Consider the following 115,343-nt stretch of genomic DNA (forward strand, 5'->3'; position numbering starts at 1 on the left):
TTAAAAACTCTAAACCTAAACCTCTTCCCTCACTTGCACCATCAATAATTCCTGGAATATCAGCCATTACAAAAGAGTTATAATTTCCAACTTCTACAACACCTAATTTTGGTGTTAATGTAGTAAATTCATAATTTGCAATTTCTGGAGTTGCATTAGAAGTAACTGAAATTAAAGTTGATTTTCCAACATTAGGATAACCAACAAGTCCAACATCAGCAATAAGTTTTAATTCTAGTCTAATACTTCTTACTTGTCCTGGAAGACCTGGTTGGAAATAAGTTGGTCTTTGATTTCTTGAGTTTTTAAAGTGCGTATTACCTAATCCACCTTTTCCACCTTCAAGAAATAAAACTTTTTCTCCTAGTTCAATCAAGTCAAATATAACTTCATTTGTTTCATCATCAATAACTTGAGTGCCAGGAGGAACAACTAAAACAAGAGATTCTCCTGACTTTCCAGTCATTCTTCCACCTAAACCTTGTGCTCCATTATCTGCTTTAAAGTATTTTCTACCTTTGTAGTTTGATAATGTATCCGTATTGTTGTCAACTAAAAAGTAAACATCTCCACCTTTTCCACCATCACCACCATCTGGTCCACCTTTAACAACAAATTTTTCTCGTCTAAATGCTGCACATCCCTGTCCACCTTTTCCAGATGTAACTGAAAATCTAGCGCTATCTATAAACATATAACTTTCCTTTTAATAAATAATTAAAAACTAAAAGCAAAATTCTAACTTCTACTGTTAACTTTTAATTAGTTATGTTAATTTTTAAATAAAAAAAGGGTGTAGGCAAAAGCCATACACCCTTTAAAGAAACTACAATTGTCCAGAATTACGAAGCGTAAACTGAAACTTTTTTTCTTTTTTTGTCTTTAATCTCAAATTTAACAACACCGTCAATTAAAGAATAAATTGTATGATCTTTACCGATCCCAACATTTTGACCTAAATGTACTTTTGTACCTCTTTGTCTAATAATGATGTTTCCAGCTCTTACAACTTCACCACCAAATTTCTTAACACCAAGTCTTCTACCAGCTGAATCTCTATTATTCTGCGTACTTCCCTGACCTTTTTTGTGAGCCATTGTTTTTCTCCTTAACTTATATTATGCTATTTGCTTATGCAGCAATTTTAGTAATTCTAATTTTTGTGAAGCTTTTTCTGAAACCTCTTTTAAGTTTAGAATCTTTTCTTCTTCTTTTTTTGTAAATTATTACTTTTTTAGCTCTATTTACACCTGTACCATCTAATACTACAACAGCCTCAACTTTTGCGTTTGCAACAGCTTCACCAGTTTTTAATTCACCGTTGTTTACAGCTAAAACATCAGTAATTTCTAAAGTTTCTTTAGCAGCTTGACCAGTATAATCAACATCTAAGATATCACCCTCAGAAACTTTATACTGTTTTCCACCACACTTGATAATTGCGTACATCTTTCTTCCTCTAATTCAATTCTATGCTAAGTTCATATTTTGTCATACTAACTCTATTTTTCGAACCGGAATAGTATCTTATTTTAGTTTAAACTTTCTTTAAGCCAAAGACTTTTAATGATAATCATTTGCTAAAGCAATTGCATCAATCATAATCATTGAATTTTTTGGCAATGATTTAACACATATTGTACTACGAGCTGGCTTATGTTCACCAAAAGCTTCAGCAAAAAGTACATTAACAACACCAAAATCATCTATATTTTCCAAATATACAGATACTTTTACTACTTTATCCATTGCACTTTCAGCATCTTCTAAAAGTGTTCTTAAATTTGTAAGAACCTGTCTAGTTTGAACTTTTATATCTCTTTCTACCATTGTTCCATCTAATGTTATTGGAACTTGTGCTGATGTATATACCATTCCATGCACTTTTACAGCAGGAGAGTAAGAGCCTATTGCTAAAGGTAAATAATCACTTGCAATAAATTTCATCTATTATCCTTAGAGTTTTAGTAATTTTTATGAATTCTACAAAAAATAAACTGCTATTTAAATAAATTTTTTAAATTAGTTATAAATTATAACTAACAAGTTTTCCTAATTTTAATTGATATATATTATCTTTTATTTTTCTAATTAAATTTGCTTTTTGTTTAAAGTCTAAAGTTTTATCATATGAAATAGCTGTTAATTTATTTGTATAAAATTTATAAACTAAGGTTAATAATTCTTGATTTAATCTTTCATCATCGTAATTTTCAAGTTTTTCATTTAAAACTATTGAATTTAATGAAATATTCTCAATATCAGTTAATAATAATTCGAACTCATTTTTGTGAGCTTCAAACATAGATGAATCAACAATATCTAAAACAGAATCTAATCTTTTTGGTTTTTCTAAAATAGATTTTATTATACAAAGTTCTGCAATATCAATTTTTGTTAAATTTGGTTCAAAATTTCTTTGTTTATTGGAACTAATCTTAATTAAATTTTCTCTAATATTTAATTTCTGCGCTAAATATCTTTTGTACTCATCTTGATTAAGTAAACTTAATGATTTTAAATATTCATTAGCTTCAACTAAAGCTTTTTGTTTTTGAATTGGATCATTAATTTCATATTTTGAAACTATATAATCTATAGCATAAGGAATATAAGGAATCGGATTTGAAAAAATTTCATTCAATTCATTTATTCTTCCATCATTTACCATATCAGCTGGATCTAACCCACCTGCAAAAATAATAACTCCACCATCAAATTCACTTTGACTTAACATAACTGAAGCTTTAAAAGCAGCTGCAAGTCCAGCTTTATCTCCATCATAAGCTAATATAATTTTTGGTTCACCCCGTCGCAAGAGTGGTAAATGATCTTGAGTTAAGGCAGTTCCAAGTGTTGCCACAGCTGTATTAAATCCTGCTTGATGAAGCATTATTACATCTAAGTAACCCTCACAAACTATGATTTGATTTTTTTTATATATTTGCTCTTTTGCTAAATGGTAACCATATAAAAGTCTTGATTTATTAAATAGTTTTGTTTGGGGTGAATTTACATATTTTGCATTGTGTCCAGTTATGGTTCTACCACCAAAACCTACAAGTCTTCCTGTTATTGAATAAATGGGAAAGGTAATTCTTTCTATGAATCTTGAATATAATCCATTTGTTCCATTATCAATTACACCTAAATCAATAGCATCTGCTAAATTATAATGATTTGATTTTAGAAAATTTATTGTATCTATTGAAACTGGTGCATACCCTATTTCAAATTTTTCTATTGAGAATTCTGAAATCCCTCTTTTTGAAATATACTCTTTTACATTTTCATTATTTACAAAAAGTTTTTGATAATATTTATTAATTTCTTCTAAGATTTTTGTATCTTGTTTTTTTTCATCTGTATTTTCATAATCTAAATTAAAATTATACATTGAAGCTAATTTTTCAATTGTTTCTGGATATGATAGTTTTTCATACTCCATAACAAATTTTATAGAATCCCCACCTACTCCACAACCAAAACAATGATAAATTTGTTTTGCAGGACTTACAACAAATGAGGGAGTTGTTTCTCCATGAAATGGACAACAAGCTTTAAAATTTGCCCCAGTTTTTTTCAATTCTAAAAATTGAGAAATAACATCTACAACATCAAGATTGTTTTTAAGATTTTCAATTGATTCTTTTTTTATCATTTAAAGATTATACCCTTTTATTATTTTATTTGTACTTTTATGTTAATATGCACATCCAAGCATAGAAAATAATTAAGGTTTTATTTGGATAATATAATATTAGAATATCGAGACCCATTATTTGGAATAATATTCCTTGTAGCACTAATATTCATCATATCTTTTATAACTTACTCTTTTAGTATTTATAAAGAAAAAGTTGCCAGAGAAGATTATAGAAAACTATCTGTAAGATTTGAATTGGGGAAATTAAAAGAAGATGATTATGTTCATTTATACAAAACATACAATCTACCATTTGATTCAATACTACTTTTAGCTTCAACTTTTTTACATAAAGGTGATTATAACAAAGCTATTTCTGTGTATCTTACCCTACTTGAACATGTAAATGATCGGGTAAAAAAAGAAGAACTACTTGAACTTTTAGGAACTACTTATTTCAAAGGTGGTTTTTTACAAAGATCAAAAGAGATATTTTTAAGAATTCTAAAATTTTCTCCAAGAAATAGTAATGCTTTAACTTATCTTTTATTAGTTTATGAAAAATTAAAAGATTATAATAAAGCGAAAGAAATAACATTATGTTTAGAAGAACTAGACAAAGATGTAAATATTGATAAAGTTTATTTAGATTCATTAATTATTTTAAATGATTCAGTATTATCTTATGAAAGAAGAACTGAACTTTTATATGAAATTTTTAAAGATAATAAAATTATAGAAAGAATATTTGCTTCATTTTTAATCCAATTTAATAAAACATTTTTTTGGGAGCATATTAAAGAATTTGATTGTTCAAAATACTTAGATGTAATGTGGTATTTAAACTCAAATGATATAGATTTTGAGAAAGTTGTTCAAAATGAATTTTTAATTGAATTATATAATGCAAAGGGATATTTAAATACTTTAAAACATAGCAATGATTTTGATTTTGATATTTTGATACTATTAAATAAACATGAACATAAAATAAAAGCTTCATTAGATTTTGAATTTATATGTTCATCATGTAAACATTCTCATCCTATTTTTGATACTAGATGTCCACATTGTCATAATATTTTAACATTAAATGTGAAACATAGATTAACTAAATCTTTTTATACTAGCAATCAATCTTTACAATAACCCATACAACACTTTCATAATAAAAGATGTGATATACTTGCGAAACTTAAAAATAAAAAAGGAAATACATGAGTGATTATTCAAAATTAGAAAAGTGTTTGGATTATCAGTTTAAAAATAAAGACCTGATAATCGAAGCACTTACACATAAAAGTTACAAGAAACCTTATAACAATGAAAGATTAGAGTTTCTTGGAGATGCTGTTTTAAACTTAATAGTTGGAGAATATTTATATTTAAAATTCCCAAAATCAAATGAAGGTGAATTATCAAAAATAAGAGCATCTTTAGTAAATGAAACGGGATTTACAAGACTTGCAAATGAGATAAAACTTGGTGATTTTATTTACATTTCAACAGCAGAAGAGAGAAATAAAGGTAGAACAAAAGCTTCAATATTATCTGATGCTTTTGAAGCTATTATGGGAGCTGTTTATTTAGAATCTGGATTAGAAACTTTAAAACCAATCATTTTAGATTTATTAGAAAGATCTTATGACAAAATAAATCTTGATGTTTTATTTAGTGATTATAAAACTGCTTTACAAGAAATAACACAAGCAAAATTTGCTTCAATACCAGAATATAAAATCGAGGGTTCATATGGACCTGACCATAAAAAAGAGTTTGAAGTGTCAATTTGGATTGATGGAGTTAATTATGGTAGTGCAAATGGGAAAAGTAAAAAATTAGCACAACAAGCTGTAGCTAAAATAGCAATTAAGAAACTAAAAGAGGAAGAGAACTAAATGAATACTTTTGGACATAGGTTTAGATTCACAACCTTTGGAGAATCACATGGAAAAGCTCTTGGGTGTATAGTTGATGGGGTTCCAGCTGGAATAAAAATTGATGAAGAATTTATTCAAAATGAAATGAATAGAAGAAAACCTGGACAAAACAAATATGCAACTGCTAGAAAAGAAGGTGATGTTGTAGAGATTCTTTCAGGAGTTTTTGAGGGCTTTACAACTGGAACTTCAATTTCTATGATTATTTTTAATGAAAATCAAAAAAGCAGTGATTACTCAAATGTAAAAGATTTATTCCGTCCTGGTCATGCTGATTTTACTTATTTTAATAAATATGGGATTAGAGATTATAGAGGTGGAGGAAGAAGCAGTGCAAGAGAAACAGCAGCAAGAGTTGCAGCAGGAGCAATTGCAAAACTTATGTTAAATGAACTTGGAATAAAAGTGCAAAGTGGTATTTGTGAAATAAATGGAATAAATGCCAATAATTACGATTTTTCAAAAGTTAGTGAATCTGAAATTTTTGCCCTTGATTTTGAAGTTGAACAAGCACAAAAAGATGCTATATTAGAAGCAAAAAACTCTCATAATAGTGTTGGTGGAATTGCTTTAATAAATGTAAAAAATGTTCCTATTGGACTGGGTGAACCACTGTATTTTAAACTTGATTCACAAATTGCAAATGCAATGATGGGAATAAATGCTGTAAAAGCTGTAGAGATTGGTGATGGAATATTATCAGCAAAAGTAAAAGGTTATGATAATAATGACCAAATAAGGAAAGATGGATTTAAAACTAATCACAGTGGAGGAATTCTTGGTGGAATTTCAAATGGTGATGATATAAATGTAAAAGTTCATTTTAAAGCAACACCATCTATTTTTATACAACAAGAAACAGTTGATATTAACAATAATGAAGTTGATTGCCAATTAAAAGGAAGACATGATCCTTGTGTAGCAGTTCGGGGAAGTGTTGTTGCTGAATCTATGATGGCTTTAGTTCTTGCAGATATGGTTTTACTAAACATGTCATCTAAAATGGAAAATGTTAAGAAAGTTTACTCTAAATAAAGATTCATTTAAAGTTTTTTATATATACTTTCATCTTAAAAGCAACTCTTTGGTCAAGTGTTGCTTTTTTTATGTAAGCTGAATTAATTTATGATTGAATCTAATGCTCTTTTAGCATTTGGCCATCTGTTATGGGCATTTAACATAACCATTAAAATATCTTGTTTACCTTTTTTTGCTCTTGCTATCAAGCAAGCTCCCGCTTTGTTTGTATAACCTGTTTTAACACCAACAACATAAGGGTCATCTCTTAATAATTTATTACTTGAACTAACAAAATATCTTTTATTAGTATTAATTGCCGTGAAAGAGTATTTATCCATTTTTACAATAGAGTTAAATGTTGGATTTTTTATAGCATATTCAGTAAGTATCATTAAATCTTTTGCAGTTGTTTTGTGATTTCCAATATCAAAACCACAAGGATTAGTAAAGTTTGTATTTTTCATACCGAGTTTTTTTGCTTTTATATTCATCATATTTACAAATAACTCTTTATTCCCTTTGCCAAGATAAATAGCTATTGAATTTGCTGCATCGTTTGCAGATTTAATAAGTGCTGCATGAACTAAATCTTTTAAATAAAACTTTTCTCCAACTTGAAGATTTGCAATTGTTGGTTCAACTTTTTTCATCTCTGCTGTAATAGTAACTACACTATTCATTTTCCCACTCTCAATGGCAAGCATTGCTGTCATAATTTTTGTTAAACTTGCAGGTCTAAGCTTTAAATTTTCATCCTTGCTAAATATTAATTTCTTATTATTTAAATCTTTTATTATTATGGAATCCAAATCTTTTTCAATTTTGTGAAAAACATCTGAACTATTAGAGAATCCTAGAGTAGGAATAAACACAAAACATAAAAGAATAAAAAGAAATTTCATTGCACAACCTATTTTTAAAATACATTTTAATAAAAAATGTTTAATATGACGTAAAGTATAGAATTATACAATAGAAAAACTAATTTTAAATATAAATCTGTTTAATAAATCTCTTTTTTTAATTCTTCAAGTCTAGCTATTCTATCTTCGGTTGAAGGGTGTGTTCTGAACAATGTACCAAGTGTTGATTTTAACCCTGAAAATGGATTAATAATAAACATATGTGCTGTTTGTTCAGTTGCATTATGTACTTGGTGTCCACTTCTTGCATAGTTCTCTAATTTAAGTAATGCAGACTGTAAACCAGCTGGATTTCCTGTCATTCTAGCGGATCCTTCATCTGCCATGAATTCTCTGCTTCTACTGACTGTCATTTGAATAATTGAAGCAGCTAGAGGCAATAATATTGCCATTGCAATCATCATTATTGGATTTGTTCCTTGCCTATTATTATTTCCTCCAAACATAGCACCAAACTGCATCATATTTGCAATCATTGCAATTGCTCCTGCAAATACAGCAGCAATTGTTCCTATTAAAATATCATAATGTTTTATATGAGACAATTCATGTGCAATAACCCCTTCTAACTCTTTTTCGTTCAACATTTCATATAAACCCATTGTAACTGCAACGGCAGCGTGTTCATAGTTTCTTCCCGTTGCAAAGGCATTTGGAGTATGATCAGGGATCAAATAAACTTTTGGCATAGGAAGACCAGCTTTAAGTGTTAATTTCTGTGTAATTTTATATACGGGATGTTTTGAATCTTCAAGAAGTGTTGCATCATAATGTTTTAAAACTTGTTGGTCTGAATAATAATAAGCATAAAAGTTCATACCACCTGCAAGTAAAAATGCAATTAACATCCCATTTGTTCCACCAAATGAGTAACCTATAAATACAAATAAAACCGTAAGGAAAGTAAGTAAAAAAACTGTTTTAATTTGTTCCATTTTATTCTCCTAAATTTTTATTTATTCTAACAAATTTTGGTTAATACAAATTTAACTATTTATTAATGTTATTTAATTCAGAACCTTTTTTATAGGGAACTTTTGCACTTGGTGCTATCTTTGAAGTAGTTTCAAGATGTACATCTTGATCATCAAAAAATATATCGGCACCAAAAGCTTTTACAACTTCATATTTATCAACTCCACCTAGAAAAAATGCTTCGTCAAGTCTTACATTCCATTGGGATAATGTTCTTATTACCCTTTCGTGAGCTGGCGAATTTCTTGCTGTTATTAAAGCTGTTCTAATTGGTGTTTGTTCATGTGGATATTTTGCTTGAATATTTGAAATTAATTTTAATAATTGAGCGAATGGTCCACTTTGCATAGCATTTAGAGCATTTTGTTTTTCATACTCTAAAAAAGCTTCTAAACCATTTTTTTTATAGATAATTTCTGATTCTTCTGAAAATAGAACAGCATCACCATCAAAAGCAATTTTAACTTGATTCGAATTTTCATCTTCTATTTCATCATAGGGTAAAATCCTCGCAGCTGCAATTCCCTCATTTATCGCATTTTGAACATCTTGTTCATTTGCAGATAAAAACAGATCTACTTTAAAAGGTTTCAAATATTTTGAAATATCATTTCCTCCACTCCACGCGGAACGTTGAATATCCAGTTTGTATTTTTCAATTGATTTTGTAATTCTAAGACTAGTAGCAGAGTTATTTCTTGACATAATTATAACTTCAACTTGTTTGTCATCTGGAAAATCTTCATTTATTCTTAAAAGATTTCTTACAAGTCTAAAACCAGTACCTTTTTTTGGTAATAAGTCTTCATTTTCAATTTGATATTTATAATATTCATCAAGTCCTTTCTCTTCAAAGATTTTATTTTCATCTTCAAGATTAAATAAAGCCCTTGATGAAATAGCAATTACTAACTTTTTATTTAAATCATATCCCAAAATCAAACCTTTTATTTTTTAATTACTCTAATTTTATATAAAAAAAAGCAAATATAACTTAAAATGGAACATTATTTTTAATAAGAGAGAAAATGAAAAAACTTTACATTGTAAGACATGCACAAAAAGAAGAAGAACAATTAGGTCAAGATGATTATGATAGACAATTAAGTCCAAAAGGAATTGAAGATTCAAAAAATATGGCAAAATTTTTTGCCTCAAAAAATCCATTTATTGATTTAATCATATCAAGCCCAGCGAAAAGAACAAAAGAAACTGCTGAAATATTTGCAGAAGCTTTAGAATATAAAAAATCTATAATGCCAAATGATATTTTGTATAGAGCATTTGTTAATGAGTTAATTGAAACTATTAGTTATACATTTGATACTGTTAATTCTATGCTTTTAATTGGACATAATCCATCTTTAACAGCATTGGCAATCACTTTAGTAGAATTTAGGGAAGAATTTAAAATGGGTGCAATTATGGAAATAGATTTTGATTGTGATTCATGGATGGATATTTCAAAAGAAAATGCAAAACTAATCTCTTATGAAACACCGGATAAATAGTAAAATTTATAAAATTTTACTATTTATCCAAATTCCCATTTAAAAGAACTAAAGAAGCTAAATTTGTTAGCTCTTTGATATTCTCTTTAGTTATTTGAGGATTATCTCCAAGTATTGAAGAAAATATATCTGTAAAATTTTGTCTTGCCCAAGTTCTTAACTCTGGGGCAGTCATAAACTTATTTGTTGAAAGGACTTTCCCTTTTTTATTAGTAATGGTAACCTTTGCACTATCATTATTTTCAAAATTTCCCTTTATTCCATCATTATTTGAAATCTGATAGGTAACCGTTGCATCATATAATTTTCCTTTTACAAGAGAACCATTATCTACAACTTTTCTTGGAAAACCAGAAGTTTTGAAAAATCCATCCCATTGATCTGCTAATAAATTTGAAAAGCTAAAACTTATCATCAATGAAATCAAAATAAAATACTTTTTCATTCTTTTTCCTAATTAATCTTATTTACCTAAACAAAACTCACCAAACATTACATCTAACATTTGGTCATTTTCATAAGGTCTTGTAATTGATGAAATTTGTTCTAATGCATCTGCAATATAATGAGCAAAAAATTCCAACTCTCCACTTTCTAAAGGATTTTTTGATAAATTTATACTATAAAGTGTATTTTCGACAGAAATAATCTGTCTTTTTGAAATCAGTGTCATTTCATCACTATGAGTATTTGAATCTAAAATTAACTCTATCTTTTTAATTAATGGATTTATATCATCTTTTGTTGATAATTCAATAAAATTATCTATTTTTGTTTTATCAAATTTATTTTCTAAATCTGATTTATTTAAAACAGTTAAAATCTCTTTACTAGAATTCTCTTCTATTAACTCAATAATCTTTTTATCTTCATCATCACAAACTTTTCCATTATCAAATAAGGCAATAACAATATCTGCTTCATTTATAGCTTGAATAGATTTTTCAATTCCTATTTTCTCAATAACATCACTTGCATTTCTTATACCTGCTGTATCAACAATTTTTATAATATGTGTACCAATTTTTACTGATTCTTCTATTGTATCTCTTGTTGTTCCTGCAATATCAGAAATAATTGCTCTATCGTAATTTAAAAGTTTATTTAGAAGTGAAGATTTACCAACATTTGGTTTTCCAATGATTGCAACTTTAAAGCCATCAAGCATACCTTCTCTTCTTCTACTTGCTTCTAAAGTATTAGATAGTTTAACAAGAATTTTTTCCATCTTACTTTTGATTTGCACAAAAATATCATTTGGTAAATCATCTTCAGCATAATCTATAGAAACTTCAGTGTAAGCTAGCATAAAAAGTAAATCTTCTCTAATTTCATTTACAAAACTCGTTAATTCACCTTTTAATTGTCTTGCTAATAATTTTACAGCATCTTCACTTCTTGCTTCTATTATTTTTGAAATTGCTTCTGCTTTAGTTAAATCCATTTTATTATTAAAAAAAGCTCGTTTAGAAAACTCACCAGGATTTGCAATTCTAGCACCATGATTTATTGCTTCATTTATAAGCATATTTGCAATTGCAACTCCACCATGACATTGAAATTCAATAACATCTTCACCTGTAAATGAAAAAGGTGCTTTAAAATAAATAACTAAAGCTTCATCTATTACTTCATTATTTATATCATACAAAGAAGAAAGAGTTGCAAGTCTTGGTTGGAAAGCTATTTTTTTTGAAATTTTTGTAGCAATTTCAAGAGCATTAACTCCCGAAATTCTAACTATTGAAATAGAGCCAATTCCATTGGCTGTTGCAATTGCAACAATTGTAGCATCATCAAACAAGATTAAATTTCTCTTGCTCTATATTCATTAACAAGTACATATTTATCACCTCTAACATTTGTTTTAACTGCAACATATTTATCAGGGAACTCTTCTCTTAATTTTTTAAGTGCAATATGAACTAAAATACCATCTAAAGGTTTAGTTTTGAATGTACCTTTTTCTTTAATTATTTCTATTATTGGTTCAAGATATGCATAAATTGCTTCTTCTTGATTTTTCAAAAATTGTGCGACTTCAAGTCTTAACATTAAACCATATTTTTCATTTATCCAATTAAATAAAATATAAGATAAGGCTTTATATCTGTAACCCTCTTTTCCAATTAATAAAGCTGAATCTTCACCTAAAAATTCGATATATAAAGTCTCTTCATCATAAAATTCTACATTTATTTCATCAAGAGAATAACATGTAGTATCAAATAATAAATGAATTCCCTCTTTTACTTCTTCAATAATTTTTTCTTTATCTTTTTTGATAATTATTTTTGAAATTTCATTATCTAATGATTCTTCATGATAAAACTTATCAAAAATTCTATCTTTTGAATCAACTTTTGGAACAGATGAATTGATTTCTTCTTTTCTCTCTCTTGAAAAAGATTCTCTTTCATCTTTTTGATGTGAGTACTCAATTCGTTCTGAAACTTCTTGAATTTTCACATCTTTATTTTTAAATATTTTACTTTCTTGAGTATAAGTTTTACAATTATCTTTAAAACAAACTTCTATAATGGCACTTTTTTTTCCAAAACCAAGAAATCCTTTACTTGGTTGTTGGATAACTTCTATTTCTAACTCTGTAATAGAACAATTAAACTCCGCAGTGGCTAATTCATAGACCTTTTCTAAACAATTCGCTTCAAACTTTTTCATATTAGGTTCCTAATTTTTTTCAGCTCTTTTTCTTTCGAATACACTATTAATATAGTATTGTTGACCGATAGTAAATAAATTATTTATAAACCAGTACAATGTAAGTCCTGCTGGGAACCACAAGAAGAAGAATGTGAAAACGACTGGTAAAAATTGGAATATTTTCTTTTGCATTTCATCTTGCATTGTATTTGGTGTAATTTTTTGTTGTAAATACATTGTTGCACCCATTAAAACTGGCAATACAAAATATGGATCCATTTCAGCTAAGTCATGTACCCAGAACATCCAAGGTGCACCTTTTAATTCAATCGCATTCAATAAAACTCTATATATAGCAAAGAATACTGGAATTTGTAGAATTAATGGTAAACATCCACCCATTGGATTTGCACCATGTTTTTTATAAAGTTCCATCATATGCATAGATTGTTTTTGTTTATCATCTTTATATTTAGCTTGAATCTCTTTCATTTTAGGAGCTAAATCTTTTAACTTTTGCATTGATACCATTCCTTTGAATGATAAAGGGAAAAGTACTAATTTAATCAAAATTGTTAAAATAACAATTGTCCAACCCCAGTTTCCAACATAACCTTGTATAAATTGTAATAATAAGAACATAGGTTTTGCAATAAATGTAAACCAACCATAATCAATTACATCAATTAATTCTGGGTTTAGAGCTGCTAAATCTCTATGATTTTTGGGTCCAATAAATCCTGAAAAAGTTACATCACTTCCTCCATGAATAAATCCTTGAGGATTAGATTTTGTATCTGGCATTAAAGTTATGCTTAATGATTTTTCAAAATTATAAATAACAGTTGTATAGTATCTATCAAAACTTGATAAAAATTTTGCTCCAATAATATTTTCATTTTTATCTAATTTACCATCTTCAATTGTTTTTAAAGTGTTATCATTAAGTTTTGAAATAAATCCATGAACAGCATACATATCAGCTAAAACATTTGGTCTAAAACCATTTGTAATAAAAAATTGTTTTTCATTTGTAGTACTAACATTTAAATCATAATGTCCATCAGGATAAAAAGTTAATTTTTTTGTTAAAACAGTTCCATTTAGAGTCTGAGTTAATACAAGTTCTTGTGATGATGTTGTTGCATCAACATTTGCTAAACTTGCAACTACATTAACTTTAAAAGCATCTGCATTTATATTTGCATCTGCAAATCTAACTTCAAGTGGTCTTAATTGGTTTGATTCAAATAATTTAATCTGATTAGCATTTTCATCTTTATATTTCTCTTCAACTAAAGTAACTTGTGCTACTCTACCTAAAGTATCAATTTCTATTGTACTTTTAGCAGTTTTAATTGTAGAAACAATTTGTGAAGTTGCTATTGATTTAGATGATAAAGCATCAGTAGAATTTGACATATCAACTGGGTTACCATTAACATCAGTTGAAACCATTTTTGTATCAACTGAATTCACATCAGGTGCAACATTTTGTTTTTGTGTTTGTTCTTGTTTTGCAAGAGCTGCTTTTGCTTCTTGTTGTGGTTTTAAAACCAAAAACTCATAAGCTATAAAAAATACAAATACTATTAATGTCATAATTAACATTCGTTTTTGCATACCGTTATTTTGATTCATGTTGTTCATTCTTTTCTTTCCACTCCCGATTCTTTACTACTAAATACTTACCATTTTTCAATGGAATATACCAATATTTTATTTTGATTTTTTCAAAATTGATATTTTGATTTGCTTTTAACTTTATGATAGGATAGTCAAATCCACCTTCAAAAAGTTGATTACACTTTAATATTCGCGTTATTGTAAAATAAATCGCCTTAAAAAAAGTATTGTTGTCTAATTGCCACAATGCATATTGAGAACATGTTGGGTAATATCGACATGATCCAAAAGCTAAAATTGTTAAATATTTCTGATAAAATCGTATTAAATATTTAAAAATTGTTTTCATTTTAAGACTTCTAATCTTTTTAATGCGAAGTCAAAATCTTTTTTTAATTCTAAAAAAGTTTTATCATGTAAGGTTATTTTTGCAACAAATATATAATTACCAATTACTAATTGTTGTTCATAGGAAGCGAATAAAGCACGCATTCTTCTTCTTGCTTTATTTCTATTTACTGCATTTCCGACTTTTTTGGAAGTAACAAAAGCAGCTTTTAGTGTAGTGCTAGAACTAAAAAAAGCGACAAAGCTGGTAGTATGCCATCTTTTGCCGCTTTTATATAGTTTGTTAAAGTCTCTCGAACTATTAAGTCGATGTTCTTTATTTAAACAGCTAATTTATGTCTACCTTTAGCTCTTCTTGCGTTAATAACTCTTCTACCATTTTTAGTAGCCATTCTTACTCTGAACCCGTGAGTTCTTTTTCTTGGAGTATTGTGCGGTTGATACGTTCTTTTCATCTTAGATTTCCTCTATATTCACTAAATAAGTTGGGGATTATAGTTAAATTTTGCTTAAATATTCTTTAGTTAATCTTTACAACTACTTCATTATCTTGAACATCAAATTCAATAATACTTCCCTCACCTATTTTATCTTCTAAAATTAAATCAGCTAATTTATCTTCAACTATCTCATAAATGGCTCTTTTTAGAGGTCTTGCGCCATACACTGGATCAAATCCAATTTTTGCAATATACTCTTTTGCATTTGGCGTTAAAGAAATTTGTATATCTTTTTCTTCAACTTTTTTCTTAATATTATTAAATAAAATATCTACAATATTTGTAATTGCTTCTAGATTTAATTGTTCAAAAATAACAATATCATCTAATCTATTTAAAAATTCTGGTCTAAAATGATTTTTTAATTCATTTAAAACAGCTTTTCTTCTTTCATCTTTATCACTAATTTCAATAATTCTTGCACTTCCAATATTTGAAGTTAAAATTATAATTGTATTTTTAAAATCTACTGTTACACCTTTGTTATCAGTTAATCTTCCATCATCTAAAACTTGCAATAAAATATTAAATACATCTGGATGAGCTTTTTCAACTTCATCAAATAAGATTACACTATATGGTTTTCTTCTAACAGCTTCTGTTAATTGTCCACCTTCTTCATATCCCACATAACCTGGAGCTGCTCCAACTAGTCTTGAAACTGCGTGTTTTTCCATATATTCACTCATATCAAATCTAATAAGTGATTTTGGATCATCAAATAAGAATTTTGCTAAAGTTTTTGCACTTTCAGTTTTTCCAACTCCCGTTGGTCCTAAAAATAAGAATGATCCAATTGGTCTATTTGCTTCACTAAGTCCTGCTTTATTTCTTTTTATAGCTCTGCTAATTGCTTTTAGTGCTTCATCTTGGCCAATAACATCTTTTTTTAAAACTTCTTCTACCATTAAGATTTTTTGTTTTTCACTATCCATCATTTTATTAACTGGAATTCCAGTCCATCTTGAAACTATACTTGCAATTGCTTCTTCATCAACAGAATTTCGTAAAAGAGTTCCTTCTTTTTGCATTCTTTTCCATTTTTCTTCATTCTCTTTTATTTTTGCTTCTAAACTTGGAATTTCGCCGTATTCTATTTGAGCTGCTTTTTCAAAGTTTGATTCACGTTTTGCAATATTTGCTCTATTTTTTAGCTCATCAATTTTTACTTTTAATTCACTTGTAGTATTAAAAGTTGCTTTTTCATTTGCAAATCTAGCTTCTAAATTTTGTTTTTCTTCATTTTTATCTGCTAATTCTTTTTCTATTTGAACAATTCTTTCATCATTTTTTTTACCCTCTTCCATTTTAAGAGCTTCTTTTTCTACATTTAAAGTTTGAATCTCTCTTTTAATCGATGAAAGGGCATTTGGTTCTGATTCTATTTGCATTTTAAGTTCAGCTGCTGCTTCATCTATTAAATCAATTGCTTTATCTGGTAAAAATCTATCTGTAATATATCTATTTGATAGTTTTGCAGCTGCAACTAAAGCACTATCATTAATTGTTACATTATGATGAGTTTCAAGTTTTTCTTTTATACCTCTTAAAATTTGTAAAGCTTCATTTACTGTTGGTTCATCAACTTTTACAGGTTGAAATCTTCTTTGCATTGCTGCATCTTTTTCAAAATATTTTCTATACTCTTTTAGCGTAGTTGCACCAATAGTGTGAAGTTCACCCCTTGCAAGAGATGGTTTTAAAATATTTGCTGCATCCATAGAACCTTCACTAGCACCTGCACCTATGATTGTATGAATTTCATCGATAAATAAAATGATATTTCCAGCTTTTTTTACTTCATCAATTACTGATTTTAATCTATCTTCAAACTCACCTCTATATTTAGCCCCTGCAATTAATGCACTCATATCTAAAGTTACAACTCTTTTATTAAGTAGTGAAGTTGGAACTTCTTTATTTACTATTCTTTGAGCAAGACCCTCAGCAATAGCTGTTTTTCCAGTTCCTGGTTCTCCCAATAATATTGGGTTATTTTTTGTTTTTCTAATTAGAATTTGCATCATTCTATTAATTTGTTCATCTCTTCCAATAACTGGATCTAGTTCTCCATCAATAGCTTTTTTATTTAAATCTATTCCATATTTATTTAAAGCTTCTAAATTTTCATCACTACTTGAACTATCAATAGTTTTTCCAGCTCTCATAGCTTCAAGTTCTTTTTTTGCTTCTCTTAAATCTATGTATTTTCCTAATACATCTTTTATTATTTGTAAATCAAAATTTGAAATAAGCCAAGTATCAACAGCAATAAACTTATCTCCAAAACTTGTCATTAAACCTTCCGCATTTTGTAATGATGAAATAAGATTTCTTGATAGTTTTATACTCTCTTTAGTTACACTTGAAACACTTGAAAGTTTTTGTGCATGTGATTTTGCTTCAAGTTCAACTGCTGCTTTATTTACATTCATTTTATTTAATAATTGATTCAAAACAGAATTTGTATTTGTTAATAATGCCCAAATTAAGTGTACAACTTCAACCTCTTGGTTTTTGTTATGTAAAGCCAAAGCTACACCTGAGTCTATTGTTTCTGTCAATTGATTTGTTAGTTTTTCAAAAATTTTATCCATAATTAGCACTCCTTTGTTTTAACTGCTAAGAAATTATATCACTTGAGTCAATGTTTGTCAAGTCAATTCAACATAATAAATTTATAATAGATATTATATACTAAATTATTATAATATTAAAAGGACTTATTTTATATGTTATGTGGAATTGATGAAGCAGGAAGAGGGCCTTTAGCTGGTCCTTTAGTTGTAGCTGGAGTAGTTTTAAAAGAAGAAATTGTTGGATTAAATGACTCAAAAGTTTTAAGTGAAAAAAAAAGAGAAAACCTTTTTTCCAAAATAAAAGAAAAATCATATTATCATATTGTGTTCACTAGTGCTAAAAGTATCGATGAGTTAGGTCTTAGCGCATGTTTAAAAAATTCTATTATTGAAATAATGGATATTTTAAAAAATAATTGTGATGAGTTTTTAATGGATGGAAATACAACTTTTGCAATTGAAAATCTTAATTGTAAAATAAAAGCAGATGCAACTGTGCCACAAGTTAGTGCAGCCTCAATCCTTGCAAAAGTTTCAAGAGATAGATATATGTGTAATATTAGTGAAAAATATTCAAATTATAATTTTTCTAAACATAAAGGTTATGGAACAAAAGCGCATGTTGATGCAATCAAGAAGTTTGGAAGAAGTGATGAGCATAGATTTAGTTTCAAACTTAAAGCTTTGGATGAATGTAATGATAAGGATTCAACAAAGTCTTTATTTAAAGATTAACTCAAAAAATATTAAAATATATAAAAATAAATTTAGAGATTAATCTAAATTTATTTTGAAACTTCACCAATATATTTTTCAACAGATTCTATTTTAGTTTTTAATCTATTATCGTGCCCTACTCTAATATCAAATTTCAAAGTTGCATATACTCTATTACAACCTAATTCTTCTAATCTTAAATAACATTTTTCAGCTAAAGATAAAGCTTCTGACATAGTGTTTGTTTCAATAATAGTTGCCATTGATGTTAATTGATAATTTACTCCACTATCCCTTATAATTTTTATAACTTCAGCAACTTCTTTGCTTTTACTTTCACTTTTATCTGTTGGAAACATACTCATTTCCATTAAAATTGACATATTTAGCCTTTGTATTAATATTTTATATGAAAAGATTATAACATAGCTATTTTTGAAATTAATATTATTCTTAAATGAATATAATATATACAATTAGCTCTTAGGTAAATATCTATTTTTTATTTATTATTCAAACTAATTTTGATAACATATATAATAATTAATTAAAAGGATTAAAATGCAATTAAATGTATCTTCAGAAGTAATATTATCTCAATTAGGGTATTCAAAAAGTGAAGCTTCAATAAAACAAGCTGAAAAAATCATAGAATCAACAACAAATTTTGATAAATTTGCAAAACACATTTTTACGCTAAATGATCATCTTAAAAAAATGAATGCTTATGTTGGACTTTCAAATAAATCAAATCATTTTAAAATAAAATGTGATGAAAATGATTCTACAGAAATTTTAGAAGAGTTTCATCAAGAAGTTTCACATTGGGCAGAGAAGTACAATGTAAAACTTCAAAAATTAGATGATAGACATATCTATTATGTTTTAGGTGCTGTTTAAAATATCTTTTTATAACTATGACAATAAGGCATCTTTTGATGTCTTTCATAGTAATCTTGATGATACTCTTCTGCTTCATAAAATGGTACTAACTCATATAAAGAAGTAGCTACTTTAAAACCTTTACTTTCCAACTCTAATATCAATTTTTCACTTATAACTTTTTGTTCTTCATTTACATAAAATATTGCTGATAAATATTGACTTCCAATATCTGGACCTTGTCCATTTATTTGTGTAAAATCATGTATTTCAAAAAAAAGTTTAGCCAACTCTTCAAAACAAACAACACTTTCATCATAAGAAACTTCAACAACTTCTAAATGTCCTGTAGAGCCTGAACAAACCATATAATAATCGGGATTAACTATATGTCCCCCCATATAACCAGAAATCGCTGATTTTACACCATTTAGTTTTTCAAAATGATATTCAACTCCCCAAAAACAACCTGCTGCGAAATATGCTTTTTTAATGCCCATAAAACCGACCTTTCCATTGTGGATGAATGTTTTCCAAATTAAAATGAATATCCCAAAAAATGGAACTTTTTTTAATAAGTATCACAATTTTTTATCCATTGTTGATATATTTTAGTCGAATAATACTTATATATTTATTTATATTAGACAATACTTTTTAACCGTCTTTCTATTAAACTATAATCTTCCTATTTCCGAACAATTTATCTTTTTACCTTCATTTTAAAGCACTAAAACCATATCTTATTTTTCCATTTTACCAATATTTAAAAACAGATTTTAAAATCTGATGTAATTCACTATCTGGTAAATTTACTTCTGATTCATTAATATCTATTAAGAAGTTTAATATATGATTTTGATTCAATAGTTTTCGTCTTGATATTCATATATATTTGATAAAGTTTTTTATTAAAAGTTCTTTTAGCTCATCTTATATTGTTTTATATGGTTGTATTTTTGTCATTTATTGCTCCTATTTTTTTGGGAGCAACGATTGAAGAGACTGAATTAACGAGAGTGAAAAATTGGCGAGTATGTTTTTGATTTAAGTATTTATCAGTTTTTAGAGTATTTTTATACAATGTTTATCAAAAAATATAGATGCAAGTATATTTTTTCTGGAAAATGTTTTTAGATGAACATTACCAAAAAACTTTTAGTATTTGCAATTAGAGTAGAATTCGTAATCTTCTACTTGTTTTCTAAGATTTTCTAAATGTTCATTTATATTATCTTTTGTAACTAGCACACCAAAATCTTTTGGAACATCTATTGATTTATCATTGAAAATTTTAGCTGCAATTAATCTTCCAACATTTTCCCTATAATGACTTGGTTCATAATAATTAGTATTGTTTGTTGTTATAGAATTATATCCTGTAAAATCATAAAAATTAATAACACTTGAAATCTCTTTTAAGAACTCTAAATAATCATTTAAAATAAAATTATCCATCATATTCTTATTATAAGGAGTTGTAAAAACTATTAAATTTATATTATTCTTTTTAGATAAATTAACTATTTCACTTAATGCTTTTAAATTCTCTAATTTTGAACTATTTTTTATTAACCTAGTATTCTTAATATGAAAGCTTGGTTCTTCACTTATAAATTTCAATGGGTTCTCTTGTATCTCTTTTTCTTTTATTGGTTTACTCCAACTACCAGTTTCAAGAGAATATGTAGTTATATCATCTCTTTTAATATTTAATTCAATTTTTCCTCTTATATTAAATGGGAAAAATCCAGTTAGATAAGAAATATAATAACTATATAAAGATTGATTTAAAACATAAGGATGAAATTTTCTTAAATAATCACTTTCACTTCTTCCATAATTATTCATATTGTTAATATCTATTTCTAAATACAAATTTTTTAAGGGATATTCTTTTTTTATGAAATATTGTAAATGAAGTAAATAATCATATAAATTAGCACTTGCAATTGTAAAATTATAAAAATTAGCATCATTCATATACTGATTTAATACATCTGGTGGAGTAGTTCCAATACAAGACGAGCCAAACATATACGAATCAAATTTGTTATGATTCTTCTCTAGAAATTCAATTTTAACAAATCTTTCATTTATTTGAAATTGTTCTTTTAAAATTTTTGTATGAAAAACATCAAATGGGTCAACCAAATAATTAACTCCGCCAACAAATCCAACAACGAAAATGTAAAGTGTCAATAATATTTTAAATTCTTTCCCTTTTTCCATTGAGTTTTCGAAGAATAAAATTAAAATGAATCCAAAAATCAACCAAATAGGGGTAAAATTATTTCCTTGTATATTTTCTACCAATCCACCAAATCCAATATTATAATTGCTTAAAAATGAAAGTTTTGAGGCTAATACATTTGGCAATACAACATTATCTAAACTAAACATCGAACCTAAAACCTTAACTGCATCGTCCCACTCTTTTGCTCTAAAAAATACCCATGCAATATTCACAAAGTTAAAAGTAATTAACCATGCTAACCAAGTCCACATTTTAAATCCAAAACTTGACCAAAGTCTATGAATAATCAAAGCAATTCCATGAAGAAATCCCCAGAATAAAAATGTCCATCCAGCTCCATGCCAAAAACCACCTATTACAAAAGTTGCAAGAAGATTTGAGTATGTTCTAAAAGAAGACTTTTTATTTCCACCTAATGGAATATATACATATTCTTTTAAAAATCTTGAAAGTGTAATATGCCATCTTCTCCAAAAATCTTGTATATTAAGCGCTTTATAGGGACTATTAAAGTTAATAGGAAGTTTTATATTAAATAAAAGTGCAATTCCTATTGCCATATCTGTATAACCTGAAAAATCAAAGTATAGTTGAAATGTATAAGATAGTGATGTTGCCCAAGCTTCAAATAGATTTAATGTTGTTGCTGTATCAAATCCTGCATTTGCCCAAACTGCAAATGTATCTGCAATTACAACTTTTTTAAATAATCCAATTGAAAATATAAAAAGTCCTAAAGCTATATTTCTATAATTCTTTACCATATTTCTATTATTTGCAAATTGTGGCATCATCTCTTTATGATGAACAATTGGTCCTGCTATTAATTGAGGAAAGAAAGTAACAAATAGTGCATAGTTTAAAAAATCATACTCTTTTGTTTCTTGTCTATAACTATCAACTAAATATGCTATTTGTTGGAAAGTAAAGAAAGATATTGCTAAGGGCAAAAGTAGATGTAAAAGATTTACATTTGTACCTATTGCAAAATTAAAATTTTCTATAAAAAAATCTGCATATTTAAAGTATCCAAGTAATCCTATATTACAAACAATACCAAATATTAGAATTGATTTTTTTGAAAAAGATTTTTTATTCTCTTCTATTCCCTTATTTAAACTATTACCTATTACATAGTTAAAAAGTATACTTATTAAAATCAAAGGTAAATATGCTATATTCCACCAAGAGTAGAAAAATAGTGAACTAAACACTAAAAAACCTTTTGAGGCTACAATTAATCTTTTATGATTAAGATAAAAATATATAAAAAAGGTTATTGGTAGAAATGCGAAGATGAATTCGTAAGAATTGAAGAGCAAATATTTTTCCTTATGTTTAATTATGGAACACTCAATTAATATTTTCTTATTAAATTTCAAAATGAGTACATCATCGTTCTCTAAAAAAAGAATTTTATATTATGTTTTGAGCACTTACAGTTCTACTAATAAAACTGCAAGTGTAAAACAAACTTAAATTAAATATTTATTATTTTAGATTTTTCTCTAATTCGTAATCTTCTACTTGTTTTCTAAGATTTTCTAAATGTTCATTTATATTATCTTTTGTAACTAGCACACCAAAATCTTTTGGAACATCTATTGATTTATCATTGAAAATTTTAGCTGCAATTAATCTTCCAACATTTTCCCTATAATGACTTGGTTCATAATAATTAGTATTGTTTGTTGTTATAGAATTATATCCTGTAAAATCATAAAAATTAATAACACTTGAAATCTCTTTTAAGAACTCTAAATAATCATTTAAAATAAAATTATCCATCATATTCTTATTATAAGGAGTTGTAAAAACTATTAAATTTATATTATTCTTTTTAGATAAATTAACTATTTCACTTAATGCTTTTAAATTCTCTAATTTTGAACTATTTTTTATTAACCTAGTATTCTTAATATGAAAGCTTGGTTCTTCACTTATAAATTTCAATGGGTTCTCTTGTATCTCTTTTTCTTTTATTGGTTTACCCCAAATACCAGTTTCAAGAGAATATGTAGTTATATCATCTCTTTTAATATTTAATTCAATTTTTCCTCTTATATTAAATGGGAAAAATCCAGTTAGATAAGAAATATAATAACTATATAAAGATTGATTTAAAACATAAGGATGAAATTTTCTTAAATAATCACTTTCATTTCTTCCATAATTATCCATATTGTCAATATCTATTTCTAAATACAAATTTTTTAAGGGATATTCTTTTTTTATGAAATATTGTAAATGAAGTAAATAATCATATAAATTAGCACTTGAAATTGTAAAATTATAAAAATTAGCATCATTCATATACTGATTTAATACATCTGGTGGAGTAGTTCCAATACGACACGAACCAAACATATACGAATCAAATTTGTTATGATTCTTCTCTAGAAATTCAATTTTAATAAATCTTTCATTTATTTGAAATTGTTCTTTTAAAATTTTTGTATGAAAAACATCAAATGGGTCAACCAAATAATTAACTCCGCCAACAAATCCAACAGCTAAAGCACAAAGTGTCAATAATATTTTAATCCATTTTTTACTATTCACAAATTATCCTTAAAAATTAAAATATAAAAATTCTGATACTTTATTTAATGATAAAAGTCCAGCTGTTAAACAGATAAAAGTTAAGATTAATGTTTTATAATTTATTTTAAATTCTTTCCCTTTTTCCATTGAGTTTTCGAAGAATAAAATTAAAATGAATCCAAAAATCAACCAAATAGGGGTAAAATTATTTCCTTGTATATTTTCTACCAATCCACCAAATCCAATATTATAATTGCTTAAAAATGAAAGTTTTGAGGCTAATACATTTGGCAATACAACATTATCTAAACTAAACATCGAACCTAAAACCTTAACTGCATCGTCCCACTCTTTTGCTCTAAAAAATACCCATGCAATATTCACAAAGTTAAAAGTAATTAACCATGCTAACCAAGTCCACATTTTAAATCCAAAACTTGACCAAAGTCTATGAATAATCAAAGCAATTCCATGAAGAAATCCCCAGAATAAAAATGTCCATCCAGCTCCATGCCAAAAACCACCTATTACAAAAGTTGCAAGAAGATTTGAGTATGTTCTAAAAGAAGACTTTTTATTTCCACCTAATGGAATATATACATATTCTTTTAAAAATCTTGAAAGTGTAATATGCCATCTTCTCCAAAAATCTTGTATATTAAGCGCTTTATAGGGACTATTAAAGTTAATAGGAAGTTTTATATTAAATAAAAGTGCAATTCCTATTGCCATATCTGTATAACCTGAAAAATCAAAGTATAGTTGAAATGTATAAGATAGTGATGTTGCCCAAGCTTCAAATAGATTTAATGTTGTTGCTGTATCAAATCCTGCATTTGCCCAAACTGCAAATGTATCTGCAATTACAACTTTTTTAAATAATCCAATTGAAAATATAAAAAGTCCTAAAGCTATATTTCTATAATTCTTTACCATATTTCTATTATTTGCAAATTGTGGCATCATCTCTTTATGATGAACAATTGGTCCTGCTATTAATTGAGGAAAGAAAGTAACAAATAGTGCATAGTTTAAAAAATCATACTCTTTTGTTTCTTGTCTATAACTATCAACTAAGTATGCTATTTGTTGGAAAGTAAAGAAAGATATTGCTAAGGGCAAAAGTAGATGTAAAAGATTTACATTTGTACCTATTGCAAAATTAAAATTTTCTATAAAAAAATCTGCATATTTAAAGTATCCAAGTAATCCTATATTACAAACAATACCAAATATTAGAATTGATTTTTTTGAAAAAGATTTTTTATTCTCTTCTATTCCCTTATTTAAACTATTACCTATTACATAGTTAAAAAGTATACTTATTAAAATCAAAGGTAAATATGCTATATTCCACCAAGAGTAGAAAAATAGTGAACTAAACACTAAAAAACCTTTTGAGGCTACAATTAATCTTTTATGATTAAGATAAAAATATATAAAAAAGGTTATTGGTAGAAATGCGAAGATGAATTCGTAAGAATTGAAGAGCAAATATTTTTCCTTATGTTTAATTATGGAACACTCAATTAATATTTTCTTATTAAAATGTTTCATTATTGGGTATTATTTTTAAGCTGCATTTTATTATTATATAGCTTAATTATGGAACATTAAATAATAAATTTATATTCTTTTTGGCTAATTAATAAACATTTACAATACTGTAATGATCCCCAAAATATAGACACAAATTAATTCAGTTAATTAATACAACCATTTAGAGAAAAGTACAAATAGTTGAAGGAATTAAAAATGGGAAGAAGAGAATATAGTGAAGAATTTAGAAGAGATGCTATAAAACAAGTTGTAGAAAATGTATATGAATCTTTTATATAATAATTAAAAAAAACTAACTCTATTAAATTGTTGTGAATTAGAGTTATTCTTCTCATCATTTGCTTAAATTGAGTAATTTCACTTTTTTTAATAAAATCATAACATCTTGCATTTTCAATTATAATTTATTAAATTAGAAAAAATAATTTAGATGTCTCCCAATTTGTGTATAAATCTGTGGCTCAGAGTAGAATACCTTATTCAAAAAGGAAGTTTATATAAAGATTAAGAAAGTTTTTAAATAGGATTATTAAGCTTAAGAGAGATCATTTCTCAAAAAACAACCCGCGGCAAAATATGCTTTTTTTATATTTTGATTTTGTATTTTAATTCCTATTATCTCTTATTAACATTACCGTTTTATTTTCACCTAATATTTTTACATCAAATAATTCAGTAGCTTTTATTAATTCACCTAGTTTTTTATATCCATAATTGATTGGAGAAAAAGATGAATTTTGATTTATATATAAACCAACAGCTGCGATATTTGACCAACCACTATCATCTGAAGTTTGTTCTGCTGCTTTTCTTAAGAGTGCCACAAGTTTTGTATCTTTTCTTAGTTGTACTTTTGTTAGTTTACTATTATTTGAACTAGCACAGGCAACATCTTCTTTTGTATAATCAAAAAGTTTTTCCACATAAATGAACTGAGAACAAGCATTTACAAAAGATTCAGGAGTTTTTTCTTCTCCATATCCATAAACTGTTATTCCATTTGAAAGTATTCTTGAAACCACCGGAGTAAAATCACTATCACTTGTTACAAGAGCTAAGGCTCCAAGATTTCTAGTGTAAAGTAAATCCATAATATCAATAACCATTGCTATGTCGCTGGCATTTTTACCTTTTGTATAGGCAAATTGTTGGATTGGTTTTATATTGTATTTGTGTAAAATATCTTCCCAACCTTGAAGTCTTTTATCTTTCCAATTTCCGTAAGCATTTCTTATATTTATAGTTCCATATTTTGATAAATCATTTATGATACTATCAATATATTTTGCACTTACATTGTCACAATCTATAAGCATTGCGATATTTATTTGAGGGATAATCATGCTTTTACTTCAAAATTTAATGAAATAGAATTCACACAATGTCTTGTATCTTTTGAAGTTAATCTTTCACCCTCAAATACATGTCCTAAATGCCCACCACAAGAAGCACAAACAATTTCTACTCTTCTTCCATCTTTATCTGGAACTCTTTTTACAGCACCTTTTATCTCATCATCAAAACTAGGCCATCCACAACCTGATTTGAATTTGTCATCTGATTTATAAAGTGGCGCATCACATTTTTTACATGTAAAAATTCCCTCTTCATAAAAATCATTATACTTTCCAGTAAAAGGATATTCTGTTCCTTTATTTTCTATTACATATTTTTCTTCATCATTTAATTCATTATATTTCATTATATATTTTCCTTTTATTTATCAAATCTTATTATATATTTTATTCCATCTTCTGTTTTTTTAACACTTAACAATCCAAAATTTTTCTCTACAAATACTTTTACTAAATAAAAACCTAAATCAAAATTACTATAATTAAAAGAATTTGTTGTTAAAAGATATTTTTCCATTAAATTTTTATCATAATTATTTGCATTATCACTATAAATGATATAAATAGTATCATTTTTCTCTTCAAAACTTACATCAATTTGTTTTTTATCTAAAAATTCACTTGATTTAAAATTTTCTATTGATTTAGCTATTAATTTATTAAAAATATGTTTTATCTCATCAAAAACTATATTCAATGATAATAAGTTATTACCTTTAATATTCAAAATAATATTTAAACTATTTAGTTCATCTTTTAATGAAAAAATTGCATTATCTAAAGAAACTTGTAAATTTACATCCTCTTTATTTTTTTGATTATTAAAAAATTTATGAAAATCAATCATAATTTCATCAAGTTTATTTACTTCAACTAAGGTTCTTTTGAATATATCATCAGATTTAAATTCATCAATATTTGCTAATTTTAAATCTAAAGATTGTAAATAGAGTTTTATTTTATCAAGTGGATGTTTCCATTGTAAAGATATAACATCAATTATAGAAGCCATTGCACTTATTTTTGATTGTCGTACGATTATTTCATCTTTTTGTCTAATTTGGCTAACTTGCTCTTTTACTAGCACATTTAAATTTGTATTTACAACTTGAAGTTCATTCATCACACTTGCAAGTTTTAAATGAACTTCAACTCTTTTTAGTAAAACTTCACTATAAAAAGGTTTTGTAATATAATCAACTGCACCTAATTCAAAACCTCTTACAATATCTTTTTCATCATCTTTAACCGTTAAAAAAATTACTGGAATTTTTTTTGTTTTTTCATTTTGTTTAATTTTAGAACATACATAATATCCATCCATTACTGGCATTACAACATCAAGTAAGATTAAATCAAATTTGTTTTTTTCTAATAAGTCTAAAGCTTTATCTCCACTTTGTGCATAAATTACATTGTAATCTTTTAAAATATTCATAGCAACTTGTAAATTTTTTGTATCATCGTCAACTAATAAGATTTTATTTTCATATTTTTTCTGCATATTAACTTTCCTTTGATATTTCGAACTTATCTTCTAATTGCTTTAATCTAACATAAGAGTTTACTTTTGTAATTAATTCTATAGTAATAAATGGTTTTACAACATAATCTATTCCACCACACTCATAAGCTTGTTCAATATCAGAAGAAGAGTCTTTTCCAGATAGAAATATTATTGGAATTTTTTTAGTTTTATTATTGCTTTTTAATTTTTTACAAACTTCAAAACCATTTATATCAGGCATCATTATATCCAACAATATCAAATCAAAATCATGTTCATCTACTAATTTAAGTGCCATCTCACCACTTTTAGCATAAAACATTTTATAACCCTCATTTTTTAAAATATTCATTGCCATTTGAATATTTTTAGCAACATCATCTACAATCAAAATTTTATTGTTATCTTCCAATTTTAGCCTTTAAATTATCAATTAGTTCCAAATATGTATTCATTAAATAATCAACTTTTTCAATATCAAAAGATTCTATATTTTTTATTAATTCATCTGAGTAATCTTTTAATAAATATATATCTTCTTGAATTGATAAATTATTCAACTTTTCTGCAAACTTTTCTATTAAAGAAAAATCTCCAGCATCTTTTATGAGTAACCACTCAGTTTTTAACTCTTTTTCTAGTTTTCCAATTACAAATTTTAATTTATTAGAATCCATATTTTTATTATCATTTTTTTCTATTATGTTTTCATTTTTTAAATGATATTTTATATATTTTGCCAACTCTTCAATTAAATCATCTAAAATAACTGGTTTTCTTAGATATCCATCAAAACCAAATTTTGATACTTTTTCTAAATCTTTTCCCATTACGGATGCTGTTAATGCAATTAGTGGAATGCTTTTTAATTTGGAATCATTTTTTATAATACTTGCTGCTTCATATCCATCCATAACTGGCATTCTTAAATCCATCAAAATTAAATCAATATTTATATTTTTTAATTTTTCTATGGCTTCTTTTCCATTTTGAGCCATTACTAAATTTATATCAAACTCTTTTAAACTTGCTTGTACTAATTTTCTATTTTCTTCTATATCATCTACAACTAATATTTGTGCTTTTTCAAATTCAATATTTGAAGCTAAAAATTTTGAAGAAATAGTCTCTTTTTCAATAGAACTAACGGGAATATCTCTTAAAATTACGGTAAAAATTGAACCTTTATTTTTTTGGCTTTGTACTTTAATTTCACCATTTAACATATGAACTAATTTTGAACAAATAGCAAGTCCTAATCCAGTTCCTCCGTATTTTGCAACATCAAAATTTGTTACTTGTTCAAAGGCATTAAAAATAGAAATTAAATTTTTTTCATCTATTCCAATTCCTGTATCTTCCACGCTAAATATTAAATCTATTTTACTTTTTATATTATCTTTATAAAGATTCTCAACTTTTAATTTTATTTGCCCTCTTTCGGTAAATTTAATTGCATTTCCTATTAGATTAAATAAAATTTGTCTTATTCTAACTCCATCAATTATTATATATTTAGGAATATCTTTATCTATTTCTAAAAGAAAAGTTATATTTTTACTTATTATCTTTGAATGAAAAATTGACTCAATTTCTAAAAACATATTTTTAGGATTTAATGATTCATTTCTAATTTCTAATTTGCCAGCTTCAATTTTTGATAAATCTAAAATATCATTTATGATTCTAAGAAGTGAATTACCACCTTTTTTTATTGAACTTAAATACTCTTTATGAAGTGGATTTTTTATCTCTTTATCTAAAATTTCTGTAAAACCAATTACTGAATTCATAGGTGTTCTAATTTCATGGCTCATATTTGCTAGAAATTCACTTTTTTGTTTAGCAATATTTTCTGCTATATCTTTTGCTTTTTTTAACTCTTCATTTAAAGAATTTATATTATTTCGTTCAGTTTCTAACTCTTCTTGTATTTTCTCTTTCTCTTTTATCTCTTGTTTTAATTTCCTATTCCAATAAAAAATGATAGATAATATGATTATTGAAATAGTTAATATTTTCCAAATTAAGTCATAATCTATTTTTTCTTCATATTCAACTTTTACCCATTTTCTGTAAATTTCATCTTTTTTGCTAGAGGGAACATTATCTAATAATTTATTTACAATTGAAACTAATGTATCACTATCTTTTTTTATGCCAAAACCATATTTATAGTTATAACCTGTTGGACCAACAATTTTTAGGTTACTTAAGCTATATTTTTTGCTATAAAACTCAAAAGAGGGAATATCCATTATAAAATAATCTATTCTTGAATTTGATAAATCCTTTAAACCTTCCAAAGGAGTATCATATTCTTTAATATTTTTAATTTCAGGGAAATCGTGTTTAATTTCTTCACTTACTAAATAACCTTTCCCCGTTGCAATATTTTTATTAGAAATATTATTAAAAGAATTTACATAATTAGGTTCTTTATTATTTGCAATTATTACTATTTCAGTACCAATATACTTAGTAGAAAAATCTAAAAAATTCTCTCTTGAAGGATAATAAGATATAGCATCAATTAAATCTATTTTTTTCTGTTTAATTAAATCTAATGACTCTACCCAAGAATTAGTTTTTACATACTCAACTTTAATATTGCTATCTTTAAAGACTTCATTTACTAAATCAGGAATCATACCTACATGAACATCTTTTTCATCATAAAAAGAGTAAGGTGGCCAATTTGGATCTCCTGAAATTTTAAGAACTGGATTTTGTTTTATCCAATCAATTTCTTCTTTTGTAAAGTTTATTGTTTTATTTTTATCTTTTAATTCAAATATCCATTTTCTATTTATTCGCTCTTCTTCATTTTTAATAATCAATGGCATAACTTTTTGAATAATATTAAATAGAGTTTGATTTTCTTTTAACACAGCCATAGACAAATCAATTTTGTCAAAATCAGCTTTGAATTTAACTTCAATATTTGTATATAACTCTTTTTCAACAAAGTATGAGAATACTGGCATATTCCCAATGAAAATATCAGCTTTTCCATAAGAGACTAATTCAAAAGCTTCTTTATTTGATTTTGCAAATAAAATTTTCATATTAGGATATTTTTTAAGTAACTTTTCGTAAACAAAATTATCTTTTTGAACTGCAACTACATAATTTTGGATTTCATCAAATTTTTGAATTTTTAAATCTTTTTTTGCAATAACAACTACATCTATTGTCAAATATGGAGTTGTATAATTTAAATAGTTTTCTCTATCTTCTGTTCTTGCAACACAAGCTAGCATATCTAGTTTTTTTTCTTTTATTTTGCTTATTACACTATACCAGTCATCTGCATTTATTTCAAATTTTAGACCTGTATATTTACTTAATATTTCTAAATAATCTGAAGCAATTCCTCTGTATTTTCCTGTTTCATCAACATATTCAAAAGGAGGCCAATTGGAATCAGCTCCAATTTTGACAACTGGATTATTTTTAATCCATTCTAACTCTTCAGGTGTAAATATAGATTTATTTTCTTCAAGCACAGAAGAAAAAAGTGAACTTATAAAAATAATCATAAGAATAAAATATTTCATTTATACTCCTTTCTTCTATTTGAGAATATTATAACATAGTAATATTCTCTATTATGAAACTCTGAAACTTTCTTCTATGATTATTTTCCCATCTACTAATATTTTTCCAACAAATTCATCACCTAATTTAAATGATCCAACACCTTTTGGTGTTCCACTCATTAAAATATCTCCATCTTCAAAAGTTAAGAAAGTTTTAGCTTCAGCAATAATATCATATGGTTTATTTATCATTAAAGAGTAATCACCTTTTTGTTTTAATTCTCCATTTATATAAAGTTCTATTTCGAGTTTTGAAATATCACCATCAAAACTTACAAATTTTGAAAAAACTGCCGCACCATCAAAAGCTTTAGCTCGCTCCCATGGAAGACCTTTTTGTTTTAATTTACTTTGAACTTCTCTTAAAGTTAAATCCAAACCAAAAGCAAGGGCTGATATTTTATCATCTTCAATTAGAAATGAAATTTCAGCTTCATAGTGACAAGAGTCTTGATTTTTTGGAAAAATTAATTTATCAGAAATTGCTGAATTTGGTTTTATAAAAAAAACCATATCTTCTGGTATTTCGTTATTCAATTCATTTATATGATCTATATAGTTTCGCCCAATACATACAACTTTTGATGGAAAGATTTCACTGTTTCCCAATAATATTCTATTCATTTTATAGCCTTTAAAAAATTTATTATATAATCTTACAAAAATTATAACCAAAGGCTTTTTAAATGAAAGAAAATTTATTGATAGTTTGGACAAATGGTGATATTGAGGTAGCTAATAAATTCCCACTTTTATACTCTTCTGTTATTTTAGAAAGAGAATATTGGAAAACTGCTCATATTATGCTTTGGGGGCCTTCAATATTACTTGCAAAAAATAACGTACAAATACAAGAACAGTTAAAAAAAATACAAGATACTGGTGTTCAAATGAGTGCATGTATAGTTTGTGTTGAGGATTATGAAGCAAGTTCTATTTTAGAAAATTTAAATATAGAAATCACACATACAGGTGAGCTTTTAACAAAAGCTCTAAAAGATGATACTTGGGCTGTAATGACTATTTAATACTTAGATATTAACTCTTTTATTAAAACAGAAGTAATCCCCCAGATTACTTCTCCATCATATTTATAAACCCAAATTTTATGTCTTTTATGTCCCCAAGGTTTTCTGTAAGCTTCAGGAAGACCTAATTCTTCAACAGGAAAATAAATCTCTTTTTCCCCCTCATTATTGATTTTATAAGGATGAATTTCATGTGCTAAAGTATACTCTTCTGCTTGTGTTTCTTTAAAAAATGAGATTGGAATTAAAAAAGTTTTTTCAACTTCACTAGAATCAACTTTCATATTTTTATAAGCTTTTTTCTTTACTTTTGCAACAAAAGGTTCAATCACAGTTCCAATTGGTGCAATATAAGTATCAAGTTGTCCTAAAATTTTTATATCTTTTTTTTCGATTCCTAACTCTTCAAAAGTCTCTCTTAAAGCTGTATCTTTAAAATTATTATCAATTCCTTTTTCAAAACCACCACCTGGAAAACAAATATCTCCACCTTGTCTAATAGTTGATGCTCTTTTTTGAAATAAAAGATGATATTCACCTTTTATTTTTACAAGAGGAATTAAAACAGCACTATTAAAAAATCTATCACGACCTAATATATTAGGATATTTTGGTAAATTGAATGCTAGTTTTTTTAAATTATCTTTTTTCATTATTTTTCTAAACTTTTTATTGCTGCAATCATTGTTTTAACTATTTTTCTCAAATCTTTTTCTTCTATAGTATAAGCAACTATTGAATAGATAAGTTTTCCAAAAGGTCGTATCCAAACTCCATTTTTCACACAATAATCTTGAATTTTTTGAGCATAAATATCATCTTTTAATTCGATAATTCCAATAGCTCCAATATTTCTGACATCTTTTACTAATTTTAAATCTTTTGCAAATTCTAATTCTTGGGAAAAAATATCTTGGATTTTATTTACATTTTGCATCCATGAAGAACTTAAAAGTAAATCAATGCTAGCATTTGCAACACTACAAGCTAGTGGATTTGCCATAAATGTAGGGCCGTGCATAAGTACGCCAATTTCGCTATTTGAAATTACTTCACTTACCTCTCTTGAAGTAATCATTGCAGCCATAGTCATATAACCACCTGTCAATCCTTTTCCAAGAGTCATAATATCAGGTTTTATTTCTGCCCATTCACAAGCAAACATACATCCAGTATGTCCAAAACCTGTTGCTATTTCATCTGCAATTAATAAAATATCATATTTTGTACATAATTCTCTAGCTTTTTTTAGATACTGTGGATTATAAATTCTCATTCCACCTGCACCTTGAACAATAGGTTCAAGAATAAAAGCTGCAATTTCATTATGGTGTTTTTCAAAATTGTTTTCTAAGATTTTAATCTCTTCACTACAATCAGTTTTAAATCCTAAAGCTGGAGCTTTTGTAAAGATATTCTCACTTAAATATGAACCATAAATACTATGCATTGAATTTTGAGGGTCACAAACACTCATAGCACCTAAGGTATCTCCATGATAAGCATTTTCAAGGGCTAAAAATTTATATTTTTTTAAACCCTTTGCTTTTTGATAAAGAATTGCTGTTTTTAGTGCAACTTCAACAGAAACTGAGCCACTATCACATAAAAATACACTATGAAGTTTAGTTAAATCAACTAATTTTTTTGATAACAAACTAGCTTGTTCGTGGGCAATACCCCCAAACATAATATGAGGCATGATTTCAACTTGTTTTTTTAGTGCTTCATTTAATACAGGATTATTATATCCATGAATTGCACTCCACCAAGAACTCATACCATCAATTAACTCTTCTCCTGATTGCAAAAAAATTGAGGTTTTATGTGTAGAAGTTACTGGTAAAATCTTTGTTTTTGAGGGAAGTGAGTTATAAGGATGCCATACATATTCTTTATCTATTTCTAACCAATTCAATAGTTGTCCTAATTATTTTATTAGTAGAATTGTATCTAAAGATTATTATGTAAAGGCTAAAGTTTTAATCAATATTTTTTATCAAACATTTCAAAACTATTTTTGTTAAAGTCCCTTTATAAGTTTTATTTTCATATTCAAAAATTGTATTTGAAATATTGATTTCACCATTCATGTGTTTATTTATTATCTCTTGACACATAAATAACCCTATTCCTGTTCCTTGACTTTGATGTTTAGTTGTAAAATATGGTTCATATATTTTATCAATTATCTCTTCATCAATTCCACCCGCATTATCTTTTATTTGAATTATTGCTTTATTATTTTCTTCGAAAATATTAATAAAAATAATTTTTTCATCATTATCTGATAATTCGAGGGCATCTTTTGAATTATTCAGAATATTAATTAAAACCTGAATTAACTCTGTTTCATATCCAAAAACTTTTATATTTTTAATTTCATTAATAATTTTTATTTTTTTACTTAAAAAATTTGGATTCATTAAATCTATTGTTTTATTACAACAATTTTCTAAATAGAATTCCTCTTTCTTTTTTTGTGGTCTAAAGAAGTATCTAAAATCATCAATAGTATTTGATAAATATTTTGAAGTGTTTAAAATAGAGTTTAAAGTCTCATTCAAAAATTTGTCATCCAAATCATTTAACTCTTTTTTCAATTTAATACCACTAGCACCTGTTGTAATCAAAGATAATGGCTGTCTCCATTGATGTGCAATGTTTTCAATCATTTGTCCCATAGAAACCATTTTTTGTTGCTGAGATAAAAGTCTATCTTTTTTTAAATTTTCTTCAACTTCTTTTTTTATTCTAATCTCAAGTTTACTATTAATATCTCGTAATTCTTTAGTTTTTTCTTCAACTTTTCTTTTTAAATTATCATTCAACTTATTTAAAAGTTTTTGTCTATATAAAATAGCAATAAAAATAATTATAAAAACAGCAAGTGCTTTCCATAAAATTGAGTAATCAAAATCCTTTTTATATTCAACAGAAATCCATTTATTGAGCATTTCATTTTTTGTAAAATCATCAATACTTAAAACTGCTTTTTGAAATATATTAAATAAAACTAGATCATCATTTCTTACTGCAATTGATAAACTTGTTATTTCATCAAGTTTTGCAGATACAGAAAGTTGTGTTAAATATTTTGTTTGCAATTTATACCAAGATGTTGAAATTGCATCAATATGTCCAAAAACCTCTTTATCTATAACTTTTTTCAAACCTTCATCAATATTCAGAACAGGTATAAACTCAATATTTTCATATTTGATTTTTAAAAAATCTAAAATTGCATAATCTTCAACAATTGAAATCTTTTTATTTTTTAATGAAGAAAGATCACTAATAAAAGAAGTATCACTTTTTGTTAAAAGTACAAAAGGAATATCAATATAAGATTTTGTAAAATTAAAATTATTCTCACGCTCATTTGTTTGAGAAGCAGATGATAAAATATCACATTTTCTATTTTTGGCAAACTCTAAAGACTCTTTCCAACTATCTGTAGGAACTAATGTTATAGGTTTTTTTATTTTTTCTTCTATTAAAGATATATAATCAGCGATAAAACCTGTGAATTTTCCATCTTTTATATCACTATAAGGCATACTATTTGGCATAATGCACATTGTAATACTATCTTTTTCCTCAATATATTTAATCTCTTTAGTAGTAAAAGTTGAATTATTTAAATTATTAATATCAAATACAAATTTATCAAGATTTATAGGAGAAGAAACTAATCCCATTACATTATATAAATCATAAATTCTTTGAATTTTATCTTTTCTTATTTCTCCTAAATTTGCAGTTTTGAAATAAGATAATTTTTTCAACTCATTTGCTTCATACAAAAGTTCATCTTTTTGTAGGTTTTGACTATTATAATTTTTTAGTATTATATCAGCACTCTCTTCTTGATTTGCATAAGCATATTCCCATCCTTTTAATGATGCTTTTTTAAATAATAAAACTGTATTTAAATCATAATTTATAAGATTTTGATTTGTATATAACATATCACTGTACATATCAAAACCATATTTTTTAGGATCAAAAATATTATATGTTATGCCCTCTTTTTCTAACCAAAAAGGTGCTTTTGAGATATAAGCTGAAATGACATCTGTATTTTTATTAATTAAATCATCAATTTTATGAGTATGTTTTAAAAAAGTTAAATTCTCAATTTTAACTTTATTTGAAGTAATCATTGCTTTTAGTGAAACTTCACTTGCATCATCTATTGTTGTCATAATTTTTTTATTTGAAAAATCGTTTATATTATTGATTCCAGATTCTTTTGTACTCAATAAAATAAGTGGCGTAGATTGAAATAGTGCATACAAAGCAACAATATTTGGATTTTTAATTTTTTCAAGTATTAAAGTCTCTCGTCCTACTGCAAAATCAATTTTGCCATCATTTACACTTTTAGGAATATCCACACCAAATTCGAAAGGTTTTATCTCAACATCTAATCCTAAATCTTCATAAAAACCTTTTTGTTTAGCCATATAATAGCCAGCAAATTGAAACTGGTCAAACCAAGATAGTTGTAGAGTAACTTTTTTTAACTCTTTTGCACATAATGTTTGTGTAACTAAAATTATTAGCACAAATAAAAATGGAAACATTTTTAATAAATACAAAGTAGCCCTCTTAATAAAATTAATAGAGTATATCAAAAAATAATGGAAAAAGAATGAAAAAATAAATAAAGAAATATTCAAGAATATTAATGTGATAAATTAACTAGAAATTCTTTTATTTATTTACATCAAAAAGTAGTTTACACCCTACAATTGAAAAAATTACTCCTATAAACCCATCAATATATTTTTTAAAGTTGAAATATTTATTAACTACTTTTTCATTAGAAAACATTAATGAATAACCTATAAATACAACTATTCCAAAAGGTAAACAAATCATCACAGGCAAATATATTGACATTGTATTTTGTCCATTTGGTAAAGCAACAGCGATAATAGCAATCCAAACAGCAATTGCTTTTGGATTTAATAAATGCATCATTATTCCCGAAAGAAAATATTTAGATAAAGAACCTTTAGACTCTTTTATTTCAACTTTTTTTTGCTCTTTTTTTATAAGCATTTTAAAAGAGTTATAAGCTAAATAAAGGAAATATAAACCACCTAAAATCTTTAAAATATATAAAAGTTCAGAATACCGACTAAGAATTGGCTGTAATCCTGAAGCTGCACAAATACCCCAAAAAAAAGATCCCATTGTTACACCTAAAGCGAAACAAATTCCTGCTTTTCTTCCTGCATATATTGAAGTATGGGCAATTGCCAGATTACTAGGGCCTGGACTTGCTATTCCTAAAATATAAATAAACAATGCGATTAAAATACTAGAAAAAATTTCCATTTAAATATCCTATAATTATTCATTATTATTTTTATGTTGTTCTTCAACCCATTTTTCATCTTGTCTTGGATCTATCTCTGACATTATAATAGTTGATGAAACAGGTATATTAACAAATACACTTCTTTTATCATAATCCACTCGTTTTTTTGACAATGAATATAGTGCCAAATAAATACCTAAAATAAAAAATATAATAAAAAGAACATGAGGATTAAAATAATTAAATGCAATACCAATAATAACTGGTGCAAAAAAAGAACCCATCCCATAAGCAAAAAGTAACGCTCGACTTATTTCAACTATATCTTTATTTTCATCTATAACATCATTAGCTCTTGCTAAACTTAATGGATAAATACAAAAAATACTAACTCCAAATAAAATAGCTAAAAAATATAACAAATTTTCATCTAAAGTCAAATAAATAAATAAAAATGAAACTAATGATGTACAAACTCCAGTTGCAGCAATAAGTTTTCGGCGTCCATAAATATCTGAGAGTTTTCCTATTGGCCATTGAGAAAGTAAACCTCCTAAAAGTGCAAATGCCATAAATAAAGATATTACTTCTTTGGAATCATACAGTTTTATTAGATACAAAGGAATCATAGTGAAAAAACCACCTACAAAAAATCCACTAATAAAACTTCCAGTTACAGCTAGTGGAACAACATTGTAAAGTTTTGGGAAACTATATCTGTCAAAAGGTTTCAAAATTGGTTCTTCTATTTTTGTCATTGCAATAAAAATCACTGAAAAAAGAACTAAAACTGCACCAATTGAAAAAATCATATGTTTTAAATCTTCATCAATATTTAATAATAGTTGACCAATAGCAGTTGCTAAATAAAAAACAGTTGTATATATTCCTAATATCTGTCCTCTTTGCTCATTTGAACTTTTTTCATTCAACCAGCTTTCTAAGATAATTAACAAACCATAATAAGCAAATCCAGAAATAAGTCGGAGAATTGCCCAAAATAACTCATTTAAAAATAAAGAGTGAAGCAAAAAAGTAATAACCATTAAAGAAGCAAATGTAACAAAACTTCGTATATGTCCAACCGATGAAATAATCTTTTGACTAAAAATAGAAGATGCCATAGCACCTAGAAAAAATGCAGCATTAATTAGCCCAATAACCATATCAGAAGTTCCATTTTCTTTAAGAAAAACACCAATAAAAGTCATAATCATCCCATATCCAATGGCTAAAAAACCTATTGAAAAGAATAATGAAGATATGGCTAAAAAAACAGATTTTGTTGCTTGCATTATATTCCTTATTTATTTTTTTATTGATAATAGCTAATTAGAATTGTTAAAGAACTTAATTTTTTTTCATGTAATTTTCAATGAAATTAGCTTAAATAATACAACAAAATTATCTAAATATTTAATACTATTTTTTACAAATATTAGGATTAAAAGTTCTTACAGTTGATGCTGGACTATTTACCAATTTTTCAAGAGTTCTAAGTGGACGAGGAATTAAAGTTCCACCACAATTTGGACAAATATATCCTAATATTTCACTTGCACAATCAAAACAAAAAGTACATTCAAAGGAACAAATATATGCACCTTCTAAATTAGCAGGTAAATCTTTATCACAACACTCACAGCCAGGTCTCAGTTCTAACATACTAAATCCTTATTAATTATTAATTCATTTTATATTAAAAAATCTTAAATGTGTAAGAATTAGTTGGATAATAAATATTGTTTTATTCTATTATATTAATAAATTTTTAAAGAATACAACTTTCATCTCAGCCTTTAGTGCTATAATTTAATAATATATTTACGCAAAGGATTTTTAATGATTTACAAAAAAATGTTTTTCCCTATTGGTGGGGGAGATGAGTTAAAAGAGAGATTATTCGCAGCTTTATTAATTGCAAAATATTTTGATGCGAATTTGGAGATTTTAAGATGTATACACGATACTGGTAAACAAATGTATAAAAATCTAGGTATTTCAGCTCAAGTAATGAAAGAAATTGACGAGGTAATTGCAATTAGAACTAAAGAAGAGTCAATTGAATTTGAGAATGCTATTAAAGAAATAGGAGAAATTGCTGGAATGGAAATATCAACTACTCCAATTCCAAATAAAGTTCATGCTCTATTAACTGTAAAAGAAGGAAATAGAAGTCTTTTAGTTGAAGAAGAATCAAAATTTTGCGATATTGTAATTGCTGCTGCGCCTCCATCTGGAATTGCAACTGCAACATTTGAAACATCTGTTTTAAAAAGTGGGAAACCTGTTCTTATGTTCCCAAGAAAAATGAAAACTTTCAGTACAAAATCAATACTTATTGGTTGGAATAATACTGTTGAATCATCAAGAGCGATAACTTCTTCTATTGAACTACTTAAACTAGCAGAAAAAGTACAAATTGTATCTTCTGACGAGTATAGTGGTGTAGATATGCAAAAAATCAATCAATTAATTGCTTATCTTAAATTTCATAGTATTGATGCAACTTATAAAATTGTAGAGACTACAAGAATTCCTGGGGAAGCTTTATTAAATGCAGCACTTGATGGCAATTTTGACTTAATAGTTGCAGGAGCATATGGACATAAAGGATTAAGAGAACTTATGTTTGGTGGGGCAACTAGATACTTATTAGAACATTCAACATTGCCTATATTTATGTCTCACTAGATTCGTAAAATATTTTATTTACTAATAAAAAGTTAAAAGGAAAGATTGATTATAAATCAATCTTTCCTAATTTCTAATGTAAGAAGTGTCTAATTCCAGAGAAATATAGAGCCATATCATATTCATTTGCTGCATCTATAATTTCATCATCTCGGATTGAACCACCTGGCTCAATCACACATTTAACGCCAGCTTCTGCCGCTGCATCAATGCTATCTCTAAATGGGAAAAATGCTTCTGAAGCTAATACAGCACCTTTTACATCTATTCCCATATCTTCTGCTTTTCTTAATGCAGCTTTACTAGCATCAACTCTTGAAGTCATACCCATACCAACAGCTACCATTGCAGAATCTTTTACATATACAACACAATTTGATTTTGTTAAACTTGCAATTTTATATGCAATTTCCATATCTTTTACTTCTTGTTCAGTTGCAATTCTTGTTGATTTTAATTCAGAATTTCTAACTTCATCTTCTTTTACTTTATCAGCATCTTGGAATACAAATCCACCATCAACTCTTTTAAAATCAATAGCATCATTAGCAAGTTCTAAATATTGTGTTCCTTGCTCAAATAATTTGATTCTTTTTTTAGAATCAAATACAGCAACAGCTTCAGGTGTAAAACTAGCTGCAAATATAACTTCCAAGAAAATCTCGTTCATTTTTTCTGCTAATTCTTTATCAACTGTCCCATTAACAGCAACAACTCCACCAAATGCAGAAACAGGATCACATTTAAGTGCTTCAATATAAGAGTCTAATAATGTATCTTTTATTGCAAAACCACAAGGATTTCCATGTTTTACAATACAAACAGCATTATCTTTTCCAAAAGCAGCGGCAATTCTTGCAGCCCCTGAAATATCACCCATATTGTTGAAACTAGCTTCACCTTTTACAGTTTTGAATTTATTTGTAAATTGAGTATCAAATTCGTATAATGCACCTTTTTGATGTGGATTTTCTCCATATCTTGTATCAAATACTTTTGAACCTACAATAAATTGTTTCGCTCCAAATCCACCATTAAATCTTTTATTCATATAATTTGCAATCATAGAATCATATGCAGCTGTGTGCTCATAAGCTTTAATCATCATATCTCGTCTAAATTCAACAGTATTAGTGTCATTTTTAAGATTGTTTAATACTAAATCATAATCAATAACATCTGTAACAATAATAACTGAATCGAAATTTTTAGCAGCACTTCGTACCATTGCTGGTCCACCAATATCAATGTTTTCGATTATCTCTTCAAAATCATCTGTTTTTTCTATTGTTGCTTTAAATGGATATAAATTTACACAAACTAAATCAATTCCCTCAACTCCAAGTTCTTGGGCTTGATCTAAATGAGATTGTTTATCACGTCTATGTAAAATTCCACCATGAATATAAGGATTTAAAGTTTTAACTCTTCCTTCAAAACACTCAGGAAATTTAGTAACTTCATTTGCTTCAATTACTGCAATTCCTGCATCTTTAAGTTTATTATATGTTCCACCTGTACTAATAATTTCATAACCTAATGTTACAAGTTCTTTAGCAAAATTTTCGACACCACTTTTGTCACTTACACTAATTAATGCTCTCAATGTTTTCCCCAAGTTTTATAGTTTTTGTGATTATACAAAAAAAGCAATTAGGACTCCCTTGATTAAAAAATGTATATTTTTTATCACTTGATTAATTATTTTCTGTGTTACAATATATTTTCTATGAAATTTAAAGGATTTTTATATTGGAAACTTTTAAGGAATTAGACCTATTTTGGATACTTGTAAGTGGATTTTTAGTCTTTATGATGCAACTTGGTTTTTCTTTAGTTGAAACGGGTGTGGTAAGAACTAAAAATACTATAAATGTAGCTATGAAGAACCTTATTGATACAGTATTTAGTATTATGTTCTTTTGGCTTTTTGGTTTTGGACTTATGTTTGGTCTTGATAATTATGGACTAATAGGTACAGATAAGTTTTTAATAGATGGTAAAGATTTACACTTAAATGGCTTTTTCTTTTTTCAAGCAATGTTTGCAGCAACTGCAATAACCATTGTGTCAGGAGCAGTAGCTGAAAGAATAAAATTTAATGGTTATATTGTTGTGGCAATTATCGTAAGTGCAATAATTTATCCTATTTTTGGACATTGGGCTTGGAGTGAGAATGGTTGGCTTAAAGCATTAGGTTTTATAGATTTTGCTGGCTCTACAGTTGTGCATTCACTTGGAGGTTGGATTGGACTTGCTGGTGCAATAGTTTTAGGGCCAAGACTTGGGAAATTTAGAAAAGGAAAAGTTGTATATTTTGCTCCAAGTAATCACAATTTTATCGTTTTTGGAGTGTTTATTCTATTTTTTGCTTGGTTTGGATTTAATGCGGGAAGTTTATTAGCTTTTGATCCAGCTGTTACATCAATTTTAATAAATACTTTATTAGCAGGTGTTTTTGGTGGTTTTTCTGCTTGGATAATTACGCTATTTAGTAAAGATAAAGTTGGTGTTGAAATTTTTAGTTTTGGAATAATCGCAGGACTTGTGGGAATTACAGCTGGATGTTTTGAATTCACTACAACTCAATCTGCTTTTGTTGGTTTTTTATCTTCTTTTATAATGCACTATGCTGATATTTTCTTAACAAAAAAGTTAAAAATTGATGATCCTTTAAGTGTTGTAGCAATTCACGGCTTTGTTGGTGCGTGGGGAACAATAGCAGTTGGTTTTTTTGCAAAATTACCTGAAAATTTTACCAGATTACATTTTATCTATATTCAATCATTAGGTGTAGTTGTAGCTTTTCTTTTTACTTTTATTTCAGGATTACTAATATTTTTATTCTTACGTAAAATTAATCTGCTAAGAGTAAGAAAAAAACATGAAGTTTTAGGTTTAAATAGAAGTGAACATAATGCAAGATTACCTTGGGTAGATACTATTCAAAGTATTATTCAAATAATGAAAACAGGAAATGTAGATAGAAAAATTTATGAAGAAAGAGATACAGAAATTGGTATAGTTTCAAGATTTTTCAACTATTTACTAAATATGCTAAAACAAAAAAATGCTGAATTAAAGAAATCAAATACTAATTTATCAGTAAAAGCATATCATGATAATTTAACAAAAATTTTAAATAGAAATGGTCTTTTAAAAAAATTATCTGAAAAAAACAATAACTATATCTTAGCAATTATTGATATTGATAAATTCAAAACTATTAATGACACTTATGGTCATGATGTTGGGGATTATGTGTTAAGGGATTTAGCAGCAATTATTTCAAATAAAATTAGAACAACAGATATTTTTGCAAGATGGGGAGGTGAAGAGTTTATTCTAGTTTTAGACACTACTGATTTACTTCAAGCACAAAATATTACAGATAATTTAAGAAAAGAAGTTGAAAATTCAAAGTTTAAAACAGTAGATAAAATAACAGTTTCAATTGGAGTTAGTGAATTTAAAACAAAAAATGATACATTTGAAAGTGTATTTAAAAAAGCTGATGAAGCACTTTATCAAGCAAAAACGAACGGAAGAAATAGAGTATACGTTTATTAAGAAGAGTTATACTCTTCTTAATATATTATAAATCTTGCTCAATTACTTGTTTGAATCTATTGAAATAAACAAAACTAGCTTTATCTAAATCTTTATAAATATCATTGATAGAAATTTTATCTCCACCAACTTGACCAATTTTTGAACACTCAATATTGAAAGATTTTGCAACTTTTTCAAATGCTTCACAATTTTCAGGTCTTACTTCAACAATTGCTCTACTTAAAGACTCAGAGAATATATCTTTTGAATCATTTAAAGAAATAGAGATTTCAATTCCTTTATTACCCACAACTGCCATTTTAGAAGCACTTACTGCAATTCCACCGATGTTAACATCTTTTGCAGATTTTAATAAATCTAATTTATTTGCTTCAATTACAGTATTCCATAAAGCTAACTCTTTTTCAAAGTTTACTTCTGGGTGAACACCAGCAACTTTTCCATACATTTTTTTCATATATAAAGAAGCACCAAATTCAGATTTTGTTTCACCTAAGATATATAAAATATTTCCATTTTCTTGCACGCAAGAAGGTAATACTTTATTTGCATCTTCATTTACTCCAACCATTGCAATTGAAGGTGTTGGGAAAACTCCCACTCCATTTGTTTCATTGTATAAAGATACATTTCCACCAATAACTGGAGTATTTAACTCTCTACAAGCTTTTTTAATACCTTCACAAGAAGCAGCAAATTGCCACATAACTTCAGGATTTGTAGGATTTCCAAAATTTAAACAATCTGTGATTGCTTTTGGAACTGCTCCTGTCATTGCAACATTTCTTCCAGATTCCATAACAGCAGCTGCTGCTCCTAATTCTGGGTTAATATAACAAAGTCTAGTATTACAATCAGCACTCATTGATAATGCACGTCCTGTCTCTTTGATTCTAATAGATGAACCATCAAGTTTTCCTGGACCTTTGATTGTATTTGTTTGAACCATTGAATCATATTGAGAATAAACCCAAGATTTATCAACAACTTCCATATCAGAGAATAAATCATCAAATGCAACTTGATTTGAAATCTCTTTATCTAAAGTGATATTTTCAATTCCATCTAAATAAGCTGGTTTTGCAGTTGGTCTATCTAAAATAGGAGCTTGTTCAGATACTGGTTGAACAGGAACTTCAGCACATTTTTCACCATGCCAGAACAGTTCCATATTTCCTGTATTTGTAACTTCACCAATTACAGCAACATCAAGTTCCCATTTTTCAAAGATGTCTATAACACCTTGTTCACAACCTTTTTTAGCACAAATAAGCATTCTTTCTTGAGATTCTGAAAGCATAAAGTCATAAGGAGTCATTCCCTCTTCCCTTGCAGGAACTTTATCTAAATGCATAATCATTCCAGAACCTGAACGTCCTGCCATTTCAAATGAAGAAGAAGTAAGCCCAGCAGCTCCCATATCTTGAATACCAATAATTAAATCAGCTTTAAATAACTCTAAACAAGCCTCTAAAAGTAGTTTTTCAGTAAATGGATCTCCAACTTGAACAGTTGGTCTTTTTGATTCAGAATCTTCTGTGAACGCAGCACTTGACATAACTGCTCCACCAAGACCATCACGACCTGTTTTAGAGCCTACGTACATTACAGGATTTCCTAAACCTTCTGCTTTTCCTAAGAAAATTTCATCAGATTTTGCAAGTCCAATAGTAAATGCATTTACAAGATTATTTCCAGCATAACACTCTTCAAAAGTAGTTTCTCCACCAATTGTAGGTACTCCCATACAGTTACCATATCCACCAATACCAGCAACAACACCTCTTAAAAGAAATCTATGTTTTTGTGCAGTTTCGCTATTTCCCTCAATTGAAGCAAATCTAATTGAATTCATATTTGCAATTGGTCGAGCACCCATTGTAAATACATCTCTTAAAATTCCTCCAACTCCAGTTGCAGCACCTTGGTAAGGTTCAATAAAACTTGGATGATTGTGTGATTCCATTTTAAATACAGCAGCATATCCATCACCAATGTCAATAACACCGGCATTTTCACCTGGACCTTGAATAACCCAAGGAGCTTTTGTTGGGAAACCATTTAAATATTTTTTACTTGATTTATATGAGCAGTGCTCAGACCACATAGCAGAGAAGATACCAATTTCTACATAGTTTGGTTCTCTTCCTAAAATTTCTTTGATATTTTCAAATTCTTCAAGTGTTAAAGAGTGAGCAAGTGCTATCTCTTGAAGGTTCATCTCTTGTTTTTGCATCTTTCGCCTTAAAATATGGTTGTTATTTAGGGCGATTATATCTAAAAAGAGTTAAATTTTATTTTAATCTTCCGATAGAATTTTTACTTGATTATTTGCTATCTCTAAAAATAGCTCTTTTTTTCCATAGAATCTAACAGCAGGGCTTAAATATTCTTCATCCATTAATACTTTGTACATATTCTTTCCTAATGAATTTGGATAAGGAGAAACATCCATATTTGAAAATCTAATTGTTTTTTGCTCTTTTTTTGCAAATATTGAATTTTTTTGTTCTTTAAAAGCATTAAAATCACTTTTATCTGCTCTTTTAAAATCATTTGAATAAAAAGATAAATATTCATCAATATTAGAATCTTTCCATGCATCTTTCCATTTATAAATAGTACTAAATATTAATGCCATATCTTGTTTTGTTGCTTTTTTAAATTCATTTTCACTTGTTAATAAAATTGTTTTATTCAAATCTATTTTTTTATCTAATTCTTCCAACTCTACATTATCTAATGCAATACAACCTTTAGTGAAATTTTCTCTTTGAGCATTAAAAGGCATACCATGAATCCAAATTCCATAACCTTGTTTATCCAAACTTCTATCATAAACATTCGGATAAGAAGTTACAAGTGCAAATGGTCCATAAAAACTATCTAAGCCTACTTTTTTTTCAATTAGTTCATAAGCACCAATAGGAGTTTTTTTATCACCTGCTGTAAATTTATCCCCAAAGTTTTCACCAGTTATAACTCCATGTCTCAATAATAATTTATAATCATTACCCTCTTTTTCAAAAAGTGCAACTTCTGCTTGATCTTTTTGAGCTAATATTATATATTTTTTGAATTCATAATACCCATAATCTACATTCTTATCTTGAAAATACTCTTGCCAATAGCTTATATCTTTTAATCTGTTTTCTATTTCTTTTTCTACAGAATTAATACCTTCATATCTATATAATTTTATTAAATCTTGTGCATATATATTAAAAGAAATTAATAAAAAAATTATTAATTTTAACAAATATTCCTCCGTGATAATTTTTTAAGTTGGGGCATTGTATAATGTTTGCCCTAATTATTTAATAAAAAGTGAATAAACTATGAAAAAAATCATCCTAACAATTATTATATTTTTTAATTTTTTATACTCAGCTCAAGTTGAAGAACTAAATTGGCCAAGAGGAGAAAGTTTTTTAACTTTTTTAGATAAATACTCCATTTCTCAGAAATTATATTTTGATTTAGAGAAAGAAGACCAAGAATTATGTTCAGAAATAACAGCAGATAATAGATACTATTTATACACTGATGACGATGGAAAACTAAATCAAGTTTTAATTCCAATTTCAGATGATATTCAAATACATGTTTACAAAGACAATAAAAATGAATACAAATTTGAAACACTTCCAATAAATTATACAGAATATACTGAACTTATTGCAATTGAAATCACTGAATCTGTATCTCAAGATATAGCTAATGCAACTGGTGATGTTACATTAGCAGCAATGTTAAAATCAGTTTTTTCGCAAGGTGTAAATTTTAGAAAAATGAAAAAAGGTGATTTTATTGCCTTAGAATATTCACAAAAGGTTTACCTTGGACGACCATTTGGAATGCCTGATTTAAAAGCTGCAATGGTTGAAATTGCAGGAACACCTTTTTTTAGATTTAAAAATTCAAAAGATGATAAATATTATGATGAAAAAGGAACGGGATTTAGTAAATCTTATTTTTTCCAAATTCCTATAAATTATACAAGAATCTCTAGTCAATTTACAAATAAACGTTGGCATCCCGTTCTAAAAAGATTTAGAGCACATTTAGGTACAGACTTTGCAGCTCCTGTTGGAAGAACAATATACGCAGCAGCAGATGGAAGAATTGAATTTTCTGGTGAAAAGGGTGGTTATGGAAAAACTACAATAATAAATCATAATAATGGTTATAAAACACTTTATGCTCATCAAAGTAACTGGGCAAAGGGCATTTCACAAGGTAAAACTGTTAAAAAAGGTGAATTAATAGGTTATGTTGGAACTTCTGGTCTTAGTTCTGGCCCGCACTTACATTTAGGTTTATATAAAAATGGAACTGCTGTTGATCCCTTATCTGTAATTACAAAACCAAATGTTGATGGATTAGATGGCAAAGAAAGAGCTAGTTTCCTTGCAAATACAAAAATAATCCAGAAAAAATTTGAAGATCAAATAAATAGTAAAAATAGAACTATTCCTACAAAATTAGATAGAACAACAGATAGAAGTGATGTAAATATATTATAATTTTAGGAGTTAAAATGGCTTTACTTGATAATGATAAAGATATTCTTCCACTTAGTAGCATTTCTGAGCTTTTAAGTGCAAAAATTAGAACATTAAAAATGTATGAAGAAAAAGGTTTATTACCTCAAAAGAATCAGAAAATCAAAAAACTATACTCTATTAATGATGTTAAAATAATTGCATTTGTACACTATCTTGCAAATATAAAAAAAATAAATGCAAATGGAATTAAATATATTTTAGAAATGATAAGTGAAAATATGGATGAACAAAATAGAAATGTATTTTTAGAAATTGTTGAATCAAAACTAGAAAATGTCTCAGGAAATGAAATCCAAGATTTAGAATCATTTTAATATTAATCTTTAAATACTAACAAACTCTCAATTTAAATCACAAAAAATCATATTAATAATCTCAATTGTAAAATTCCCTATATAGCCTAATAAATCGATATTACTTATACTTTTCTTAGTTGTAATTTATTAAATTTTAAGTTTCAAATAAGTATTGTTTGTTATAGTTTTACATATCAAATGTAAAATAATTACATATTAAATGTAAATAATTTTCATAATTTATGATAATAAGGACTTAAATGAACTCCAGTATTTTATTTAGAAAACCGCAAAAAAATGACGCAAAAGAAATTGTTAACTTAATCCAATCAAGTGGAACTCTCGATTTAAACTCCGAATATCTCTATTTACTTCAATCAACTCACTTTAATGAAACTTGTAGTGTTGCTGTTTACAACAATGAGATAATAGGTTTTGTTTCAGGCTATTTAGTTCCAAATGAAGAAGAAAAACTTTTTATTTGGCAAGTTGCAGTTTCTAGTAAATTTAGAGGTCAAAATTTAGCACTTAAAATTATTATAGACATATTTAATAGAAATAAGTCAAAAAAAGTTATTAAATATATCCTATCAACAGTATCTCCAAGCAACAAATCTTCACAAAGAGTTTTTGAAAAAGTTGCAAACCATCTAAATACAAAAATAAAAAATAAAACTCTTTTTTCAATAGATGATTTTATAGATAGCCATGAAGAAGAAGTTCAATACTCAATTGGACCAATAGAATTCAACAAATAATTACAAAAAATAAAAGAACAAAAAAGGTAAAAAATGAGAATATTTGAAAATTTAGAATCAGAAGTAAGAGGTTATATTAGAAGTTTCCCCACAATATTTAAAAAAGCAAAGGGCGCAATATTAACAGATGAGCAAGGGGTTGAATATATTGACTTTTTTGCAGGAGCAGGAACTTTAAATTATGGACATAATAATGAACATATAAGTAAAGCATTGATTGAATATTTGCAAGAAGATGGAATTGTTCATGGTCTTGATATGGCGACTACTGCAAAAAAAGAGTTTTTACAAACTTTTGAAAATTTAATATTAAAACCTAGAAACCTTGAATATAAACTCCAATTTACAGGTCCAACTGGAACAAATGCTGTTGAAACTGCATTAAAACTTGCACGTCTTGTAAAAGGAAGAAGTAATATTGTTGCATTTACAAATGGTTACCATGGACTTTCACAAGGTTCATTAGCAGTTACAGGAAATAATGAATATAGAGATGAGAGTTATATTTCAAGAACAAACGCAACTTTTATGCCATTTGATGGATATTTTGGAGATATGAATACATTGACATATTTTAGAAAATTTCTAGAAGATGGAAGTAGTGGTGTGGATTTACCAGCTGCTGTTATACTTGAAACTATTCAAGGTGAAGGTGGAATAAATGTAGCTTCAAAAGAGTGGTTGCAGGAACTTGAAGCAATTTGTAGAGAGTTTGATATTTTATTAATAATTGATGATATTCAAGTTGGAAATGGAAGAAGTGGAGAGTTTTTCTCTTTTGAATTTGCAGGAATAAATCCTGATATGGTAACCCTGTCAAAATCAATTGGAGGAGGACTTCCAATGGCTTTATTATTATTCAAGCCACATTTAGACCAATGGAAACCTGGAGAACACACAGGAACATTTAGAGGAAATAATCTTGCATTTGTTGCTTCAAAAGTTTCACTAGATCATTATTGGCAAAATGACAACATTTCTAAAGCTGTATTTTATAAAGAAATTATTTTAAAAGAAGCTTTAGAAAAAATTGCCCTTAAATATAAAGATGATTATGAAATTGAAATTAGAGGAAGAGGATTAGTTTATGGTTTTGAAATAAAAAATGATAAATCAATGGCTAGTGATATTTCTGCTTTTGCATTTCAAGAACAATTAATTATCGAAACTTGCGGAAGTGAAAACCAAGTTGTTAAATTTTTACCTCCTTTATTAATTGATGAAGAATTACTAATTGAAGGACTTAAAAGATTTGAAAATGCATTGGATAGATTAGTGCAAGAAAGAAAAAATAATTTAAAAGGAGAATTTTAAAATGATAGTTAGAGATATAAGAAAAGAAGTAATTGGCACACAAAAAGAAGTTTTCGCAAAAAATAATCAATGGGTTAGTAGAAGGATGTTATTAAAAGATGATGGAATGGGATTTTCATTCCATGAAACAATAATAAAAGCTCATACAAAAACCCACATACACTACCAAAATCATCTAGAAGCAGTTTATTGTGTTGGTGGTGAGGGAAAGATTGAAGATTTAAAAACAGGAATAACCCATGATATTTATGATGGTGTAATGTACGCTTTAAATAACCATGATGAACACTATTTATATGGTGGAAATGTTGATATGAGGTTAATATGTGTATTTAATCCTCCGATTAAAGGAACTGAAAATCACGATGAAAATGGTGTTTATCCATTAGAAGACTAATATAAGGAGGAAATTATATGAAAGATTTATATCCATCAAGAGCAAAAGAAGAAAAAATTATAAAAAGAGTTGATAAAACAGTTTATTCAAAAGAAAAAATAGGTAACTACTCTTTAGATGAAAAAGAATTAGAAGTTTATGAAAAAAACGGTTTCATCATTATTCCTGAAGCCTTTTCAGCAAAAGAGATAAAAAAATTTAGACAAGAATTAAAACAATTGGAATTAAATGAAAAGCTTTGGAAAAAAGAAGAGTTTATCTCTGAGCCAAATGATAATAAATTAAGAACAATATTTAATCAACATCTATTTAGTAAAATTTATAAAAAATTATCAAAAGACCCAAGAATTTTAGATAAAGTCATGCAAATATTAGGAAGTGATGTTTATATTCATCATGGACGAATAAATGTCAAAAGAGCCTATCAAGGAAAATCTTTCCCATGGCATAGTGACTTTGAAACTTGGCATAGTGAAGATGGCTTGCCAAACTGTAGATGTTTATCAGCTTGGATTATGCTAACGGATAATACTCAATTTAATGGACCACTATATTTAATCAAAGAGAGCCACAAAAAGTTTGTTTCATGTAAAGGAACAACTCCCAAAGATAATTATAAAAAATCTTTAAAAAAACAAGAGTATGGAGTTCCAAGTATTGATGCTATAAAACAATTATCTAAAAATGATAAGCTTGTTTCAGCTATTGGAAAAGCTGGTACTCTTGTATTACATGATGGGAATATCCTTCATGGAAGTGCTGATAATATCTCTCCTGAAGATAGAACTAATATTTTCTTTGTTTATAATAGTGTAAAAAATACTCCTGTAAAACCTTTCGCTTCCAAATCTCCTAGGGCAGATTTTTTATGTTTAAAAGATTTTAAGCCTTTAAAAGTAAATAAGGATTAAATTTGATAAAAGTATGTAAATTTGGAGGCAGTTCGGTAAAAGATGCACTTCAAATTGAAAAAGTCATAAATATAATAAAAGAAGATCCAAAAAGAAAAGTAATAGTTGTTTCAGCCCCAGGACGTGATGAAACTTTTGATGAAAAGATAACTGATCATTTGTTAAATATTGCAACAAATGGTATTTATTTCCAAGAGCAACAACTCGTAATCTCAAAAAAAGAGTCTTTAGATTCAGTATTAAATAAATTCAAAAAACTATCTAATGACTTACAAATTGATGGGAAAAATATACTTTTAGATTTACAAAAAGATTTAGAAAACTGCCAATTAGAAGCAGATGAAAGAAAAGCTTTTTATCTTTCAAGAGGTGAGCATTATAATGCTAAAATCATCTGTGAATATATGAATAAAAGTAAAATAAACACTAAACTAATGCTTCCTGAAGAGTTTGGATTTATACTAAGTAATGATTATACAAATGGGAAAATATTAGATATAACTTATGAAAATATTAGAAATAATTTTGATATAACTTCAGATATTACATATATAGTTCCAGGTTTTTATGGAATTAGTAAAAATAAGAAAATTGTTGTTTTAAGTAGAGGTGGTAGTGATTTAACAGGAGGAGAACTAGCCTTTGCACTTGATGTTGATATTTATGAAAACTGGACAGATACAAATGGTGTTTATGAAGTAGATCCCCGTGTTGTTGATGATGCAAATGTAATAACAAGACTTACATTTAAAGAGTTAAGATTACTTAGCTCAAAAGGTTTTAATGTTTTTCATTTTAATGCAATGCTAAGTTGTAAAAAAGGAAAAATTCCCATAAATATCAGAAACACAAACAATCCAACTCACAAAGGAACTCTAATCTTAAGTGAAAGAGTTCCAATGGAAGACGTAGTTGGAATTGCAAAACTTGATAATATGGCACTTATTCATATTCAAAAAGATATGTTAGGTGAAGAGATTGGTTTTAGCGCTAATTTGTTAAAAATTTTTAGTGAATTTAAAATTAATACTTATCACTATCCTACAGATAAAGATGATATTGCAATTCTTGTAGAACAAGAAGATTTAAAAGGTAAGATAAATAATCTAAGAAGAAAAATTGAAAAAGAACTAAATACGGATAATCTTTATGTTACGTATAACTTATCAATTTTAACTTTAGTTGGGATTGGATTAAAAGAGAACTCTTTTGTAATCGTTGATGCAATAACTGCATTAAAACAAAATAATATCCCTTTTGATATGTTTGATATGAGTCCTTCAAAAATATCTTTTCATATAGGTGTAGCTCAAAATATTTCTGATGTAGCTTTAAAAACTCTTCAAAATGAACTATTAAAAAAATAAATCAATAGAAATTCTATTGATTTATTTATGAAGTGATTGGGCAACTATTGATAAAAACTCATCTTTTGTTTTCAATATATTTACAACTAACTATAACTATTCACAATTATCCTATTTTACAGACTTCTTTATTTACTTTCTAACTATAATTAGCTACAATTATTTTTAATTATCTACAGAATCCCACACTTTTTTATAGGAAAATCTCAAAAAGTGTGGATATAGTAAAAAGGTGCTAAAAATGGCTACTTATAATCCTTTTAAAATAAAACTATCAAATGGTACTGCTTCAGGAATGTATTTACTTGCAAATGAAGATGAAATAAAATTTGATAAAGATGGGAATACAAAAGCTCCTAGTGCAAGAGCATATAGAATTCAAATAGAAGTTGAAGCTATTTATAATAATCAAAGGAAAAGAGGTAAAAAATCTTTTAGTGTTCCACAGGGAACATCAATAATAAAAGCTGTTCAATCACTTCAAGGTAAGAAAAATGAAATGATTAATGCACTTAAAAGTAAAGGTACTTTAAAAATTGAAAAAGTAACTTTTTCCGATATGAAACAAACTGATGGAAATTTTCATACTTGTTGGTTATCTTACTATGAAACACAATTAGCTACAGATAAAATCAAAAAATCTACTTATGACTTATATAAGAATACACTTAATACATTTTTAAAGCCTTTGCATAAAATGAAAGTAAAAGAAATTACAATTAGAGATGTTCAAAATATTATAAACAATGCACTAAGTAATAAAAAAGCACCTGCCACAATATCAAGAATCAAGCCTACGGTAAAACCTTTATTAGAACATTACGATGTAATTTTGAATTGGAAAAAGTTAATTGAACCAAAAGTTGATAATGAAAGAAAATATAGGAAATCTAAAGAAGAAACTAAAGAAATAATTAATAAGTTATTAAATTATGGACATCCTGAAATAAGAGCTATTTTTCATTTCTCATTAACTGGAAGAAGAATATCAGAAATTTTAGCTTTAAGATATGAGAATATAAACTGGAATACTAATACATTTTTAATACCAAAAGAAAATGTAAAAACCAGAAAAGATATTCAATTTAAACTTAAACCACCACTAATAGAAGCTATTAAATCAAGAGGAAAAATAAAAAAAGATGGACTAGTATTCTCACTAACTAGTAAATGGGTACTAGTACACTTTAAAAGATGTATGGCAAGTTTAGGTATATATGATTTACATTTACACGATTTAAGAAGTTTGGTCGCACAAACTGCGCTTGATAATGGAGCAAATATTTATGATGTATCTGCATTATTAGCACATTCTAATATTGCTACTACTGAAAAAAGATATGTTGATAAGAATAAAGACCATGCTCAAAAAGCACTAGATAAATTTACTAGTGCAACAGCACTATTATTAGAAGAAGAGATAATTGATGTGGAAGTTGCAGAAAATAAATTTTTAGCTATAAAAAAACTTTATCCAAATGCGTCTGATGAGCAAATTGAAAAAGCTATATCGGTATTAGTAAATTCGGATAATTAAATAAATTTAAAATGAAAGTTAAAATATCAATCTTCGAAAGAAATAAACTATAGATAACTTTCTTATAAGTGATTTTATAAATATATTTCATATCCTTCCATTTTGGAATTATCTAAAATTTAAGTTAGTCTGAAGTTCCAACGTAGTGAATTTTATAAAATAGATTATTTATATACTTTTATTTCTCTATAAGCAATTCAATTATCTTTTCAAGTCTTCTTAAAGAGACATTTCTAGGGGCATTTATTAGGAAATTTCTTTTTCTACATTTAATATTGATTTTGATCCCATTTCTAATATAACCTCTATACATACTTTTACTTGGAAGAAATGAAGAATTATATTATGTATTTATTAGACTGATTGGATTATTAGTTAGTACTTTGATAACATAACCTTTAGTTAATTTAATTATTTGAAATTTTACTAACATAGCCCTTAGGAGCTATGTTAGTTTTTCAATTAATTTTAAACTGAGTAATTCTAATGTTCTATATAATTTATAGATCAGTTAATTATATCCATACTATTAAAATCTACTTTAACTCTTATTGTATCAATTGTCCAAGAGTTTATTAAATTTTTACATTCAAAGTATTCATAGAGTACATCATTTAATAAAAGATCATATATCTCACCATCTTTTACTACTTTAACTAAATAATTTTCCATATGTTCGTAAGCAAATTCTAATTCAGATTTTGAAAAGTATATTTCGTTCCCACTGGTACTCTTAACTTCAATATATACTAATTCTTGACCTCTTGTTGAAAGTAAATCAAAGGGAGCATATTTATCAAAGTTTTTAGAGTAATGTATTAATTGTTCTAATTTATTATTTATTTCACTAAATTTCTCAAAACCTAGCTGTTGACCTAATTGATTTGCTAAAACCTTTTTATTAACTTCTTTAATTATTTTATTATAAACAAGTACTTCAGCATTTAAACCGTTTTCAATTTGTTTTTTATATTTTTCAATCAAGTCATCATTTTTGTAATTTTTAGAAGATAGACTAACTGTAAAATCATTACTTTTTTCTATATCATCCAACTCAAGAACATACGCAGTTTTACTTATTCCAGATTTCTTACAAAAATCAAATAAGTTTAGCTCAAAACCTATTTTATCTTTTCTGATTGATAATATATCTTCATCGATTGTATTTTTATTCACTTTTTCTAGATAGTGTTTAACTATATTTTCTTTACATGATGTATCAACGATAGGTTCATAAATATCTGGATTAAATAGATAATTTAACATATGTCTTGAAGATAATTTTTGCATATTTTTGAAATTTTCATCTGAGATTTCTTTCATCAATTTATACAAATCTATATTATTAATAATTTCCTGAGGATTAGTTTTAGTATCAATATATTGTTTTATAAAAAAATAAATAAAATTAATATCATAATAAATGTATTGTGACAATAACCCATAACTTGCAATTCCACTGTATTTTAATACAGTATTTTCTAAATCATCATGATAAAATTCTCCAAGATATTCTTTTATTTCAAAAGATTTTGTGGAGTTCTTTTTATCATGGATTGGGTAATTATACAGCCATACAACACAAGCAAAAAAATGTCTAAATTTTTCACTTGAATTCTTTAACTGTTTTAAATACTTACTAACACTTTTAAGTTTCGAATCATCATAGTTTTTTATTACTCTTTTTTCAAACTCTTCAAAAACTTCATTATTATCAAACAACTTAATATTTGGATTAAAAAAAGATACACCTTTTTCAAAAAATGCTTCTTTATATTTTAAGAACTCATCATAAACTAAATTATGATGTTTTATATCAAACATTTTTTCATTGGTAAGTAAAAATCTAGCCATGATTTTTTACTCTTCTTTTGAGTGTTCTAAAACTAAACTTTCTAAATCTTTCCATTTAGATTGTTTTAATTTATGGTTCAGATCATCTATTTTTTTGGTATATCTTAGTCTAGCTGCATTTATTATCTCATCCCAACTTTTAGGAACTATTGTTAACCCATCAGTTTCTAAGCTACCCATTGTAAAAACATTTTCTGTCTTAGTATCAGATATAGCAATTGCATAAATTTTCTTTTTATCTCCAACACCATATTTTTTATTGATTTCATTAAGCGTTTTTACATATTTATCCATTATCTCATTAACAATCTTTTGACTAATTTTAACTTTTGGCTTTTTAAGTTCGATGATATAAATAATATTGTTTTTATCAATAGGTATAAAAATATCAGGAACTTTATTTGTTTTATGTTCACTAATAATTTCTTCAAGTTCAGCAGAATCAAATTGATACATTTCTTGTTCTGTTAAAATTGTTTTCAGTGATACATCACTTGATATATCTTTATAAGATATATTTTCAAATTCCTCTCCAAATATCCATAAGTTTTTATCTACTACATGATGAAGCATCGTTCTTTCTTTAACTGAGCCTCTTCCTTTACCATTTACTAGTTCCGAAAAAGTATTTAAAAAATCTACTCTTTTTATGTCTTTTTCTTTTCCTGAAATAGCTCTTATCATTCCATAGTTTTCTTCTACATATCTTAGTTTGTCATTATCATCCGGCTTTAATTTCAAAATAGTACCAATATTACTTAAATAACTTTCTGGCGCTTCTTTAAGCAATGTATCAATAAGATTTACAATGATTGACTTAATATCATCAGATAGATTTTTACCACCAAATTTTTCTATAAAAGGCAACATAACTGCATGATAAGCTCTTGTAGTGATTTCATCTTGACTTAATTTTAAGAATCTAAGATATTCATCGGATACTTTATCAATCTTACTTTTATAAATATTTATCAATACACTTTCTAAATAAAATGTTATCTCTGATCTTAGCTTTTTGATAATCTTATCTGTAAGTACATTGCTATAATCGTCGCTATCTTCTATGTAATCAATATTGTCAAAATATTTTGATTTTACGATGATTGAATGGTTTTGTTTGAAGCTTGAAAATGCAAGTTTATTTTTTCCAGATGGTGCAATTGCTTTTAATACATTTTTATCATCAAAAAAAAGTACATGCTTTTGTCTATCTGATTTAAGTTTTACATGGTTATTCCAGATATAAAAATCAACAATAAAACTATAACTTAAATCTTCATTTTCAATAGTAACCTTATACTCTTTGATAATTTTTTCAGTATATTGTTCTATTTTTATTAAATCATCATTTACATAAATATTTATACTTTTAGAAGCTATTCTATCTGCAAAAAATGAGATAATTTCATTTTTGATGTCATCTATATAATTTTCTATATTTTCTTCATCAATAGTTAGCTGTTCTCTTGATAAATCTTTAAATTGAATCAATGTTGTATAAGGTTGTTTGATTTTTGTAATAATTTTTTCTGTTGTTGACTCATTGAAAATTTTAATTTTTTCTCTATCTTTACATTGAAAAGATATTTTATTTATTTGTTGATTCTTCTTTGTAAATATTGCAACATTATCAGGTGATTTTGTCAAAGTAAGATATGTATATCTTCCTTTTCCTCTTCTTCCATAATTTGTTTTTTCTTGCTTTGTAGAAACTCTATATTGGCAAAAAACATTTTCAAATTCATTTGGATCTGTTGGAATACCTTCCCCATCATCTGCAATATCAAGACAAAAATAATTATGAGTTAATAAATACCCTTTATCTTGCTCAGGATAAATATAAATATAAATATTTTTACATTTAGCATCTATTGCATTTGCCACAGCTTCTCTGATTGCAGAATCAGATTTTTTAATATCATTTTTAATAGTTTTAAAAGTTACTTTTGTATCAAATATTCCCACTTATACGCCTTTTATTTCTAAAATTAAATCAAATAATTTTTTGAATCCATTAAACTTTTCTTTTGAAAACTCTTCACACTTTGTTGGTAAATCGTGTTTTATTTGTTTTGCAATATTTGGATAACTTTTAAATGAATCATCATATTTACCTATGATCTCATTAGCCATATCATTAATAATTGCAGCTTCAAAATAATCTTCAACTAAAAAATTATTATTAAAGTAATTGTCTTTTTTAGGATATACAACAACATACATATTTTTTAATTTTTCATATGTAAATGTGTTAATATCTTTATCCTCTTGAAAAACTTGTTTTAAAGCTTTTTTACCAGCATCATCTCTATCTAACAATGCTAGAATAGTTTGATTTTCTTTTGGTATAAATTTCTCAATAAAGTGTTGTAAACTATCTGTACCACCTATTGGTATATACTCAAATTTTAAAGTTGGATAATCTGTACTCAATTTATTTAAAGCAATTTTTATATACTCAATATCAGTCTTTCCTTCTACTAGTAACAAATCACTATTTGAATTTAATATTATCTGCTGTTGAGTATAACTCATAGTATTGCCAGAAATTTCTTTCAATATTTCAGCTTTTTCACTTCCCTTACTCTGCCCATTTTCTAAATATTCCAAGTGATTATCAAATATATTCATTAATGTTGGTGAATGAGATGTAAATATTAAATTTTTGTGTTTATATTCTTCTAACATATTTTTAAGTTGGAGTTTATTTGCTACATGTATATGCGAGTCAGGTTCATCCAATAAAACAAGAGTTTTTCGATCTACTAAAAATTCTAAAATTGCTCTGATTAAAATTTGTTTTTTCTGCCCTTCACTTAAATCTTCTGTTGTTAACTTTGTATTAAAATTGATTGTTATATTGGTAATAAGATCTGATTGTGAAGCAGAAATTAATTTTATAAATAATTCATATTCATACTCAATAACAAAAGTTTTAAATTCTTCAAAAGATATACTTATTATGTTGTTATTGTCTGGATTTAATCTTCTAACAAACTCTGTAATCATATTAGATTGATATTTACTCAAGTTGTTGGCATTAAATGTAAAAACAATATTTTCAACAGAAACAATACCTAAATTGTTTGATATAAAGTTCTGATTACTTTCTAATTCAGATAATAAAAATACAATTAATGCTTCATTCCAATAATCACTATCTATATAAAAAAGCTTTTGTTCAGGCAAGCTTCTCAGGTCATTATTTTTAACAGAAGTTATAAAATCACTATATGAATGTTTGTAGTATGTATCCCATAATCTTGTCTCTTCTCCACTATAAGAAGCTATTACTTTTGAAGGGAACCATCTATCTCCACTATCAATGAAATCTTTTTTCAATTTTTTTATATCATTTATATAAAAACCATATGTTCCATCAATAAGCTCAATTTTAATCTCTGTACTTGGCTCTTCACCCATAGAATATTCAATTACATAGCTAAAAGTAGGTTTTCTTTGTGGTGTTCCTATTTTATATAACCCAATAAATATAGCACTAATTGCTTCTAATACATTACTCTTACCACTTCCATTGTTTCCTATTAAAACCGTTATGCCATCTTTATTTGTAAAGTCTAAATGAAACCATTCATCCGCACCAGTTAGATTTTTAAAAGCTTTAATTTTTAAACTTTTAAGCTTCATTAAAAATCTCTCTTTCAAATTCTTCTAAAGATAATAATTTATTTAGTATAGATCTTTTTTTCAATTCTTTATTCTGTTCTTTTATATTATCAATAAAATTGCATAGTTTATTTTGAACTTCTAAATTAGGTATAGGAATTTCCAAGTTTTCTAAATCAGGTTTTGAAATTTGTTTAAATGTTGATCCTTTTGCTTTTGCTATTATTTCATTTTCGAATAATTCTAAAATATTTAATAAATATTTGTTTGAAACTAAATTCTCATTAGCTCTGATTGCGCATACCCCTCTTCCCAAAAAATAACTATCATTTACGATAAAAGGTTTACCAATGGTTGCTCGTACTAAATATAAAATATCATTTTTTAATGTAATTTTATTTGAACTCTTTATATAACGTTTAGAAATTATTGTTTCATTTTTTATATCTGAGGCTCCACCTATAAATTGATAACCTTCTCCAACATTATTTAACTCAGTACTTTTAGGTGAACTTCCCATAATAATAAATGAAATATCTTTTAGACATTTTAATTCATATTTTGATTTCATTGCATCTAAATTTAATAAATCAGAATAGCTCCAGCTTTTATTAATAGCTGAATATTTTAGAAAATGTAATAATTCAACTTTTCTATTATCTTCATTTTGTGTTATACCTAGTTCATTAATTAAATGATTTTTTATTATTAAATGATTTTTTTTAAACTCCAAAATTTGATTATTTGATAATTCAATTTTATTTTTATAAGAATTAACAATATTTCTTTGTTCTTCTAAAGTAGGTAATGGTATTTGTACCTCTAAAAACTTATTTTCATTTATTCTTTGTCTCCCAGTGGTACCGCTACTAGAACTTTGTGCAAAGTTCTGAAATTTTTTAGTAGTTGTTAATAAGACTAAAAAATATGGTTCAATTTTTGTTGTATCTATATTATAAGCAAAAAAATCTGCTGTAATAATTGCTTTATCCACTTCTTTTGTAGCTAATCCAAAAGCACCATTTCTTGCATCAATTTTTGATAATAAGAACTGTCCTTCTTCAATAAGAAACTGTTTTTTAGTACCAATGTTTCGTCCATATTCCTTATCTCTTACAAAAACACCTTTATTATAAAGTTTGATAGTAACTCTTTTATATTCTATATCATCGTCAACTAAAATTTGTGTTTTGTTTCTCTTTAGAAATGTTCCAATTTTCTCAAGTTTAAAATTTTTATTATATTGAAATTGACTATCTAAAAGATGTGAAACGCTCCAATTTGATAATACTGAGAATTTTGAAAAATTCAGTAATTTACTCATTTTAATTCCATAACTTATTAGTTTTTCTATACTCTGTATAGATTTTTAGAAGTTCAATAAGTTCATTATCTGTTTCTGCACCAGTTGTTGTTATACCAGCTTTTTTAATATCACTTATTGGAATTTCATAGTCAAACTTTTGTTTTATAATTTCTTTAATTTCATTCTCTCTTTTTGTTTCAAGCTCTTTTAGTTCAGCATTTTTTATTTTCTTATCAATTGCACTTAAAGCTTCTTTACCCCTTAGTTTTAAAACTTTTTTTATTGAATCAATATCTTTTACATATTTTGCTTTTATATCTTTTGTAACTTCTTTTTTATTAGTTTCATATTCTCTAGCTTCTTCTTGTGTAAACTTTTTCAAAAATACTAAACTTGTTTTTACTGTAGCTCCTGAACTTATAAATATATCTTGTGGCATTGATACTATTAAAAGTATTTTTGCTCTACTTTCAAAATATTCTCTTGCATTAGAAAGATTTGAGCTGTTTAATACACCTTCTGGAAGTACGATTCCCATTCTCCCACCTGGTTTTAGTAAATCCAAGCATCTCTCTATAAAAAGAACCTCTGTTGCTCCACTTCCTAAATCTCTTCCTACTTTAAACAGATTTCTTATTGGTTCATCAATATTATCTGTAACTTGACTCATTTCTTTTAGATATTGCTCTTTTACTATATCTAAATGTTTTTCTTTATCATAAGTTTCAGTATATCCAGCTCTTACAAAAAGCTCTTTTGAATATTTATTAACATAATTATCTATGATAGTTGGGTTTGTATATTTTGAATCTTGTTCTACAAGTGGATATTTTTTATCAAGATTTGTACCAAATGGAGGATTAGTAACAATTACATCAAATCTATTATGAAAAATACCATTTACATTTAAAAGCCCATCATTATGGTGAATACCATTATGCCCATCTCCGTGCATAATCATATTCATTTTAGAAACTCTTGCCATTCTAGGGTTTGCATCTGTTCCAAAAATAGATTCATGAGATAGTTTTCTAATTTTTTCTTCTTGCTCTGCATTTACCGTTGTTAAAAATACTTCATATTGTTTATTAAGTTCTTCATCATCAATATTTTCAAGTTCTTGCCCAAAAATCTCTTTTTGTTTTGCTTTTTTTAATTCGATATAATAATTATCCATAGTTTTTTTGATACTCTCAAAAGTTTTTATCAAAAATCCACCACTACCCGCACAAGGATCACAAATAAGCTCATTTTCTTTTGGTTCTAATAAATCTACAATAAAATCAACCAAAACTCTAGGAGTAAAGAACTGTCCAAGTTCACCTCTAAAAGTTCTACCTAAGAATCTTTCAAAAGCTATACCTTTTACATCTGCACTTGTTGAAGTAAGATTGTAGATTTCAAGTTCTTTTACTATCTGCTCAAAACTTCGTTCTCTCAACTTGATTTTTTCATTTTCATCAAAAATATTATCTGTTAAAAATTCTTTTTTAACATCTTCAAAAAGTCTTTGAATATATGAAGTTTCAGTTTCACTAGCACCCCTAACCATATTCCATGCTTCTTTTTGTTTTTCGAATTGCTTTAAAGAAAAAATTGATTCTTGCTTTGGATTTCTTTCATACATAATTTTAATAAATAGAATTTTACTAATCTCATCAAATGATGCTTCTGGAGATAATTTATCATTGTTTCTAATAATGTTATGACATTTATGTAGTAGTTTAGCAAATTCATCACCTGTAAACTCTTTTGTTTTAGCTAACGATTCTTCAAGCTTTTTATCATCTTGAATCGTATCAATATGTGGAATATCATTTACAGGTTGAAGTTTTAGTGGTAATTCTTCTTCTACTGTTTTATAAACTTGTAATTCTTTTCCGTTTGAGATGGCGAATAGTTTTGCTCTACTCCATGTTGCATAATTGTAACCTTGATAACAATCTTCAACTTTTAGTCTTAAAGTATCTGCTTTAAGTTCTACAACTAAAAATGCAGTTTTTTTCTTTTTCTTTTCTTCTTCATTTTTCCAAACAACTATGTCAGCGCTTGCTCTTCCTGTACCTCTTTGCGAAGTTGTAAGTTTTACTTCTTCATCCATTTGAGAAAGTGAATAACCATACTCATTGATAAGTTTACAAATAAACTCTTGTCTTACTATTTCTTCTGGTTGCGTATCAAGATATTTATTCCTAATAGCTGAAAATATCTGCTTTTTTGTACTATCTTTGTATTTTGGACTTAGAATTGTTTTAATAGTTTTCTTACCAGTTTTTTCATCTTCTATTACTATATCATCTGTTTCAAATAACTTATCGTAGTTCATATATCTTCTTTAGTATGGTTTTTTAATAACAATCATTTTATCTAAAATATAATTTACATATTGTGAATATAGAAAAAATAATTTTATCCATAATTATTAACTATTCATTTTAGATGCCAATAATGCTACATCTCTTTTATTATTTCTTTTTTCTAAATTCTTTAAAATTTTATTTTCAACTTCAGGAGACCAATATATTTTTAATTTTTCTTTAGCACGTGTTATCGCTGTATAAAAGATATTATGACTAATCATTTCTTCTACTTCATTACTTATAACTATTTTTACTGAATCATATTCTAAACCTTGAGCCTTATGAATTGAAACAGCGTAAGCAACCTGAAATGGAACAACTGCATCAGAAGAATCATCATCTTCATCTGTATTCTTATACATATTAACCTTAAAACGAATTATAGAATTTCCATTCATTGAATTTTCAATTAGTTCAAAATCATAAAGATCATTATCCATAGCATTGATAGTTTTATCTATTTCAATATCAAATTGAATCATATCTCCAAAAAGTTTGATTTCAATAATTTTTCCTTTTAGATTATTGTATATTGATGGACCAAATCTCTTTGTTTCGTTAAATAAAATAGGATCATTTACTTTATAAATATGATCTCCCCATTTTATTGGGTTATGCATGTTATTTGATTGTAAAAACTTATTAATATTATTTATACCATAAAGTCCATCATAATTTAAACATAAAATTATTTCATCATCTTCAAAATTCTCAAATATTGATTCATCTAATTTTACAGAATAACCATTTCTAGCCATATGCTCTAAAATATCTTCATCTATATTTCTTACTTTTCTCCATAATTCTAATAATTTTTCATTACTACTTCGATATGGTTTTGTCAATTCAGTTGTAGAATTCTCAGGTATAAAATTTTGAGCTATGTTAAACCAATTACCGAAATTTATTGATTCTATTTGAAAGACATCCCCCACTAAAACCAGTAATTTAAAAGTTGCTTTATTTAAAATTTTTAACATATCAGCATTACTAATCATACTACACTCATCAATAATCAATAAATCATATTCAGTTGAAGTTCTTCTTTCTGCTAAAAATTTTGCAATTGTTTTATAATCACAATTTGAAGCATATACTTTTCTTTTTAAATTATCTATTGCAGGATTGGTAATAGTTAAATATAGTTTTTTTCGTTCATTAAAAAAATTAGATATATGATTTATAATAGTAGATTTTCCCGTTCCTGCTGAACCATATATTAAAGCAACTGTCGAATTTTCAAACATTTGAATTAAAGATGTTTTTTTATCATCACAATCAATAGGATGCGTTGTATTTTGTAACCAAGAAATAACAGAATTTGAGTAATTCTTAATGCCCTTAGAAGATAATTCTTTTAACATCTTAATTATGTCTATTGTATCTTCCTCATATCCTCTAATATAAATGAAATTTTTATATTCTTCTAATTTACGATGATTATGTTTTGGAAGATAAAGTTTACTATTATATATTTTTATCAAATCATCAACGTTAGTAAAATTAATAATATCACTTTTTAGTGTAAAGAGTTCTCCTTTAACTTCTATATTATTTTTTATAAATCTTGCAAATAATTCATGCTCACGATTAATAGGATTGATACTATCAAATAAATCATAACTTTTAGGATTGTGATTTTTTAAAGAAGTATTAAATGGCATTTGATCAAAAGGAATACATCCCCAGTCAAGCTTTAAATTTGAGAGATGCTTACAATTTTCAAAAGAATATTGTGATTTAATAATTTTATTATTGAGTTTATAAAGTAAATATTCAATTACATTATTTCCTGATAAATTATTTTTTATTAATATTCTACATCTATCTAAAATATTAAATAAATTTACAAGCTTCAATTCAGAAGTTATTCTGTTCTTTATAATATTATAATTCATATCATCAAACTCAATTAATTCTACTAAACTTAAACTGTTTTGGGTTAAAAATATCATTAAGTTTTGGTATTCTTTATTTCCACTTTGTATTTTGGGAAACATACCAAATATTTTATTAAAATTATTTAATTCACATGGTCTAATAGAAACTTCCCAATTGTCTATAATATTTATAGGCATACTTTTACCTAATACATTAATATTTTCTGTACAAATATGCAGTTTAACAGCATAATTGGGTAATATATCAAGCTTTGTAAAAGCTATAATCCTATCAAATTTACTTGAATAATCATTAGCTCTAATAAATGTTACCTCGTAATAAACTTCCTGATTTATGAAAAAAGGTTTTATTTTGTGAATGTAATATCTTTCATTATCAGGATTTTTAACTCTAAGTTGATTGATTTTTTTTGCAATTTTTTCATAATATTCTTTAGTCGTAGAATCAATATTAATAGGGAATTTATCTATATTTTCAAGTACATCCAAATTAAATGTATTTTTAAGATAAGCTTTTATTTTTAATAAATATTCATAATACTTTAACATTAGTCTTTCTGAGTTTTCTTCATCAAGAGTATAATGAGATGCAACAGGTTGCAAAAATTTGTGGAATTTATTCAAAAATTTAAACTTTGCAGTTGAATTAACATAAACTAATGCTTTATTTATATTTTCATATTCAACTTCTATATCTTGACCATTACTATATGCTTTTAATGATACATGTTCAACAAAGTTTCTAAGCTGTGACATAATATTTTGAGATAAAAAACCTCGATCAGAATTATAATTATCTATATTTTTATCAATAACCTGATTTATTGTAATAATAGCTATATCAATTTTTTGCATATTTTGTCCTTGAATAATTTAGATATATTTTATGTTTCAAATAACTTTTAAATAATATTTATTAATATGAAAGTTTTTGAAGTAACATTTCTACATTCTCAAATTTCTCATCTGTTTGTTTTATAAGTTCTTGAATTGCATCTTTATCATTTTTCTTTTTGTCAATATAATAAACCGTCATAGTAACAGCAAGTCCTGTTATTGCACCAACAAAAATTGTTGTTAAAATATCAGAAAATGGTTCTAAAACTACAGAGCCTTTTATTAGTGTATCTATATATTGTTCAGCTATAACACCCAAACTTATAATTAATCCACTAGCAACTACTTTTTTGGCTTCATGCATAGCTTCTTCATAAGTCATATTTTCAGGTGGGAAAATTAACATTTTAACAGCTCTAAATAATGAATAAATACCTTCTCTAATTATTCTTACAACTCTTTTTCCTGTAGTTACAAACATATTAATGGCTGTAGTTACAAGACTTGATATAAATCCAGATAAAAAACCATCTTTAAATGCAATTGCTACATCTTTCCATTTTGCTTGAATTTTTAAAGCAATATTTTTAAGTCTCTCTTTTAAAACCATAAAAAATCTATCATCTTCAAATCCATTAGAAAAACCATTTTTATAAATATCTAAAATTTCATCAAATAAAGCAGTAAAGAATTCAGTCATAACAAGACCTATAGCTTGCTGCATACCCATTTTTGAACCTTCATTTAATCCAGCAACTGTTGTAGCTTTTGCAAATTTACCACTTGTATAGTATTCTTTATTAATTTTTTTGTCTATTTCTTTTCTTGCTATTTCATCTGATTCTAAAGCTTTTTTATTATCAATTTTTGATAACTCTTCAAGTTTCCTTAACTCATTTTGTTCTTGCGGAGATAAATCAATTTTTGATTTTAATTCATCTATTTTTTTTATTCTTTCATCTTTTTTATTCAAAAATGTTTGCATATCATAAGCTTTTTTAGAACGATTATTTGTCGAAGTTGTTGGTTTTAAGTTAGTCTCGGTATTAGCCAAAACTTTTCCATCTATTTGAGCTAAAATTCTTCCTGCATCATCATGAATTTCTTTTGCTGATTTAATATGGTCTAGATCATTACTTTCATTTTGATTAAGCTTTTTATCAGTCATATAATCAACTGCATTTCCATCCTTCCTACTTTTAGAATATTTTTTATTTATATTAATATAATTTATATCTTTATGATATACATCACTATTATACTCACCTCTATTTTCATAAGCTTTTTGTTCATCTTCTGTAGCATAAATTCCATCCCTAACATTATGAACAGTATCTACATTTCCACCAACTTTATCATAAGCAGCTACTATTTTACCAAGACCAAAAGGTGTTACAATAGAATTAATAACCTCTTTTCTACAATCAATAATCAATTTATCAAATCTTTCTTGATTGAAATCTTTCTTAAATTGTTCTAAAAATTCTTTTGCTTCATTCTTTGAAACTGTAAAATTATATTTAAAATCATAATGTTCATCAATATTTTTATATGCTTGTTCAACTTTATTCTCATCAACTTCTGAATTTAGAAATTCATTAACTAGTTCTTTATCTATAGTTTCATACACTGAAATACTTTCTATTATTTTCTTTCTTTTTTTAAATCTATCTACTCTATCCATAAATTACTCCAATAAATTTTATTTTTAAAATATTTAAAACATAAATTTTAAGAGATAGATGTTTCTACCTCTTAAAATTAAGCTGCAAATCTTGCTTTCAATTCTATAATAAATTTATTTTCTGTATCATCTGATTCAGGTTTATAATTAATCATTTTAATTGAACTATTAAAAGCCTCTAAAAATGCTTTTTCTTTTTCATGAATAAATCCATCTGCTTCAATAACAAGCTCAATTAGATTTTTTATACTTTCATAATTAGATTCACTAACTCTTTCTAAATACTTCATAGCCTCATTAAAAGAAGGTGGATTATTTTTAAATTCTTCAATTTGTGTAACTATGTGTTGAGGATAATTTAAACTTGCCATTCCCCCAACAAATTCATTTATTTCAATCAATTCTTCACTAGAGATCTCTCCATCAGCATTAGCCACAGCCATTCCCATAGCAGTTGAAGCAATAATATAATTAAAATATTCTTTATCTCCTTGAAATTGAGAAATAGCTTTTTTTAATTCTTCCTCATACTTTTCAGCTTTTTTGTTTAGTTCAGCAATTTTTTCATTCTTTGCTTGCTCTTCTTCTTCCTCTTTTCTTGATAATACATATCCAACACTTGCTCCCGCTGCTCCTGCGGCACCTGCTGCTGCAATTGCACCTGCCCCCGTTAAAGAAGCTGCTAAAGTTGCTGCACCAAATATTGAACCACCACCCGTAAATGGTGCTGCTGCTACGGCACCTATACCTAATACTGCTAATCCTAAAATCTTACCAAATCCCATTTTTTATCCTTTTAATATTATTTAATTCTCTTAGATTTTCCAGAATATGAAAACTATTTAAAATATTTCAATTCTAAAGTATAAATCTTTTAAAACCTTGATTATTTATCCTCCTGTATTGATGAGATAATATTATTAAACTTAACAACTACATCTTCAGTTACAGAATCATTTACACAAACTTTTTGAATAAATCTAGCAAGTGAAAAAGCCTCTTTTAGAAGCTCTTTCTCTTTGATTCTAAATTTTTCGTAGTTTGTTTCTTGTTTGATTATTTCAGCAAGGTGCATTACAATATCTCCAAGCAGATTATTTACTTTAAAAAGTAAATCGGTTGTTACTTTAATATTATGCTGAGCCATTTCATCATAGATTTCTTCACCATAAGTTTTTGAGTTAAAATCTACTTCTTGATATTCAATTTTTCCTAAATCTATATTTTCTATTTTTGTATACAAAGAGATAAAATCTACAAAAGAATCATGATAAACCTTTTTTTTCATATGTTGTAAGTTATCTAGGTTGATCTCTTCTTCCACTTGATATTTATCTTCTTCATCTCTAGTAGAAAAAGAGTAATTATCCAAAGCTTCAGTTTTTGCTTCGAACCATTCTTGAATAGATACTAATCCATCTTCAATTTTTCCATCAATTTCATATTGATTTTCTTCATAAACTCTTTTTGCAACATAACCCACACCTAAAACAGCCATTCCACCTAAAATAATTGGTAACATATTAATCTCCTAATATTTTAATTTAGAAAATTCTAACATTGGCTTTGGACAGGTTGTGTCCTTTTTATATAGCCATTTAAAATATTGTTCAGTTTTTCTACTAAATCATTGGGAGAGAGAATTTGAATATAAGGAATCCAATATTTAACTAGATTTATTATTTCATCCTCAAAAGCAATTTTTGTTAAAACTATGAAATACTGATCATTTTCCTCAACTATTTTCATATTTGATAAAACTTTTTTTCTTAAAAAGTAATCTTTTGCACTATTATCTATTTTTAGCTGTACTTCTTTTAATTTATTAGAAAACCAATTTATTTCATCTTTTTCTATCTCTTTTAAAAGTTCAGAATTTAGATTAAATTTATCTTCTTTAGTTTTTAGGTTCTCTATTTTTGTAAAAGAATATGTTTTTAATTTTCCACTATCATTTGCACATAAGTACCAAACACCATTTGAGTTTATAAGTTTATATGGCTCAACTATTTTTTCTTTATCTTTATAAAGAAACTCTACAACATGATGATTGATTATTGCACGACTTAGTTTTTCAAAATCATCTTTTTTATTTTCAATCATTTCAAAACCACTATTTTTTACTAAAAAAACTTTATTAATTTTATTTTCTAAAATCTCTGTTAAAAATTGATTAGTAAGAGTTGGATATAGGGATTTTATACCACTTATAGTAGCAAAGTTTTTTATATCTTCAAGATTTAGTTTTCCTAATGCATACTCATGAAGAGAATATAAGTTTTTTTCTTTTTTTATTGGAATATAAATAAATCTTTCATTTAAATCTCTACTTATAGTTTTTGTAGTTGTACCAAATTCTAAAGCCAACTCTTTTAATGTGAATTTTTCACCATTGTTTAGTTTTGTAAGGATATATGCTAATCTTTTTGCTAATAAATCGTGAGCCATTTTTAAATCCTATGGATAATTATAAATATTATATCTAATCAATTGACTCACAAATGACTCATTTTTAAATTCTTTTCTAAAATCAATATAACTTATAGCTTTTTAGATTATTTATAAATCTTTCTATTTTCACAACATCTGGCTTTAATCTATATTTATCTAATCCCATTCTATAGATATCTCTTTTACTCACTCTACTATAACTATTATATCTATCAACAATTATTTTTTTTTCATAAATATTTTGAAAATACATCACTGTATATCTATCTAATGCATTAATAATCATTGAAAAGTTCAACTCATTATTTAAAAAAAATAGTTTTTGTAATTTTAATTCAAACCTAGTCAAAGGATATATAAGATTCTCTTTTTTTGCTTTATTATATACATAAGCTCTTTGAGAATTATAGGTTAATCTACTTTTTGATATTTTTTCTATATATACAGTATCTCCATTGTAGAAACTATGATTTACTAGATGGTACTCAGTTCTTGGTAGTTTTGTTGTACAAATTGCAAGAATATTATCTATTTTTGCACTTATATCTAAGCACACATCCAACTCTGTAAACATATAATCAATATTAAATGTATTTAGTATTCCACAAGTTGCAAATAAACAACCTTTACTTAAATTATCTAGTATTCCTATATAAGATTTTAAACCTGCAAAAGACACTGCTACATAATAATTTGTATCATACTGTCTTGTAAATTTATTCAAGATAGGGTTCATCCCTAGTCTAATTATCCCTAGTCTATTATTGTTAAATAATATTTCTTTTTTTTTTGTAAAAATATTATCTTTAATACAAACTTTGTTATATTCCCCTATGGCTCTAGCTATCATAAAGCTTATGCCTTGCTGTTCTTCTAAACTATTACAATCTATTTGGATACTTACTGTATCTATCTCTGTACTATATGTCATACTTGTTTCCATAATATAAGATAGAGATTGAAAGATAGTTTTAATGATTATTATTAGCATATAATATATGAATATATTAAACCTATTTTTTATAATTTGGTGTAGTATTTTTATGCATATTATACAAACTAAAAAATATCCATATTTACTAATATTTTTATCTCTTCAAATATAGGAAGTTAAATAAAAAAAATATCGCAAGAATATAGCCTAAACCAAATAGGCTTAGGCTATATTTTTTGAAGGATAAGTATTTGACTCTAAGTATCTAATTAGCTCCTTTCTTGATATATGAATTTTTTTTCCAATTTTAACAACTTCTAAAAAACCATTATAAATTAGTTTTTTGGCCATATTTGTTTTTATTATTCCAATATCCTCAACTTCTTTCAGGTTGAATAGTATTTTTTGTGGAAGTAATGAATCATAATTAACATCCATTTTTAACTCCTTTTTAGTTTGTCAAGTTTCTTTTTGATTTTATGTTTAATTCTTCTATTTTCACTAGTTAGCGATAGTAAAAACGCTAATCCTTGTTTTGTCCAATCTTTGAAACCTTTTTTAGCTTCATTTTGAATATAAATATTTTTCATTTGAATTTCCTAATAATCTCTAATGCTGTTGGCTTAAATGATATATCCCTTTCAACACCTAATCCTAAAGCTCCTTTTATAGATTCTATTTCTTTTAAAGAGAAATATCCAAGTTCACTTTCAAATCCAACAACATAACCATAACAAGTAGATTTATCCTCTTTTGAGATTTCTATTATGTACCATGTCCATTGTGCATCAGGAGTAAAAAGTTTAATTTGGCAAATAGGATTTAAACTTCTTTCTGTTTCGTATAAATCAGGAATATTTTCTAAAATAGATTGTGGAATTAAACTATTCATTAAGCTGCTCCTTGTTCTATCGCTTTATACCAAGTCTTAGACTTACTATCAAACCTAAAGCCGCAAGCTTTAATTGAATCTTTCTTACTAAATATATCATCACCAGTTACAATTAAAAATCCATTATTTTCTACAATATTTAATCCTAGATTGAAAAGAGATTGATATTCATATTGGTTAAAAGAAGAATTATTTTGTTGTGTATTTCTTGTTTGATTTGGATTTTGATAAGGTTGTTGCTGTTGTTGGTTATTCTGTGGTTGTCTTTGATTATAGTTTTGGTTTTGATTCTGCTGATAAGCACTATTTTGATGATTCTTTGTTTTATCATAAAGTGAATTTCCAAACTGATTCCCAAAGCTTCTAAAACATCTTTTAATTGCATCTGTTACAGCTTCTTTGGCTGCACCCTCATGAGCATCTGCCAAAGATTTAGCAACACCAGTTCCAAATCCTACATCTTGTCTATTTACATCTAGTGTATGATTAGTATTATGAATTTGAATTTGTACTACTGCTTTATAGCAAACTACATTATTTTGGTTTTGATTAAGCTCTTGTGATACTTGATCTAATTTTGAAATAGAATAAGACCAATTACCAAATCCAAATACTTTATTTGCAGTATCTATAACATCAAATCCTTCAATATATGAAAGATTGATATTTCCTTTTTCTCTTGTTTTTATTCTATTACTATCTAGTTCTTGAGTTAAGATAGTTAATTGGTTTTTATCAAACATAATTTACTCCTTATGCTACTAATTTTTGAGATTGATAATCTTTTATTTGTTCTTCAATAACCAAGATATCATCTGTTTCATTTGCTTCTATTTCAGTATTATTTGCAGATGTTCTTTTGGTATTAACTTTTATTTTTGCTGGAGTTGAAATTGTAATTGGTGTAACTTCTACAAATTTCTTTAGCTCTTTTTTTCCCTCTTTGGTTTGCAGGGCTTTTTCAATAGCTGCATAATCAACTGAAAATTTCACATATCCAAGATTTATTACTGCATTTTCATCTTTGATTAGAATTTCATCTTTGGTTTTACTTGTTGCATTTGTTAGAGTTAGAGAACTAATGATATTTCCATCGATTCTATCTATTCCATTCTCTAAAAATACATTTGCAGTTAGTTCTTTGGCTATTTCAAGTGCTGAATTTAGTTTCTTTTTTAAGGCTTGTAAATCTGATATATCAGAAGTTAAAGTATCAATTTTTGATTTGATTTCATTTAGAGATAAACCTATATAATCTGCTCTTTGGTAATATGGTTTTGAAGTATCTTCTAAAACTGATTTTAGATAATCCTTGAAGTGAGAATTTGTTTTATTCTCACCAAGGTATTCTATTTGAGTTTGGAGTTGATAATTTATTAGTTTCATTTTTTACTCCTTATGCAGCAACTAGATAATTTGAATCTTTGATACTTGCTATCTTTTCTGCTATATCCCAAATACCTTTATTTACTTCTGTGTCCTTAGAAATTGATGTGATTTCTTTACTTGTGAATCTTCTTTTTGTATCTTTGTTGATACCTTGGATATTTCCTCTTAAAAGGTTTTCTTGGATTACATTTAAAACTGTGTAAAGGTCATCTTTTGAGTCTTGTTCTCTATGAGGAATTAGTAAATCATTATGATTGATTTCTAGGTGTTCTTCAAATCTTAGAGGAATTGAGTATTTTGCAAATGATTCTTTTTCACTTTGGTTTAGTGTGATTGATTCTAGTTTTTCTATTTTTTGCATTAGTTTTGGTTTGATAGCTGTTATATTAGCAACAGCATTTGATACATCATTATCTCTTTCACCAAGGTGTTTGATTTTATAGGTTTCAAATACGCTATCTGAGATAACTAGACCATTTGCACATACGAATCTGAAAATACCTGCTGAAATTGAGAAAGCTTTACTTCTATCATGGCTATTGAATAGTAAAAGTTCTACTGCGTTATCTTTTGGATTGAGTAAATCTTCAAAGTGTCTGAATCTAACACAATGTTGTTGGAAGCCTTCTTTTTCTTCATCTCTTACATTAGCAACTGCAACATTAACTGGATACCAATTATTTGCTCTTATTTCTTCAATTACATCTATTGTTGGAATGAAGTGGTATTTATCACTAACTTCACTATGTGGTTCTTGAGTGAACAAAGTTAGAGCTATACTATTTAGTTGCTCATTGCTTAGTGGTTTTATTTTTACTGACATTTTTTATCCTTTTTATATTTTAATTTTTTGCTTATTCGTCTAAATCTTTAATCACATCTTTAAGTGCTGTTGCTACAGCTATAACTATTGATAACACTGCTAAAGGTGACATATTAAGCTCTTACAATTAGTGTAAACCAACTATTATTTATTGGCTTAAAAATATTTACTAAACCTTTATTTTTTTCAAAAAGTTTAACTTTACATTCATCTAGAAGCTTCTGATTTATCTTTTTTGGAAGTGTAGATACTCCATGATTGAATTTCTCTAATCTTTGCATTCAAATCTCCTCATAAATTTTTTACAAAGCTCTTGCCTTGTCTATCTTTATGATATGTGATTGAAAAAAATTGGAATTCAAAATAAAAATTTATTTAAAACCTCTTATGTGAAAAATATTCACAGGAGTTAAAAATGTTTGAAAAATACGATATGTTAATACCACAAGGTGTAATCTTTAATCTTAAAGAAATTGAAGAAATGAAAATTCTCAAGACTGACATGGCTAAGAAATTGATTTATAATAATGAACTAGAAGTTGTAAAAATAGGGAAAAAGATACATATTAGTAGAACTGAATTAATTAAATTTTTAATTGCTAATACTATTGGAGCTAATGAAAGTAAAGAAGGTTTGGAGTAATGAACTTAAATCAAATATTACAAGGCTAAAATAGCCTTGTAATATCTCTTTTTTTTAATTTTCAATATCTATTCTTCTTTTTATTCTAAGTTGACAAGTATTAAAGTAAGATTGCATAACTTTATAAATACAATAAGCTTCAAATGAAATATTTTGAGTAACTATAATTAATAAAAGATGATACATTAATAGACTTGTCAAAATTTCTGAAATTAGATTTGCTAAAAACTTAACTAAAAAATAAATTTAAAATATTTATCCACTAACTAAATTATAAACTATTCTATTCCTAAATAAATATTTCTTGATTTTCATAACTGCTATTAAAATATAAAAGTAAAAATTTTATATTATAAGGGTAAAATATTTTTATCTATATTTAGTTCAATAAACAAAAGAATATATAAAAAAATCAACTAGCACTTGAAAAGAATCTTAATAGGATTTAATTAGGATTAACTTGGATAGGCATCGGGATTTAGGGAGAATAAGAGTAGGTTTAAAATATAAATCTACTCTTTTTAGAAGAATTTTTAGTACAGTTTTGAAAAGGGAAAATATATATTATTTAGAAAATTTTATATCGTTTTTTTCCATTATATTTTGATTCATCTTTTGGAGTTATTTTAAACATTTCATATTCTTGTTTTAAAATATCCAAGAGATAACTATTTTCTTCAAAAATAATATCATCATTAATAATATTAAAATACTCACTAAGTATAGGCTGTGCAATCATATCTTCTTCAAAATTGTATAGCAGTTCATCATATAACTCTTTATTTTCTACTAATATTTTATTAAAGAAAAGAATTTTTTTATATTGAATAGCTATCACAAATTCTCTAATTTTTTTGTTTAAATCATTTGTATAGATAATTCCATTTAACATATTTCGTAAATTTATATACTCTTCTTTCTGTTGTAATTTATATACATCTTGTTTAATATCAAAAAAATTAGAACTAGCTAAAAGATTAGAAAAATTAAATAAATCTGCTTGCATATTTTCTATTAAAGATATTTTATCTATATTCATTTTTTTTAAAATTGTTTTTAAGTTTTTTACTTTTATTACTATACATTTTGAATAAATATCTTCTAAAGCTGGATGAGGATTATTTTTAGAAGAAGTAATAAACAATTCTCCCCATACATAAGTTTCATTATTTAAAATTGCATTGTCAGCAGTTATTTTATTTGGTCTTACAATATCAAATATAAGTTTACGAACTCTTTTAGACTTTAAATTAGCTTCTGATAAATTTTTAACATGATAAAATATTTTGTCTTCTATAATTTTTGCATCTACTTTTTTATCTAAAAGTTTATCATCTATTGTAGAAAAATATTCATCTTTTGATGAAAAAAGAGGTTTTATAATTTCATTTATGAAAATATCTATTGAGTTTTCATCTCCTATTAAAACAAAAGCATAATTTGATTTAAATTTACTTTTATGAAAATTTACTAACACTTTCATTAAAATTCCAAATGAGTCATTATCTTCTACTAAATACTCAATAAAAGTCTCAATTGTAGAATTTCTTATTGGTTCAATTTTTATTGTATTTTGAATTGGAATATTTATAGAAAGAGGAGTATATACAGTTGAGTTAAATAAATTCCTATATTGAATATTTTGTATAAAAAACCACTCTCTATTAAGTAATGGATAAAAAACATCATCTCTTATTATTGGAATGAGATTTCTTACGAAGATTGGATAATTATCTATAATCACATCTTCTATTTTTTCATAAATTTTAATATGATTTGGAAAAAATAGTTTTAATATCTCTTCATCATTATTACATTTTATTCTATTACCATAACTATCTAATCGATAATAAATTGAATTACCACTCTCATTTTTCCAAATATAAATACCTTTAAAATTAAGATTATTTATGCTAGAGGAATGAAAAAAATTAACATCTTGAAAAAATCTATTCTTTTGAAAATCATTCATCGCTAAATTGTATCTTATTGCATCATTATTTTGTCTAATCTGATTAATCTTTGAAAAAGTTACTTCTTGAAGATTAATATGTCTATCTAGCGATTTACCTATATTTAAATGTTCATTTGTCATATGCTGGTCATAACTATTTAAATCTTTTCTTAAATCATTACTGTTATCAACAAATTCTCCTCGTTTGACTTTTTCTTCTGCTGGTTTTGGTAAATAGCTTTTATTCTCATCCATTAATATAATCTCTCTTAAAAATTAAAATGTAGTCTGTATTATTACATAAAAGAAATATTATTTAGTCCACAATTTTTTATTTTTAAACTCTAGCATTAAATGTAACTAAAATTGTATTCAATTTTTTTGATTTTATGTAAGTAATATAGAAATCCACACTTTTTTTAAAAAATATTAAAAAAGTGTGGATAAAAAAATGTATTAAATATTTATATAGTATCTATAATATGGGATTTATTTATGAAGAGATTGAGCAACTATAGATAAAAACTCATCTTTTGTTGTTTTATTAGATTTAAATAATCCTCTTAATGCTGATGTAACAGTAGTTGAACAAATCTTTTCAACTCCTCTCATTTCCATACACATATGACGTGCATCAATCATAACAGCTACACCTTTTGGTTTTAAGTGTTCATTTAAAGCATCACAAATTTGCTCAGTTAATTGCTCTTGAATTTGTAATCTTCTTGCAAATATATCAACAACTCTTGGTATTTTTGACAAACCAATAACTTTTCCATTTGGAATATACGCAACATGTGCTTTTCCAATAATTGGCAACATATGATGTTCACATTGAGAATAGAACTCTATATCTTTTACCACAACCATTTCATCATTTGTTGAAGTAAAAAGAGCTTTTTCAATTATCTCTTTTGGGTCTTGTTTATAACCACTACACATAAACTCATAAGCTTTTCTTACTCTTTTTGGAGTATCAATTAAACCCTCTCTTGTTATGTCTTCTCCAACGTGCTCTAACATTTTTTTTATAGCATTTTCAAATTCTATTTCACTGCTCATTAATTATTTATCCTTTAATTTTTTATATTATTTCTAATATTAAATCCAACCTTTTTTCTTAAAAATTAAGATTGGTGTAATTGATGCAATTATCATAAATACAATAGATAATACATATCCATATTGCCAATGTAATTCAGGTATAAAATCAAAATTCATTCCATAAATACTTGCAATTAATGTTGGGGGAAGAAATATAACATTTACAATCGTAAATATTTTTATAACCTTATTTTGCTCAATACTTAAGATACCAATAAAGATATTTTGTAAGTAATCAAGTCTTTCAAAATTAAAATTTGTATGGTCAATTAATGACTTAATATCTTTTAACATAATTGGCAATTCTTGTTTATCATCCACAAATTTTTGTGATTTTAAAAGTGAATTTAATATTCTTTGTTTATCCGTTAAGTTCTCTCTAATTTTCATATTTAAATCTTCAAATGTAGAGATTTTTTCAAGAATTTCTTCATCATCATTTGAATAATCTGTAAATACGTGTTTTCTAATTTTTGTTATCTCTTTTGATAAATTTTCAATTGTATCTGCATCAGCATCAATTCTAATATCAATAATTTGACAAAAAATTGAGTAACCAGTTTTAAATTCTCTTGGTGAGATCAAAAGTTTTTTTGTAAAAGTATTAAATGTTTCTAATTTTTTATATCTAACTGAAATTAAAAGTGTTCCTTGTAAAATAAAAGAAACCGTTTCATTGAATGCTGATTTATTATCATTTATCAAGAAGTAACTATTTATTTCTATTCTATTATTTTCTTCCCAGTATCTAGAACTCAGCTCAATCTCTTCTGTCTCTTGTTTTGTGGGAAATTCCATATCAAACATACTTTCTACTGCTCTTATTTCCTCTAAGGTAGGAAGAAGCATATCAATCCAAATTACACTATTTTTATCTTCATTATTCTCAAAAACATCTACTCCCTCAATAACACTAAGTTTATTTCCTTTTTTGATGTAACAGTTAATCAAAGTAACTCCTTTTCAAACTTTTATCATATTTCCCATATCCCATATGGGTATAAAAATCCCCAACACAACCCAAAGTATTAAACCCATAATAACAATCAAAAATATTGGTTGTATCAGCGATGTGAGTAAATTTATATTATCATTAAATCTATTTTTGTAAATCTTTTTTATTTCCTCTATTGTAATACTCAAAGAGTTTGAAACTTCTCCTGTATTTATAAGATTTAAAACTACATCATCAAATATTTGTGTTTCTAAAAAAGAGTGATTGATACTTTTTCCATTTTGTAATAAATTATCAATCATGGATATTTTATCCAATAGATATTTGTTTTTTAATAAAATTTTTGAGGAAATGAAAGCTTTATGAAATTCATAATTTGATTTCAACATAATATCTATAACTAAAAAGAGTTTATATAATTGCATATTTAAATATATATCTTTTATTAAGAATATTTTTGAAATAAAAAGCTTATGAATAAAGTACTTAAAATGGACATTTCTCTTATATATTAAACTAAAAAATATAAAGAACCCAAGAAAAATAAAAAAAATAATTAAGGAATAGTTTTCAAAAATATATTGAGTTCTTAGTAACATTTTGGTTGCAAAAGGAAGTTCATTTGTTGTTTGTGCAAAAATCATTTGGAATTTTGGAATTACAAAAATAAATATTGATATTAAAGAGAAAATAAAAGAGATTATTAAAACAAGAGGATAAGCCATAGCTTTAAAAAAAGCTTTTTTTATTTCAAGATTTTCAAGTAACAAACTACTTAATGCTTTCATATTTAATGCAATATTTCCACTATCTTGGGATATTTTTAAAAAAGCTGGAATTAGATAATTTATTTTGAAATCGCTTAAATTCTCTTCTATCTCTTTTCCATTTGAAAGAGTATATTTTATAACTTTTAAGAATTCTAAAATATTTTTGTCTTTTTTATTTTTTATCAAAATATCAAGGGCGTCACTGATATTTATATTTGCTTGTAGCATTAGATTTAATTCATAAAAAAGCAAATTTAGTTTTTTTTCATTTACTCTTTTTTTTATAAAAAATTCAAATTCAAAATAGTTTTTATTCTCTTTTATTTCAATTATATTTGAGGGTAAAATCTCATTTGCTAGATTTTTTGTTTCTAAAATCAGCTCTTTTATTTCGTTTTTATCTTGATACTTTATTTTATATTTTTTCATCAAAAGCTTGCAACTTTATAAACTTCTTCAAGTGAGGTCTGATTTTGTTCTACTTTTTGTTTGCCATCATCTAAAATAGTTTTGAAATTTATTCTTGTAAGATAATTTTTCAGCTCATTTATATCTGATTTTTTAAATATCATTGAAGATATTGTCTCATCCACTTTTAAAATCTCAGCTATTGTTGACCTATCATAATATTTTGTATAGTTACACTTTGGGCACCCAACTGAGCCACAAAATTTACAATAATTCAAGACTAATCTTTGAGCCATTACAAGTTTTAAAGTACTTGAGATTAAAAAAGGATCAGCTTGTAAGTCTATTAGTCTAAGAATCGTCTCAACAGCACTATTAGCATGAATACTAGCAATCACTAAATGTCCAGTCAAAGATGCTTGTAAGGCAATATCTAAAGAGAACTTATCTCTAATTTCTCCAATAAAAATGATGTCAGGATCTTGACGCAAGATATTTTTTAATACAAGTTCAAAGCTCAGACCAATTTTACTATTAATTGGAATTTGACAAATAGAATCAATTTTATATTCAATTGGATCTTCAACTGTAATTATCTTTTTTTCTTCACTATCTAACTCTTGTAAAATTGAATATAAAGTTGTAGTTTTTCCACTTCCTGTGGGTCCTGAAATCAAAATCAAACCTTGGGTTAATTTTAGGGTTTTATTTAAAATTTCAAGTAAGTTAGTGGATAAACCTAAAGTTTGCAGATTTTTATTTATATTTTTATTATCCAAAATTCTTAAAACTATAGATTCAGCTTCAAGGGTTGGCATGGAAGAAACTCTAAAATCATATTTCTTATTTTCTATATTTAAAGAAAATCTGCCATCAAGAGGAAGACGAACTTGTGTCATATCTAAATTTGAAATTAATTTAATATAAGAGGAAATTAGTTTAAAAAACTCGCAACTAAAAGCAAAAAAAGTTTTTAATCTTCCATCAATTCTAAATTTAAATAAAACCAACTCTTTATATTGTTCAATATGAATATCGCTTGCTCGTAAATCTATAGAAAATGAAATTAACTCTTCTAAAAACTTATCAATATATTTTTCAAAACTATTTTGTGAAATTGCTTTAAAAGCATAAGAATATAATAAAATCTTTTTATTTATGTGACTTAATAAAAAAAGAAGTTCGAACTCATCTATTTGTACAAAACTAAGTACTTTATTAAAATCATTTTTTATTGTTTCTACTTTTGAACTTTTACAAACAGCAACTTTTATACTTATATCATTTTCATAAATTGGAAGAATCTTATTATTTATAAAGTAATTTTTATCATACTTTTCAAATAAGGAATAATCAATTAAGCTTTTTAAGATAGTCTTCATTTTCTAACTCTAATTTTATTTTTCTATTCTCATTTTCTAACACTATATAATTCCTTTCAATTTTTGTAAGTTTAAAATCATCAATCTTTTCATCTTTTTTAACCCAAGTATCATTTATAAAAGCATAGTCTGAGATGATTCCATTTATTTTATATTCTATTGATTTTTCATTATTTGTTTGTATTTTAGGTTTTATCTCTTTGATTATTTGTTTTTCTGTTTTTTTGATATAAAACTTATTTAAATCAACATTTACTTCAAATAGATAATTTTCTGAATCTTGTTTATTTAGTGTAAAAAAAGTTATATTTGTAAAGTTATTAAGAGTTTCAATTGTTGTAATAAATCTTTCTATATCTCCAATTTTTGCTTTTGCTTTAATAAAAAGCACTTTTTTATTATTTGTAATATTGAATATGACTATTTGATTTTTTAAAGCATAATCTTGAAGATTTGAAGAAAAATCCAAAAAAGACTCATTAAACTCTTTTTTAGAATATTCATCAAAATTTATATTGGATTTCATTTGTAAATCATCTTTTACATATATTGAACAAAGATAATAAACAAAATATAAAAGCAATAATGGTAGTAAGAATAACTCAATTTTAGTTTTTATACTACTAGAAGTAAATTTTTTATTTAGAAAATTTAACATAAATTGTCGATTCATAAATTTTTTCATTTTCAAAATAGTTTAAATCATGAGAAATTAATCTTGTTTTTAATTCATTAAAAAAAGAGTAAATATCAGATTTTGAACTTGAACAAATAACTACTTTTGCTTTATCAACTCTATATTCAAAGGTTTTCAAATTTAAATTGTATTTTTGTGCTAAATTCATAAATTCACTAAAATCAGAGGAAAAAGAGACAAAATAATGCTCATTTTTTATTTTTTCTATACTATTTTGAGAATTTACTTCATTGAAGTTTTCACTATTCTTTTTATAACTTATATAGAAATATATAGAGAAAAGTATAAGTATTAAAATATATATTAAATAAATTCCAAAAGAAAAATCTTTTTTGCTATTAAAATTTAAAAGCTCATTTTTAAATGATTTTTCTAAATAACTATTTTTCAACTCTTCTAAATATATTTCATCAATAATTTTAAAAGTATCCACTTTTATAGAAAAAATCTTATTTATATATTCAACTAAATCATCAACTAAAATTTCAGATTCCAAGGTTTGATAATAGTAAAACTTTCCATTTTTATATAAACAAAAGAACTCTTTTGTAATGTATAAATCAAAACTTGCTAAGTCTTTTTTGTTTATGTAAAACTGGTTAAATATTTGAAATATTGTATGTTTATAATTATTTGGGAAAATAAGAATTTGGTATTGTTTTAGTTCATTAATGAAATTTATATGTACAAAATCATCTTTATTAATATTGTGTTTATTTAATTTAAGTGAAGTAAAAATAAATTTTTTTATATTTTTATTATCTATCTCTTCAGAAACATCAATTGCAATAGATTTTATTTTATTTGAAAGAATAAAATTTAACATATAAATCCAACTTAATATAATATTTTTTATTATTAAGTTAGTATATAAAATTATTGCTTAAATTAATTAGTAAAATTTAAAATTATTTAGTTGTAATAAAATAAGTAAAAAGAGGGGGATTCCTCTTTTAGAAAGTCACATCGTAACCTAATTCTTTTAAACCTTGTCTATTTTTTGTCCAACCTTTTTTGATTGAAACAAAAAGTTCAAGATAACATTTTTTGCCAGTTAATTTTTCAATTTTAAGTCTTGCATCTTTTCCTATTCTTTTAATAGCTGTCGCATCTTTTCCAATAATCATACCTTTTTGAGTACCTTTTTGTACAATTATTGTAGCTTTAATAACATCAACCCCTGGCTTTTCATCAACTTTATTTATCATAACATCAGTTTCATAAGGTATTTCATCACTAATATTATCAAAAATTGACTCTCTAATAAATTCTTTAAAAAGATCTCTCAAATGTTCAGTTGTCATAATTTCAGGGTCAAATAAATAAGGATGAACAGGCAGATGTTTTACAACATCATTTAATATATCAGATTGTTTTGTCTGTTTTTTAATTGAAATTGGAATAATTGCTTCATATTTATCACTATATTTTTCATATTCTTTCATTTTTTCTAAAACTTCAGCATTTGATACAAAATCTATTTTTGTAAGTAATAAAATATGTTTTACACCTTTTTTATTTTTTACTAAGAAATCTTCATAGTGTGAGACTTTGTCTGTAACTGGTGCTAAAAATAAAATTAAATCACAATCACCCATAGCTTTTAATGCTTCATCAAGCATAAATTGATTTAATAGTTTTTCTGTTTCGTGGATACCAGGAGTATCCACAAATACAATTTGATCATCATTGTGCATTACAATAATATTTGATCTTTTTCTTGTGGCATTTGCTTTATGTGAAACCATCGCAATTTTTTCGCCAACAAGCCAATTTAAAAGTGAACTTTTACCCGCATTTGGTCTTCCTACTACTGATACGTATCCGCATTTTGTCATTTTTATCCCTTTGTAATCAATACGAAGTTTTTCTTCGCAAAATCTAATTTTTTGCATTATACAATAAAAATAGACTTTTTAAAAACTATCTCTAAGTTTGATTTATCTTCTTCTAAAATTTAAGCTTTGCAATAAATCATTTTTTTTAATAATCTCATTATCATTTAAGTCAGATATAGTTCTTGCAACTTTTAAAACTTTGTTTATACTTCTAAATGAGAGTTGATAATTTATTCTTGCTTTTTCAAGAATAACTTTTGATTCCTCATCTAAAATACAATACTTTTTTATCTCTTCTTCATTTAGTTTTCCATTTAACTCTTTTTGTCCTCTATTTTTTTGTTTTATGAAAGCTTTTAAAATATTTGAATGAAGCTCTTTTGAACTTACAATATTTTTGTTATCACTAAAACTATCATTCATAACTACATATAAATCAATTCTATCTAAGAAGGGTTCACTCAATCTATTTTTATATCTTTGAATTTCTAGTTCATTACATCTACACTCTTTCAAACTTGAAAGTAAATTCCCACAAGGACATGGATTCATAGCAGCAATAAAAATAAATTTAGTTTCATACATGATTTTACTATTTACCCTTGAAATTAAAATCTTGTTATCTTCAAGTGGTTCTCTTAATGCTTCTAAAATTGATTTTGAAAAGTGTGGTAATTCGTCAAAAAATAAAATTCCGTTGTTGCTTAAAGCAATTTCTCCCATTTTTGCATTTACACTTCCCCCTCCAAAAATTGAGGATTTTGTGGAACTGTGATGTGGCGAGCGAAAAGCTCTAATTGGAGAAAAATCAACCTCTTTAAAATCCAAAGCTTGGAGTTTTGCTTTTTCTAAAATCTCTTCCAAACTCATAGGAGGCATAATATATTGTAATCTTTTAGAAATCATAGATTTCCCACAGCCAGGACTTCCCTCAAAAATTATATTATGATTTCCTGCTGCACTTATTAAGGCTGCATATTTAGCCATCTCTTGACCAATAACATCAGAAAAATCATCTTTATAGATTGTCTCATAATAAAATTTTTCATCCTTTATTTTTAGTGTTTTATACTCTAAAATCTTTTTTTGGAATAAAAAGTTCTCTTTATTTTTTGATTTAGTAAAAGTTATTGCTTCTTCTAGATTTTTTACTTTGTATATTTCTAAATTTGGAATATTTGATAATTTTTCTGCACTTATTTCACATACCAAAACTTTTTTAATAATATTTTGTTTTACAAGAGATAAAATAATTGGAAAAATAGAACTAGTATCTTTTATATTTCCATCAAGTGCCAGCTCGCCAAAAAAATATATATCTTCAAAATCAATATTTTTTTCTTCAAAAAGTGCAATTTGTAAAGCAATTGCTAAATCAAAATGAGTTCCTTTCTTATTTATTTCAGAAGGTGAAAGATTTACTGTAATTTTTAGTGGTGGAAATTTAAAGCCATTTGTTAGAAGTGCAGATTTTACTCTATCTTTTGACTCGCTAATACTAGTACTTATCATTCCTACTATTGTGAAGGTTGGTAAGCCTTTTGTAAATGTTGATTCAACGTCAATACTAATTGCATCTAATGTCTCAAGGGAAGCTGATTTTATAATTTTCATAATTGATACCATTTAATAATATAATAAAAAAATATATTATCTTTATTTTAATTAAAGAGCAAATGACTAAATGCACTTTTTAACTTCACTTGCTATAATAGGCAAAAAATTAGGATTATTAAAAAATGTCATCACTTATAAATTGCCCAGAGTGCAATCATGAAATATTATCAAGATTAGGAACAGTTTGTCCAGAATGTGGATATACAGTAGGATATTTTAATGGAGATAAAAAAAGAAAAATTTATGGTAAATTTTTTGCTTTAACAGTTTTTGTTCCATTTATATCATTTATAACAATATTATTCGCTTCACAAAACAAATATAGTATGTATGTGGGAATAGCTTTTTTCTTTTATTTAGCTATTAAATCTTGCCCTTTATTATTTAAAGATATTTTTCTTACAAAATTTGAAAAAGTATTTTTTTGGGGAATTTGGATTATTGCAAATAGTTTAATATTTTCAATGATTTTTAATGTATTAAGAAAGGGTTTTGAAGGTTAAAAAAAAAGTAAAGATATAAGATTTATCTTTTATCTTTTAACTTTTTTTTCCACTCTTTTTCGAATTTTTTTCTTTTGATTATTGATAAATTTTCAATAAATAAATGCCCTGAAAGATGCTCCATTTCATGTTGCCATGCAACGGCTAAGAAATCTTCACATTCCATTATTTGTTTATTTCCATCTCTATCAAAATATTCAACTATAATATGTTGTGCTCTTGTTACATCTTCTGAATAACCTGGAACACTTAAACAACCCTCAGTAAATATCTGGCTCCCATCTTTATGAGTAATTACAGGATTAATAGCTTCTATTAATTCATCTTTTTCTTGAATGTCTTCTTCATTTGGAAGATTTATAATTAATACATTTGAAGGAATTGATATTTGAATTGCTGCTAGTCCAACACCACCTTCAGCCATCATAGTATCATACATATCATCTAAAAGAGTGTGCAATTCAGCGTCGAATTGCTCCACATCTTTTGACTTTAATCGAAGTAATTTATTTGGATAAGTTATAACTTCTCTAATCATTAATAATATTCTTTATTTATGTTTTGCTATAACTTCATCAATTAAACCATAAGCACAAGCTTCAGTAGCACTCATGAAATTATCTCTATCCGTATCTTTTTCAATTTTAGCAAGGTCTTGCCCTGTTTGATCAGCAATAATAGCATTTAAAGAATCTTTCATTCTTTGAATTTCTTTTGCTTGAATTTGAATATCAGTTGATTGCCCTTGAGCTCCACCTGATGGTTGATGGATCATTATTCTAGAATTAGGTAAAGAGTATCTTTTTCCTTTTGTTCCAGCAGATAATAAAAATGCTCCCATAGATGCAGCTTGACCTATACAAATAGTACAAACATCAGGTTTGATATAATTCATAGTATCATAAATTGACATACCACTTGTAATTACTCCACCTGGAGAGTTGATATATAAATAGATATCTTTATCTGGATCTTCAGCTTCTAAAAAAAGTAATTGTGCAACAACTGTAGAAGCTACTGCATCATTTACCTCTCCACTTAACATAATAATTCTATCTTTAAGAAGTCTTGAATAAATATCGTAACTTCTTTCCCCTCGTCCACTTTTCTCAACTACATATGGTATATAACTCATAATCAATCCTATCTTATTATTTTCCTAATTTTTCATCTAATAATTTAGATATAACTTTCTCTTCAATCATAGACATTTTAATTGCAGGTAGGTATCCAGCTTCTTGGTATTGTTTTACAACATCTTGTGGATTTTGTCCCATTTGCATTGCCTCATAATAAAGAACTTGCATAACTTCTTGATCAGACACTTCTACATTTTCAGCTTTTGCTAACGCATCAATAATGAATGTAGCTTTTACAGAATTAACTGCATCTTCTTTTAATTCATTTCTGATTTCTTCAACTTTAGATTCATCTTCTCTTAATACAGAAATTTCTTCTTCAGTCATTGTTCTTACTTTATTATTTAAAGCATAATTAATCTCTTGATCAACTACAGAATTTGGTAATGCAAATTCTATTCTCTCAACTAAAGTTTCTAAATATGCAGGTTTTAATTCTTCTCTATAATATTTACTCATAGATTCTGCTTTGATTTGCTCTTTAATTTTTTCTCTTAAAGTGTCAATTGTTACATTTTCTTCACCTGGTAACATTTTTTGTGCAAATTCGTCATTTAATTCAGCTGCAGCTTTTTCTTGAATTTCATGTAAAGTTACTTTAAATGTAGCTTCTTTTCCAGCTAAGTTTTTTGCTTGATAAGATTCTGGGAAAGTTACAACGATATCTTTTTGTTCTTCATATTTCATACCAATAACTTGTTCTTCAAATCCTGGAATAAATGAACCAGAACCTATTTGTAATGGATATTTGTCAGCTTTTCCACCTTCAAATGCAATACCATCAACAAAACCTTCAAAATCGATAACAGCATGGTCACCATCTTTTGCAGCTCTTTTTCTTGCAATTTTTTCTAATGGTGCAGAAGATTTAGCAATTTCTTCTAATCTTGCATCAATATCTTTTACGTCTATTTCTTTATCTTCAACTGCTGGAATTAAAGATTTATAATCACCTAAATCAATAATTGGTTTACAAGCAACAGAAATTTCTATCTCAATAGAACCATCTTCTTTTTTATCAAATTTTGAAATTGTTGGCTCACCAATTAAATCAGCATTAGCAATATTTAATTCTTTTAAAGCATCATTTAAAATTTTTCTTAAAGCATCTGCTTCTGCATCTTCTCTTAATTTATCTGCAAATCTTTGTTTTACAACAGCTACAGGAACTTTTCCTTTTCTAAAACCTTGAACATTCATAGTTTTAGCAGCTTGTTTTGCTACTTTATCTAAATTTGCTTCTATTACTTCTTTTGCGATAGTTGCAGTTATTACAGCATTTGCACCATCAACTCTATTTGCGCTAAATTCCATTAAATTTACTCCGATTGTTATAATTTTAACGCTGATTTTAGCTAAATATTACTAAGTCTTTAATAAAACATTGATTTTTAAGAGTGTTGATAAAAGATTTATATGAGTTTTTTGTTGTTTTTAGTATAAAAAATCAAAAGATTTAATAATCTTTTGATTTTCTCATTTGAAGAAGTTCTTTCTGAACAGAGATATTAATCTCTTCATTTGCATCGAAATCTAGTGAATAATTTCGTCCATCATAATCAACAGAATTTAAAATTATTTTCATAGCTTCAAGTCTAGCTTTGTGTTTATCATCACTTCTTACTATATGCCAAGGTGCAGATCTTGAAGTTGTACGTCTTAACATCTCATATTTTTTTTCTGAGAATTCATCCCACAAATCTTGAGCTTGCATATCAACTTCAGAGAATTTCCATTGTCTTAATGGATCTTCAATTCTTCTATCAAATCTTCTTTTTTGTTCTTCTTTTGAAACAGAAAAATATAGTTTAATTAGAATCATTCCTTGTCTAACTAAATCTTGCTCGAAATTAACAATATCTTCCATAAATATTTCATGTTCTTCAGGTGTACAAAATCCAAAAATTGGTTCAACCATCGCTCTATTATACCAAGATCTGTCAAATAGAACTATCTCTCCACCTGTTGGAAAATGTTCAATATATCTTTGTAAAAACCACTCATTTTTTTGTGTTTCAGTTGGTTTCCCAAGGGCTACTACTCTATAGTGTTTATTATTCATATATCTAGTTATTCTTCTAATCGCTCCACCTTTTCCAGAAGCATCTCTTCCTTCAAAGATAATAATCATTCTTTTATTCTCTTTTTCAAGCCAATTTTGAAGTTTTATTAACTCAATTTGATATTTTTTCAAAGCATCTAAATCATAAATTTTTTGAACTCCTTCAGATAAAACATGAGAGTTTAATTTTTTATAATCACCTATAATTGATTTTAATAATTCATTTTCTTCTTGTAATTTTTTTAAAATTTCATTATCTTTAGCTAACAAGTTATTTTCCTGTAAATTAATTTTTTCTTCAACTATTTCTTCGGATTTTTCTAAAATAGACTCTTTAAATGATTTTAGTAACTCAAATGCATCTTTTCTAGTTAAATTATCTTTTTTTGAATAACCTAATACTTTTACATATCTCTTTTTATCATGCTGAAATCTTGCTATATATTTATTCCCATATTCAGGATGACTCTCTTTAGAGATATACAATCCACTATAATTTGTTCTTTCAAAATCACCTAAATTCATCTATTATAACCTCGCAAATTTATTGTCTTGTTCCATATTTTCTATTTCTTCTGTTCCACTAATTAATATCTCATTTTCAATTTCAAATAGATTTTCATCAGTTTTATTTACATAATTCACTTGAGATAAAATATGTCTTATACAATTTAATCTAGCTCTTTTTTTATTATCACTCTTAATTACAGTCCAAGGAGCAAGATCTGTATTAGAAGCCATTAACATTGAAAATTTTGCAATTGTGTATTTATCCCATAAATTTTGAGACTCTTTATCTACAGGAGAGAGTTTATACTGTTTTAGAGGGTCAATCTCTCTTTTTTTAAATCTGCTTAATTGTTCTTTCTTAGAAACTGAAAAATAAAATTTAAATAAAATAATTCCAGATTTTACTAACATTTTTTCAAATTCAGGAACTTCTCTTAAAAATTCATGGTGTTCTTCAGTTGTACAAAATCCCATAACAGGCTCAACACCTGCTCTGTTATACCAAGATCTATCAAATAAAACTATTTCACCTGAACTTGGAAGATATTGAGTATATCTTTGAAAATACCATTGAGTTCTTTCTATATCACTAGGTTTTTCTAAAGCAACAACTCTTGCCCCCCTAGGATTTAGATGTTCGGTGATTCTTTTAATAGTTCCACCTTTTCCAGCAGCATCTCTACCTTCAAAAATCATCAAAATCTTTAAACCTTCTTCTTTAACATGATTTTGAAGTTTTAAAAGTTCAATTTGAAGTTTTGTTAACTCTTTTTCGTACTCTAAAGTTTCTTCTCGTACCCAAATCTGAACTTTTTTAATTCCGTTTTCTTCTTTTTTTTCTAGCTCTTCTTTTTTTCTATTTTTATTTTTATAATTATGTTTTATTGGTTTCTTACTATCAATAACTTCCATATCTGAAAATTCATGATCAATAATATTTCTTTCCTGTCCAGTCATTTAATCTCCTATGAAAGTCTCATTTTGTAATCATTATAACCAAAGTTTTTTACAATTTGATAACATTCATCATTATGTTTTATTACAATTGATGGTAATTTTATACCATTAAAAGTTGTAGTTTTAACCATTGTGTAATGAATCATATCTTCAAAAATGATTTTATCCCCTACTTCTAAAGGTTCATCAAAAGAATAATCTCCAATAATATCTCCAGCTAAACAAGTATTTCCACCTAATCTATAAGTATACTTTTTTTCACCTGCAAGGCCTGAGTTTCTTACCATTGCTCGATATGGCATTGCAAGAGTATCAGGCATGTGAGCTTCAGCTGATGTGTCTAAAATAACTAAATCCATACCATTATTTATTACATCAAGAACAGTTCCTACTAAATATCCAGTTTGCCAACCTATAGCTTCACCTGGTTCTAGATAAACTTTTAGATGTGGGTATCTTGATTTAAAATCTTTTAAAAGTTTAATTAAGCCCTCAACATCATAATCAGCTCTTGTGATATGATGACCACCACCAAAATTTACCCATTTTAACTTGTCGAAATATTGAGAGAATTTCTCTTCAAAAGCTGCTAATGCACCTTCAAGTGCATCAACATTTTGTTCACAAAGTGCATGAAAATGGAAACCATCTAAATACTCTAATAAAGACTCATCAAAATTTGCTTTTGTTGTTCCCATTCTTGAAAATGGTGCACAAGGATTATATAAATTTACTTCAACAGATGAGTATTCAGGATTTAATCTAATTCCTAATGATGTTTTTCCATAAGCTTTATCTTTATATCTTTTTAATTGATTAAAAGAGTTAAAAACAACATGATTTGATATTGAAATAATCTCATCTATTTCATCATCTTTAAAAGCAGCAGAATAAGTGTGAACTTCTCCACCAAACTCTTCTTTTGCTAAGATTGCTTCATGAAGTCCAGATGCACAACATCCTTTTAGATATTTTTTGCATAAATCAAAAGTTGACCACATTGCAAAACCTTTTAATGCTAAAAGAATATTTACATCTGCCTCATCTTGGATTCTTTTTAGAAGAATTAAGTTTTTTTCTAAAAGTTTTTCTTCACATACAAAACTTGGACTTGGTAGTTTATCAAAACTATCTACTATTATATTATTAGTCTTCAAGTGGCTCAAAATCCTCTTTACTTACACCACAATCTGGGCATTCCCAATCTTCTGGTAAATCTTCAAATGCAGTACCTGCCTCAATTCCTGAATCAGGATTACCAATAGCTGGATCATAAATATAATCACACGCTGTACAAATATATTTTTTCATCACAAACTCCTCTTATTAAAATAGATAAATTAAAAGATTTTTTTCATAATCAAGGCGGAAGAGAAATTTTACAAAGGAGTTTACATTAGTAAATGAGTTTGTAAAATCTTCTATTCCAACGCTAAGTATGGAAAAAAGAATTAATTTATAGTTCTACAATTTTCCAAGGAAGACCTTGAGTCATTAATTCTTCCATAAATGGTTTTGCATCAAATTCTTCTATGTTAAATACACCTTTATTTTTCCAAATGCCTTTGTAAAGTAATTTAGAACCAATCATTGCAGGAACTCCTGTAGTATAACTTACAGCTTGTGCTCCTGTTTCTTTATAACACTCTTGGTGGTCACAAATATTGTAGATGTAAACTTTTTTTGCTTTTCCATCTTTAATACCTTCGATAATACAACCGATATTTGTTTTTCCAACAGTTCTTGGCCCAAGGCTTGCAGGATCTGGTAATAATGTAGTTAAGAATTCAATTGGAGTAATCATTACACCTTTATGCATAACTGGCTCAATTCCTAACATTCCAACATTTTGTAAACAATTCATGTGTTGAATATAAGCATCTCCAAATGTCATAAAGAATCTAATTCTTTTTAAACCTTTGATATTTTTAACTAATGATTCTAACTCTTCGTGGTATAAAAGATAAGAAGCTTTTACTCCAACTTCTGGATAATCATGGTCAACTCTGATTTCTAAAGGCGTAGTTTCAATCCATTGTCCATTTTCCCAATATCTACCATTTGCAGATACTTCTCTTAGGTTAATTTCTGGATTAAAGTTTGTAGCAAATTTGTAACCATGGTCACCAGCATTACAATCCATAATATCTATAGTGTGAATTTCATCAAAAAGATTTTGTTGAGCATAAGCACAAAATACTCCAGTTACACCTGGGTCAAAACCTGAACCTAATAATCCCATGATTCCAGCTTCTTTGAATTGGTCATTTCTTGCCCATTGTAATTTATATTCAAATTTTGCTTCATCAGGATGTTCGTAGTTTGCAGTATCTACATAATCAACTCCACATTTTGTACAAGCGTCCATAATTGTTAAATCTTGATAAGGTAACGCTACATTTAGTACTAATTTTGGATTTACTTTTTGAATTAATTTTGCTAATTCATCTACATTATCAGCATCAACAGAAGCTACATCAATTTGTACTCCTTGATTTTTTAAAATATCAGCAGCAATAGATTCACATTTTGAAACTGTTCTTGATGCTAATGTAATCTTTTCAAAAGTGTCGATGTTCATTGCACATTTAACAGTGGCTACTCTACTAACTCCACCTGCTCCGATAATTAAAATACCTTTTTTACTCATTATTCACTCCGATATATTTTTATGTATTTATTGTACTATTTTTAAATATAAGAATGGATAAAATAGTTTAAAATTACCATTTAGTAACAATTTGATTACAATTAACATTGATTTTAAATGGTTGTGGTCAAGAATTTAAATATGCTTTTAATATTAAATGATTATAATTCCAAATGTAAATACTTATGGGGAAGTTTTGGCTTCGATTAGAGTATTTTGATTTTAGTTGCATGTCGGTCTGAGCATATCGTTAATCGGCTCAAAAAAATGTTTAAATGCAAACAATAACACATATATGCCTCAAAGGGTTGCAGCTTAATTAGCTCCCCTGTTTCTTAATTGAAACGGGCATTGCTTCACCTACAGATTAGCTGTTAGAGTAGGGTTTGAAGTATAACAAAACAAACAGATATATCTTGATAATTATCTTTTAAGTCAAGACTAATAAATAAAAGATCGTTTATTTAAAGTTTAGTTGTACTTTATTTAAATTAAATCAAACTACTAAAAAGCATGTATAGATATTAAAGTCAAATATTTTAAGACACGGGTTCGAACCCCGTCTTCTCCACCAATACACAATCCAAAAAAAACTTAAAAAATCTAAAAAGTACCAAAAATTGCCACTTTTTACCTCTTTTATAAACAATACCGTACAATCAATAATCAGTTCTAAAACTTTTAGGGATATATTAATTTTAAAAACAAACAATGGATAATTCCAGTTCTTAGAATTAAAACAAAAACAAAATTTATATTTTCATTTGTAAATCAAGTAATTGAGATATTAATAGAAGTGCAATAATTCATGGGAATTGGTAAATATGTATTTCCAAGCTTTAGAAGTTAAGATAGACCTATGAGTGATAATACACTAATTAGAGCATTAAGAAGAATGGGCTATACAAAAAGAGCAATGTTTTCAACAATAGCCTATGAAAATATAAATAAAAACCAATGAAGTAGTGTGAAGTTATCAAAGCTTTATTAGCTCATAAAGAGACTAATAAAGTTAAAGAGGCTTATAATAGAGAAACTTATAAAGATGGAATGAGAAAATTAATTAATTAATTAATTATCTTTCAAAGCTATAGTTTATATTAATTTTAACTTTAAATTTTTTATAAGTTCATCAAATAATGGAAAATTAGATTTCCAACTAGACTTTTGGAATTTTATTTCTTCAGAAACAAAAATCTTAAAATTATCAATAATAAATTTTAGTTGTTTTTTATCCTCTTTTAGTTCTTCTCGATTTTTAATTAGATATATTTTTATTTGTTCTACAATTGGCTTAGATTCATCTATCTCTAAAGAGATATCATCACCATAACTTTTTTTATAAAATTCATTAAATTTCCCCTGAATAAAATTCTTTCCTAAAAAATCTTCAATTGTACAATCACTAATTGCTTTAGGTACAAGGTCATTTAACGTGTAAACATTTCCAGAATTAAATATTCCTCTTAGTTCTAAAATATTTTCTTTATATTTATTTCCATCTTTATCCCCATCAACTAAAACCATAATATCTATTTCTTCTTGATTAAACTTTGAAGCTACTAATGTGATATTACTCCCCCGACTATTTGTTATTCCACATTCTATTTTTTCCATTTCAAATAATTTGTATAAAATTAATCTATCAGAAGCTCCCTCTACTAACAACCTTTTAGATACTAATAAGTCTTTAAAAATATTAATTCCAAAAGCTTCAAATAAAACTTCATCGTCTCTAAGATCATCATATGAATTAATTCTTTTTTTTATTGTATTTGCAAATTTATCTTTTTTTATTATTATATGCCTTTCTTTGTTTATTTGATCAATAATAAAAGGAGAATGAGTAGATACAAATAGAAAATTATATTTTCCTATTTCAAGCAATTCTTTTCCCAAATCTCTAATTCCAGAAGGATGTAAATGAATTTCAGGTTCATCAATTAATATTAATCTATTAATTTTATCATTTTCTTTTGTTTCGATTGATAAAGATAATATCAAGGAAATAAATTGTTTGAAACCATCACTTCTGGTTGACATATTATAAAAATTGTGTTTATTTTCTTCTCCATCATCTTTTATAGAAATACTACAAATTTTACTATCTGAAATATCCATTTCAAATATTATATTATGATTCCATATTTTTTTTACATACTCCGTTGTTTTAGTTGATAATTTACTTTTCAATCTACTTACAATTTGTCTATTACCTAAAGAATTAATAGTAATATTTATTTCTTCGTATGTTTTATAACCAGCAAGTGTAAAAATATTTTTTAAAGGAATATTACTATCTGGATTTTTTTGAAAATCTTTTAAATTAACCTCTGATATTAAATATTCATCTGAAGGTCTCCAAAAGGAAACTAATGGCTCATTTTGTTCGATAATTTCAAATATTAAATCATTAAAATGCTTTAAAATTTCTTCTTCCGTTACTAACTCTGAATCAACTGTATGATAATCAAACAATTCAAATACTTGAGGTTCAAGTTTTTTAAGATACAAATTCTTATTCAAAACTTTTAATTTATAATTATACATATATTCAAATTCAATAGAATCATTTTTCATGAAAACATTTTTTTCAATATCAATTATTTCAAATTCTAATTTATATTTACCAATAATTTTTTCATTAATCTTTTTTAAATAAATATCCTTATTTTCAAATTTTAGAAAATAATATAAATCTATAAATTCTTTATCTTCATTTTTTTGATTACTTAAAAAAAAATAATCATTATCCTTGTTTGCAGGACAATTAAAATATGATAATGCTTTTAAAATATTAGTTTTACCAACTTCATTAAGCCCTATAAAATAAGTAGTGTAACTATCAGCAATTTTTTTAACATCGATTTCTAAACTATTTATAGACTTAAAATTTTCAATTAATACCTTTTCCAGAATCATATTTCTCCAATTATAATAATATTTTTTGAAAACTATTATAACTTAAAATATATTGAATTATCTCAAGAAGTTGTAAATTATAACGAACATAATAATTCAAGGTAAAGTAATAGATTGCTACGAAGAACCAATCTACATAAATAAAGAATTAGGTGCTGTGCAATTACTAGCAAATCAAAAGTTAAATAATGGTGTTTCAAAAAAAGAATTAGTTGATATAACAATATATGAAATATATAAATAAAACTTTGCCACTATCAAAAAAAGATAAATACTTTAATGCTTGGTATTGCAAACATAGGATTATTAGATTTAATTGTAGTAGAACTTTAGCACCACTAAGCCTATATAGACTACTACATGAAAAGTATATACAGATAAAAGGGGAACCATCCCTTAAACAGTGAAAGGAAAATAAAAACAATGACTAATTTTTTGAGAATAGTAGATGTTATGAAAAAAACAGGAATAGCAAAAAGTACAATTTGGTTATGGATTAGTGAGGGCAAATTTCCTAAACCTATTAAATTAAGTCCTATAATTACAATTTGGGAAGAAGAAAAAGTTGATAACTGGATGAAAGAAAAGTTGTAAAATATTTTATGATATAATCTTATAGAATAAATTTTAAAGGAGATATAACGATGTCAAAACCAATTGATAAAACAAATATCTTAAATTATTTAAAAGAGCATTATTCTGAATTCAAAAATAAATATAATGTTGAACAGATAGGACTATTTGGAAGTTATGCAAGAGATGAAGCGACAGAAAATAGCGATATAGATATTTTTGTAAAAATGAAACCATCATTATTTGATATGGTAGCAATAAAAGAACAAATAGAAAATGACTTGGATAGAAAAGTAGATATTATAAGAGAACATAAAAATATTAAACCAATATTTCTTAAAATGATTCAAAAAGATTTAATATATGCATAATGAACAAAAAGAGATGATTATTTCTACACTTGAAGATATTAAATACTATTTAGAACTAATTCAAAAAAGAGCAAAAAATATCAATTCAAGTGATGATTTCTTAGAAAATGAAAACGGACTTGAAACTACAATTAAAATAATAAAAGATATAAAATAAAAATTTATTTTGATAGATATTCTTTTTGAATTCAATCTCATCAAATGGGATTGAATCAAAAAATTTATCTAGCATCTATTTTTCACGGTAATTATTACGGTATTTTAAAATTCATTCAAATTAAAAGCCCTAAAAAATAGGCTTTAGAATAACTTTGGATGGAGCACATCTCCACCAATACTTTTTATAAAAATAGATACCCTAAAAAGGGTTTTCTTTTTACTTTATTTGTTAAATATTTCACAATTAATATATCTTTATTTTTTATCCCTTATTTCATTAATTCATCTTTTGTAAATTTAAATTTTCTTCTTCACTTAAACTCTTATGTATAAAACCCTATAGTAGCTTTTTATTTTTTTTTCTATTTTTTTTAGTACATCAAAAAAAATATATTACAAAACAACTTTTAATTATGCTTTTTCTTTTTTATATGTATAAAATGCTGTTACACTTGCCATAAGTGTGGCAACTGCTAAAATGATTGCACTAAACACAAAGGTAATTTCATAACCGTAAATATCAAAAAGTAAACCTCCACCTGCTGCGCCTACTGTAATAGCCAATTGTACAATTGCAACCATCAATCCTCCACCAGCCTCTGTATCGTTTGGTAAAGTTTTACTAAGCCATGTCCACCATGCAACAGGAGCTGATGTTCCCAAAAGTCCCCAAAAACTCATAAGAATAAATACAGCTAATAAAGAATCTCCAAAATAAAGAAGAGAGATAACAATCAACATCATTAAAAAAGGAATGACAATGAGTAAACTATAAAGTCTTGTTTTTAAAATATTCCCAATAATAAAAGTTCCTATAAGACCTGATAAACCCATAGCTAATAAAATAAGTGATAGTGTTTCAACATCTACACCTGTGTGTATTTCTAGAAAAGGTCTAAGATAAGTAAATAGTGCAAACTGTCCCATGAAAAAGAACATGGTTGAAAGCATTCCTAAAGTTACTTTCCATTGTTTTAAAAGTTTAAATACACTACTGAGTTTTGGTCTATGTCCATATGAATGCCGTGCAGGCAAGTGTGGCATACTTTTATATTGCCAGACAAAAGTAATAACAGCAACTGGAACAATACAAAAAAATGCACCTCTCCAACCAATAATTCCACCAAGATAACTTCCTAATGGTGCTGCAACTGTAGTTGCTAAGGCATTTCCACCATTTAAAATAGCTAATGCCTTTGGTACAATTTCTTTAGGTACAAGACGCATAATTGTAGCAGCTGACATAGACCAAAAACCACCAATACAAATACCTAAAACAGCACGGCCAATCATTAGTATATTTGAATCAGGAGCAAATGCAACCATTATTCCTGATACACCCATTAAGGCTGTAAAAAAAAGCAATACACTTCGTCTATCTGTATGTCCAATAATTGATGTAATAAAAAGGCTCGTAACTAATGCAAATAGCCCTGATATTGATATAGATTGTCCCGCATGACCTTCTGTGATTGCTAACTCAGCGGCTATTGGTGTTAGTAAACTTACTGGCATAAATTCTGATGCAACTAAAACCATTGCACATAATGACATCGCCCAAACTGCTCCCCAAAGTGGAATAGTAGACTCTTCATTAATTTTTATTCTTTTCTTCATATCTTTCCTAATGATATTTTATAATTTATTTATTATGTGAATTTATATAATGTAAATGAATCATTTAGATTCAAATATAATAGTAACCTCATCCAAACCAAGAGCTTCTTCTAAACCATTAAGGTCATCAATATGACCTATTTTGGTATAACTATATGGTGTAGGAAATGTTTTATAAAAAAGTACTAAAGTATTTGAACTCCATATCATCAAATCCCCAGAATGTATAGTTTTAGGTTTTGATGAGTTTGTTGGTAAGTTATGTGAAAAATCAAAATATTTTTCATTTCCATTTAGTTCATTCATGTTCAATGTAAGTGGTAGCATCTTTTTTAATTCTTTAACTGTTTCATTTTCATCTAGTGTTGCAATAAACACTTTTGAACCTATTGTAATTTTAATTTTATCACTCATATTCTCTTCTTTCTGTTTTATTTCATTTGCAGATATTCCCATAAAACTTTGCGAAAATAGTAATATTAAAAAAATGACTGATAGTTTTCGCTTCATTCTTGATACCAAAAAAATTTAAATTGTTGCTGTATCAATTACGTATCTATAACGTGCTTTTTTATTTTCAACATCTTTCCAAGCTTGAGTTATCTCATGAGCTTGAATAATTTGAATTTCAGGTAATATTTTATTCTCTGCACAGTAATTAACAAGTTCTTGAGTCTCTTTCATTCCTCCAATAAGTGAAGCATTAAAGTTAACTCTACTTGCTGATAATCCAAGATTATTTAAAGTGATTTGGAAATTCTCAGGCATACCAACTTGAGTGAAAAAACCGTATGGTTTTACAACAGAAGCATATGCTGCCACATCAAATTGATAGGGGATTGTAGAAATCATATAATCCATTTGTCCTAGATATTCTTCAAATTTTTCATTACTATCAACTACAATTACTTCTTTTGCTCCAAATGATTTAATATCTTTAATTTTATCTGCTGATGTTGTGAAAGCATAAACCTCTGCACCTTTTGAAACTGCTAGTTTTACAGCCATATGCCCTAATCCACCAATTCCTGCAACTGCAACTTTATCACCCTTATTAATATTAGCCTTCATAATTGGCGAATATGTAGTAATTCCTGCACAAAGAAGTGGTGCAGCTTCTTGGAAACTGATATTTGAAGGAAGATGCACTGCAAAATGGTCTCTTACAACAATATGAGTTGAATAACCACCTTGTGTAATTCCACTTGGTTCTCTTTTATCTGGAAATCCATAAGTAAACAATGTATCTGATTGATACTGTTCTTCATTTTCACAAGTAGTACAGCCATCAACCATACAACCAACACCTGCTCTATCTCCAACTTTAAAATTAATCACATTTTTTCCAACTTGTATAACAACACCTGCAATCTCATGTCCTGGAACTTGTGGATATTGTTGTTTTCTCCAATGTCCTTTTTCTTGATGAATATCTGAATGACAAATACTTGCAGCCTTAATCTCAATTAAAATATCATTATTACCTACTGCTCTTCTTTCAAACTCCCATGGTTTGATTACACCTGATTCATCAAATGCAGCGTAAGCTTTTGTTTTTATTGTTTTATTCATTATATATCCTTTTTCATTTGCTAAAATATCTGCTGGCTTATAAAAAACTAAACCTGCACCAAGCATTGCCATTTTTTTAATAAAGTCTCTTCTTAATTGTTCATTTTTAAAATATTTCATAGGTACACCTTTTCATCTTCATAAATAAAGCTTTATTTTATATTATAGTTAACATAATAAAAATTAACTAGAACATTAATCCATACTACTTGCCTAATTCTATAGATTTATAATATTTAATTTTTTATTTGGATAATTAGGCATGAATTTTAGAGTTTTTATGTAGTGATATTGTTGATATTCTTATATAATTTATCTATAAATAAAAGGATTAAGGTATGGGTAAAGCTTTCGAAGAATATAGGAATGAAATGATTAATTTAATTACTAAATATAAATTTGAAGGCGATTTCCAAAGTCAAATCCCAAATCTTGATTTTTATTTTTCTAAAACTCTTTCAGAACAAATCAGTATTATGTATGAACCTTCAATTTGCATAATACTCCAAGGTGCGAAAGATGTAATTTTTGCTAACAAATTATATAACTACAATGAAAAAGATTATTTAATATCTTCAACACATTTACCTGCAAGAATAAGAATAAGTGAAGCTTCAAAGGAAAAACCTTATATATCATTAAGAATAAAATTTAGCCTTAAAGATATTCATGAAGTACTTAAAAATATAAATTCTCCAATAATACAAATTGATACACAAGCCGAAAAAGGTTTATGTTTTAATGAAATAAATATTGAATTCTATGAATCAATTTACAGACTTGTTAAATTATTAGAAAGAGAAAAAAATGATATTGATTTTTTATATCCTCTTATGATTAAAGAAATTCTTTTTAATTTACTTAAAAGTAAATCAGGATATTTCATTAGAAAATTTTCAATGGAAGGAACAGTATCAAATAAAATTGCTCAAACAGTTAGTCTAATAAAAGAGAATTTTGATAAAAAACTAAATATAAAAGAATTAGCAGATAATATTGAGATGAGTGAATCTTCTTTGTATCAACATTTTAAAACTATTACATCAATGTCTCCTATTCAATTTCAGAAAAAACTTCGTCTTGATGAAGCAAAACAACTTTTACTTTTACAAAATAAAGAAGTTCATGAAATAGCATTTCAAGTAGGATATGAAAGTCCTTCACAATTTAGTAGAGAATTTTCAAGAATGTTTGGGATGACACCTAGTTCAATGATTTAGAATTATATTGGTAATAATTTTTAAATTCTATAGCAATTAGAGTAAAGCCCTAGATATAGGCTTAATACAACTTTTGATGATAGTTGTAATTCTAGAAAAAGGTTCTAGATTGTTAACAAAAGAAAAAAAAAGCATTTTTAAATTTCCAAAATACTTAAGAAAATTTTCATATATACTTACTAAAGATTTAAAATAATTCTAAAAATTTTATATTTATATTACTTTATTTCCAATCTTTTCCTTGCATTTAGAAAAGTAATGATAATTAAGTGCTATAATTCGCCAAACTCAAGAAAAAGGAATTAAATTGTCCACAAAATCGACAATCCATAAAGCATTTTTGAATATTGCTAACATGGATACGAATTATTATAATGAACACAATTTAACACTAGCTTTACATCCTAGTGAAACTGAATTACGTTTAATGGTACGAATTGTTGCATTTATTTTAAATGCTAGTGAAGACTTAGTATTTTGCAAAGGTATCGCAGAAGACGATGAGCCTGATTTATGGGAAAAAGATTATGGTAATGATATAAAGTTATGGATAGATGTAGGTCAACCAGATGAAAAAAGAATCAAAAAAGCCTGTAGTAGATCTGAAAAAGTAATCATTTATACTTATCAAGAAAATATGTCAATTCCTTGGCTTAAACAATTAGAAAAAAGTATTAATAGATTTAAAAATCTTTCTGTTATTCACCTTGAACTTCCAGAAGATATTGAAGATTTAGTCAAAAGAAGTATGACTTTACAATGCAATATTACAGATGAAGAGTTAACTTTAATTACAGACAATAAAAGTTTAATTGTTACTCAAAAACACCATAATTAGAATTATAAAAGATATTTTTAATATCGATTTGAATCGATACTATAAATATCTTTCTTTTTTATTCTGTTGCTTCATGAATAGCTTCTTTCGTAGAATCATAGGCTTTCCCAGTAGTTTCTTTCGTTGCTTTCCATGCATCACTACTATCTTTTTTTATACCATACCATGTTGCACAACCTTGAAAAGTAAGCAATAAAATAATTAATAATATAGATTTTTTCATTATAAACTCCAAATTTTTTATATTTATGTTGTTATTTTATCTTAGAAAAAATTAAAAACAATTTTTTAGGCTTAATATGATTTTAGATACAATTCCAAAAAAAATTAGGATTATTATGAGTGAACAAATAGAAACATCTTTATGCCATATTGCATCTTTTGCACCTTTTGAAGATGTAAGTGGTGCTTCACATTTTCCAATTTACAACACTGGAACATTTGATTTAAAAAAACAAACTGGCGATAAAATTTATGATTATACAAGAAGTGATAATCCAACAAGAGAAGTTTTAGAAAACCTATTTACTCACGTAGAAGGAGGAGCTGGATGTGTTTGTACGCACACAGGAATTGCTTGTGTATCTTTATTATTTGAAACTGTTTTAAAAGCAAACTCTCATATTTTAGTGGAAGCTGATTGTTATGGTGGAACTTTTAGATTATTGAAAATCTTTAAAGAAAAATACAATATAACAGTTCATTTTGCAGATTTTTTAGATTTTGAAATGTTAGAACATATCTTAAAAACAAATCCTATTGATTTAGTTTTATGTGAAAGTCCAACAAATCCAGGACTTAAAATCATTGATTTAAAAGAAATTGCACAACTTTCTCATAAATATGAAGCTTTATTTGCTGTTGATAATTCACTTGCAACTTTTATTTCTCAAAGACCTTTAGATTTAGGAGCTGATTTTTCTTTATTTTCAACTACAAAATATATTTCAGGTCATGGAGCTGTAGTTGCTGGGGCAATAGTTGCAAAAACTAAAGAGTTATCACAACAAATTCACTACTATGCAAATGCTCATGGAAGAAGCCAAAATCCAATGGATGTGTATTTAATAACTCTTGGAATTCCAACACTAAAAGTGAGAATGGTTGAACATGAAAAAAACTCTATTATAATTGCAAAATTCCTAGAAGAGCAAGATTACATAATAAAAGTAACTCACCCTGCTTTAGAATCTCATCCTCAATATGAATTAGCAAAAAAACAGATGAAATTTATTCCAGGTGTTTTTTGTGTAGATTTCAATAGTGTTGAATTAGCTGAAAAATTTATTGAAAATACAAAAATATTTGGGGAAAAATGTTCATTTGGAAGTCCAGATAGTAGAGTTGAAATTCCTGCAAAAATTTCCCACGCATCTTTTTCAAAAGAAGAACTTGCAGCTATTGGGATTAGTGATAGTACAGTTAGATTTTCTATTGGTTTAGAAAGTGTAGAAGATTTAATAGAAGATATAAAACAAGCTGTAAAGTAGAAAAACGAAAAATGAACCAAAGCCTTTTTAATCCTATTCCTTGTGGGCAAACGCTACCAGTTAATAACATTCATGCAGTTTCTGTTTCAATGCCAGAACTACAAGATGTTATTGATTATGAAGAACAAACTCCAGAGATTTTAGAAAAAATTACAAGTGCATATCCAAGATTTATTATGCATCCATATTTGAAAATTTTGGCGACTTTTATAAAAGAGAAATACAAAGTTTCAAATGCCTATGAAGTTGTACTTTTAAGTTCACAAAAAGCTGTAGATGTTGTAAGTTGCAAATATTTCATTCATAATAAAATAGAAATAAATGAACCTTTTGGAGTGATTTTAGTTCAAAATGGAACGTCACAACTGCAAAAAGTTTTAAAGTTTATTCAACATGTGGGTTATAACTTATCTTCAAGATTAGCTGAAGATTATCTATTTGATGTTGGTTTATTAAAAGGTAAACACAAAGAAGAGTTAGATGATAAAGAAATTGCTTTTGATAATGTAATTTCATCACTTGCAAGTGATTATAAGCAACCACAAAAAAATATTTGTTTAACTCCCTCTGGAATGAATGCAGTTTATTGTGCCTTAAGAGGATTAAGAACTATTCAAAACAAAAATGGCAAAAATAAACTAATCCAACTTGGATGGTTATATTTAGATACTATGAATATAGTCGAGCACTATTTTGATGAAAATAAAATATTTTATGATATTAATAATTTGGATATTGTTGAGGATTATTTAAAAACTAATGGTCATACAATTTCTGCAATAATCACAGAAATTCCAACAAATCCACTACTTCAAACTGTAGATTTACCAAGATTAAAAAATCTGTGTTTAAAATATAATATTGTTTTAGTAATAGATGCAACTTTTGCAACACCTTTTAATATGAACTTAAAACCTTATGCAGATATTTATGTGGAATCACTAACAAAATTTGCAAGTGGAAATGCTGATGTTTTAATGGGAGCTGTTATTTTAAATGAAAATTCTAAAATATCTGCAATATCTCAAGAGTTTTTCAAACACGCCGATATGCCATATATAAAAGATATTCAAAGACTTAGTTTTGAGATAAGAAATTATGAAAAAAGAATGAAAACTATCTCGGAAAATACAAAAAAATTAGTGGAATATTTCAAAAAGACTGATTATATTGATGAGATTTTTTATTGTTTAAATCCTAAATATGCTTCAAATTATCAAAAACTTATGATTGATGAAAACTCATATACAGGAATTGTATCAGTGACTTTTAAAAAAAATTTTAGAAAAATATATGATAAGTTAAATTTTGCGAAAGGTCCTAGTTTAGGAACTGAATTTACACTTTTAATGCCTTATACTTATCTTGCACATTATGATTTGATTACATCACAAAAAGGTCAAGAATTTTTAAAGCAAATTGGACTTCCTGTTGAATTACTTCGTATTTCTGTTGGATGTGAAGATATAAATGAAATTATAAAAGAGTTTGAAAGAGTAAAAGAGATTTAATCTTTTACTCTAAAAAACCAACTTATATCCAACACCATACTCTGTAACTAAATATTTTGGATTAACTCCATTATCACCAATTTTAATTCTTATATTTTTTATATGATAATCAAGACTTCTATCACTTTGAATTATTGAAGATAAACAAGTCAATAAAAAATCTCGCTCCAAAACTCTATTTTTATTTTCTATTAGATATTTCATAATTTCAAATTCTGTTTTTGTAAGTTTCAAAAGTTTATCGTTAAATGTAATTGAATCATCTTCTAATACAAATATATTTTTATTTACTTTTTCTGTAAATACTGAAATATTTTTTAATTGAACCCAAATTCTAGCTTCTAATTCTTCTGGATCTATTGGTTTTACCATATAATCATTTGCTCCAAATTTAAAAGCTTGAAGTTTTGTATTTTTATCAGAATAAGCACTTATTACAATTGCTGGAATATTTATTTTGTTTATGTTTAAAAACTTTAAAACTTCAAAACCATTAAAATCAGGAAGATTAATATCTAGAAGAATCAAAGAATAACTTTCAAATTTAATATTTGAAATTGCAGTTGTAACGGTGTTAGCAATATCAACTTTAAAATCATATTCTGCCAAAAAATCTTTAATTAATATTGCACTACTTTCATCATCTTCAATTAATAAAATATGATATTTCATTCAATTTTTCCCTTACATTCTACTCATATTACTCAGATTTTAACATTTATTCACTTAGATTTATGCTGTATGATTATAACTAACTTTAATATTTAAAGTATCTGTATAAAAGGTTATTATATTATAATACATATACTTTTTAAACCTATTCCCAAGGAGAATAATGAAATATTTATTATTCATTTTTATTATTACAAATTTCTTATATTCAGATAACTTAAACCAAATTTCAATTCAATTAAAGTGGAAAAATCAATTTCAATTTGCTGGTTTTTATATGGCTAAAGAGTTAGGTTATTATAAAGAGGTTGGATTAGATTTACAAATTAAAGAATTTGAAAAAAATATTAATATACAAAATGAAATACTTACAAATAAAAGTAATTTTGGGATAGATGATTCCTCTTTAATTTATCACAAATTAAATGGAGCTGATGTTATTGCCCTTTTCCCAGTTTTTCAATCTTCACCTATAACATTAATTACTCAAAAAGAGTTTACAACTTTAGACTCTTTAGAAAATAGATATATTGAATTTTCAATAAATGAGTTAGAAAACATATCAATAAAAGCTATTTTAGCATCCCATGAAATTAAAGTTCATCAAACATCTCACTCTTTTGATGTTGATAAATTTATTTCAAAAAAATCAGATGGAATGGTTGGTTACATTTCAAATCAACAATTTTATTTAGACGAAAAAAATATTAAATACAATGTTTTTAATCCAAGAGAATTTGGTTTTGATTTTTATGGAGATATGGTTTTTACCTCAAATGAGTTTGCAAAAAACAACCCTAAAATCGTAAGTGATTTCATGAATGCTTCTAAAAAAGGTTGGGAATATGCCTTTTCACATATACCAGAGACTATAGATTTAATTATTCAAAAATATAACACTCAAAATAAATCAAAAGAGTCTTTACTTTATGAAGCAAATAGTTTAAAAGAGTTAAGTGGATATGGTAAAAATTTTGGAGAATTTAAAGAAGAGAGAATGACGGAAATAAAAAATTTAATTGCCTTATTATTTCCTCAAAAATATAAAGATCTAAGTTTAGATAATTTTATATGGGATGAAAAAAAAGAGCTTAAAAATTATTATTTAGCAAACTATTTAAAAAACAATAATACTGTTAATGTTTGTTTACTTGATAATCTCTTTCCGATTGATGGAGTTGATAATGGTAAACTCACTGGTATTTCAGGGGATATTTTAAATAAAATTGCAATTGAATATAATCTAATACTCAAGCCCGTTCAATCAAAAAATATAGAAAATCATTTTGAAAATGTATTAAATGGCAAATGTGACATTGTAACAATCGTAGTAGAAAATTCAAACAAACAATATAAAGTAATTAATCGAAGTAATTATTATTTAGAATCAAACTTAGTTATTGTTACAAAAATAGATAAACCTTTTATGGAAGATAATCATTTTTTAGAAGATAAAAAATTACTTACAAAATATACTGTATTTGAAAAATATTTATTGGATTTATATCCAAATATTGATGTAACAGTTGATAATAGTGTTGAAAGTGCTATGAAAAAACTCAATAATGGTGAAATAGATGGATATATAGTAGATAACATTACAATTGATAGAATTATCCAAAAATATGGTTATGGTAAATTTAAAATATCAGGAGTTTTAGGAAGAGAAAAACCAATAAGAGGATCGTTTGGTGTAATAAATACAAAACCAGAACTTCTTAATATTATTAACTTAGGGATTAATAATATTGATAAAAATGAGATAGAACAAATTAAAGAAAAATGGAAAGTTACTAAATACAATACTATTGTAGATAATAGTTTAATTTGGAGAGTTGTTACTATTTTTATCATCATTTTAATTTTTATTTTAGCTTTTGTAATAATTCTTAAAAGACATAATCAAGACTTAAATGAGTGGCTAAATTCAACCATCGAAGGTATTGGAATTTTTAAAGATGGGAAATTAATAAAAGCAAATAAACAGTTTCTAAGTATTTTTGAATATGAGAATTTTGATGAAATTTATGAAAAAACTCATTTTAGTTTTGTACAAGAAAATCATCATTCTAAATTAAAAGAAAAATTAGTAACTACTCAAGAACCTTATGAAATAACTTTGGTAAAAAAAGATGGAACAACTTTTGACGCTTTAGTTAAAGGGCATCAAATTGAAGGAACAAATTTAAGAATTAGTACAATAATAGATATTAGTGAATTAAAAAATACCCAAAGAAAATTAAAAAAATTAAATATCACTCTTGAACAAAAAGTTCAAGAAGAGATAGAAAAAAATGAAAAACATCAAACGATAATGTTCCAACAATCAAAATTAGCAGAGATGGGATTAATTCTTAATATGATTGCACATCAGTGGAGACAACCTTTAAATAATGTCTCTTTAGTCGTAAATACAATGATAATCAAATATAAAAAAGGCCATTTAACAAATGAAATTTTTGATAAGTTAAAAACTGATTTTCAAAAACAAATAACTTATCTTTCAAATACAATAGATGATTTTCAAGATTTCTTCAAACCAAAAAAAGAAAAAGAATCTTTCAAAATTAGAGATTTAATAAACACTACTTACTCTTTAATAAAACCTATATTTGATAAATACAAAATTGAATTTGATATTAATATAGATTCAGAAATGTCATATTTTGGATATAAAAATGAATTAGCTCAAGTAATATTAAATATTTTAACCAATTCAAAAGATGCTTTCATTGAAAAAGATATTAAAAATAAGTTTATAAAAATTTCTTCATCATTAAATGATGAATATTTAATAATAATTATAGAGGATAATGCAAAAGGAGTTAATGAGTTATTCTTAGAAAAAATATTTGAACCTTATTTTTCTACAAAGAGTAGCAAAGTTGGGACTGGTATAGGTTTATATATGAGTAAAATTATTATCACTGAACATTTCAAAGGAGAAATAACTGCAAATAATAAAAATGATGGATTACAAATAATAATAAAACTTCCAATAAATATCAATAATTTATAATTAATAAATAATAAATTCCTTTTCAAAGGAGAGCTTCTTGCATATAATTTACAATAATGTAAAAGATTTATGTTAGAAGGATAATTAAATGAAAATCTTGGAGAAAATAAAAACTAAAAATAAATTATTAATTCTTATTTTAATATCTCAATTTGGCTTTATCTGTATTGGAATTGCAGGAGTAACTACACAAAATACAATGTTAATTATTATATTAAATATTATTTTTGGTTTTCTTTTGGCGATTCTAGGCTTTTTATTTAGCCAATCAATAGTAAATGGATTGATAAATTTTTCGCACTCTTTTGATGAATTCTTAAAATTTCTTTCATTAAAAAACAATAAATATATTCCTGTATTTATAGAGGGAAATGATGAAATTTCTTTACTTCATAAAAAATTAAATAGTGTTTCTCTTGATTTTGATAACACTTTAAAAGATGATATGAAAGTCTTAGGTGAAATTGTAATTACAATGGATAGAGTTGAACAAGGAATTTATAGTTCAAGAGTAAAATCTCAAACAAAAAATCCAATGATTATGACACTTCGAAATACAATAAATAAAATGTTAGATGAAGTAAATGAAGATATTTTAAATCTATCAAAATTATTAGAATCTTATTCTAAAGATGATTTTAGAAATCAAATAACTATTAAAAAAAATATAAAAGGTGAAATGTTAAAAGTATTAACAAGTGTTAACTTTTTAGGAAAAACTCTGTCTTTAAATGCTCATATAGATTTAGAGAATGGACAAACTTTATCAAATAGCTCAATTACAATGGCTCAATCTGTAAATTCATTAGCAATAAAAGCAAATGAACAAGCAGCCTCTTTAGAACAAACAGCAGCAGCGATAGAGCAAATTACAAGTATTACAAAAGATACAGCGCAAAATGCACAAAAAATGTCTCAACTTGGGAATATTGTAAAAGATGCTGTAAATGATGGCCAAAATTTAGCAAGTCAAACTGCAACTTCTATGGATGAAATAAATCAAGAAGTAACTTCTATAAATGAAGCAATAATAATTATTGATCAAATTGCCTTTCAGACAAATATTTTATCATTAAATGCTGCCGTTGAAGCTGCAACTGCTGGAGAAGCTGGCCGTGGTTTTGCAGTAGTTGCAGCAGAAGTGAGAAACCTTGCAAATAGAAGTGCAGATGCAGCAAAAGAGATTAAAAATATTGTTCAAAAAGCCACACAAAAAGCTAATAGTGGTAAAAATATAAGTGATTTGATGATTAGGGGTTATGAAGAACTTAATAAAAACATTTCGCAAACAATTCAAATTATAGAACATGTTAGTAAATCGAGTACTGAACAAATGCAAGGAATTCAACAAATAAATTCTATGGTTAACCTTCTTGACCAAGTAACACAAGAGAATGCAAATCAAGCAAATAATGTGGCAAATATCTCTTCTCAAACGCAAGAAATGGCTGAACAATTAGTAAATAGAGCAAAAAGTAAAAATTTTAATTAGAAAGGAAAAACAATGAAAAATGAAACAATTTTAGATGAATACGCTTTTTTAGTAAGTGAGACTGATGAAAAAGGAATCATAAGATTTGCAAATAATGATTTCTGTCAAATAGCACAATTTAATATTGAAGAATTAATGGGAAAACCTCATAATATGGTTAGACATGAAGATATGCCAAAAGCTGCATTTAATGACTTATGGGAAACAGTAAAAAAAGGAAATATTTGGACAGGTTACGTAAAAAATTCTACTAAAGATGGTGGTTACTATTGGGTTTATGCAACAGTTTATCCTTTTGAAAGTTATGATGGAACAAAAGGATATTTAAGTTGCAGAAAAAAAGCTTCAAAAGAAGAGATAGAAATTCATGAGAAACTCTACAAAAAATTAAAGCAACAAGAAGCAAGTTAATTCAAAATTATTAGTGAGGAATAAAAGTAAAATTTATTTTCCTCACATTACTCATATTTAAGCCTTAAAACACTCACATTCCTATAGTATAATTTTTTAATCAGATATAAAATTAATGATTTATTATTAAATTAATCTCTTTATTTGATTGTAGAATAAAAAAGTACTAAGGATAAATTATTACATGTTCTAAATTTCTTAAAAGAATATGTAGTTTATGCAAAAAAAGAGTGTAAAATTACTTATAGATTAAACATATAAATTAAAGAGGAAAAAGATGAATACTTCAAATGTAACTGTAGATTTACAAAAACTAGAAAAGCTTTTAAATAAAGTTGGGGATTTAGTAATTACAAACTCTATGATGTCACAAAGTGTCGAAAATTTACCAAACAGCGAAGAGAAAAAAAATTTACTTGAAAAAATCACTCTTTTTCAAAGACATATAGTTGAACTTCAAGATTATGCAACAGATATTAGAATGATTAAATTTGAAGATATGTATTCAACATATAATGAACTAATTAAAAATATTCTACCAGAAAATAAATCTATCAAATTACAAATAATTGGTGGAGAAACAAAAGTAGATAAATCAATAATTGAACATTTGGAATCATCTATTAAAATATTAATTACTAATAGTGTTTTATATGGAATAGAAACTACAGATGAAAGAACTAATAAAGGCAAAACTGCTGATGCAATTATAAAAATAGTAGCTCAACAATTAAATGGACAATTTTTTATTAGTATTGAAGATGATGGGATTGGGTTTGATAAAGATGAACTAGATTTAGATGATGAGATTTCTAAGACGAATGAAGATAATCAATTAAAAAATATTACAACAATAAAAGAACATGTAAAGAAATTAAATGGAAATATAGAGATTAAAACTGATTTAGAAGAAGGTTTTATTTTTTCAATAAGAGTTCCTTTAACACACTCAATTTTGGATGGCTTAAATATAAAAATTGGTGATAATATTTTTATCTTACCAACCTCATCAATCGTTGAATCAATACAACCAAGTAAAGATATGATAAAACTTGTAGGTGATGGAAGTTCTGCTTTACTTATGTTAAGAAATGAATTTATTCCAATAATTAGGTTACATGAGTATTTAAATATTATTCCTAAAACAAAAGAGTTAAGCCAAGGTATTTTAATAATTGTAAAATCAGGAACACAAAAAGCAGCCTTTTTTATAGATGAATTTTTACAACAACAACAAGTAGTTTTAAAAACAATCGAAACAAACTTTAAAAAAGTTGATAGTGTTGCAGGTGCAACAGTAAGAGGTGACGGAAGTATTGGAATTATCATTGATGTTAAGAGTATTATAGAAAACTCTTCGCATCTTTAATATATCAAACAAAAAATTAACAATTTATAACTAAGATTTCATAAATGGTCATAAAAAATTAAACAAAATATTATAATTTTTATTTACAAACAGTCTTCTCCTACTAATTTTCTGAATGTAATTCATATGTTTAATAGGATTTGACCATTTATTTATATAGACTCTTATTTACAAAATAGCAGTTATCCAAAAATGAACTATCTAAAATATAAAAAATCAAAACTATCATCAATACTAAAATAGTAATTCCTAAAATATAGGCATTTTGAGAGAAACTTCTAAAAATATTTCTGTTTTTAAACTTTTTTGTAATCAAAGATGTTTTATTAAATTTTTCCATTACACTTTCACAAGCTACTTCACAAAGTCCACATTGAACACATCTTATATCAAAACCCTCTTTTATATCAAGGTCATCAATAGGACAATTTTTTACACATTTTTCACAACTGATACAACTATCTTTGTCAAAAAATTCAAAGGTTTGTTTTTCTTCTTGGGGTAAAATTGCACTTACAAAAAAGTATGGACATAAAATTGAACAATACCAAGCACGAAAAACTAAAAAAATACTTGTAAATGCTGTAGTTAAAATACCCACAAAAATTGAACTCATATCAAATTTTGTAAAATTTAAAAGTAAATCAAAAGCCGATGTAAAATATGAAATGGTTGAAAATGCCAAAACAAAAGCAAAACATAAAATTGTAAAAAAATGTATAAATGGATTTTTAATTTTTAAAGCAATAGCAGAAGCTATTGATGAGGGGCAAAAGTATCCGCAAAAAAATCTTGAAATTGTTAAGTTTAATCCTAATAATAATCCAACAAATAATGCAACAATTATATAAATAAGTTGATGAGTAGAAGCCTCAAAAGCCATAAAGAAAAATTCAAATCTATGAAATTCAAAGTTAAACATCAATAAA

At 26.3% G+C, this 115,343-nt stretch carries 107 protein-coding genes, 1 other RNA gene and 1 pseudogene (2 of these 109 cut by a window edge); 31 read left to right on the forward strand and 78 right to left on the reverse strand.

Going from position 1 to position 115,343, the window contains the following annotated elements; genetic code table 11:
• The 5 genes from obgE to dnaG form a co-directional block, all read right to left on the reverse strand.
• Positions 1-694, reverse strand: partial view of a GTPase ObgE gene (gene obgE / locus AVENP_RS11200; RefSeq protein WP_128359339.1) — the 5' portion only. It extends 398 nt beyond the left edge of the window; only the first 694 of its 1,092 coding nucleotides appear in the window; it begins with the start codon at positions 692-694; the stop codon falls past the left edge of the window.
• Positions 695-842: 148 nt separating this feature from the next.
• Positions 843-1,097 carry a 50S ribosomal protein L27 gene (gene rpmA, locus AVENP_RS11205; protein ID WP_128359338.1) on the reverse strand — a complete coding sequence of 85 codons (255 nt, stop codon included), beginning with the start codon at positions 1,095-1,097 and terminating at the stop codon, positions 843-845.
• Between the two features lie 34 nt (positions 1,098-1,131).
• Positions 1,132-1,449, reverse strand: coding sequence for a 50S ribosomal protein L21 (gene rplU / locus AVENP_RS11210; protein ID WP_128359337.1), 318 nt, complete (start codon positions 1,447-1,449; stop codon positions 1,132-1,134).
• A gap of 114 nt (positions 1,450-1,563) precedes the next feature.
• Positions 1,564-1,947: a Rid family detoxifying hydrolase gene (locus AVENP_RS11215; protein WP_128359336.1), complete on the reverse strand. Its 384-nt coding sequence runs from the start codon at positions 1,945-1,947 to the stop codon at positions 1,564-1,566.
• A 79-nt stretch (positions 1,948-2,026) separates the two neighbouring features.
• Positions 2,027-3,661, reverse strand: coding sequence for a DNA primase (gene dnaG / locus AVENP_RS11220; protein ID WP_128359335.1), 1,635 nt, complete (start codon positions 3,659-3,661; stop codon positions 2,027-2,029).
• 84 nt (positions 3,662-3,745) lie between these two features.
• Here dnaG and AVENP_RS11225 point away from each other — a divergent pair, with 84 nt between their 5' ends.
• From AVENP_RS11225 to aroC, 3 genes are all read left to right on the forward strand, one after another.
• Complete coding sequence (locus AVENP_RS11225; protein WP_128359334.1) at positions 3,746-4,795, forward strand: tetratricopeptide repeat protein; 1,050 nt, start codon at positions 3,746-3,748, stop codon at positions 4,793-4,795.
• A gap of 68 nt (positions 4,796-4,863) precedes the next feature.
• Positions 4,864-5,544 (forward strand): ribonuclease III, encoded by a 681-nt coding sequence (gene rnc, locus AVENP_RS11230; RefSeq protein ID WP_128359333.1) that lies wholly within the window; start codon positions 4,864-4,866, stop codon positions 5,542-5,544.
• Positions 5,545-6,621, forward strand: a complete 1,077-nt coding sequence (gene aroC / locus AVENP_RS11235) for a chorismate synthase (protein WP_128359332.1) — start codon at positions 5,545-5,547, stop codon at positions 6,619-6,621.
• A gap of 83 nt (positions 6,622-6,704) precedes the next feature.
• Here the strand turns inward: aroC and AVENP_RS11240 are convergent, their stop codons facing one another.
• From AVENP_RS11240 to AVENP_RS11250, 3 genes are all read right to left on the reverse strand, one after another.
• The gene (locus AVENP_RS11240; protein WP_172664296.1) at positions 6,705-7,508 is read right to left on the reverse strand and encodes a D-alanyl-D-alanine carboxypeptidase family protein; all 804 of its coding nucleotides are present in this window, start codon (positions 7,506-7,508) and stop codon (positions 6,705-6,707) included.
• A gap of 101 nt (positions 7,509-7,609) precedes the next feature.
• A complete protein-coding gene (gene htpX / locus AVENP_RS11245) occupies positions 7,610-8,464 on the reverse strand; it encodes a zinc metalloprotease HtpX (RefSeq protein ID WP_128359330.1) in 855 nt (284 codons plus the stop codon).
• 55 nt (positions 8,465-8,519) lie between these two features.
• Positions 8,520-9,440 (reverse strand): 5'-nucleotidase, encoded by a 921-nt coding sequence (locus AVENP_RS11250; protein ID WP_128359329.1) that lies wholly within the window; start codon positions 9,438-9,440, stop codon positions 8,520-8,522.
• Between the two features lie 92 nt (positions 9,441-9,532).
• On the opposite strand from AVENP_RS11250, the gene AVENP_RS11255 reads away from it, so the two are divergent.
• Positions 9,533-10,015 carry a SixA phosphatase family protein gene (locus tag AVENP_RS11255; RefSeq protein ID WP_128359328.1) on the forward strand — a complete coding sequence of 161 codons (483 nt, stop codon included), beginning with the start codon at positions 9,533-9,535 and terminating at the stop codon, positions 10,013-10,015.
• Between the two features lie 19 nt (positions 10,016-10,034).
• Here the strand turns inward: AVENP_RS11255 and AVENP_RS11260 are convergent, their stop codons facing one another.
• The 8 genes from AVENP_RS11260 to AVENP_RS11295 all read right to left on the reverse strand — a co-directional run bounded on the left by AVENP_RS11260 (position 10,035) and on the right by AVENP_RS11295 (position 17,750).
• Positions 10,035-10,460 carry a hypothetical protein gene (locus tag AVENP_RS11260; protein WP_128359327.1) on the reverse strand — a complete coding sequence of 142 codons (426 nt, stop codon included), beginning with the start codon at positions 10,458-10,460 and terminating at the stop codon, positions 10,035-10,037.
• Between the two features lie 18 nt (positions 10,461-10,478).
• Positions 10,479-11,819, reverse strand: a complete 1,341-nt coding sequence (gene mnmE, locus AVENP_RS11265; protein WP_128359326.1) for a tRNA uridine-5-carboxymethylaminomethyl(34) synthesis GTPase MnmE — start codon at positions 11,817-11,819, stop codon at positions 10,479-10,481.
• A gap of 2 nt (positions 11,820-11,821) precedes the next feature.
• Complete coding sequence (locus AVENP_RS11270) at positions 11,822-12,697, reverse strand: Jag N-terminal domain-containing protein (protein WP_128359325.1); 876 nt, start codon at positions 12,695-12,697, stop codon at positions 11,822-11,824.
• Positions 12,698-12,706: 9 nt separating this feature from the next.
• The gene (gene yidC / locus AVENP_RS11275) at positions 12,707-14,329 is read right to left on the reverse strand and encodes a membrane protein insertase YidC (protein WP_128359324.1); all 1,623 of its coding nucleotides are present in this window, start codon (positions 14,327-14,329) and stop codon (positions 12,707-12,709) included.
• A complete protein-coding gene (gene yidD / locus AVENP_RS11280; RefSeq protein ID WP_128359323.1) occupies positions 14,307-14,654 on the reverse strand; it encodes a membrane protein insertion efficiency factor YidD in 348 nt (115 codons plus the stop codon). The genes yidC and yidD overlap by 23 nt, the downstream gene beginning before the upstream one ends.
• Positions 14,651-14,986, reverse strand: a complete 336-nt coding sequence (gene rnpA, locus AVENP_RS11285) for a ribonuclease P protein component (RefSeq protein ID WP_172664356.1) — start codon at positions 14,984-14,986, stop codon at positions 14,651-14,653. The genes yidD and rnpA overlap by 4 nt, the downstream gene beginning before the upstream one ends.
• Positions 14,974-15,108, reverse strand: coding sequence for a 50S ribosomal protein L34 (gene rpmH, locus AVENP_RS11290; protein ID WP_118886902.1), 135 nt, complete (start codon positions 15,106-15,108; stop codon positions 14,974-14,976). Before rpmH ends, rnpA begins: the two co-directional genes overlap by 13 nt.
• A 65-nt stretch (positions 15,109-15,173) precedes the next feature.
• Positions 15,174-17,750: an ATP-dependent Clp protease ATP-binding subunit gene (locus AVENP_RS11295; RefSeq protein WP_128359321.1), complete on the reverse strand. Its 2,577-nt coding sequence runs from the start codon at positions 17,748-17,750 to the stop codon at positions 15,174-15,176.
• A gap of 135 nt (positions 17,751-17,885) precedes the next feature.
• On the opposite strand from AVENP_RS11295, the gene rnhB reads away from it, so the two are divergent.
• Positions 17,886-18,467 carry a ribonuclease HII gene (rnhB, locus tag AVENP_RS11300; RefSeq protein ID WP_128359320.1) on the forward strand — a complete coding sequence of 194 codons (582 nt, stop codon included), beginning with the start codon at positions 17,886-17,888 and terminating at the stop codon, positions 18,465-18,467.
• A 50-nt stretch (positions 18,468-18,517) separates the two neighbouring features.
• Here rnhB and AVENP_RS11305 read toward each other — a convergent pair whose 3' ends face one another.
• Positions 18,518-18,832, reverse strand: coding sequence for an MTH1187 family thiamine-binding protein (locus tag AVENP_RS11305; protein WP_128359319.1), 315 nt, complete (start codon positions 18,830-18,832; stop codon positions 18,518-18,520).
• A gap of 178 nt (positions 18,833-19,010) precedes the next feature.
• Between AVENP_RS11305 and AVENP_RS11310 the strand changes: the two genes are divergently transcribed.
• A complete protein-coding gene (locus AVENP_RS11310; protein WP_128359318.1) occupies positions 19,011-19,349 on the forward strand; it encodes a hypothetical protein in 339 nt (112 codons plus the stop codon).
• Here AVENP_RS11310 and msrA read toward each other — a convergent pair.
• From msrA to AVENP_RS11360, 10 genes and pseudogenes are all read right to left on the reverse strand, one after another.
• Complete coding sequence (msrA, locus tag AVENP_RS11315) at positions 19,346-19,831, reverse strand: peptide-methionine (S)-S-oxide reductase MsrA (protein WP_128359317.1); 486 nt, start codon at positions 19,829-19,831, stop codon at positions 19,346-19,348. The two genes, AVENP_RS11310 and msrA, sit on opposite strands and share 4 nt — an antisense overlap.
• Positions 19,832-21,500: 1,669 nt before the next feature.
• Positions 21,501-22,910, reverse strand: a pseudogene (locus AVENP_RS15910) (MBOAT family O-acyltransferase); the annotation flags it as partial.
• A gap of 169 nt (positions 22,911-23,079) precedes the next feature.
• Positions 23,080-24,150, reverse strand: coding sequence for a hypothetical protein (locus AVENP_RS11325; protein ID WP_172664298.1), 1,071 nt, complete (start codon positions 24,148-24,150; stop codon positions 23,080-23,082).
• A 9-nt stretch (positions 24,151-24,159) separates the two neighbouring features.
• Positions 24,160-25,626: an MBOAT family O-acyltransferase gene (locus AVENP_RS11330; protein ID WP_275402670.1), complete on the reverse strand. Its 1,467-nt coding sequence runs from the start codon at positions 25,624-25,626 to the stop codon at positions 24,160-24,162.
• A gap of 671 nt (positions 25,627-26,297) precedes the next feature.
• Positions 26,298-27,035, reverse strand: coding sequence for an NYN domain-containing protein (locus AVENP_RS11335; protein ID WP_128359006.1), 738 nt, complete (start codon positions 27,033-27,035; stop codon positions 26,298-26,300).
• A complete protein-coding gene (locus AVENP_RS11340; RefSeq protein WP_128359007.1) occupies positions 27,032-27,394 on the reverse strand; it encodes a methionine-R-sulfoxide reductase in 363 nt (120 codons plus the stop codon). The genes AVENP_RS11335 and AVENP_RS11340 overlap by 4 nt, the downstream gene beginning before the upstream one ends.
• A 14-nt stretch (positions 27,395-27,408) precedes the next feature.
• Complete coding sequence (locus AVENP_RS11345) at positions 27,409-28,551, reverse strand: response regulator (protein WP_128359008.1); 1,143 nt, start codon at positions 28,549-28,551, stop codon at positions 27,409-27,411.
• Position 28,552: 1 nt separating this feature from the next.
• Positions 28,553-28,966 (reverse strand): response regulator, encoded by a 414-nt coding sequence (locus tag AVENP_RS11350; RefSeq protein WP_128359009.1) that lies wholly within the window; start codon positions 28,964-28,966, stop codon positions 28,553-28,555.
• Positions 28,956-32,114 carry a transporter substrate-binding domain-containing protein gene (locus AVENP_RS11355; RefSeq protein WP_128359010.1) on the reverse strand — a complete coding sequence of 1,053 codons (3,159 nt, stop codon included), beginning with the start codon at positions 32,112-32,114 and terminating at the stop codon, positions 28,956-28,958. The genes AVENP_RS11350 and AVENP_RS11355 overlap by 11 nt, the downstream gene beginning before the upstream one ends.
• A 51-nt stretch (positions 32,115-32,165) precedes the next feature.
• The gene (locus AVENP_RS11360; protein WP_128359011.1) at positions 32,166-32,780 is read right to left on the reverse strand and encodes a fumarylacetoacetate hydrolase family protein; all 615 of its coding nucleotides are present in this window, start codon (positions 32,778-32,780) and stop codon (positions 32,166-32,168) included.
• Positions 32,781-32,842: 62 nt separating this feature from the next.
• Between AVENP_RS11360 and AVENP_RS11365 the strand changes: the two genes are divergently transcribed.
• Complete coding sequence (locus AVENP_RS11365; RefSeq protein ID WP_128359012.1) at positions 32,843-33,184, forward strand: DsrE family protein; 342 nt, start codon at positions 32,843-32,845, stop codon at positions 33,182-33,184.
• On the opposite strand, the gene AVENP_RS11370 is transcribed toward AVENP_RS11365, so the two are convergent.
• From AVENP_RS11370 to AVENP_RS11395, 6 genes are all read right to left on the reverse strand, one after another.
• The gene (locus tag AVENP_RS11370; protein ID WP_128359013.1) at positions 33,181-33,837 is read right to left on the reverse strand and encodes an NUDIX hydrolase; all 657 of its coding nucleotides are present in this window, start codon (positions 33,835-33,837) and stop codon (positions 33,181-33,183) included. The genes AVENP_RS11365 and AVENP_RS11370 overlap by 4 nt on opposite strands.
• Positions 33,837-35,102, reverse strand: coding sequence for an adenosylmethionine--8-amino-7-oxononanoate transaminase (bioA, locus tag AVENP_RS11375; protein WP_128359014.1), 1,266 nt, complete (start codon positions 35,100-35,102; stop codon positions 33,837-33,839). The genes AVENP_RS11370 and bioA overlap by 1 nt, the downstream gene beginning before the upstream one ends.
• A 64-nt stretch (positions 35,103-35,166) precedes the next feature.
• Positions 35,167-37,788: an ABC transporter substrate-binding protein gene (locus AVENP_RS11380; protein WP_228201877.1), complete on the reverse strand. Its 2,622-nt coding sequence runs from the start codon at positions 37,786-37,788 to the stop codon at positions 35,167-35,169.
• A 115-nt stretch (positions 37,789-37,903) separates the two neighbouring features.
• Positions 37,904-38,533, reverse strand: coding sequence for a LysE family translocator (locus tag AVENP_RS11385; protein WP_128359015.1), 630 nt, complete (start codon positions 38,531-38,533; stop codon positions 37,904-37,906).
• 15 nt (positions 38,534-38,548) lie between these two features.
• Positions 38,549-39,811 (reverse strand): MFS transporter, encoded by a 1,263-nt coding sequence (locus AVENP_RS11390; RefSeq protein ID WP_128359016.1) that lies wholly within the window; start codon positions 39,809-39,811, stop codon positions 38,549-38,551.
• 127 nt (positions 39,812-39,938) lie between these two features.
• A complete protein-coding gene (locus AVENP_RS11395) occupies positions 39,939-40,181 on the reverse strand; it encodes a DUF1272 domain-containing protein (protein WP_128359017.1) in 243 nt (80 codons plus the stop codon).
• 177 nt (positions 40,182-40,358) lie between these two features.
• Between AVENP_RS11395 and AVENP_RS11400 the strand changes: the two genes are divergently transcribed.
• Positions 40,359-41,210, forward strand: coding sequence for a universal stress protein (locus AVENP_RS11400; RefSeq protein ID WP_128359018.1), 852 nt, complete (start codon positions 40,359-40,361; stop codon positions 41,208-41,210).
• 73 nt (positions 41,211-41,283) lie between these two features.
• Here the strand turns inward: AVENP_RS11400 and purH are convergent, their stop codons facing one another.
• Positions 41,284-42,816: a bifunctional phosphoribosylaminoimidazolecarboxamide formyltransferase/IMP cyclohydrolase gene (purH, locus tag AVENP_RS11405; RefSeq protein WP_128359019.1), complete on the reverse strand. Its 1,533-nt coding sequence runs from the start codon at positions 42,814-42,816 to the stop codon at positions 41,284-41,286.
• Between the two features lie 146 nt (positions 42,817-42,962).
• Between purH and amt the strand changes: the two genes are divergently transcribed.
• Entirely contained in the window at positions 42,963-44,780 is a 1,818-nt protein-coding gene (amt, locus tag AVENP_RS11410) for an ammonium transporter (protein WP_128359020.1), read from the forward strand.
• A 25-nt stretch (positions 44,781-44,805) separates the two neighbouring features.
• On the opposite strand, the gene purL is transcribed toward amt, so the two are convergent.
• Together purL and AVENP_RS11420 are read right to left on the reverse strand one after the other, a co-directional pair.
• Positions 44,806-47,019 carry a phosphoribosylformylglycinamidine synthase subunit PurL gene (purL, locus tag AVENP_RS11415; RefSeq protein WP_128359021.1) on the reverse strand — a complete coding sequence of 738 codons (2,214 nt, stop codon included), beginning with the start codon at positions 47,017-47,019 and terminating at the stop codon, positions 44,806-44,808.
• A 63-nt stretch (positions 47,020-47,082) separates the two neighbouring features.
• The gene (locus AVENP_RS11420) at positions 47,083-48,042 is read right to left on the reverse strand and encodes a L,D-transpeptidase family protein (protein ID WP_128359022.1); all 960 of its coding nucleotides are present in this window, start codon (positions 48,040-48,042) and stop codon (positions 47,083-47,085) included.
• Between the two features lie 79 nt (positions 48,043-48,121).
• Here AVENP_RS11420 and AVENP_RS11425 point away from each other — a divergent pair, with 79 nt between their 5' ends.
• The 8 genes from AVENP_RS11425 to AVENP_RS11460 all read left to right on the forward strand — a co-directional run bounded on the left by AVENP_RS11425 (position 48,122) and on the right by AVENP_RS11460 (position 55,931).
• Complete coding sequence (locus AVENP_RS11425; protein ID WP_128359023.1) at positions 48,122-49,309, forward strand: peptidoglycan DD-metalloendopeptidase family protein; 1,188 nt, start codon at positions 48,122-48,124, stop codon at positions 49,307-49,309.
• A 14-nt stretch (positions 49,310-49,323) separates the two neighbouring features.
• Entirely contained in the window at positions 49,324-49,665 is a 342-nt protein-coding gene (locus tag AVENP_RS11430) for a MerR family transcriptional regulator (RefSeq protein WP_128359024.1), read from the forward strand.
• A 242-nt stretch (positions 49,666-49,907) separates the two neighbouring features.
• On the forward strand, positions 49,908-50,405 hold the full coding sequence (gene ectA / locus AVENP_RS11435; RefSeq protein WP_128359025.1) for a diaminobutyrate acetyltransferase: 498 nt from the start codon (positions 49,908-49,910) through the stop codon (positions 50,403-50,405).
• 33 nt (positions 50,406-50,438) lie between these two features.
• On the forward strand, positions 50,439-51,719 hold the full coding sequence (gene ectB / locus AVENP_RS11440; protein WP_128359026.1) for a diaminobutyrate--2-oxoglutarate transaminase: 1,281 nt from the start codon (positions 50,439-50,441) through the stop codon (positions 51,717-51,719).
• 1 nt (position 51,720) lies between these two features.
• The gene (locus tag AVENP_RS11445; RefSeq protein ID WP_128359027.1) at positions 51,721-52,116 is read left to right on the forward strand and encodes an ectoine synthase; all 396 of its coding nucleotides are present in this window, start codon (positions 51,721-51,723) and stop codon (positions 52,114-52,116) included.
• Between the two features lie 17 nt (positions 52,117-52,133).
• Entirely contained in the window at positions 52,134-53,027 is an 894-nt protein-coding gene (locus tag AVENP_RS11450; protein ID WP_128359028.1) for a phytanoyl-CoA dioxygenase family protein, read from the forward strand.
• Between the two features lie 2 nt (positions 53,028-53,029).
• Positions 53,030-54,394, forward strand: a complete 1,365-nt coding sequence (locus AVENP_RS11455; protein WP_128359029.1) for an aspartate kinase — start codon at positions 53,030-53,032, stop codon at positions 54,392-54,394.
• A gap of 241 nt (positions 54,395-54,635) precedes the next feature.
• Entirely contained in the window at positions 54,636-55,931 is a 1,296-nt protein-coding gene (locus tag AVENP_RS11460) for a tyrosine-type recombinase/integrase (RefSeq protein ID WP_128359030.1), read from the forward strand.
• A gap of 507 nt (positions 55,932-56,438) precedes the next feature.
• On the opposite strand, the gene AVENP_RS11465 is transcribed toward AVENP_RS11460, so the two are convergent.
• The 18 genes from AVENP_RS11465 to AVENP_RS11550 all read right to left on the reverse strand — a co-directional run bounded on the left by AVENP_RS11465 (position 56,439) and on the right by AVENP_RS11550 (position 76,270).
• Positions 56,439-57,785, reverse strand: coding sequence for a protein NO VEIN domain-containing protein (locus AVENP_RS11465; RefSeq protein ID WP_128359031.1), 1,347 nt, complete (start codon positions 57,783-57,785; stop codon positions 56,439-56,441).
• Between the two features lie 6 nt (positions 57,786-57,791).
• On the reverse strand, positions 57,792-59,750 hold the full coding sequence (locus AVENP_RS11470) for an ATP-binding protein (RefSeq protein ID WP_128359032.1): 1,959 nt from the start codon (positions 59,748-59,750) through the stop codon (positions 57,792-57,794).
• Complete coding sequence (locus AVENP_RS11475) at positions 59,751-61,433, reverse strand: ATP-dependent nuclease (protein ID WP_128359033.1); 1,683 nt, start codon at positions 61,431-61,433, stop codon at positions 59,751-59,753.
• Positions 61,423-62,736, reverse strand: coding sequence for a restriction endonuclease subunit S (locus tag AVENP_RS11480; protein WP_128359034.1), 1,314 nt, complete (start codon positions 62,734-62,736; stop codon positions 61,423-61,425). The genes AVENP_RS11475 and AVENP_RS11480 overlap by 11 nt, the downstream gene beginning before the upstream one ends.
• A 1-nt stretch (position 62,737) precedes the next feature.
• Positions 62,738-65,044, reverse strand: coding sequence for a type I restriction-modification system subunit M (locus AVENP_RS11485; protein WP_128359035.1), 2,307 nt, complete (start codon positions 65,042-65,044; stop codon positions 62,738-62,740).
• Between the two features lie 96 nt (positions 65,045-65,140).
• Positions 65,141-67,834: an ATP-dependent DNA helicase gene (locus AVENP_RS11490; protein ID WP_128359036.1), complete on the reverse strand. Its 2,694-nt coding sequence runs from the start codon at positions 67,832-67,834 to the stop codon at positions 65,141-65,143.
• A gap of 61 nt (positions 67,835-67,895) precedes the next feature.
• The gene (locus AVENP_RS11495) at positions 67,896-69,500 is read right to left on the reverse strand and encodes a lactate permease (protein ID WP_128359037.1); all 1,605 of its coding nucleotides are present in this window, start codon (positions 69,498-69,500) and stop codon (positions 67,896-67,898) included.
• A 77-nt stretch (positions 69,501-69,577) separates the two neighbouring features.
• Complete coding sequence (locus tag AVENP_RS11500; RefSeq protein WP_128359038.1) at positions 69,578-70,285, reverse strand: TerB family tellurite resistance protein; 708 nt, start codon at positions 70,283-70,285, stop codon at positions 69,578-69,580.
• A 101-nt stretch (positions 70,286-70,386) separates the two neighbouring features.
• Positions 70,387-71,022 carry a hypothetical protein gene (locus AVENP_RS11505; protein ID WP_128359039.1) on the reverse strand — a complete coding sequence of 212 codons (636 nt, stop codon included), beginning with the start codon at positions 71,020-71,022 and terminating at the stop codon, positions 70,387-70,389.
• 32 nt (positions 71,023-71,054) lie between these two features.
• A complete protein-coding gene (locus AVENP_RS11510; RefSeq protein ID WP_128359040.1) occupies positions 71,055-71,948 on the reverse strand; it encodes a helix-turn-helix transcriptional regulator in 894 nt (297 codons plus the stop codon).
• A gap of 82 nt (positions 71,949-72,030) precedes the next feature.
• Positions 72,031-72,882: a hypothetical protein gene (locus AVENP_RS11515; RefSeq protein ID WP_128359041.1), complete on the reverse strand. Its 852-nt coding sequence runs from the start codon at positions 72,880-72,882 to the stop codon at positions 72,031-72,033.
• A gap of 225 nt (positions 72,883-73,107) precedes the next feature.
• Positions 73,108-73,323 carry a MerR family transcriptional regulator gene (locus AVENP_RS11520; RefSeq protein WP_128359042.1) on the reverse strand — a complete coding sequence of 72 codons (216 nt, stop codon included), beginning with the start codon at positions 73,321-73,323 and terminating at the stop codon, positions 73,108-73,110.
• Positions 73,324-73,325: 2 nt separating this feature from the next.
• On the reverse strand, positions 73,326-73,475 hold the full coding sequence (locus tag AVENP_RS11525) for a hypothetical protein (RefSeq protein WP_153802237.1): 150 nt from the start codon (positions 73,473-73,475) through the stop codon (positions 73,326-73,328).
• Positions 73,472-73,777, reverse strand: a complete 306-nt coding sequence (locus AVENP_RS11530) for a DUF2958 domain-containing protein (RefSeq protein ID WP_128359043.1) — start codon at positions 73,775-73,777, stop codon at positions 73,472-73,474. The genes AVENP_RS11525 and AVENP_RS11530 overlap by 4 nt, the downstream gene beginning before the upstream one ends.
• On the reverse strand, positions 73,777-74,520 hold the full coding sequence (locus tag AVENP_RS11535; protein WP_128359044.1) for a Rad52/Rad22 family DNA repair protein: 744 nt from the start codon (positions 74,518-74,520) through the stop codon (positions 73,777-73,779). Before AVENP_RS11535 ends, AVENP_RS11530 begins: the two co-directional genes overlap by 1 nt.
• Before the next feature lie 10 nt (positions 74,521-74,530).
• The gene (locus AVENP_RS11540) at positions 74,531-75,163 is read right to left on the reverse strand and encodes a hypothetical protein (protein WP_128359045.1); all 633 of its coding nucleotides are present in this window, start codon (positions 75,161-75,163) and stop codon (positions 74,531-74,533) included.
• Between the two features lie 10 nt (positions 75,164-75,173).
• Positions 75,174-75,989 carry a DUF932 domain-containing protein gene (locus AVENP_RS11545; protein ID WP_128359046.1) on the reverse strand — a complete coding sequence of 272 codons (816 nt, stop codon included), beginning with the start codon at positions 75,987-75,989 and terminating at the stop codon, positions 75,174-75,176.
• 113 nt (positions 75,990-76,102) lie between these two features.
• On the reverse strand, positions 76,103-76,270 hold the full coding sequence (locus AVENP_RS11550; protein WP_153802238.1) for a hypothetical protein: 168 nt from the start codon (positions 76,268-76,270) through the stop codon (positions 76,103-76,105).
• A 134-nt stretch (positions 76,271-76,404) separates the two neighbouring features.
• Here AVENP_RS11550 and AVENP_RS11555 point away from each other — a divergent pair, with 134 nt between their 5' ends.
• A complete protein-coding gene (locus AVENP_RS11555) occupies positions 76,405-76,632 on the forward strand; it encodes a DNA-binding protein (protein WP_128359047.1) in 228 nt (75 codons plus the stop codon).
• A gap of 568 nt (positions 76,633-77,200) precedes the next feature.
• Here AVENP_RS11555 and AVENP_RS11560 read toward each other — a convergent pair.
• The 9 genes from AVENP_RS11560 to AVENP_RS11600 form a co-directional block, all read right to left on the reverse strand.
• Complete coding sequence (locus tag AVENP_RS11560) at positions 77,201-78,841, reverse strand: hypothetical protein (RefSeq protein ID WP_128359048.1); 1,641 nt, start codon at positions 78,839-78,841, stop codon at positions 77,201-77,203.
• Positions 78,842-79,075: 234 nt separating this feature from the next.
• Positions 79,076-79,648 (reverse strand): GTP cyclohydrolase I FolE, encoded by a 573-nt coding sequence (gene folE / locus AVENP_RS11565; RefSeq protein ID WP_128359049.1) that lies wholly within the window; start codon positions 79,646-79,648, stop codon positions 79,076-79,078.
• Between the two features lie 39 nt (positions 79,649-79,687).
• Positions 79,688-80,641 (reverse strand): magnesium/cobalt transporter CorA, encoded by a 954-nt coding sequence (gene corA / locus AVENP_RS11570; protein WP_128359050.1) that lies wholly within the window; start codon positions 80,639-80,641, stop codon positions 79,688-79,690.
• Between the two features lie 12 nt (positions 80,642-80,653).
• The gene (locus AVENP_RS11575) at positions 80,654-81,844 is read right to left on the reverse strand and encodes a type II secretion system F family protein (protein WP_128359051.1); all 1,191 of its coding nucleotides are present in this window, start codon (positions 81,842-81,844) and stop codon (positions 80,654-80,656) included.
• Positions 81,844-83,205: a GspE/PulE family protein gene (locus AVENP_RS11580; RefSeq protein ID WP_128359052.1), complete on the reverse strand. Its 1,362-nt coding sequence runs from the start codon at positions 83,203-83,205 to the stop codon at positions 81,844-81,846. Before AVENP_RS11580 ends, AVENP_RS11575 begins: the two co-directional genes overlap by 1 nt.
• The gene (locus AVENP_RS11585; protein ID WP_153802239.1) at positions 83,177-83,878 is read right to left on the reverse strand and encodes a hypothetical protein; all 702 of its coding nucleotides are present in this window, start codon (positions 83,876-83,878) and stop codon (positions 83,177-83,179) included. Before AVENP_RS11585 ends, AVENP_RS11580 begins: the two co-directional genes overlap by 29 nt.
• Positions 83,844-84,728, reverse strand: a complete 885-nt coding sequence (locus AVENP_RS11590) for a hypothetical protein (protein WP_128359054.1) — start codon at positions 84,726-84,728, stop codon at positions 83,844-83,846. The genes AVENP_RS11585 and AVENP_RS11590 overlap by 35 nt, the downstream gene beginning before the upstream one ends.
• A 127-nt stretch (positions 84,729-84,855) precedes the next feature.
• On the reverse strand, positions 84,856-85,740 hold the full coding sequence (gene era / locus AVENP_RS11595; RefSeq protein ID WP_128359055.1) for a GTPase Era: 885 nt from the start codon (positions 85,738-85,740) through the stop codon (positions 84,856-84,858).
• Positions 85,741-85,842: 102 nt separating this feature from the next.
• On the reverse strand, positions 85,843-87,354 hold the full coding sequence (locus tag AVENP_RS11600) for a YifB family Mg chelatase-like AAA ATPase (protein WP_128359056.1): 1,512 nt from the start codon (positions 87,352-87,354) through the stop codon (positions 85,843-85,845).
• Positions 87,355-87,479: 125 nt separating this feature from the next.
• Between AVENP_RS11600 and AVENP_RS11605 the strand changes: the two genes are divergently transcribed.
• On the forward strand, positions 87,480-87,860 hold the full coding sequence (locus AVENP_RS11605) for a hypothetical protein (protein WP_128359057.1): 381 nt from the start codon (positions 87,480-87,482) through the stop codon (positions 87,858-87,860).
• 22 nt (positions 87,861-87,882) lie between these two features.
• Here AVENP_RS11605 and def read toward each other — a convergent pair whose 3' ends face one another.
• From def to AVENP_RS11645, 8 genes are all read right to left on the reverse strand, one after another.
• The gene (gene def / locus AVENP_RS11610) at positions 87,883-88,398 is read right to left on the reverse strand and encodes a peptide deformylase (RefSeq protein ID WP_128359058.1); all 516 of its coding nucleotides are present in this window, start codon (positions 88,396-88,398) and stop codon (positions 87,883-87,885) included.
• Positions 88,399-88,410: 12 nt separating this feature from the next.
• Complete coding sequence (clpP, locus tag AVENP_RS11615) at positions 88,411-88,995, reverse strand: ATP-dependent Clp endopeptidase proteolytic subunit ClpP (protein ID WP_128359059.1); 585 nt, start codon at positions 88,993-88,995, stop codon at positions 88,411-88,413.
• 16 nt (positions 88,996-89,011) lie between these two features.
• On the reverse strand, positions 89,012-90,313 hold the full coding sequence (tig, locus tag AVENP_RS11620) for a trigger factor (RefSeq protein ID WP_128359060.1): 1,302 nt from the start codon (positions 90,311-90,313) through the stop codon (positions 89,012-89,014).
• A 142-nt stretch (positions 90,314-90,455) separates the two neighbouring features.
• A complete protein-coding gene (ppk2, locus tag AVENP_RS11625; protein ID WP_128359061.1) occupies positions 90,456-91,586 on the reverse strand; it encodes a polyphosphate kinase 2 in 1,131 nt (376 codons plus the stop codon).
• Positions 91,587-91,589: 3 nt separating this feature from the next.
• On the reverse strand, positions 91,590-92,483 hold the full coding sequence (ppk2, locus tag AVENP_RS11630) for a polyphosphate kinase 2 (RefSeq protein ID WP_430385360.1): 894 nt from the start codon (positions 92,481-92,483) through the stop codon (positions 91,590-91,592).
• Positions 92,484-92,536: 53 nt separating this feature from the next.
• A complete protein-coding gene (gene nspC, locus AVENP_RS11635) occupies positions 92,537-93,685 on the reverse strand; it encodes a carboxynorspermidine decarboxylase (RefSeq protein ID WP_128359063.1) in 1,149 nt (382 codons plus the stop codon).
• The gene (gene rd / locus AVENP_RS11640; protein WP_128359064.1) at positions 93,675-93,839 is read right to left on the reverse strand and encodes a rubredoxin; all 165 of its coding nucleotides are present in this window, start codon (positions 93,837-93,839) and stop codon (positions 93,675-93,677) included. Before rd ends, nspC begins: the two co-directional genes overlap by 11 nt.
• A gap of 145 nt (positions 93,840-93,984) precedes the next feature.
• Positions 93,985-95,178 (reverse strand): saccharopine dehydrogenase family protein, encoded by a 1,194-nt coding sequence (locus tag AVENP_RS11645; protein WP_128359065.1) that lies wholly within the window; start codon positions 95,176-95,178, stop codon positions 93,985-93,987.
• A 187-nt stretch (positions 95,179-95,365) separates the two neighbouring features.
• Between AVENP_RS11645 and ssrA the strand changes: the two genes are divergently transcribed.
• Positions 95,366-95,752: a transfer-messenger RNA gene (ssrA, locus tag AVENP_RS11650) on the forward strand.
• Positions 95,753-96,273: 521 nt separating this feature from the next.
• Here ssrA and AVENP_RS11655 read toward each other — a convergent pair.
• On the reverse strand, positions 96,274-98,100 hold the full coding sequence (locus AVENP_RS11655) for an ATP-dependent nuclease (RefSeq protein WP_128359066.1): 1,827 nt from the start codon (positions 98,098-98,100) through the stop codon (positions 96,274-96,276).
• A 423-nt stretch (positions 98,101-98,523) separates the two neighbouring features.
• Here AVENP_RS11655 and AVENP_RS11660 point away from each other — a divergent pair, with 423 nt between their 5' ends.
• Genes AVENP_RS11660 through AVENP_RS11670 form a run of 3 tightly spaced genes read left to right on the forward strand, consistent with a single transcriptional unit; the run spans position 98,524 to position 99,201 of the window.
• Positions 98,524-98,694: a helix-turn-helix transcriptional regulator gene (locus tag AVENP_RS11660; protein ID WP_128359067.1), complete on the forward strand. Its 171-nt coding sequence runs from the start codon at positions 98,524-98,526 to the stop codon at positions 98,692-98,694.
• Positions 98,695-98,744: 50 nt separating this feature from the next.
• On the forward strand, positions 98,745-99,044 hold the full coding sequence (locus AVENP_RS11665) for a nucleotidyltransferase family protein (RefSeq protein ID WP_128359068.1): 300 nt from the start codon (positions 98,745-98,747) through the stop codon (positions 99,042-99,044).
• Positions 99,037-99,201, forward strand: coding sequence for a hypothetical protein (locus tag AVENP_RS11670; RefSeq protein WP_153802240.1), 165 nt, complete (start codon positions 99,037-99,039; stop codon positions 99,199-99,201). The genes AVENP_RS11665 and AVENP_RS11670 overlap by 8 nt, the downstream gene beginning before the upstream one ends.
• Before the next feature lie 413 nt (positions 99,202-99,614).
• Here the strand turns inward: AVENP_RS11670 and AVENP_RS11675 are convergent, their stop codons facing one another.
• The 3 genes from AVENP_RS11675 to AVENP_RS11685 all read right to left on the reverse strand — a co-directional run bounded on the left by AVENP_RS11675 (position 99,615) and on the right by AVENP_RS11685 (position 102,512).
• Entirely contained in the window at positions 99,615-100,820 is a 1,206-nt protein-coding gene (locus tag AVENP_RS11675; RefSeq protein WP_204514124.1) for an MFS transporter, read from the reverse strand.
• A 60-nt stretch (positions 100,821-100,880) separates the two neighbouring features.
• Positions 100,881-101,234 carry a cyclophilin-like fold protein gene (locus tag AVENP_RS11680; protein ID WP_204514125.1) on the reverse strand — a complete coding sequence of 118 codons (354 nt, stop codon included), beginning with the start codon at positions 101,232-101,234 and terminating at the stop codon, positions 100,881-100,883.
• 114 nt (positions 101,235-101,348) lie between these two features.
• Positions 101,349-102,512 carry an NAD(P)-dependent alcohol dehydrogenase gene (locus AVENP_RS11685; protein WP_128359070.1) on the reverse strand — a complete coding sequence of 388 codons (1,164 nt, stop codon included), beginning with the start codon at positions 102,510-102,512 and terminating at the stop codon, positions 101,349-101,351.
• Between the two features lie 218 nt (positions 102,513-102,730).
• Here AVENP_RS11685 and AVENP_RS11690 point away from each other — a divergent pair, with 218 nt between their 5' ends.
• Together AVENP_RS11690 and AVENP_RS11695 are read left to right on the forward strand one after the other, a co-directional pair.
• Complete coding sequence (locus tag AVENP_RS11690) at positions 102,731-103,612, forward strand: AraC family transcriptional regulator (RefSeq protein ID WP_128359071.1); 882 nt, start codon at positions 102,731-102,733, stop codon at positions 103,610-103,612.
• A 307-nt stretch (positions 103,613-103,919) separates the two neighbouring features.
• Positions 103,920-104,450 (forward strand): YaeQ family protein, encoded by a 531-nt coding sequence (locus AVENP_RS11695; RefSeq protein ID WP_128359072.1) that lies wholly within the window; start codon positions 103,920-103,922, stop codon positions 104,448-104,450.
• Between the two features lie 58 nt (positions 104,451-104,508).
• Here the strand turns inward: AVENP_RS11695 and AVENP_RS11700 are convergent, their stop codons facing one another.
• Positions 104,509-104,673 (reverse strand): entericidin EcnAB, encoded by a 165-nt coding sequence (locus AVENP_RS11700; protein WP_172664300.1) that lies wholly within the window; start codon positions 104,671-104,673, stop codon positions 104,509-104,511.
• 115 nt (positions 104,674-104,788) lie between these two features.
• Here AVENP_RS11700 and AVENP_RS11705 point away from each other — a divergent pair, with 115 nt between their 5' ends.
• Both AVENP_RS11705 and AVENP_RS11710 read left to right on the forward strand, forming a co-directional pair.
• Positions 104,789-105,940, forward strand: coding sequence for a trans-sulfuration enzyme family protein (locus AVENP_RS11705; protein WP_128359073.1), 1,152 nt, complete (start codon positions 104,789-104,791; stop codon positions 105,938-105,940).
• Between the two features lie 11 nt (positions 105,941-105,951).
• A complete protein-coding gene (locus AVENP_RS11710; protein WP_128359074.1) occupies positions 105,952-107,451 on the forward strand; it encodes a PLP-dependent transferase in 1,500 nt (499 codons plus the stop codon).
• 9 nt (positions 107,452-107,460) lie between these two features.
• Here AVENP_RS11710 and AVENP_RS11715 read toward each other — a convergent pair whose 3' ends face one another.
• A complete protein-coding gene (locus tag AVENP_RS11715) occupies positions 107,461-108,123 on the reverse strand; it encodes a response regulator transcription factor (RefSeq protein ID WP_128359075.1) in 663 nt (220 codons plus the stop codon).
• Positions 108,124-108,286: 163 nt separating this feature from the next.
• On the opposite strand from AVENP_RS11715, the gene AVENP_RS11720 reads away from it, so the two are divergent.
• The 4 genes from AVENP_RS11720 (at position 108,287) to AVENP_RS11735 (ending at position 114,414) form a co-directional block, all read left to right on the forward strand.
• Complete coding sequence (locus AVENP_RS11720; RefSeq protein ID WP_128359076.1) at positions 108,287-111,142, forward strand: ABC transporter substrate-binding protein; 2,856 nt, start codon at positions 108,287-108,289, stop codon at positions 111,140-111,142.
• Between the two features lie 910 nt (positions 111,143-112,052).
• Positions 112,053-112,634: a methyl-accepting chemotaxis protein gene (locus AVENP_RS16110; RefSeq protein WP_430385361.1), complete on the forward strand. Its 582-nt coding sequence runs from the start codon at positions 112,053-112,055 to the stop codon at positions 112,632-112,634.
• 12 nt (positions 112,635-112,646) lie between these two features.
• Positions 112,647-113,045: a PAS domain-containing protein gene (locus AVENP_RS11730; protein ID WP_128359077.1), complete on the forward strand. Its 399-nt coding sequence runs from the start codon at positions 112,647-112,649 to the stop codon at positions 113,043-113,045.
• Between the two features lie 277 nt (positions 113,046-113,322).
• Complete coding sequence (locus tag AVENP_RS11735) at positions 113,323-114,414, forward strand: chemotaxis protein CheA (RefSeq protein WP_128359078.1); 1,092 nt, start codon at positions 113,323-113,325, stop codon at positions 114,412-114,414.
• Positions 114,415-114,562: 148 nt separating this feature from the next.
• Here AVENP_RS11735 and AVENP_RS11740 read toward each other — a convergent pair whose 3' ends face one another.
• Positions 114,563-115,343, reverse strand: partial view of a 4Fe-4S binding protein gene (locus AVENP_RS11740; RefSeq protein ID WP_128359079.1) — the 3' portion only. 89 nt of this gene lie beyond the right edge of the window; only the last 781 of its 870 coding nucleotides appear in the window; the start codon falls outside the window, past its right edge — the gene reads right to left on this strand; the stop codon is at positions 114,563-114,565.

Origin of the sequence: Arcobacter venerupis (assembly GCF_013201665.1) — a bacterium.
GTDB classification, from domain to species: Bacteria; Campylobacterota; Campylobacteria; order Campylobacterales; family Arcobacteraceae; genus Aliarcobacter; species Aliarcobacter venerupis.

Excerpts from the sequence above, each read along its gene's own strand:
- rpmA (WP_128359338.1), bottom strand. The coding sequence starts at position 1,097 with ATGGCTCACAAAAAAGGTCAGGGAAGTACGCAGAATAATAGAGATTCA.
- rplU (WP_128359337.1), bottom strand. The coding sequence starts at position 1,449 with ATGTACGCAATTATCAAGTGTGGTGGAAAACAGTATAAAGTTTCTGAG.
- AVENP_RS11215 (WP_128359336.1), bottom strand. The coding sequence starts at position 1,947 with ATGAAATTTATTGCAAGTGATTATTTACCTTTAGCAATAGGCTCTTAC.
- dnaG (WP_128359335.1), bottom strand. The coding sequence starts at position 3,661 with ATGATAAAAAAAGAATCAATTGAAAATCTTAAAAACAATCTTGATGTT.
- rnc (WP_128359333.1), top strand. The coding sequence starts at position 4,864 with ATGAGTGATTATTCAAAATTAGAAAAGTGTTTGGATTATCAGTTTAAA.
- aroC (WP_128359332.1), top strand. The coding sequence starts at position 5,545 with ATGAATACTTTTGGACATAGGTTTAGATTCACAACCTTTGGAGAATCA.
- AVENP_RS11240 (WP_172664296.1), bottom strand. The coding sequence starts at position 7,508 with ATGAAATTTCTTTTTATTCTTTTATGTTTTGTGTTTATTCCTACTCTA.
- htpX (WP_128359330.1), bottom strand. The coding sequence starts at position 8,464 with ATGGAACAAATTAAAACAGTTTTTTTACTTACTTTCCTTACGGTTTTA.
- AVENP_RS11255 (WP_128359328.1), top strand. The coding sequence starts at position 9,533 with ATGAAAAAACTTTACATTGTAAGACATGCACAAAAAGAAGAAGAACAA.
- AVENP_RS11260 (WP_128359327.1), bottom strand. The coding sequence starts at position 10,460 with ATGAAAAAGTATTTTATTTTGATTTCATTGATGATAAGTTTTAGCTTT.
- AVENP_RS11270 (WP_128359325.1), bottom strand. The coding sequence starts at position 12,697 with ATGAAAAAGTTTGAAGCGAATTGTTTAGAAAAGGTCTATGAATTAGCC.
- yidC (WP_128359324.1), bottom strand. The coding sequence starts at position 14,329 with ATGAACAACATGAATCAAAATAACGGTATGCAAAAACGAATGTTAATT.
- yidD (WP_128359323.1), bottom strand. The coding sequence starts at position 14,654 with ATGAAAACAATTTTTAAATATTTAATACGATTTTATCAGAAATATTTA.
- rpmH (WP_118886902.1), bottom strand. The coding sequence starts at position 15,108 with ATGAAAAGAACGTATCAACCGCACAATACTCCAAGAAAAAGAACTCAC.
- AVENP_RS11295 (WP_128359321.1), bottom strand. The coding sequence starts at position 17,750 with ATGGATAAAATTTTTGAAAAACTAACAAATCAATTGACAGAAACAATA.
- rnhB (WP_128359320.1), top strand. The coding sequence starts at position 17,886 with ATGTTATGTGGAATTGATGAAGCAGGAAGAGGGCCTTTAGCTGGTCCT.
- AVENP_RS11305 (WP_128359319.1), bottom strand. The coding sequence starts at position 18,832 with ATGTCAATTTTAATGGAAATGAGTATGTTTCCAACAGATAAAAGTGAA.
- AVENP_RS11310 (WP_128359318.1), top strand. The coding sequence starts at position 19,011 with ATGCAATTAAATGTATCTTCAGAAGTAATATTATCTCAATTAGGGTAT.
- msrA (WP_128359317.1), bottom strand. The coding sequence starts at position 19,831 with ATGGGCATTAAAAAAGCATATTTCGCAGCAGGTTGTTTTTGGGGAGTT.
- AVENP_RS11335 (WP_128359006.1), bottom strand. The coding sequence starts at position 27,035 with ATGATTATCCCTCAAATAAATATCGCAATGCTTATAGATTGTGACAAT.
- AVENP_RS11340 (WP_128359007.1), bottom strand. The coding sequence starts at position 27,394 with ATGAAATATAATGAATTAAATGATGAAGAAAAATATGTAATAGAAAAT.
- AVENP_RS11345 (WP_128359008.1), bottom strand. The coding sequence starts at position 28,551 with ATGCAGAAAAAATATGAAAATAAAATCTTATTAGTTGACGATGATACA.
- AVENP_RS11355 (WP_128359010.1), bottom strand. The coding sequence starts at position 32,114 with ATGAAATATTTTATTCTTATGATTATTTTTATAAGTTCACTTTTTTCT.
- AVENP_RS11360 (WP_128359011.1), bottom strand. The coding sequence starts at position 32,780 with ATGAATAGAATATTATTGGGAAACAGTGAAATCTTTCCATCAAAAGTT.
- AVENP_RS11365 (WP_128359012.1), top strand. The coding sequence starts at position 32,843 with ATGAAAGAAAATTTATTGATAGTTTGGACAAATGGTGATATTGAGGTA.
- AVENP_RS11370 (WP_128359013.1), bottom strand. The coding sequence starts at position 33,837 with ATGAAAAAAGATAATTTAAAAAAACTAGCATTCAATTTACCAAAATAT.
- AVENP_RS11385 (WP_128359015.1), bottom strand. The coding sequence starts at position 38,533 with ATGGAAATTTTTTCTAGTATTTTAATCGCATTGTTTATTTATATTTTA.
- AVENP_RS11390 (WP_128359016.1), bottom strand. The coding sequence starts at position 39,811 with ATGCAAGCAACAAAATCTGTTTTTTTAGCCATATCTTCATTATTCTTT.
- AVENP_RS11395 (WP_128359017.1), bottom strand. The coding sequence starts at position 40,181 with ATGTTAGAACTGAGACCTGGCTGTGAGTGTTGTGATAAAGATTTACCT.
- AVENP_RS11400 (WP_128359018.1), top strand. The coding sequence starts at position 40,359 with ATGATTTACAAAAAAATGTTTTTCCCTATTGGTGGGGGAGATGAGTTA.
- purL (WP_128359021.1), bottom strand. The coding sequence starts at position 47,019 with ATGCAAAAACAAGAGATGAACCTTCAAGAGATAGCACTTGCTCACTCT.
- AVENP_RS11425 (WP_128359023.1), top strand. The coding sequence starts at position 48,122 with ATGAAAAAAATCATCCTAACAATTATTATATTTTTTAATTTTTTATAC.
- AVENP_RS11430 (WP_128359024.1), top strand. The coding sequence starts at position 49,324 with ATGGCTTTACTTGATAATGATAAAGATATTCTTCCACTTAGTAGCATT.
- ectA (WP_128359025.1), top strand. The coding sequence starts at position 49,908 with ATGAACTCCAGTATTTTATTTAGAAAACCGCAAAAAAATGACGCAAAA.
- ectB (WP_128359026.1), top strand. The coding sequence starts at position 50,439 with ATGAGAATATTTGAAAATTTAGAATCAGAAGTAAGAGGTTATATTAGA.
- AVENP_RS11445 (WP_128359027.1), top strand. The coding sequence starts at position 51,721 with ATGATAGTTAGAGATATAAGAAAAGAAGTAATTGGCACACAAAAAGAA.
- AVENP_RS11450 (WP_128359028.1), top strand. The coding sequence starts at position 52,134 with ATGAAAGATTTATATCCATCAAGAGCAAAAGAAGAAAAAATTATAAAA.
- AVENP_RS11460 (WP_128359030.1), top strand. The coding sequence starts at position 54,636 with ATGGCTACTTATAATCCTTTTAAAATAAAACTATCAAATGGTACTGCT.
- AVENP_RS11465 (WP_128359031.1), bottom strand. The coding sequence starts at position 57,785 with ATGGCTAGATTTTTACTTACCAATGAAAAAATGTTTGATATAAAACAT.
- AVENP_RS11475 (WP_128359033.1), bottom strand. The coding sequence starts at position 61,433 with ATGAAGCTTAAAAGTTTAAAAATTAAAGCTTTTAAAAATCTAACTGGT.
- AVENP_RS11480 (WP_128359034.1), bottom strand. The coding sequence starts at position 62,736 with ATGAGTAAATTACTGAATTTTTCAAAATTCTCAGTATTATCAAATTGG.
- AVENP_RS11485 (WP_128359035.1), bottom strand. The coding sequence starts at position 65,044 with ATGAACTACGATAAGTTATTTGAAACAGATGATATAGTAATAGAAGAT.
- AVENP_RS11490 (WP_128359036.1), bottom strand. The coding sequence starts at position 67,834 with ATGCAAAAAATTGATATAGCTATTATTACAATAAATCAGGTTATTGAT.
- AVENP_RS11495 (WP_128359037.1), bottom strand. The coding sequence starts at position 69,500 with ATGGATAGAGTAGATAGATTTAAAAAAAGAAAGAAAATAATAGAAAGT.
- AVENP_RS11500 (WP_128359038.1), bottom strand. The coding sequence starts at position 70,285 with ATGGGATTTGGTAAGATTTTAGGATTAGCAGTATTAGGTATAGGTGCC.
- AVENP_RS11505 (WP_128359039.1), bottom strand. The coding sequence starts at position 71,022 with ATGTTACCAATTATTTTAGGTGGAATGGCTGTTTTAGGTGTGGGTTAT.
- AVENP_RS11510 (WP_128359040.1), bottom strand. The coding sequence starts at position 71,948 with ATGGCTCACGATTTATTAGCAAAAAGATTAGCATATATCCTTACAAAA.
- AVENP_RS11515 (WP_128359041.1), bottom strand. The coding sequence starts at position 72,882 with ATGACATATAGTACAGAGATAGATACAGTAAGTATCCAAATAGATTGT.
- AVENP_RS11520 (WP_128359042.1), bottom strand. The coding sequence starts at position 73,323 with ATGGATGTTAATTATGATTCATTACTTCCACAAAAAATACTATTCAAC.
- AVENP_RS11525 (WP_153802237.1), bottom strand. The coding sequence starts at position 73,475 with ATGAAAAATATTTATATTCAAAATGAAGCTAAAAAAGGTTTCAAAGAT.
- AVENP_RS11530 (WP_128359043.1), bottom strand. The coding sequence starts at position 73,777 with ATGAATAGTTTAATTCCACAATCTATTTTAGAAAATATTCCTGATTTA.
- AVENP_RS11535 (WP_128359044.1), bottom strand. The coding sequence starts at position 74,520 with ATGTTTGATAAAAACCAATTAACTATCTTAACTCAAGAACTAGATAGT.
- AVENP_RS11540 (WP_128359045.1), bottom strand. The coding sequence starts at position 75,163 with ATGAAACTAATAAATTATCAACTCCAAACTCAAATAGAATACCTTGGT.
- AVENP_RS11545 (WP_128359046.1), bottom strand. The coding sequence starts at position 75,989 with ATGTCAGTAAAAATAAAACCACTAAGCAATGAGCAACTAAATAGTATA.
- AVENP_RS11550 (WP_153802238.1), bottom strand. The coding sequence starts at position 76,270 with ATGCAAAGATTAGAGAAATTCAATCATGGAGTATCTACACTTCCAAAA.
- AVENP_RS11555 (WP_128359047.1), top strand. The coding sequence starts at position 76,405 with ATGTTTGAAAAATACGATATGTTAATACCACAAGGTGTAATCTTTAAT.
- AVENP_RS11560 (WP_128359048.1), bottom strand. The coding sequence starts at position 78,841 with ATGGATGAGAATAAAAGCTATTTACCAAAACCAGCAGAAGAAAAAGTC.
- folE (WP_128359049.1), bottom strand. The coding sequence starts at position 79,648 with ATGAGCAGTGAAATAGAATTTGAAAATGCTATAAAAAAAATGTTAGAG.
- AVENP_RS11575 (WP_128359051.1), bottom strand. The coding sequence starts at position 81,844 with ATGAAAAAATATAAAATAAAGTATCAAGATAAAAACGAAATAAAAGAG.
- AVENP_RS11580 (WP_128359052.1), bottom strand. The coding sequence starts at position 83,205 with ATGAAGACTATCTTAAAAAGCTTAATTGATTATTCCTTATTTGAAAAG.
- AVENP_RS11585 (WP_153802239.1), bottom strand. The coding sequence starts at position 83,878 with ATGAATCGACAATTTATGTTAAATTTTCTAAATAAAAAATTTACTTCT.
- AVENP_RS11590 (WP_128359054.1), bottom strand. The coding sequence starts at position 84,728 with ATGTTAAATTTTATTCTTTCAAATAAAATAAAATCTATTGCAATTGAT.
- era (WP_128359055.1), bottom strand. The coding sequence starts at position 85,740 with ATGACAAAATGCGGATACGTATCAGTAGTAGGAAGACCAAATGCGGGT.
- AVENP_RS11600 (WP_128359056.1), bottom strand. The coding sequence starts at position 87,354 with ATGAAAATTATAAAATCAGCTTCCCTTGAGACATTAGATGCAATTAGT.
- AVENP_RS11605 (WP_128359057.1), top strand. The coding sequence starts at position 87,480 with ATGTCATCACTTATAAATTGCCCAGAGTGCAATCATGAAATATTATCA.
- def (WP_128359058.1), bottom strand. The coding sequence starts at position 88,398 with ATGATTAGAGAAGTTATAACTTATCCAAATAAATTACTTCGATTAAAG.
- clpP (WP_128359059.1), bottom strand. The coding sequence starts at position 88,995 with ATGAGTTATATACCATATGTAGTTGAGAAAAGTGGACGAGGGGAAAGA.
- tig (WP_128359060.1), bottom strand. The coding sequence starts at position 90,313 with ATGGAATTTAGCGCAAATAGAGTTGATGGTGCAAATGCTGTAATAACT.
- ppk2 (WP_128359061.1), bottom strand. The coding sequence starts at position 91,586 with ATGAATTTAGGTGATTTTGAAAGAACAAATTATAGTGGATTGTATATC.
- ppk2 (WP_430385360.1), bottom strand. The coding sequence starts at position 92,483 with ATGGAAGTTATTGATAGTAAGAAACCAATAAAACATAATTATAAAAAT.
- rd (WP_128359064.1), bottom strand. The coding sequence starts at position 93,839 with ATGAAAAAATATATTTGTACAGCGTGTGATTATATTTATGATCCAGCT.
- AVENP_RS11645 (WP_128359065.1), bottom strand. The coding sequence starts at position 95,178 with ATGAGTAAAAAAGGTATTTTAATTATCGGAGCAGGTGGAGTTAGTAGA.
- AVENP_RS11655 (WP_128359066.1), bottom strand. The coding sequence starts at position 98,100 with ATGATTCTGGAAAAGGTATTAATTGAAAATTTTAAGTCTATAAATAGT.
- AVENP_RS11660 (WP_128359067.1), top strand. The coding sequence starts at position 98,524 with ATGACTAATTTTTTGAGAATAGTAGATGTTATGAAAAAAACAGGAATA.
- AVENP_RS11665 (WP_128359068.1), top strand. The coding sequence starts at position 98,745 with ATGTCAAAACCAATTGATAAAACAAATATCTTAAATTATTTAAAAGAG.
- AVENP_RS11670 (WP_153802240.1), top strand. The coding sequence starts at position 99,037 with ATGCATAATGAACAAAAAGAGATGATTATTTCTACACTTGAAGATATT.
- AVENP_RS11675 (WP_204514124.1), bottom strand. The coding sequence starts at position 100,820 with ATGAAGAAAAGAATAAAAATTAATGAAGAGTCTACTATTCCACTTTGG.
- AVENP_RS11680 (WP_204514125.1), bottom strand. The coding sequence starts at position 101,234 with ATGAGTGATAAAATTAAAATTACAATAGGTTCAAAAGTGTTTATTGCA.
- AVENP_RS11685 (WP_128359070.1), bottom strand. The coding sequence starts at position 102,512 with ATGAAATATTTTAAAAATGAACAATTAAGAAGAGACTTTATTAAAAAA.
- AVENP_RS11690 (WP_128359071.1), top strand. The coding sequence starts at position 102,731 with ATGGGTAAAGCTTTCGAAGAATATAGGAATGAAATGATTAATTTAATT.
- AVENP_RS11700 (WP_172664300.1), bottom strand. The coding sequence starts at position 104,673 with ATGAAAAAATCTATATTATTAATTATTTTATTGCTTACTTTTCAAGGT.
- AVENP_RS11705 (WP_128359073.1), top strand. The coding sequence starts at position 104,789 with ATGAGTGAACAAATAGAAACATCTTTATGCCATATTGCATCTTTTGCA.
- AVENP_RS11710 (WP_128359074.1), top strand. The coding sequence starts at position 105,952 with ATGAACCAAAGCCTTTTTAATCCTATTCCTTGTGGGCAAACGCTACCA.
- AVENP_RS11715 (WP_128359075.1), bottom strand. The coding sequence starts at position 108,123 with ATGAAATATCATATTTTATTAATTGAAGATGATGAAAGTAGTGCAATA.
- AVENP_RS11720 (WP_128359076.1), top strand. The coding sequence starts at position 108,287 with ATGAAATATTTATTATTCATTTTTATTATTACAAATTTCTTATATTCA.
- AVENP_RS16110 (WP_430385361.1), top strand. The coding sequence starts at position 112,053 with ATGTCTCAACTTGGGAATATTGTAAAAGATGCTGTAAATGATGGCCAA.
- AVENP_RS11730 (WP_128359077.1), top strand. The coding sequence starts at position 112,647 with ATGAAAAATGAAACAATTTTAGATGAATACGCTTTTTTAGTAAGTGAG.
- AVENP_RS11735 (WP_128359078.1), top strand. The coding sequence starts at position 113,323 with ATGAATACTTCAAATGTAACTGTAGATTTACAAAAACTAGAAAAGCTT.